General features: G+C 38.1%; 99 protein-coding genes and 2 pseudogenes (1 of these 101 cut by a window edge). 67 read left to right on the forward strand and 34 right to left on the reverse strand.

What is annotated here, in order from left to right; genetic code table 11:
• The first annotated feature begins 759 nt into the window (after positions 1 to 759).
• The 12 genes and pseudogenes from DSM106972_RS07355 to DSM106972_RS54790 all read left to right on the forward strand — a co-directional run bounded on the left by DSM106972_RS07355 (position 760) and on the right by DSM106972_RS54790 (position 12700).
• Complete coding sequence (locus DSM106972_RS07355; protein ID WP_127080086.1) at positions 760 to 1593, forward strand: WecB/TagA/CpsF family glycosyltransferase; 834 nt, start codon at positions 760 to 762, stop codon at positions 1591 to 1593.
• A 68-nt stretch (positions 1594 to 1661) separates the two neighbouring features.
• On the forward strand, positions 1662 to 3845 hold the full coding sequence (locus DSM106972_RS07360; RefSeq protein ID WP_127080087.1) for a GumC family protein: 2184 nt from the start codon (positions 1662 to 1664) through the stop codon (positions 3843 to 3845).
• Positions 3846 to 3866: 21 nt separating this feature from the next.
• Entirely contained in the window at positions 3867 to 4409 is a 543-nt protein-coding gene (locus DSM106972_RS07365; RefSeq protein ID WP_127080088.1) for a serine O-acetyltransferase, read from the forward strand.
• Between the two features lie 185 nt (positions 4410 to 4594).
• Complete coding sequence (locus tag DSM106972_RS07370; protein WP_127080089.1) at positions 4595 to 5794, forward strand: glycosyltransferase family 2 protein; 1200 nt, start codon at positions 4595 to 4597, stop codon at positions 5792 to 5794.
• A 62-nt stretch (positions 5795 to 5856) separates the two neighbouring features.
• A complete protein-coding gene (locus DSM106972_RS07375) occupies positions 5857 to 7047 on the forward strand; it encodes a glycosyltransferase family 4 protein (protein WP_127080090.1) in 1191 nt (396 codons plus the stop codon).
• A 46-nt stretch (positions 7048 to 7093) separates the two neighbouring features.
• Positions 7094 to 7495, forward strand: a pseudogene (locus DSM106972_RS07380) (glycosyltransferase); the annotation flags it as partial.
• Positions 7482 to 8345: a DUF6492 family protein gene (locus DSM106972_RS07385; RefSeq protein ID WP_127080091.1), complete on the forward strand. Its 864-nt coding sequence runs from the start codon at positions 7482 to 7484 to the stop codon at positions 8343 to 8345. The pseudogene DSM106972_RS07380 and the gene DSM106972_RS07385, both read left to right, overlap by 14 nt.
• On the forward strand, positions 8346 to 9560 hold the full coding sequence (locus tag DSM106972_RS07390) for a glycosyltransferase family 4 protein (protein ID WP_127080092.1): 1215 nt from the start codon (positions 8346 to 8348) through the stop codon (positions 9558 to 9560). It begins immediately after the preceding gene.
• Between the two features lie 133 nt (positions 9561 to 9693).
• Positions 9694 to 10896, forward strand: a complete 1203-nt coding sequence (locus DSM106972_RS07395; protein ID WP_127080093.1) for a glycosyltransferase family 4 protein — start codon at positions 9694 to 9696, stop codon at positions 10894 to 10896.
• 47 nt (positions 10897 to 10943) lie between these two features.
• Positions 10944 to 12140, forward strand: a complete 1197-nt coding sequence (locus DSM106972_RS07400) for an O-antigen ligase family protein (RefSeq protein ID WP_127080094.1) — start codon at positions 10944 to 10946, stop codon at positions 12138 to 12140.
• A gap of 42 nt (positions 12141 to 12182) precedes the next feature.
• Positions 12183 to 12449: a hypothetical protein gene (locus DSM106972_RS07405; RefSeq protein WP_127080095.1), complete on the forward strand. Its 267-nt coding sequence runs from the start codon at positions 12183 to 12185 to the stop codon at positions 12447 to 12449.
• 125 nt (positions 12450 to 12574) lie between these two features.
• Positions 12575 to 12700: a hypothetical protein gene (locus DSM106972_RS54790; protein ID WP_267901070.1), complete on the forward strand. Its 126-nt coding sequence runs from the start codon at positions 12575 to 12577 to the stop codon at positions 12698 to 12700.
• A gap of 94 nt (positions 12701 to 12794) precedes the next feature.
• Here DSM106972_RS54790 and DSM106972_RS07410 read toward each other — a convergent pair whose 3' ends face one another.
• Positions 12795 to 13859, reverse strand: coding sequence for a glycosyltransferase (locus DSM106972_RS07410; RefSeq protein ID WP_127080096.1), 1065 nt, complete (start codon positions 13857 to 13859; stop codon positions 12795 to 12797).
• Between the two features lie 6 nt (positions 13860 to 13865).
• Positions 13866 to 14852 carry a GT-B fold glycosyltransferase domain-containing protein gene (locus DSM106972_RS07415; RefSeq protein ID WP_127080097.1) on the reverse strand — a complete coding sequence of 329 codons (987 nt, stop codon included), beginning with the start codon at positions 14850 to 14852 and terminating at the stop codon, positions 13866 to 13868.
• A gap of 253 nt (positions 14853 to 15105) precedes the next feature.
• Here DSM106972_RS07415 and DSM106972_RS07420 point away from each other — a divergent pair, with 253 nt between their 5' ends.
• From DSM106972_RS07420 to DSM106972_RS07455, 8 genes are all read left to right on the forward strand, one after another.
• Positions 15106 to 16104, forward strand: coding sequence for a glycosyltransferase family 2 protein (locus DSM106972_RS07420; RefSeq protein WP_127080098.1), 999 nt, complete (start codon positions 15106 to 15108; stop codon positions 16102 to 16104).
• 346 nt (positions 16105 to 16450) lie between these two features.
• Entirely contained in the window at positions 16451 to 17704 is a 1254-nt protein-coding gene (locus tag DSM106972_RS07425; RefSeq protein ID WP_127080099.1) for a glycosyltransferase family 4 protein, read from the forward strand.
• Between the two features lie 30 nt (positions 17705 to 17734).
• Positions 17735 to 19090, forward strand: coding sequence for an oligosaccharide flippase family protein (locus DSM106972_RS07430; RefSeq protein WP_127080100.1), 1356 nt, complete (start codon positions 17735 to 17737; stop codon positions 19088 to 19090).
• 167 nt (positions 19091 to 19257) lie between these two features.
• Positions 19258 to 20289, forward strand: a complete 1032-nt coding sequence (locus DSM106972_RS07435) for a hypothetical protein (protein ID WP_127080101.1) — start codon at positions 19258 to 19260, stop codon at positions 20287 to 20289.
• A gap of 84 nt (positions 20290 to 20373) precedes the next feature.
• Complete coding sequence (locus tag DSM106972_RS07440; protein WP_127080102.1) at positions 20374 to 21444, forward strand: glycosyltransferase; 1071 nt, start codon at positions 20374 to 20376, stop codon at positions 21442 to 21444.
• A gap of 303 nt (positions 21445 to 21747) precedes the next feature.
• The gene (locus DSM106972_RS07445; RefSeq protein ID WP_127080103.1) at positions 21748 to 22452 is read left to right on the forward strand and encodes a hypothetical protein; all 705 of its coding nucleotides are present in this window, start codon (positions 21748 to 21750) and stop codon (positions 22450 to 22452) included.
• 57 nt (positions 22453 to 22509) lie between these two features.
• A complete protein-coding gene (locus tag DSM106972_RS07450) occupies positions 22510 to 23181 on the forward strand; it encodes a response regulator transcription factor (RefSeq protein ID WP_127080104.1) in 672 nt (223 codons plus the stop codon).
• A gap of 63 nt (positions 23182 to 23244) precedes the next feature.
• A complete protein-coding gene (locus DSM106972_RS07455; RefSeq protein ID WP_233787735.1) occupies positions 23245 to 25131 on the forward strand; it encodes a sensor histidine kinase in 1887 nt (628 codons plus the stop codon).
• Positions 25132 to 25171: 40 nt separating this feature from the next.
• Here the strand turns inward: DSM106972_RS07455 and DSM106972_RS07460 are convergent, their stop codons facing one another.
• The 4 genes from DSM106972_RS07460 to DSM106972_RS07475 form a co-directional block, all read right to left on the reverse strand.
• The gene (locus tag DSM106972_RS07460; protein ID WP_127080106.1) at positions 25172 to 26674 is read right to left on the reverse strand and encodes a beta-barrel domain-containing protein; all 1503 of its coding nucleotides are present in this window, start codon (positions 26672 to 26674) and stop codon (positions 25172 to 25174) included.
• 40 nt (positions 26675 to 26714) lie between these two features.
• A complete protein-coding gene (locus DSM106972_RS07465; protein WP_127080107.1) occupies positions 26715 to 29663 on the reverse strand; it encodes a peptidase domain-containing ABC transporter in 2949 nt (982 codons plus the stop codon).
• The gene (locus DSM106972_RS07470; RefSeq protein WP_127080108.1) at positions 29644 to 30390 is read right to left on the reverse strand and encodes a peptidylprolyl isomerase; all 747 of its coding nucleotides are present in this window, start codon (positions 30388 to 30390) and stop codon (positions 29644 to 29646) included. Before DSM106972_RS07470 ends, DSM106972_RS07465 begins: the two co-directional genes overlap by 20 nt.
• 112 nt (positions 30391 to 30502) lie before the next feature.
• Positions 30503 to 31168: a calcium-binding protein gene (locus DSM106972_RS07475; RefSeq protein ID WP_127080109.1), complete on the reverse strand. Its 666-nt coding sequence runs from the start codon at positions 31166 to 31168 to the stop codon at positions 30503 to 30505.
• A gap of 284 nt (positions 31169 to 31452) precedes the next feature.
• Between DSM106972_RS07475 and DSM106972_RS07480 the strand changes: the two genes are divergently transcribed.
• On the forward strand, positions 31453 to 32217 hold the full coding sequence (locus DSM106972_RS07480) for a DUF928 domain-containing protein (protein ID WP_158632776.1): 765 nt from the start codon (positions 31453 to 31455) through the stop codon (positions 32215 to 32217).
• A gap of 48 nt (positions 32218 to 32265) precedes the next feature.
• On the opposite strand, the gene DSM106972_RS07485 is transcribed toward DSM106972_RS07480, so the two are convergent.
• Positions 32266 to 34854, reverse strand: a complete 2589-nt coding sequence (locus tag DSM106972_RS07485) for a CHAT domain-containing protein (RefSeq protein ID WP_127080111.1) — start codon at positions 34852 to 34854, stop codon at positions 32266 to 32268.
• A 182-nt stretch (positions 34855 to 35036) separates the two neighbouring features.
• On the opposite strand from DSM106972_RS07485, the gene DSM106972_RS07490 reads away from it, so the two are divergent.
• Positions 35037 to 37793: a two-partner secretion domain-containing protein gene (locus DSM106972_RS07490; RefSeq protein ID WP_127080112.1), complete on the forward strand. Its 2757-nt coding sequence runs from the start codon at positions 35037 to 35039 to the stop codon at positions 37791 to 37793.
• A gap of 30 nt (positions 37794 to 37823) precedes the next feature.
• The gene (locus DSM106972_RS07495) at positions 37824 to 39548 is read left to right on the forward strand and encodes a ShlB/FhaC/HecB family hemolysin secretion/activation protein (RefSeq protein WP_127080113.1); all 1725 of its coding nucleotides are present in this window, start codon (positions 37824 to 37826) and stop codon (positions 39546 to 39548) included.
• Positions 39549 to 39558: 10 nt separating this feature from the next.
• On the opposite strand, the pseudogene DSM106972_RS53225 reads toward DSM106972_RS07495, so the two are convergent.
• The 3 genes and pseudogenes from DSM106972_RS53225 to DSM106972_RS07510 form a co-directional block, all read right to left on the reverse strand.
• A pseudogene (locus DSM106972_RS53225) lies at positions 39559 to 39721 on the reverse strand (DUF2085 domain-containing protein); the annotation flags it as partial.
• Positions 39722 to 39992: 271 nt separating this feature from the next.
• A complete protein-coding gene (locus DSM106972_RS07505; protein WP_127080114.1) occupies positions 39993 to 40271 on the reverse strand; it encodes a hypothetical protein in 279 nt (92 codons plus the stop codon).
• 70 nt (positions 40272 to 40341) lie between these two features.
• Positions 40342 to 40761 (reverse strand): hypothetical protein, encoded by a 420-nt coding sequence (locus DSM106972_RS07510; RefSeq protein WP_127080115.1) that lies wholly within the window; start codon positions 40759 to 40761, stop codon positions 40342 to 40344.
• A 426-nt stretch (positions 40762 to 41187) separates the two neighbouring features.
• Here DSM106972_RS07510 and DSM106972_RS07515 point away from each other — a divergent pair, with 426 nt between their 5' ends.
• Complete coding sequence (locus DSM106972_RS07515; RefSeq protein WP_127080410.1) at positions 41188 to 41586, forward strand: MAPEG family protein; 399 nt, start codon at positions 41188 to 41190, stop codon at positions 41584 to 41586.
• On the opposite strand, the gene DSM106972_RS07520 is transcribed toward DSM106972_RS07515, so the two are convergent.
• Complete coding sequence (locus DSM106972_RS07520) at positions 41558 to 42061, reverse strand: DUF2085 domain-containing protein (protein WP_127080116.1); 504 nt, start codon at positions 42059 to 42061, stop codon at positions 41558 to 41560. The two genes, DSM106972_RS07515 and DSM106972_RS07520, sit on opposite strands and share 29 nt — an antisense overlap.
• 212 nt (positions 42062 to 42273) lie before the next feature.
• Between DSM106972_RS07520 and DSM106972_RS07525 the strand changes: the two genes are divergently transcribed.
• Together DSM106972_RS07525 and DSM106972_RS07530 are read left to right on the forward strand one after the other, a co-directional pair.
• Complete coding sequence (locus DSM106972_RS07525; protein WP_127080117.1) at positions 42274 to 42882, forward strand: hypothetical protein; 609 nt, start codon at positions 42274 to 42276, stop codon at positions 42880 to 42882.
• Between the two features lie 16 nt (positions 42883 to 42898).
• Positions 42899 to 43711, forward strand: coding sequence for a hypothetical protein (locus DSM106972_RS07530; protein ID WP_127080118.1), 813 nt, complete (start codon positions 42899 to 42901; stop codon positions 43709 to 43711).
• A 162-nt stretch (positions 43712 to 43873) separates the two neighbouring features.
• On the opposite strand, the gene DSM106972_RS07535 is transcribed toward DSM106972_RS07530, so the two are convergent.
• A complete protein-coding gene (locus tag DSM106972_RS07535; RefSeq protein ID WP_127080119.1) occupies positions 43874 to 44083 on the reverse strand; it encodes a hypothetical protein in 210 nt (69 codons plus the stop codon).
• A 184-nt stretch (positions 44084 to 44267) separates the two neighbouring features.
• Positions 44268 to 44648, reverse strand: a complete 381-nt coding sequence (locus tag DSM106972_RS07540; protein ID WP_127080120.1) for a cupin domain-containing protein — start codon at positions 44646 to 44648, stop codon at positions 44268 to 44270.
• Positions 44649 to 45284: 636 nt separating this feature from the next.
• Here DSM106972_RS07540 and DSM106972_RS07545 point away from each other — a divergent pair.
• On the forward strand, positions 45285 to 45788 hold the full coding sequence (locus tag DSM106972_RS07545) for a Nif11-like leader peptide family natural product precursor (RefSeq protein WP_127080121.1): 504 nt from the start codon (positions 45285 to 45287) through the stop codon (positions 45786 to 45788).
• 87 nt (positions 45789 to 45875) lie between these two features.
• On the opposite strand, the gene DSM106972_RS07550 is transcribed toward DSM106972_RS07545, so the two are convergent.
• On the reverse strand, positions 45876 to 49220 hold the full coding sequence (locus tag DSM106972_RS07550; protein ID WP_127080122.1) for a type 2 lanthipeptide synthetase LanM family protein: 3345 nt from the start codon (positions 49218 to 49220) through the stop codon (positions 45876 to 45878).
• A 99-nt stretch (positions 49221 to 49319) separates the two neighbouring features.
• Here DSM106972_RS07550 and DSM106972_RS07555 point away from each other — a divergent pair, with 99 nt between their 5' ends.
• Complete coding sequence (locus tag DSM106972_RS07555) at positions 49320 to 49520, forward strand: hypothetical protein (RefSeq protein WP_127080123.1); 201 nt, start codon at positions 49320 to 49322, stop codon at positions 49518 to 49520.
• A 184-nt stretch (positions 49521 to 49704) separates the two neighbouring features.
• On the opposite strand, the gene argZ is transcribed toward DSM106972_RS07555, so the two are convergent.
• Positions 49705 to 51813 carry a bifunctional arginine dihydrolase/ornithine cyclodeaminase gene (gene argZ / locus DSM106972_RS07560; protein ID WP_127080124.1) on the reverse strand — a complete coding sequence of 703 codons (2109 nt, stop codon included), beginning with the start codon at positions 51811 to 51813 and terminating at the stop codon, positions 49705 to 49707.
• A gap of 326 nt (positions 51814 to 52139) precedes the next feature.
• Between argZ and DSM106972_RS07565 the strand changes: the two genes are divergently transcribed.
• Together DSM106972_RS07565 and DSM106972_RS53230 are read left to right on the forward strand one after the other, a co-directional pair.
• Positions 52140 to 53204 (forward strand): spore photoproduct lyase family protein, encoded by a 1065-nt coding sequence (locus tag DSM106972_RS07565; protein ID WP_127080125.1) that lies wholly within the window; start codon positions 52140 to 52142, stop codon positions 53202 to 53204.
• A 308-nt stretch (positions 53205 to 53512) separates the two neighbouring features.
• On the forward strand, positions 53513 to 53653 hold the full coding sequence (locus DSM106972_RS53230) for a hypothetical protein (protein ID WP_233787872.1): 141 nt from the start codon (positions 53513 to 53515) through the stop codon (positions 53651 to 53653).
• Positions 53654 to 53662: 9 nt separating this feature from the next.
• Here DSM106972_RS53230 and DSM106972_RS07570 read toward each other — a convergent pair whose 3' ends face one another.
• A complete protein-coding gene (locus DSM106972_RS07570; protein WP_127080126.1) occupies positions 53663 to 54469 on the reverse strand; it encodes a 3'-5' exonuclease in 807 nt (268 codons plus the stop codon).
• A 260-nt stretch (positions 54470 to 54729) separates the two neighbouring features.
• Between DSM106972_RS07570 and dpdE the strand changes: the two genes are divergently transcribed.
• From dpdE to dpdJ, 6 genes are all read left to right on the forward strand, one after another.
• Positions 54730 to 58116, forward strand: a complete 3387-nt coding sequence (dpdE, locus tag DSM106972_RS07575) for a protein DpdE (protein WP_127080127.1) — start codon at positions 54730 to 54732, stop codon at positions 58114 to 58116.
• 789 nt (positions 58117 to 58905) lie between these two features.
• Positions 58906 to 61443 (forward strand): protein DpdF, encoded by a 2538-nt coding sequence (gene dpdF, locus DSM106972_RS07580; RefSeq protein WP_127080128.1) that lies wholly within the window; start codon positions 58906 to 58908, stop codon positions 61441 to 61443.
• On the forward strand, positions 61440 to 62348 hold the full coding sequence (gene dpdG / locus DSM106972_RS07585; protein WP_127080129.1) for a protein DpdG: 909 nt from the start codon (positions 61440 to 61442) through the stop codon (positions 62346 to 62348). Before dpdF ends, dpdG begins: the two co-directional genes overlap by 4 nt.
• Positions 62345 to 65491, forward strand: coding sequence for a protein DpdH (dpdH, locus tag DSM106972_RS07590; protein WP_127080130.1), 3147 nt, complete (start codon positions 62345 to 62347; stop codon positions 65489 to 65491). The genes dpdG and dpdH overlap by 4 nt, the downstream gene beginning before the upstream one ends.
• A gap of 11 nt (positions 65492 to 65502) precedes the next feature.
• Positions 65503 to 66198 carry a hypothetical protein gene (locus DSM106972_RS07595; protein ID WP_127080131.1) on the forward strand — a complete coding sequence of 232 codons (696 nt, stop codon included), beginning with the start codon at positions 65503 to 65505 and terminating at the stop codon, positions 66196 to 66198.
• Positions 66199 to 66300: 102 nt separating this feature from the next.
• Positions 66301 to 70800 carry a protein DpdJ gene (dpdJ, locus tag DSM106972_RS07600; RefSeq protein WP_127080132.1) on the forward strand — a complete coding sequence of 1500 codons (4500 nt, stop codon included), beginning with the start codon at positions 66301 to 66303 and terminating at the stop codon, positions 70798 to 70800.
• A gap of 153 nt (positions 70801 to 70953) precedes the next feature.
• On the opposite strand, the gene DSM106972_RS07605 is transcribed toward dpdJ, so the two are convergent.
• Positions 70954 to 71286 carry a hypothetical protein gene (locus tag DSM106972_RS07605; protein WP_186538891.1) on the reverse strand — a complete coding sequence of 111 codons (333 nt, stop codon included), beginning with the start codon at positions 71284 to 71286 and terminating at the stop codon, positions 70954 to 70956.
• Between the two features lie 344 nt (positions 71287 to 71630).
• On the opposite strand from DSM106972_RS07605, the gene DSM106972_RS07610 reads away from it, so the two are divergent.
• From DSM106972_RS07610 to dpdD, 4 genes are read left to right on the forward strand one after another with little or no spacing between them, the layout of a single operon-like run.
• On the forward strand, positions 71631 to 71975 hold the full coding sequence (locus tag DSM106972_RS07610) for a hypothetical protein (protein ID WP_127080133.1): 345 nt from the start codon (positions 71631 to 71633) through the stop codon (positions 71973 to 71975).
• Positions 71965 to 72363 carry a hypothetical protein gene (locus DSM106972_RS07615; RefSeq protein WP_325052163.1) on the forward strand — a complete coding sequence of 133 codons (399 nt, stop codon included), beginning with the start codon at positions 71965 to 71967 and terminating at the stop codon, positions 72361 to 72363. The genes DSM106972_RS07610 and DSM106972_RS07615 overlap by 11 nt, the downstream gene beginning before the upstream one ends.
• A gap of 40 nt (positions 72364 to 72403) precedes the next feature.
• Positions 72404 to 72913: a phospholipase D-like domain-containing protein DpdK gene (gene dpdK / locus DSM106972_RS07620; RefSeq protein WP_127080134.1), complete on the forward strand. Its 510-nt coding sequence runs from the start codon at positions 72404 to 72406 to the stop codon at positions 72911 to 72913.
• Positions 72914 to 72925: 12 nt separating this feature from the next.
• Positions 72926 to 75178: a protein DpdD gene (gene dpdD, locus DSM106972_RS07625; protein WP_127080135.1), complete on the forward strand. Its 2253-nt coding sequence runs from the start codon at positions 72926 to 72928 to the stop codon at positions 75176 to 75178.
• 81 nt (positions 75179 to 75259) lie between these two features.
• Here the strand turns inward: dpdD and DSM106972_RS07630 are convergent, their stop codons facing one another.
• The 4 genes from DSM106972_RS07630 to psbQ all read right to left on the reverse strand — a co-directional run bounded on the left by DSM106972_RS07630 (position 75260) and on the right by psbQ (position 78945).
• Positions 75260 to 76129 (reverse strand): RpnC/YadD family protein, encoded by an 870-nt coding sequence (locus DSM106972_RS07630; protein WP_127080136.1) that lies wholly within the window; start codon positions 76127 to 76129, stop codon positions 75260 to 75262.
• Positions 76130 to 76452: 323 nt separating this feature from the next.
• Positions 76453 to 77304 carry an alpha/beta fold hydrolase gene (locus DSM106972_RS07635; protein WP_127080137.1) on the reverse strand — a complete coding sequence of 284 codons (852 nt, stop codon included), beginning with the start codon at positions 77302 to 77304 and terminating at the stop codon, positions 76453 to 76455.
• Positions 77305 to 77337: 33 nt separating this feature from the next.
• Positions 77338 to 78426, reverse strand: coding sequence for an NAD(P)/FAD-dependent oxidoreductase (locus tag DSM106972_RS07640; RefSeq protein ID WP_127080138.1), 1089 nt, complete (start codon positions 78424 to 78426; stop codon positions 77338 to 77340).
• A gap of 51 nt (positions 78427 to 78477) precedes the next feature.
• A complete protein-coding gene (gene psbQ, locus DSM106972_RS07645) occupies positions 78478 to 78945 on the reverse strand; it encodes a photosystem II protein PsbQ (RefSeq protein WP_127080139.1) in 468 nt (155 codons plus the stop codon).
• Positions 78946 to 79320: 375 nt separating this feature from the next.
• On the opposite strand from psbQ, the gene DSM106972_RS07650 reads away from it, so the two are divergent.
• Positions 79321 to 79740 (forward strand): Tery_1686 family protein, encoded by a 420-nt coding sequence (locus DSM106972_RS07650; protein WP_073617287.1) that lies wholly within the window; start codon positions 79321 to 79323, stop codon positions 79738 to 79740.
• A gap of 31 nt (positions 79741 to 79771) precedes the next feature.
• Here the strand turns inward: DSM106972_RS07650 and DSM106972_RS07655 are convergent, their stop codons facing one another.
• On the reverse strand, positions 79772 to 81022 hold the full coding sequence (locus DSM106972_RS07655) for a caspase family protein (RefSeq protein ID WP_127080140.1): 1251 nt from the start codon (positions 81020 to 81022) through the stop codon (positions 79772 to 79774).
• Positions 81023 to 81388: 366 nt separating this feature from the next.
• Between DSM106972_RS07655 and DSM106972_RS07660 the strand changes: the two genes are divergently transcribed.
• Positions 81389 to 82789 carry a hypothetical protein gene (locus DSM106972_RS07660; RefSeq protein ID WP_127080141.1) on the forward strand — a complete coding sequence of 467 codons (1401 nt, stop codon included), beginning with the start codon at positions 81389 to 81391 and terminating at the stop codon, positions 82787 to 82789.
• Positions 82790 to 83013: 224 nt separating this feature from the next.
• Here DSM106972_RS07660 and DSM106972_RS53235 read toward each other — a convergent pair whose 3' ends face one another.
• A complete protein-coding gene (locus tag DSM106972_RS53235; protein WP_233787873.1) occupies positions 83014 to 83181 on the reverse strand; it encodes a hypothetical protein in 168 nt (55 codons plus the stop codon).
• A 31-nt stretch (positions 83182 to 83212) separates the two neighbouring features.
• Between DSM106972_RS53235 and DSM106972_RS07665 the strand changes: the two genes are divergently transcribed.
• The gene (locus tag DSM106972_RS07665) at positions 83213 to 84148 is read left to right on the forward strand and encodes a HEAT repeat domain-containing protein (protein WP_158632777.1); all 936 of its coding nucleotides are present in this window, start codon (positions 83213 to 83215) and stop codon (positions 84146 to 84148) included.
• Positions 84149 to 84290: 142 nt separating this feature from the next.
• On the opposite strand, the gene DSM106972_RS07670 is transcribed toward DSM106972_RS07665, so the two are convergent.
• On the reverse strand, positions 84291 to 85094 hold the full coding sequence (locus DSM106972_RS07670) for an RNA polymerase sigma factor SigF (protein WP_035174135.1): 804 nt from the start codon (positions 85092 to 85094) through the stop codon (positions 84291 to 84293).
• A gap of 660 nt (positions 85095 to 85754) precedes the next feature.
• Between DSM106972_RS07670 and DSM106972_RS51250 the strand changes: the two genes are divergently transcribed.
• Together DSM106972_RS51250 and DSM106972_RS07675 are read left to right on the forward strand one after the other, a co-directional pair.
• Complete coding sequence (locus DSM106972_RS51250) at positions 85755 to 85919, forward strand: hypothetical protein (protein WP_158632778.1); 165 nt, start codon at positions 85755 to 85757, stop codon at positions 85917 to 85919.
• Positions 85920 to 85932: 13 nt separating this feature from the next.
• The gene (locus tag DSM106972_RS07675; protein ID WP_233787874.1) at positions 85933 to 86142 is read left to right on the forward strand and encodes a hypothetical protein; all 210 of its coding nucleotides are present in this window, start codon (positions 85933 to 85935) and stop codon (positions 86140 to 86142) included.
• Between the two features lie 110 nt (positions 86143 to 86252).
• On the opposite strand, the gene DSM106972_RS07680 is transcribed toward DSM106972_RS07675, so the two are convergent.
• The 4 genes from DSM106972_RS07680 to DSM106972_RS07690 form a co-directional block, all read right to left on the reverse strand.
• Entirely contained in the window at positions 86253 to 86660 is a 408-nt protein-coding gene (locus tag DSM106972_RS07680; protein WP_127080144.1) for a hypothetical protein, read from the reverse strand.
• Between the two features lie 7 nt (positions 86661 to 86667).
• Positions 86668 to 86823: a hypothetical protein gene (locus DSM106972_RS51255; RefSeq protein ID WP_158632779.1), complete on the reverse strand. Its 156-nt coding sequence runs from the start codon at positions 86821 to 86823 to the stop codon at positions 86668 to 86670.
• A 69-nt stretch (positions 86824 to 86892) separates the two neighbouring features.
• On the reverse strand, positions 86893 to 88005 hold the full coding sequence (locus DSM106972_RS07685) for an aldo/keto reductase (RefSeq protein WP_127080145.1): 1113 nt from the start codon (positions 88003 to 88005) through the stop codon (positions 86893 to 86895).
• 131 nt (positions 88006 to 88136) lie between these two features.
• The gene (locus DSM106972_RS07690) at positions 88137 to 88772 is read right to left on the reverse strand and encodes a glutathione S-transferase family protein (RefSeq protein ID WP_127080146.1); all 636 of its coding nucleotides are present in this window, start codon (positions 88770 to 88772) and stop codon (positions 88137 to 88139) included.
• A gap of 97 nt (positions 88773 to 88869) precedes the next feature.
• Here DSM106972_RS07690 and DSM106972_RS07695 point away from each other — a divergent pair, with 97 nt between their 5' ends.
• Positions 88870 to 89217: a DUF433 domain-containing protein gene (locus tag DSM106972_RS07695; protein ID WP_127080147.1), complete on the forward strand. Its 348-nt coding sequence runs from the start codon at positions 88870 to 88872 to the stop codon at positions 89215 to 89217.
• The gene (locus tag DSM106972_RS07700; RefSeq protein ID WP_127080148.1) at positions 89202 to 89561 is read left to right on the forward strand and encodes a DUF5615 family PIN-like protein; all 360 of its coding nucleotides are present in this window, start codon (positions 89202 to 89204) and stop codon (positions 89559 to 89561) included. Before DSM106972_RS07695 ends, DSM106972_RS07700 begins: the two co-directional genes overlap by 16 nt.
• A gap of 75 nt (positions 89562 to 89636) precedes the next feature.
• Here DSM106972_RS07700 and DSM106972_RS07705 read toward each other — a convergent pair whose 3' ends face one another.
• Positions 89637 to 90185, reverse strand: coding sequence for a nuclear transport factor 2 family protein (locus DSM106972_RS07705; RefSeq protein WP_127080149.1), 549 nt, complete (start codon positions 90183 to 90185; stop codon positions 89637 to 89639).
• Positions 90186 to 90237: 52 nt separating this feature from the next.
• Positions 90238 to 91278 carry an alpha/beta hydrolase gene (locus tag DSM106972_RS07710; protein WP_127080150.1) on the reverse strand — a complete coding sequence of 347 codons (1041 nt, stop codon included), beginning with the start codon at positions 91276 to 91278 and terminating at the stop codon, positions 90238 to 90240.
• A 696-nt stretch (positions 91279 to 91974) separates the two neighbouring features.
• Here DSM106972_RS07710 and DSM106972_RS07715 point away from each other — a divergent pair.
• Complete coding sequence (locus tag DSM106972_RS07715) at positions 91975 to 92910, forward strand: Dam family site-specific DNA-(adenine-N6)-methyltransferase (protein ID WP_127080151.1); 936 nt, start codon at positions 91975 to 91977, stop codon at positions 92908 to 92910.
• A gap of 77 nt (positions 92911 to 92987) precedes the next feature.
• Here the strand turns inward: DSM106972_RS07715 and DSM106972_RS07720 are convergent, their stop codons facing one another.
• The gene (locus DSM106972_RS07720; protein WP_127080152.1) at positions 92988 to 95852 is read right to left on the reverse strand and encodes a right-handed parallel beta-helix repeat-containing protein; all 2865 of its coding nucleotides are present in this window, start codon (positions 95850 to 95852) and stop codon (positions 92988 to 92990) included.
• A gap of 285 nt (positions 95853 to 96137) precedes the next feature.
• Between DSM106972_RS07720 and DSM106972_RS07725 the strand changes: the two genes are divergently transcribed.
• From DSM106972_RS07725 to DSM106972_RS07765, 9 genes are all read left to right on the forward strand, one after another.
• Positions 96138 to 96551, forward strand: a complete 414-nt coding sequence (locus DSM106972_RS07725) for a hypothetical protein (RefSeq protein ID WP_127080153.1) — start codon at positions 96138 to 96140, stop codon at positions 96549 to 96551.
• Between the two features lie 95 nt (positions 96552 to 96646).
• The gene (locus tag DSM106972_RS07730) at positions 96647 to 98824 is read left to right on the forward strand and encodes a peptidase domain-containing ABC transporter (RefSeq protein WP_127080154.1); all 2178 of its coding nucleotides are present in this window, start codon (positions 96647 to 96649) and stop codon (positions 98822 to 98824) included.
• A gap of 11 nt (positions 98825 to 98835) precedes the next feature.
• The gene (locus DSM106972_RS07735; protein WP_127080155.1) at positions 98836 to 99750 is read left to right on the forward strand and encodes an HlyD family secretion protein; all 915 of its coding nucleotides are present in this window, start codon (positions 98836 to 98838) and stop codon (positions 99748 to 99750) included.
• A 48-nt stretch (positions 99751 to 99798) separates the two neighbouring features.
• Positions 99799 to 100912, forward strand: a protein-coding gene (gene prfB / locus DSM106972_RS07740; RefSeq protein WP_127080412.1) for a peptide chain release factor 2 whose coding sequence is annotated in 2 segments (ribosomal slippage) — positions 99799 to 99870 and positions 99872 to 100912 — 1113 coding nt in all. Because the reading frame shifts where the segments join, the coding sequence is not laid out codon by codon here.
• Between the two features lie 105 nt (positions 100913 to 101017).
• Positions 101018 to 101170, forward strand: a complete 153-nt coding sequence (locus DSM106972_RS07745) for a DUF3285 domain-containing protein (RefSeq protein WP_073617305.1) — start codon at positions 101018 to 101020, stop codon at positions 101168 to 101170.
• 54 nt (positions 101171 to 101224) lie between these two features.
• Positions 101225 to 101749 carry an rRNA maturation RNase YbeY gene (gene ybeY / locus DSM106972_RS07750; protein ID WP_127080156.1) on the forward strand — a complete coding sequence of 175 codons (525 nt, stop codon included), beginning with the start codon at positions 101225 to 101227 and terminating at the stop codon, positions 101747 to 101749.
• Between the two features lie 274 nt (positions 101750 to 102023).
• Entirely contained in the window at positions 102024 to 102479 is a 456-nt protein-coding gene (locus DSM106972_RS07755; protein WP_127080157.1) for a diacylglycerol kinase family protein, read from the forward strand.
• A gap of 144 nt (positions 102480 to 102623) precedes the next feature.
• Positions 102624 to 103226, forward strand: a complete 603-nt coding sequence (locus tag DSM106972_RS07760) for an anthranilate synthase component II (RefSeq protein WP_127080158.1) — start codon at positions 102624 to 102626, stop codon at positions 103224 to 103226.
• On the forward strand, positions 103226 to 103993 hold the full coding sequence (locus DSM106972_RS07765) for an MBL fold metallo-hydrolase (protein ID WP_127080159.1): 768 nt from the start codon (positions 103226 to 103228) through the stop codon (positions 103991 to 103993). Before DSM106972_RS07760 ends, DSM106972_RS07765 begins: the two co-directional genes overlap by 1 nt.
• A gap of 101 nt (positions 103994 to 104094) precedes the next feature.
• Here DSM106972_RS07765 and DSM106972_RS07770 read toward each other — a convergent pair whose 3' ends face one another.
• The gene (locus DSM106972_RS07770) at positions 104095 to 104541 is read right to left on the reverse strand and encodes a PPC domain-containing protein (protein WP_127080160.1); all 447 of its coding nucleotides are present in this window, start codon (positions 104539 to 104541) and stop codon (positions 104095 to 104097) included.
• 165 nt (positions 104542 to 104706) lie between these two features.
• Between DSM106972_RS07770 and DSM106972_RS07775 the strand changes: the two genes are divergently transcribed.
• The 6 genes from DSM106972_RS07775 (at position 104707) to ftsH3 (ending at position 111065) form a co-directional block, all read left to right on the forward strand.
• Positions 104707 to 105492, forward strand: a complete 786-nt coding sequence (locus DSM106972_RS07775; protein WP_127080161.1) for a hypothetical protein — start codon at positions 104707 to 104709, stop codon at positions 105490 to 105492.
• Positions 105493 to 105671: 179 nt separating this feature from the next.
• Positions 105672 to 106295, forward strand: coding sequence for a TetR/AcrR family transcriptional regulator (locus tag DSM106972_RS07780; protein ID WP_127080162.1), 624 nt, complete (start codon positions 105672 to 105674; stop codon positions 106293 to 106295).
• Positions 106296 to 106310: 15 nt separating this feature from the next.
• Positions 106311 to 106679: a cupin domain-containing protein gene (locus tag DSM106972_RS07785; RefSeq protein ID WP_127080163.1), complete on the forward strand. Its 369-nt coding sequence runs from the start codon at positions 106311 to 106313 to the stop codon at positions 106677 to 106679.
• Positions 106648 to 107496 (forward strand): aminotransferase class IV, encoded by an 849-nt coding sequence (locus DSM106972_RS07790; RefSeq protein WP_233787797.1) that lies wholly within the window; start codon positions 106648 to 106650, stop codon positions 107494 to 107496. The genes DSM106972_RS07785 and DSM106972_RS07790 overlap by 32 nt, the downstream gene beginning before the upstream one ends.
• Positions 107497 to 107500: 4 nt before the next feature.
• On the forward strand, positions 107501 to 108766 hold the full coding sequence (locus tag DSM106972_RS07795) for an ATP-dependent metallopeptidase FtsH/Yme1/Tma family protein (protein WP_127080164.1): 1266 nt from the start codon (positions 107501 to 107503) through the stop codon (positions 108764 to 108766).
• A gap of 436 nt (positions 108767 to 109202) precedes the next feature.
• Complete coding sequence (ftsH3, locus tag DSM106972_RS07800; protein WP_127080165.1) at positions 109203 to 111065, forward strand: ATP-dependent zinc metalloprotease FtsH3; 1863 nt, start codon at positions 109203 to 109205, stop codon at positions 111063 to 111065.
• 268 nt (positions 111066 to 111333) lie between these two features.
• Here the strand turns inward: ftsH3 and DSM106972_RS07805 are convergent, their stop codons facing one another.
• On the reverse strand, positions 111334 to 111549 hold the full coding sequence (locus tag DSM106972_RS07805; protein ID WP_127080166.1) for a hypothetical protein: 216 nt from the start codon (positions 111547 to 111549) through the stop codon (positions 111334 to 111336).
• A gap of 32 nt (positions 111550 to 111581) precedes the next feature.
• A complete protein-coding gene (locus DSM106972_RS07810) occupies positions 111582 to 112160 on the reverse strand; it encodes a Uma2 family endonuclease (protein ID WP_127080167.1) in 579 nt (192 codons plus the stop codon).
• A gap of 208 nt (positions 112161 to 112368) precedes the next feature.
• Here DSM106972_RS07810 and DSM106972_RS07815 point away from each other — a divergent pair, with 208 nt between their 5' ends.
• The 4 genes from DSM106972_RS07815 to DSM106972_RS07835 form a co-directional block, all read left to right on the forward strand.
• The gene (locus DSM106972_RS07815; RefSeq protein WP_127080168.1) at positions 112369 to 113349 is read left to right on the forward strand and encodes a phosphate/phosphite/phosphonate ABC transporter substrate-binding protein; all 981 of its coding nucleotides are present in this window, start codon (positions 112369 to 112371) and stop codon (positions 113347 to 113349) included.
• A 649-nt stretch (positions 113350 to 113998) separates the two neighbouring features.
• A complete protein-coding gene (locus DSM106972_RS07825) occupies positions 113999 to 114238 on the forward strand; it encodes an AbrB/MazE/SpoVT family DNA-binding domain-containing protein (protein ID WP_127080169.1) in 240 nt (79 codons plus the stop codon).
• Between the two features lie 2 nt (positions 114239 to 114240).
• A complete protein-coding gene (locus DSM106972_RS07830) occupies positions 114241 to 114624 on the forward strand; it encodes a type II toxin-antitoxin system death-on-curing family toxin (RefSeq protein WP_127080170.1) in 384 nt (127 codons plus the stop codon).
• 390 nt (positions 114625 to 115014) lie between these two features.
• On the forward strand, positions 115015 to 115343 hold the 5' portion of the coding sequence (locus DSM106972_RS07835) for a hypothetical protein (RefSeq protein WP_127080171.1). 31 nt of this gene lie beyond the right edge of the window; only the first 329 of its 360 coding nucleotides appear in the window; the start codon lies at positions 115015 to 115017; its stop codon lies off the right edge, out of view.

A 115343-nucleotide genomic window follows, 5' to 3' on the forward strand; every position in this document is an offset into this window, starting at 1 on the left:
TTTTTAATTTTGCTTCATCATTATTGATTTTTATTTGTGTATTGAGACAATTTTTTCCTAGAACTTCAGGGAAAAAACGCTTGCTTCACAATTTCTTTATAAAAACTTATTTCTTTCTACACATTAGCTTTACACTAACTATTTAAATTCGAGCAAAATAAAAGATATATTAAAGCTTGACAATTCTCAGACTCAGGCAGTTACTGTGTCTGACAAATGCGATGGCAGGTAAAGTTGGATACTTTCGCTTTTCACTCTAATATTCTCTGTCATGCAGTGTGTTTACTTTGGAGTGACAAGAAAGTAACTGTGCATTCCTGTCACCATAGCAGATATCAATGCTGCCTTCCTTGAGATACGTGTAAGCTTTATATGCTTATCTTAGGATGAAATCTATTTTGTTTAATTTAACATTGCTGAGTAGGGATGAATTTTACTTACAAATTCTGCTAATTAAGGCGCCGCTAGAATAAGTATGTAAGATTTAAGTCAAGATAATTAAAAAATTCTACCTAATGATTGAAGCGCTAATAAAGTTAAGCAAAGTTAAATAGGACGTGAGAGTAAAGACTTAATAATTAAATCGCCATGAAGCTATACATTCTGTTTAATTTGATTAACATTAGGAGGACATCGAGTTAAATAAGTTTTGGCTGAATTTTAATTAATATTAAGTTTCGTGTTCCGATTCGACAAGTGGCTAGGCAGGATGATGAGCAAATACGTAAACATTAAGTATCACTTGTTTTGAGAGCGGTGATGAGGCAAATAAACTTACTAAATGTCAAAATTCATAACATCACAATGGTGGAGCTTTTAGAAACGCTTTATCACGGTGGGGTTGTATTTACTCCCAACGTTGACCATGTTATGAAATTGCAGGAAAATTACGAGTTTTATGATGTGTATCAGGAGGCTGACTACCGAGTTTGCGATAGTAAAGTTTTGATGTATGTGTCAAATTTTCTCGGAACCCCAATCCAAGAAAAAATCTCTGGCTCAGATTTGTTTCCAGCATTTTACAATTACTATCGTGACGACGAGGATATTAAGATTTTTTTGCTGGGGTCTGAACCAGCGGTTGTTAAAAAAGCTCAAATGAGCATAAATTCCAAAGTTGGAAGAAACATTATTGTTGCCGCTCATTCGCCGTCATATGGATTTGAAACTAACGAGCAAGAGTGTCAAGAAATTGTTGATTTGATTAATCTTTCTGGTGCGACTGTGTTAGCAATTGGTGTTGGCGCCCCAAAGCAAGAAATGTGGATTGCAAAATATAGACATGCTTTAAAAAATGTCAAGATATTTTTGGCAATAGGAGCAACAATCAACTTTGAGGCTGGAGATATTCAACGTTCACCAAAATGGATGAGCGAAGTCGGTTTGGAATGGTTATATCGTTTAAATTCAGAACCGAAAAGACTCTGGAAACGTTATATGTTAAGCGCATTCCCATTTTTATGGCTAATTTTAAAACAGCGGATTCATCTGTACAAAAATCCTTGGTCTGAATTTGAAATGCCATTAGAAAAGCCAGCAGAAAAGCCAACAGAAAAAGCATTAGCATCGGCAGTTAGGAGTAATACCATCTAATAAATTACGAACAAAACAAATAAAAGGTGCATCGAATTCAACCAATCTTTACTACATAAATAACCTGTATGGAGCAGCAACACAACCGTTCCGAAGACATTGATATTCGCAGCTACTGGCTAGTTTTAAAACGACGCTGGCTTATTGCATCAGGGATTTTGTTCACATCGATAGCATTATCAGGGTTTGCGATTTCGTTGCAACGTCCTACCTATCAAGCTTCTGGAAAACTACTGTTTCAGGCAAACCGTGCTTCGCTGCTAACAGGAGTAGGAGAGAAAGTCGGAGATTTAGAAAGTGTAAGACGCGAAGCAAATCCTCTTTCGACTCAAGCTGAAATTTTGCAATCACGTCCAATCATAGAAGAGGTGATTAAAAAGCTTGACTTGCGAGATAAAAATGGTGAACTTTTAAAACCTGAGTCTATCAATATTAAAATCGATCCCATTCCTGGTACAGACGTTCTGAAAGTGGCGCATATATCTGGCGAATCGAAGAAAGCTGCGGACGTTGTAAATCAAATCATGCGGTCATATGTAAATAGCAATATTCAAAATAATCGCCAGGAGACAATTGCCGCGCGCAAGTTTATTGAGGGTCAACTGCCACGCGCGGAAGGTGAATTAAATAGAGCAACTGAACAATTACGCTCGTTTAAGGCAGCAAATCAAGTTATTAATTTAGAGCAAGAAACAGAGGAAACCGTCAAAAGTATTGGTGAGCTTGATAAGCAACTCAACGAAGTCAAAGGACAACTAGCAGAAGTTACATCACAGCAGGCGGAGCTTCGTTCTCAAATTAAAATACCCAGTTCAGAAGCAGTAGATAGAACATCGCTGTCGCTAATACCTGGTGTGCAAGAAGCATTGGGTGAACTACAAAAAGTGCAAAGTCAAATAGCTACACAACAAGCGCTTTATACCAGTGACAACCCAATAATGATTACCTTAAGGGAAAAAGAAGCATCCTTAAGTCAATTATTGCAACAGAGAGCTAGTCAGTCTTTAGGTACCAACGTTAAAGTTTCACCAGACAAGTTACAGTTAGGTCAACTCAAAGAACAGTTAGTTGGAGAGTCAGTAAGGCTGCAAGCGCAGCGCTTAGGTTTGGAGAGTAAAGTCCAAACTCTCTCTGGTCTCCACCAGCAGTTCAGACAACGCGCGCAGGTTTTGCCGAATTTAGAGAAGAAACAAGGTGACTTAGAACGGCGCGTAATGGTGGCTCAAAAAACCTACGAAACCTTACTTGGTCGTCTTCAAGAAATTCGCGTTGCTGAGAACCAAACTATTGGTAGTGCGCGCATCGTCCAAAATGCGGTTGTCTCGCCAAACCCAGCGCGAATGAGAATGATGCTGCTTTTAGGAGCAGGTGGAATTTTTATTGGCACCTTATTGGGAGTTGCTGCTGCGTTCCTAGTTGATGTCATCGATAAATCAATCAAAACTGTTAAAGAAGCTCAGGATGTATTTGGTTATACATTGCTTGGTTTAATTCCCAAATTTGATACCAATAGTGCTTCTATTGAGCAAACAATGGAAGGCGCCTCACCAAGGGTAGTTGTAGGAACTTTGCCACGCTCGGTAATTCACGAAGCATATCAAATGCTACAAGCGAACTTAAAATTTATTAGTCATAAAACAGTTCGCACTATTGTAGTTACTAGTTCAGTTCCAGGTGAAGGAAAATCTGAGGTCAGCGCGAATTTAGCCGCTGTAATTGCACAAGCAGGGAAACGTGTCTTACTTGTAGATTCCGACATGCGTAATCCTTCGCAACATCATTTGTGGGGAGTAATGAATTTGACGGGGTTGAGCAATGTGATAGTCGGACAAGACCGAATTCGCAATTGTATTCAAACGGTAACACGAAATCTATCAGTATTAACGGCTGGGGTAATACCACCAAATCCTCAAGCTCTATTAGACTCTGAAGGCATGAGCGCTTTGATTCAAGCTTTATCACAACACTATGATTATATAATCTTTGATACTCCACCTTTAGCGGGAACTGCGGATGCAGCAGTTTTGGGTAAAATGGCGGATGGTGTTTTGGTTGTAGTTCGTCCTGGTGTCGCTGACTTGAAGAGCGCACTTGCAGCTAAAACTTTGCTCATGCGTTCAGAAGCTAACGTTTTAGGTATGGTCGCTAATGGCGTCAATATCAAACATGAGCCTGATAGATATTTCTATTACAACAGTACCCGTGATACTAATAATAGTTCGCTTGTAGTTCAGGCATCTTTACGTAAGTAATACCAAAATATAGGCGCCTATATGGATAATACGGTTGATACAGAATTAAGTTTTTGGGAGCAAATAGAAGAAGATTTCCGGTCACACGGGTGCGACTGGACACTTCCTGGTTTTCGTGCCGTGGCAGTACATCGATTTGGTGTATGGCGTATGACAGTACAACCAAAGCTTTTACGCGCTCCTTTAAGTCTTCTCTACCGAATGTTATTCCGTAAAATTCGCAACGGTTATGGTATTGAACTACCTTACACTGTTAACCTTGGGCGCCGTGTAGTTATTGAACACCAAGGAGGTATTGTAATTCACGGTTACAGCACAATTGGTGACGACTGCATTATTCGTCAAGGTGTAACTTTAGGAAATCGTTATCTCAACCGTCCGTTAGATGCACCGAAGTTAGGCAAGCGCGTTAATGTTGGTGCTGGCGCCAAAATTTTCGGTGATGTCACTATTGGTGATGATGTGAATATTGGCGCCAATGCAGTCGTACTAAACGATATTCCTTCAGAGTCAACTGCTGTAGGTATTCCCGCAAAAGTTATTCAGAAATCACTCGTCAATTAGAAACCGGGTTCCTTACGAGAACTTAAAATTCTTACCCAAGTTTTTCACAGGAACCCGGTTTCTTGGATAAAACTCGTCAATTAGAAACCGGGTTCCTTACGAGAACTTAAAATTCTTACCCCAGTTTTTCATAGGAACCCGGTTTCTTGAGTAATAAATTTTAGGAAATTTGGAGATTCTCCAATATGTATATAAATCAGCTAGTGCATCTATCAATAGAAATAATTCTGCTGATAAGTGCCTTCTTTTTGCTTGTTCTGGGTTCTATTTTACTAATTGAATGCATCGCTGCTCTGTTTCCACTGACTTCCACAACTTCAAAAATTCAGACTAATAAGGTAGCAGTCTTAATTCCTGCTCATAATGAAGAAGCTGTAATTTCAAACACATTAAAAAGCTTAAAATCTACGTTATTACCACATCATAAAATTGTGGTAGTTGCTGATAACTGTACAGACGCAACTGCTGAAATTGCGTCACGTGCAGGAGTTACAGTCATAGAAAGACAAGACGAGAATAAGAAAGGTAAAGGATACGCTCTAGACTACGGGTTAAAATTTCTAGAGAATGACCCACCTGAAGTTGTTGTATTTATTGACGCTGATTGTGTAGTTCAAAGAAATACAATAACGCTGTTGACCGAGAAAGCTAATAGTACTGGTAGACCAGCACAAGCAGTCTACTTGATGTCAAAACCTAATCAACCGACTCCTAAAGATTCAATATCAGTCTTTGCATTCAAAGTCAAAAACCTTGTGCGTTCACGTGGTTTAGTACGCATGGGTTTACCCTGTTTGCTGGCAGGTACTGGAATGGCATTTCCCTGGCCAGTTATTCGTTCGGTTGACCTGGCAAATTCTGAAATTGTCGAAGATATGAAACTCGGACTAGATTTAACTATTGCTGGATATCCACCAATTTTTTGTCCACAAGCAAGTGTGAATAGTAGTCTACCCCAAAACGCGAAAGCAGCTAAAAGTCAACGTACTCGTTGGGAACATGGTCATATTCAAACTTTGCTTACTTATGTACCTAAGTTAATTACTAATGGAGTACGTCAAAGAAGATTAGACTTGTTTTTCAGCGCACTTGATTTGTGTATTCCACCCCTATCGCTGTTTGTAGCAATTTGGTTCGGGTTGATGTGCATATCACTTATATTCGCATTTGTAACATCTATATCTACTCCAGCATCAGTAATTGCTATCGCTGGTGTATTTATCTTGACTGCTATTTTGATTGCTTGGAGTAACTTCGCACGTTCTGATTTACCATTGTTAGAACTACTAGCTGTACCATTCTATATATTGTGGAAAATCCCTTTATATTTCAAATTTCTGATTCAACCCCAAAAAACCTGGATTCGTACCGAACGCGATGTGTAACGCACCATAAATATTTGTTACAATCATGATTCAGCGCATAAAGCTAAAATCGAAGTTATCACATGTCCAAACAACTGCGGATTGTATACACTATTGGACCAGAAGACGTTATTGAGTCATACAAGTGTTGGAAAAATGGCGAAGATACCTCTTCTCAAGTTTCGATGACTTTCTCAGGTCATTTCTACGATGTGTGTACAGCTTTGGATGCTTTTGGATATGTTATTGCCGAAGCAAGCTCTAAAGAAGTTATTCGTGACGAACGCTTTATCGTTGAACGGCGCCTTCTTCCATTTAACTATTCTACGGGTGTATTCTATCATTTACGGCAAATTATACGAGGATTACAATTATTTGTTTCGGCTACTAAATTTGGCGCCAATGTGGTAATTGCTGATAGTGGTACAACTCATTGGTTTACTTTATTACCTTTAACTTGGATTGGCATCAAAGTAATTCCATCGCTGCAATGTACCTTGTGGCCCAAGTACTCTAAGCAAACTCTTGGAGAAAAAATTAACCTGAAATTGAGTCGAAGTTTATTTAAAACAGCGTGTCATAGTATACATGCTGTTTCTCATGATATTTCAGAACAAATTTCACAGCTAACAGGAGGTATACACCCACCTATTCACGAATTTTTACCGATGTACAGAAGACACGACTTCGCGAATATCACTGCTCCCTCAGATGTTCGCACCCCTTTACGAATTTTGTTTGCTGGTCGAGTCGAATATGATAAAGGCGCCTTTGACTTACTAGAAATTGCTAAAATATTGCTTGCAAATGGTTTGAAAGATATTGTTTTTGATATTTGTGGAGATGGTACAGCTAATCAACCGCTACAAAAGTCTGTACAACTCGAAGGTGTCGAAGAATTTTTTGTATTTCATGGATATTGCATTAAACAGCAAATGCGAGAAATGTTCGCAAAGTCCCACGCTGTAATTGTACCAACTCGTACCGATTTTATCGAGGGGTTCAATCGAGTTGTCGCTGAAAGCATTTTATCTGGTCGTCCCGTCATTACTTCCGCTGTCTGTCCCGCTTTGTCTTACGTGCGTTCCGCTGTTGTTGAAGTTCCTCCTAATGATATCCCAGCATATGCGGCAGCTATACATCAAATATATACTGACCACAATCTTTACGAGCAAAAGCAACTAGCTTGTTTAAAATTACAAGAACAATTTTACGATATCAACAATAGTTGGGCAGCCGCACTAAATAAAAGTCTTTCTACCATCAAATCCTAGAAACCCAGAAACCGGGTTTCTTTATTGACAAGAAGTTACGAATTATCGCTTAGAGGCAAATTATCAATGTCATGGTCACTGCTCAAAACCCAAAATGCAGTCTATATTAAGTGACTCACACGTGATAATAGTTCCAACACAAACTAAATTTGTTGAAGGTTTTAATCGAGTTGTTGCCGAAAGTGTTTTAGCGGGTCGTCCAGTAGTTACTTCCGCAGTATGTCCCGCGATTTCTTACGTGCGTTCTGCTGCAATTGAAGTACCTCCAAACGATGTCACAGCATACGGTGATGCTTTGATTAATTTATACAAGAATCAGTCACTATATAAACAAAAGCATCTTGCTTGCCTGAAATTACAAGAACAGTTCTATGATGTAAATAGAAGTTGGGGCGCCTTATTAAAGTCTATACTCGTAGAAATTCAAGCTATAAATGCAGTTACGTGATTTTTGTATAGTTACTCCAAGTTATGCACCTGACTATTATCGCTGTCAGCTGCTGGCTTGGAGTATAGAAGCATTTGCGCCCGAAAAAACGAAGCATTATATAATAGTTCCAAACTGTGATTTACGTCTTTTCCGTCAAATCAAATATAGAAACACAGAAATAATCACCGTTGAATCAATTTTACCAAGTTGGGTTCAACTACCTTTTATTGACAGTTGCTGGTTTAACTTCAAGCATTTAGTCGTGCGAGGATGGATAATTCAACAAATTATCAAACTCGCAGCAGCAGAATATATAACCGAACAGGTATTTGTATTTGTAGACTCTGACGTTGCTTTTATTCGTCCTTTTGACTGGGACTTTTTTATTCGTGATGGTCGAGTACGTTTGTATCGCATTCCTGGAGAACTTTCGCCACAGGCGCCGATTGGTGAAAAATGGAATTATAATGCTCGTCGTTTACTCAATTTACCGGGTGGTGATATTCCTGTCACAGGTTATATAAGTCAAGTTATGACGTGGAGAAGTGATAATTTAAAGCTACTGTATAAGCATATCGAAAAGGTGTCAGGACGTAGATGGATTGAGGCTGTATGCAGTAATTGGGATTTATCAGAGTATGTAATATATGGTCTTTTTGTCGAAGAAGTACTCAAAGCATCTGGACATTACTTCGATTCTGAGTGCATTTGTCATGAATATTGGTTTAATCGACAAATGTCTGATATTGAGTTGCAAGACTTCTTTGCTCGTACCCCAAGAGAATATATTGCTGTTATGATATCAGCCAAATCAGGTATGAGAGTGCAGCAATACGAGAATTTGGTCAAAAACTTTCTAACTATTTGAATGCGAATTGGCTATTTAATTCCTGAATTTCCGGGACAAACACACATTTGGATTTGGCGAGAAATTACCCATCTATATGAGTGGGGAATTCAAATTGAGATTTTTTCCACTAAATATCCTTCCCCCCATATTAAAGCTAAACACGATTTTGCTGATACTGCACAAACTTACTATCTGTGGAAGCAAAATATTTTCCATAATATAATTGACATTTTTGTTAGTTTATGCTGGTCATTAACTCACCCTATTGGTTTATTTAAAGCAATAAAACTAGCTTTAACTATAAATGTAGAGGCGCCACGTTGGCATATTATCGCTTTAGTGCCAATGGCTTGTATATTAGCTCGTTGTTGTGTAGCACGTAGTATAGAGCATATGCACTGTCATAGCTGTGGAAATTCAGCAATATTAGCAATAATGCTCAAACAGATAACTGGCATTTCATACTCACTAACGTTAAACGCGAATTTGGAATGGTGGGGAGGTGGTATGACGGCAAAGTTTACTAATGCAGCTTTTATTATTGCTATCACCAAAAAGCTAGAAGCAGAAGTACGACGTAATTATCCAGTACAAGAAAACCAAGTGCTGCTAGGACGTATTGGTGTAGACACAGCTAAATGGAATCGACAGCTTTATAAATTAAATAATAACAACAATCTGACCTTTCAAATTCTCACCGTTGGGCGCCTACACACAAGCAAAGGTCACGATACTCTAATTCAATCTGTAAAATGCCTTGTTGACGCTGGTAAATTAGTTCATCTTACAATTGTTGGCGCTGGTTTGGAGTTAGACAACTTAAAAGCATTGGCAGCAAAATTAGAAATATCCAATTCAATCGAATTCACAGGCACTTTATCAGAAAACCAAATTATCGAAAAAATGTGTCGTGTAGATGCATTTGTACTTGCTAGTCATTGTGAACCTCTAGGTGTAGTTTACATGGAAGCAATGGCAATGTCCGTAGCAACAATTGGCACTAATTCGGGTGGTGTTCCTGAAATAATTACTGATGGTCAAGACGGATTATTGGTTGCACCGAGGGATGTTACAGCTTTGGCATCTGCCTTGATGCGACTAATAGAAAATCCTGCGCTTAAAACACAACTAGGACGCAGTGGACGCTCTACGATTATTGAACATTTTGATAGCCGAATTGGCGCCGCAACATTAAAGACGCAAATCATAAGTCAAATCAATTCGGGTGTATAAGTGATATTTTATATCAAGCAACTTGCTTGATTCTAGCTTTACCATGTAATAAATATATTAAAGTTTCAGTAAATATACGAGAAATGAATATAATCGTATCATTAACTCTTATGTACAAAACCGAAGTTATAAAATGTCCAAGCAACTGCGGATAGTATACGCAATTGGTACGGAAGATGTAATTGAGGCATATAAATGTTGGAAAGAAGGTTCGGATGTGGGGTCACAGGTTTCGATGACCTTTTCAAGTTATTTTTATTCGGTCTGTACAGCGTTAGATGCTGTTGGGTATGTAATTGGGCTAGCGAGAAAAACAGAGGTTGTTTATGACGGTCGTTTTATAATTGAACGGCGCCGAGTATTGTTGTATGGTGCCAAAGGTGTGTTTTATCATGTCAAGCAGATTTTACAAGGAATACAGCTATTTATTTCGGCAATTAGTTTTGGCGCCAATGTGGTAATTGCAGATAGTGGTACAACTTACTGGTTTATGTTGTTGCCATTGTCTTGGATGGGTATAAAAGTAATTCCGTCACTGCACTGTACGTTGTGGCGTAAATATTCTAAGCAAACTCTAGGAGAAAAAATAATTCTTAACTTGAGTCGTGATTTGTTTTACTCAAGATGTCATAGTATACACGCGGTTTCCCATGATATCACGGAACAAATTACTGTATTAACAAATGGGGTACACCCACCAATTTATGAATTTTTACCTATATATAAAAGAAGTGACTTCGCGGATATTGCACCTCCACCTCAACAACGTCTACCGTTACGAGTATTATTTGCGGGTCGAGTCGAGTATGATAAAGGCGCCTTCGATTTACTGCTCATAGCCAAACGAATTGCTGCTACTGGCATAAAAAATATAATTTTTGATGTTTGTGGAGATGGTGCAGCACTAAAACCACTACAAGCATCTGTAAAAAAAGAGGGTGTAGAAGACTTCTTCGTATTTCATGGGTATTGTGGCAAGCAAAAAATGCGTTCCATGTTCGGTAAAGCACACGTTGTTATAGTACCAACACGAACTGATTTTATTGAAGGGTTTAATCGCGTGGTGGCAGAAGGTGTATTATCAGGTCGTCCTGTAATAACAAGTGCTGTTTGTCCAGCATTATCTTACGTGCGTGAAGCTGTAATTGAAGTGTTACCGAATGATATAGAAGCATATGTAACAGCTATACTTCAAATATATAATGACCCAATCATTTGTGAACAAAAGCGACTTGCGTGTTTTGAGTTACAAGAACAGTTCTACGATATCAACAAAAGTTGGGCTACTGCATTAACGTCCAGTCTTAGCGCTATCGGTGGAACTATTATCTGTTGAGCAGCCTAAAATTCTAGCTTAGATTAGTATTATTACCATTTATTACTGTGTTTAATATTACTTTTTTTGAAAAAATATTTGTGATTATTGGGGTGCTATTTTTTTCTGGAGCTTTTTCAGAATTATTTGCAGGGGCGCCGATAACGTTGCTACGCTATTTTGTATGGGGTGGTGCAACAGTTTTAGCTTGTTTACGTTGGAAAGATTCGCTATTGGTAATAAAATCAGATATATTTCTAACTTTTTTAACTATCATCGCATTCGCATCATTCTTATGGTCAGATGTATTTATTAGCACATTAAAAGACAGTCGTGAAGTTTTGCAGATGACATCATTTGGGTTGTATATTGCTGCACGCTTTACAGTTAGAGAGCAAGTAGAAATTTTTGGCATCGCTTTTTTTATTGGGGAATTAATGAGTTTGGGTGTAGCTGCTGTAATGCCCGCGCTTGGTATTCATGGCATTGACCACCCAGGCGCCTGGAAAGGGGTATTTGGGTATAAAAATTTACTTGGTGCCATAATGGTAATAAGTTCATTTACATTTTTTTTGTTACCGACGAGTGGTAATAAACTACAGCAAATTTATAAATGGACTGGTTTTGTGTTTGGGATAATACTGATGTTGCTATCAACATCAAAAACTTCGCTAGTAGTATCAGCAATATTATTTTTAGCTCTGTTTTTCTACCGTTATTTTCGTTTTGTAGGTAAAACTACGGTTATTTTTATCGATTTGGTGATATTAGTAGTTGGTGCGGTCATGACGGTTGTATTGAGTAATTGGACAGAACTTTTAACATCTCTTGGTAGAGACCCAACATTGACAGGAAGAACACCAATGTGGGGTATTGCGCTGTCACGACTTATGGATAGACCATTACTTGGTTTTGGACGTGGTGCTTTTTGGGCGCCAGGTAGTCCATATGCACTAGAAGCAGGTAAAGCAGTGGCGTCAGGTTTTGTGCCTCCGCACGGGCATAATGGATTTGTAGATTTAGCGCTTGATGTTGGGTTAATTGGAATTTTGCTATTCGCGATTAGTTTTATTATTGCTTACTTAAGAGCCTTAAAGTTAGCATATGCCACAAAGGCGCCGGAGAAGATGTGGTATTTAGCCTTTCTGATGTTTTTTTTCATGAACAACATGACAGAAAGCTTCATGTTATTCAAAACCAACATCTATTGGACACTATACATTACATCAACCTTATCCCTAGGAAAAAAGAACTGCTCCTCGTAATAAGCACTTCAGTGCTTAAAATCTGACTTTTACCCAAAAATTTTGGCGCCATCTGCTATTTTAACTAGAGGATATATCTATAATCTACTTTTACCCACAAATTTGGCGCCATCTGCTATTTTACTAGAGGATATATCTATATCTGAGTTTTACCTAGAAATTTTGGCACCATCCGAGGATTTTTCTAGAGAAAATGACTTTTACCTAGAAATTTTGGCGCCATCTGAGGATTTTTCTAGAGAAAATGACTTTTACCTAGAAATTTTGGCGCCGTCTGCTATTTTACTAGAGGATATATCTATAATCTGAGTTTTACCTAGAAATTTGGCGCCATCTGAGGATTTTTCTAGGGAATATGACTTTTACCTAGAAATTTGGCGCCATCTGCTATTTTACTAGAGGATATATCTATAATCTGAGTTTTACTTAGAAATTTGGCGCCATCTGAGGATTTTTCTAGAGAATATAACTTTTACCTAGAAATTTTGGCGCCGTCAGAGGATTTTTCTAGAGAATATAACTTTTACCTAGAAATTTGGCGCCGTCTGCTATTTTACTAGAGGATATATTTATAATCTGAGTTTTATCTAGAAATTTGGCGCTATTAAGCACTGAAGTGCTTATTACGGGGGGTTTTGTGCGTGGTTGGTATAGCTATGTCCATTTGTTGGAAATTGGACGGTATCCGTGAATACGATGATAGTCAGCGTCACGTACTGCTAGTTTTTGGTTGACTGCTCGCACAGCAAAATTAGCAATTTTATTTATAGAACTGCGTTTACACCAGTTTGAATATGATGAAGCAACTTGTGTAGATAAAACTTTGTGCCAACGTAATGCTATTTGTTCTGTTGAAAATTCCAACGCGCGTTTTTGCCCGTTGATAAGCATTTGTTCATATAGACTGGGGTCAGTCATTAGGCGCCGAATTGCTGAAAGTGCTGACTCTGGTGTTTTAATTTCGATATAATCTAGATGCGATTGTCGCAGTTGTTGAAATGCTGGTTCTGGACCTAATAGTGCTGGTACCCCCGCTATCCAAGCGTTGATTAATTTACTTGCTGGTTTTACTAAAGCGTCTTTCTCAGTTAAGTCTCGTACAGCTAATACTAAATCAGCTTCACTGTAATCATGCCATTGTAATAGTTTATCTGTATTTATACCATTAATTTGTAAGCAGGCGCCAAGATTTTCTAGTTCCCGAACAAACTCTGGTGAACGAAATGCTTCATATAAATTCAACTCAGAACCTTTGAAAACTACGTTAGTTATATGATTACCACGCGCACTGTCTCGTTTTATTAAACCAGGTTGTGGCCAATGAGGTATAAATATATCTGTACTCGACTTGATATTTGCTTGATTTTGAACAATTGCAATATCACACAAAGCAGGCCTTGGACCATCCGAACGACAACCAACGACAAATGATGAGAAAGTTTTTTGCTTAATTCCAAAATCTAAAGCGCTAGCAACACATATACTACCTTGAACAAATTTATTAGATAAATACACATTCAGGTTTCTTCGCTTTAAATGTAAATAAGTCATAATAATCCAGCATTCTTCGTTTGTGACTATTCGTTCAGGAATTGTATTTGGGTCAGGAAGCTGGGTATCATTAGATAATAAATCTGACCATTTTTCCCAATAGCGACACACAAACGTAACTGGATAAGGCAACGCAGTGAATTTTGTTTCTAACTGTTCAGATTGCATTAGTTTCTAGTAGCTTTGACAATGTTTACAAAAAGCCAACTCTTGCTGTTTTCTAAAATAATCTAACGTTTTTTTCATGACTCGTGATGGCATTGGTGCTTGACTTTTCATTGGTCCAATCATAGCTAACCATTCACCCACTTGAGGATGACTATCATTAACAGATTTATAGAAAGTATCCCAAAACCAGTGCCACATTGAATCATGGTAGTGAATAATTTTAGCAGTTTGAATATGTGTGTTATCATACCAAGGTTCTGGAACGCATGTCCCGATAGCAAAATTATGCGAATACGAAAGTGTGTCCCAACGAATTCCCATTTTTGCAACAGTTAACCCTAATGCAACTTGGTCGTTGAAAAAGATTCCTGTTTTTTTAGACATAACTTGGCAATCACACAATTGTGTAAAAGTGTCTAAGTAATGTTGAGCAAAATTTGTGCTGCGACGATAAACAAAAACACCACTATTAAAGCAGAAACGCATTGGTGAATGCTGTGGTTCGCTTTTTACCCAAGGTAGTGCTTCTATATCTATATCAAGACATTTACATATTTGGCGCCAGTAAGGGTCATTTGGGTCGTCTGCTCCAGAAGTTTCGTTACTCAATTTATCAGCAGGACAAGCAACAAAGCTAAAATCCTCCTTCATCATAAATTCACTTGGCTCATTCACCACAAGTAAATCGCTGTCTAACCAACTAATAAATTCAGTTTCAGCAATTTCTTCCACTGCTTTCAATGCCATTAGTTTGTTCAAAAACTTATTCCATGAATATTTATGTTGATTACTAAAACTAATGTACTGAACTTGAAGTTGTTCTAATTGAATACGTGTGTTTTTAGAGATAGGTGGTCCAAAGCGAGGTGTAACGGCGTATACTGGACAAGAAGCATAGGCTCCTCCCCATCGACGTAAGCTTTCAATCATGCGTAGTGTTTGAACTTCGAGCCATCCAGATTCTATACAGCAAACAAAAGTAATGGGCGCCATATTAGCTATTTTTGAAGATGATAAACCAGAAACCCGGTTAATTAAAGAGGGTTTCTATTGATTATTTTGCATAAAAATATTATTTTTTTAAAATAGCATACAAAATCTATCTTAAGTATGATGTTTTACTCAGAAGGTGGAAAGTGAAAAAATATGGAAAAATGTTAAGGGAAAGGGCTGTTATCCTTTATTCCATGATGTTTGGGTGTTTTGAATAATTGTTCTGTGGTTTTGTGTTGCAGGGGGTTTGGATATGCAGTCGATAGGGGTGGTAGTCATAGGCAGAAACGAAGGGAAACGTCTCGAACGGTGTTTACTTTCGATATTATCAGAAGGGGTGATTATTACGTATGTTGATTCTGGTTCTACCGATGGAAGTGTCGCAATGGCTAGTGCGTTGGGTGTATATGTTGTAGAACTTGATTTAACAATTCCATTTACAGCAGCACGCGCTCGCAATGCAGGTTTTGATAAACTTTTAAAATTGGCGCCAAATTTAGAATACGTCCAATTTGTTGATGGAGACTGTCAAATAGCACAAAATTGGTTGAATGTAGCGGCAAAATATCTTGATGAGCATCAAGAAGTAGTTGTCGTGTGCGGTCGGCGCCGAGAAAGGTTTCCGTCAGAATCGATATATAATCGGTTGTGCGATATCGAATGGGATACACCAATAGGAGAAACCAAAGCTTGTGGTGGAGACTCGATGATGCGTGTTAGTGCATTGAAAGCAGTAGGTGGTTTTAACCAAGCTTTAATTGCCGGAGAAGAACCAGAATTATGTCTACGACTTCGTACTAATAAAGGTGTAATCATGCGTATTAATGAAGAAATGACGCACCATGATGCACAAATGACAAATATTGGTCAATGGTGGAAGCGTTCTTTACGTGCAGGTCATGCTTATGCACAAGTAGCTCAAATGCATAGTCATAATTCTGAACGATATTGGGTAAAAGAATCTCGTAGCATTTGGCTATGGGGATTTATATTACCATCAATTGCGATTGCTACCAGTTGGCTTACATACGGGTTTAGCTTCCTAATACTTACATCATTATATACGTATTTATTTTATCGAATCTATCAATATGGAAGAGCAACTGGTCTAACAGCAGAGGATGCTAGACTATATGCTTTATATTGTGTTTTAAGTAAATTTCCTCAAGCACAAGGTCAAATTAAATTCCACTTATCACGTTTACTCAAACGTCAACCGACGTTGGTTGAATACAAAAATGCCACGTCTTAAACTATGGATGGGATTTAATACGAGTTATATATGTACCTCAGATATCTGCATTCAGATAGAGGTTGTACGCATAAATTTATTAAATCCCCCCAACTTGACTTATCTTTACAATAACTTCACAAAAAAACAAGAAATTTAAAGATTAACTTCACATAAGTAATTGATTTTAGATAAAAAAAATATTAATTTTACAAGTAATAAAGTGGCAACTCCGTGCAGTAAAACGCTCCTTAGCGTCATTCTAAGCTTCCCCAAGTATACAAACGCGCACAATATTAAAGATGGTTGGTTTAATTTTATTAGCTAGCCAATTGTTTTGAAAAAATGTGGTGCATTATAAGTAACAATGAAAGTAGCATACTTAGTCAATAAATACCCGAAGGTAAGCCATAGCTTTATTAGGCGTGAAATAGCGGCCCTTGAAGCTTTGGGTATATCGGTGACTCGATTTTCGATTCGTTCTTGTGTCTCGGAATTGGTTGACCCAGAAGATAAACTAGAATTCGAGAAAACGCGGGTAATACTAGATATCGGAGTATTGAATCTACTATTATCATTGATTAGTTTTGCGATTTTCAAACCAGCAGCATTGCTCAGGGGTTTATTATTAGCTCTTAAGGTTGGCATAAAATCCGATACGGGAATTTTGCACCATATTATATATCTAGCGGAAGCTTGCACTTTACGACGCTGGCTTGTAGAGTGTGAAGCGACTCATCTCCATGTCCATTTCGGAACTAATTCGACGACTGTAGCAATGTTATGTCATGCTTGTGGTGGTCCCGAATACAGCTTTACAGTTCATGGACCAGAAGAGTTCGACCGTGCGGTTAATATAGCTTTAACAGAGAAAATCAATCGTGCAAAGTTTATTGTGGCAATTTGCTCTTTTGGTTTAAGTCAGTTGTATCGTTGGTGTAGTTACGAGCAGTGGCAAAAAATCCATGTTATTCACTGTGGAGTTGATGATGAGTATTTCAACAAACCACAAACAGATATTCGCACTGGTAGTAATTTAGTTTGCGTAGGAAGGTTATGCGAACAGAAGGGTCAAATCCTGCTATTAAATGCAATTAAACAACTTTGTGATGAAGGTTGGGATTTGCAGTTAACGTTAGTAGGTGATGGTGAAATGCGAAGTCATCTTGAAGCACTTATCCACGAATATAATTTGCACAACTTCGTAAAAATTACGGGATGGGCAACTGGTTTACAGGTACAACAATATATAAGTAATGCTCGTGCTTTAGTCTTGCCGAGTTTTGCTGAAGGTTTGCCAGTGGTGCTTATGGAAGCGTTTGCGCTTTCTAGACCTGTAATTAGTACTTATGTTGCGGGTATTCCCGAATTAGTTCAATCGAATATTAATGGTTGGTTAGTACCAGCAGGTTCAGTTGAAGCTTTGACTACTGCGATGCGTGAATGTTTACGAATGCCTCCTGAAATTTTAACTCAAATGGCAACGTCAGGCGCCCAATCGGTGATAGAACAACATTCGGTTGCGGTAGAAGCGAAAAAGCTAGCAGTTTTATTTAGTCAGTCCAACGACCAGAATAATAACCAGGTGTCTGAACCAAAGTTATTGTTGACAACACAGTAGATATGAGTGAGAGTACTTTTACCCCAACCCATGACAACCCTAAAAAAACCGACTCTAAAAAAGCTTGCTATTCGTGGTGCAATGTGGACGATTATTGGTTACGGCGCCAGTCAATTTGCGCGATTAGTAGCTAATATCATATTGACTCGGTTATTAGTGCCAGAGTTTTTTGGGTTGATGGCAGTAGTGAATACGCTGCTGATGGGTATAGAATTATTTTCAGACCTAGGTATCGGTCAAAGCATTATTCAAAACAAACGTGGTGAAGAACGAGAATTTTTCAACACTGCATGGACACTACAAGCAACACGGGGGTTTTGGGTATGGTTCATTTGTTTAGCGATTACATATCCCGCAGCACAATTTTATAATGAACCGCGACTGTTATGGTTAGTCCCAATTATGGGATTAACATCTATTATCCTTGGATTCGCCTCACCGGCGCCTGCACTACTCAACCGTCGCATGGAAGTTGGTAAAGTCATAATGTTTGACTTTATCGTGCAAATACTATCACTAATAGTATTGATAACTTTAGCTTGGTGGTTACGCAGTTTGTGGGCATTCGCAATTAGTGGACTGATTGGAGGTACAATTCGTGCGATTGGTAGTTTCTTCTTAATTCCAGAACAAAGACCAAAATTTTCTTGGGACAAAGCAGCACTCAAAGAACTTCTATCTTTTGGTAGATGGATGTTCATAGCAACAGCAATTATGTTCTTAGCAGAGCAATCTGACCGATTAATATTAGGTAAGTTACTATCATTTCAAACGGTAGGTGTGTATACTATCGCAGCGACACTAGCAAATATGCCGCGTGAAGTAATAAAAACCCTAAGCTATCGAGTCATATTCCCAACAATATCCAATCAAACCGACTTACCAAGAGAAACCTTACGAGCAAAAATAGTTCGTCAACGTCGGTTGATAGTATTTGCATGTGGAGTATTGTTAGCAATACTAGTAAACATTGGAGACTTTGTTATTGCTAGACTCTATGACCAAAGGTATGCAGAAGCAATATGGATGATGCCAATACTTAGCTGCGGTGTATGGTTCTCAATCTTGTATTACACAACAAGTCCAGCTTTATTAGCGCTTGGGAAACCATTATACTCTGCCCAAAGTAATTTACTAAGATTTTTATTGATAAGTATTGGTATGCCATTAGCGTTTACTACACAAGGAATATTGGGAGTAATTGTTGTGATAGCACTTTCAGACTTTCCATTGTATCTTGGAAACCTTTACGGTTTATGGTGCGAAAAACTTTTTTGTTTCATTCAAGATGTGCAAGCAACCATATTGTTTGTGGCAATGTTAGCTTTGTTCGTTTTAATTCGTAGTTCTCTCGGTTTCGGAACTCCATTTCAAATTTTTATGTAAGAAACCGAAGAAACCGGGTTTTTAGTTAAATATTTATCTTAATTACAATATCGATATAAAAAACCCGGTTTCTAGTTTTAGCTTTCAGTTTTAATAGCGTTGTATTGAGTTGTGACTTATAGCAACTTAGAAAAAAGCGCTGTTTGTTCTTTATCGCTTTAAATATCATGTTAAAGACAGCATCTCTTTGGAAGTGGCAATATTCACATTGGAATAAACCAATCGACGAGCGAATTCTTGGCTATACAGTTTTACTACCGGTTCCAGGTGATTTACCAGTTTTTCTCAAAATTGCTTTAGAAACTTGTTCAAATCAAAAACCAGACGGATTATTTGAAACTCTTGTCATACCAGACCAACTTGTGCCAGGTTTTTCTGAACTGCTCGAAGAAACGCGCCATAAGTACTATACATCAATTCGTTTAATTAATCCCAACCCTTTAGAGCAAATAATTTCCCGTTACCAAAATAATCCTCACAACAACCATTGGTTGCAACTTGTTCGTGGAGTCAGTGCAACTCAAACGACACACGCACTTTTACATGATGCTGATTTATTTATTACCGAAGATGAATTCATGAAGATTCATTACGAAACTTGTGAATCAGAAAATTTAGCGTGTCTTGGTGTGAGTCCAGTATGGGATGCTTGGTATAAAGAGAATGGATTGAATCATCTCACCGCAACCTGGGAAATGATGTTTGACGTAGACTGGATAAGAAGTTTTCGACCTTGGGAACATCGTGGACATGACGGAGAAATATTAGGTCAAATTCACACATTTGATACAACTCTATATCCGCAATGCAAGACTAAACCAGAGTTGATAAGGTATCACCAGCAAGAATGGGGATTTATTCACTTTAATTACGTGATTTGTACTTATAGGTGGTTTCAAAGAAGCAAAACACCATTTGAAGACGAATGCTTCCGAATTCTTTTAATTCGACTACTCATCGAAGCATTTGACAAATCTGGGTGGAAATATCAAGTCCCTTCTCTTGATGAATTAATCAAAGGTATAACAGACGAAACTAACCCTATCACCTACATTCAAGATAAAACAAGGCAAAATTACTCCGATTTTCGCACCAAACTACAAACCCTTATCGACAGTAATCTTTTAGACGAAGAAAAAACCTGTATACTCAGTGAAGGCGCCACTAAATTTGATAAAGTATTTGGGTATAGCATGTAACATTGATTGTAGGTTGGGTGAAGGAACGTAACCCAACATACATCGATATGCTAATATCACTTTATAGCTATAAAAGGAGGTACTGTGAAGTACCACATCGTCTTAAGTCGTGCATTTGACTTAGAGTCCATAGCTCAAAATGCACAAGCAGGTAAATCTCCTTGTCATGTAATGTGGGAAGCAAGTCAAATTTTACAAGCTGAGATACATCAACCAGGCAAATATTCACCTATACAATCAGATACACTGCGTACATTGTTGATGGGTAACAAAGAACACTGGGCATTAGCGCGTACACTATCACAGCAACTTACAGAAGACTCAGTAGTATTTTGTACAGGTGAAGACATAGGTATACCAATAGCTAGTTTATGTGGCGCCAACAAAAAGCGTCCAAAAACAGCAGTATTTATTCATAATATTAATAGATTACGTGGGCGCTTGGCATTGAAAATATTCCAGGTGCAGGACAAAATAGACTTGTTCATGACTTATACATCAGCAAGTGCAGAATTTTTGCGCGACTATTTGAACTTACCAGAAAGTAAAATCAAATTATTTTTAGAACAACCAACAGATATTACATTCTTCACACCAGGTCAAACATCTCTTACTAAGACACGTCCAATAATAGCGAGTGCGGGGTTAGAAAAGCGAGACTATCGTACCCTTGCTGCTGCGACTCAAGATTTATTAGATATCGACGTTAAAATTTGTGTAGCATCACCAAATGCCAAAGCAACAAAACGTGCATTCCCTTTATTGGCGCCAAAAAATATGTCGTGTTGCTATTACAATTGGCAAGAGTTAGTACAATTATATAGAGATGCCGACATTACAGTAATACCCTTGTTTGAAAATAACTATCAAGCTGGACTGAGTACGATGTATGAAGCGCTAGCGTGTCGGCGCCCGGTTATAATTACAAAATCTCCAGGAATAATAACAGAGCTAGAAAAAGCAGGTGCAATTAAAACTGTACCTCAAGGAGATGTTCCTTCCCTACGTCAAGCCATAACAAAACTACTAAACAACCCCCAAAAAGCAGACAACCTAGCTCAAAAAGGTTATGAGCTAATTTTACAACGCTATAATCACAAATTATATATAGATAACTTTGTTAAAATAATGAATCGATTATCATCAGCCAACTAAGCATTTATTCCCAAACGTAAGTCATAATTTTTTACTCCTTTTTGTTGTGAACTGTTTAGTCTTATAATTTGGAGTGACAAACTTATGCCGTTTTCTACATGGATAGAACATATGATTAATATAGTATTTATGTATAGAATACATACTATATTTGTATGAGTAATATTTGCACTTTTGTGCCAAAGCTTTTATCAGTTGTTGCAACCTGTGCCTTTCGGATAGTGATTAAATTGTTGTAATGACAGGCGTGTATTATTCCATAAATGTTAAACGGATACTAAAGTTAACGAATTTTAACGTAAAATGCTTATTATTGGGGAAAAAATAGTAGTAATATTATGTGTTACATCTTTATTTTGGAGCTTTGCTTATCGTTATCAAACGCAGCAAGCCTTAATTTGGTGGAATGATAGGCTATGGAGACGAATGTGTAGGGAAGGAGAAGGTATTCGTAATGGGCTTTTACAAGAATCTTTTGTAATGCGGCGCCACTTAGAGTTATCTTCAGAAAATAGCATTGAGAGTCAGCAGCAAGATAAATATTATTTGGCAACAATAGAAAAGTTTCATTATTTACTTAAGGAATTAAGTGACTATTTATCTCCTGCACATATTGATGATAGTTTACCACTCACGACTAAGCATATATTAGAGTCATGGAAATCACGAATTCCAGACTTAAATTTCAATATTAATTCACCAAGTAATTGGCATCAGGAATCTTATAACTTTAGTCGTATTGTTTTGATGGTGTTAGATGAATTGCTACAAATTACTTTATCAAACTCCAATATACCATCTATATCTATAAATTTTAAGTCACAGCAGTATTTTAACGAGTGTACGGTTGAAATTATATATTTAGAGTTATTAAGTAAAACAGTATCAAAAAATAAAAAAGAATTCAGTTGCCTACAAAATACATTTAAATATTTGACCTGTGGGAAGTGTATGCATAAACGAGACAATAATACAGAAATATGGTATTTTAAATGGAAATGCTCATAATAATTTTGTAAAAAAATTAATTGTTTTTTAAAAAACTATTTCATTGAAAAAGTACTTATGTATCAGCAAGATTTAAGGCAAAAGAAACTGAAAATTTTAGTGGTTGACGACCATGAGTTAGCTTTGTATGCAACTGTTGACGTAATAAGAAAAGAGTATAACTTAGCAGAAATACTTCAAGCACAAACTACAGAAGACGCGCTCAAAAGAGCTGGAAGTAACGAACTTAATTTAGCTGTTATTGATTTAAATATGCCAGAAGTGGCAGGTGGAACAGCCAAAGTTGAAAGTGGGATAGAATTACTTAAAACATTAATGCAATCATATAAGAATTTAAATATTGTAGTGCAAACTGCGACTCCTCGTTCTTTAGTGCGTTTAAAACCAGCTATTAGTAGTCATGAGGGGGGTTTTACAGTTGCAGACAAAAGCTTACCAATGAATGAAATGTTGACTAAAGTTGATTGGTCACTTAAAGGTTTAATTTACACTCCCGCAGAAATACGTTCTGGGTTAGAAGTAAAGCCAGAATGGTTAGAAGTACTGCAACTAGCATTTAAAGAAGGTTTACAAGATATAGCTATTGCCAAACGAATGAATGTTGCAGAGCGAACTGTAAGACATTATTGGTCAAAAATTTACGATGCATTAAGAGTTTATCCAGATGAAGGTAAAAATTTAAGAATTCAAACCGAAATTCGGGCAAGAGAAGAAGGGTTAATTGATTAGTTAGAAGTGTAGAGACGGCGATTAATCGCGTCTCTTAGAAATTAGGAATTAATGGGGGACAAGGTGCATATAATTTTTAGTAAAATTAGATTAGGTGTTTTTATCCGGCGCCTTGTTACACTACCAGGAATGACAGCTATTACATTTATAGTATTGCTACGTATGGTCGGTTCGCTGCAATTTTTAGAGTGGGCTGCATTTGATACCTTTATGCGATTACGTTCAGAAGAAAAACTGGATGATAGGATTCTTATTGTGGGTATTAATGAGAATGATATTCGTGCGAAAGGACATCCAATTCCCGACGGTGATATTGCTTTATTATTAAATAAATTAAACACTTATCAGCCTGTTGTAGTTGGGCTAGATGTAATTAGAGATTTACCGCGCGCATCAGGACACCAAGAGTTGATTAAAACTTTTAGAAATACTAAAAATTTGATTGGCGTAGAAAAAGTTTTACCCGACCGTAGCGGTTATACATTTAATCCTCCTCCTAGCTTACCACCAGAGCAGGTAGGTTTTTCTGATGCTATTATTGATATAGATGGCAGTCAACGGCGAAGTTTATTAGGAACATCAAATCAAAAACAAGAATGGCGCCTGTCTTTTCCTTTAAAGTTAGCAGAAGAATACTTGAAAACTAAAGCTGTTAGTTTAGAAAATGTAGAAAATGACCCTTATGGTATGAGGTTTAACTCTACCAAACTTATTCGTGTTCAAACTAATTATGGTAGTTATATTAATACAGATGCAGGTGGCAGCCAAATATTAATTAATTTTCGTAATCACCGCAAACCTTTTCGTATTGTATCACTAGAAGAGATTGAAAATAACAAAGTTAACCCCGATTGGATTCGCGGTAAAATAATTTTGATTGGCATGACTAGTCCAAGCGCTAAAGATTATGTAAATTCAGCGGCAATAAATAGCGAAAACCCAGCATTAATCTATGGTGTTGAAGTACAAGCACATGTAGTCAGTCAAATTGTAAGTTCGGTGCTAGATAAGCGACCAATGATTAATGTTTGGATGGATGAATGGGAATATTTATGGATTATTGCTTGGGGTTTTTTGGGTATTAGTTTAGGACGCATTATCCGGTCTCCATCTAAAATTATTCTTTACACGGTTATTGCAGGTTATTTTCTAATTACTATATGTTATGGATTATTGGTTATTGGGTGGTGGGTTCCACTCGTACCAGCGTTATTGGCTCTGATATTTAATAGTATTGCTTTGGCTGCATTTTATCAATATGATGAAGCATTACGCGCACGTGTTGAAGAGCGTCAGCTAGTTATTGACCAAACATTCGATGCTATCCATAGTAATCCATTACAAACACTCTCACTATTATTAAGAGAAATTCAAAGCGATAAAGATTTAGAAAATCAAGAAGTTGTAAATAAACTTAACCAACTTAATCAAGAACTTCGGGAAGTATATGATTTAGTAAAAAGAGAAGCAATCACTGAGTTAAATAGCTTTTATCTACGACAGTCACAAAAACTTGATATGCAACAACCCCTGCATGAACTACTTCATGAAGTTTACGAAGACGTATTAAAACGCGATGACTCTTTTTTTAAAAATATTAAGCTAAAGATATTAAGTTTTGAGTCGATGGATGAGCAAAACTTAAGCATTGAACACAAACGGAGTTTATGTCGGTTCTTGGAAGAAGCTTTATGTAACGTTAGAAAGTATGCACAGGGAACCACTAAAATTGAAGTAATTTGCGCGCAAGAACAAGGTAAGAATATTATTCGGGTAGCAGATAACGGTTCTGGATTTACAACAATTGGTAATTTCTCTTTACACACAGGGTTTGGAACCCGACGAGCACAGAATTTAGCAAAACAATTAGGAGGCAAGTTCGAGCGACTTTCTAATTCTCCTGGCGCCATCTGTCAGCTTACTTGGTCTGCTCGAAAGTTTTGGTTTTAAAGATTTTAATTCTTAGTCGATTACAAAATCTTTTATACCTTTAACGAACAAACTTTAAACTTTCTGCTTTTTGCACGGTAAAATCTGTGAAAATGCTCATAATAGTTCGTTTGCGTAATTTGATGTTTGTATTAACTGACATCCCCGACTGCAAAGTAACTTGACGACTATTAATTAATAGCGCTTGTTTGTCTAATCGTACTTTTGCCGGAAAACGCCAGTATTGATATACTTGATCGGGTGGTAAAGCATCTGAACCAATTTCTATTAATTCGCCTTTGATATCACCGTATTCTTGAAAGGGAAAGGAATCTATTCTAATATCAACTTTTTGACCTTCTTTAACAAAGCCAATATCTCTATTGGTAATATAAACTTTAGCAACCAGATTATCTACAGGAACTATCTTCATCATTGGTTCACTAGAGTTAACAACAAATCCTGAAGACTTAGCTTTAATTTCAAAAACTGTTCCATCTACAGGCGAGTTAATTGTCTGATATTTAATAGTTTCTTTGGCTTGAGCTAATTTACTATCAATATCGCTGACTTGGTTGTTAATTTCTAAAATTCGCTTTTGATTGTCTAAAATTACTTTACTTAGCTGGCTGTCAATTTCGGCAATATTTTTATCGTTAATTGTAATTTTTTCTAGTAAATCTTCTTGCGATAATGCAGCACTATTACGAAGCTTTTCCTTAGATTCAGCCAAAGCTAATTGTAATCGTTGTTCCTCTTTAGTCAATCGGATTACTTCTGCTTTTTTTATACTTATATCTTGCTGCTGTTTAAAATATTGTAGCTGTGAAATAGCACCTTCTTTGACAAGTGGCTCAAATTTGTTGAGAATTTTTTGATTGATCGTTAATAATTCTGTCGCACTACTTATTTGTGCTTGGTTTTGTAAAATTTGCTGTTGAATTTGCCCTGTTTCTAACTTTGCAGCTTCTAAACGCGATGCTAATTCTGTTCGACGGTTCTGTAAGCGCAGCTTTTGTTCCACAGTTAAGTTAATGCTAAAATGAGTCCCATTTAATTGCGTGCGGTAAAGTTTATTTTCATTAGCTATTGCTGTTCTACTTCTAGTTAAGTAAACTAATTCTGGCTTAATTATTAGTAAATTAGTCGGTATTGTAACTTCTTGATGAGATATTTGACTTTGAATTTGACTTTGATAAAAATCATTTTCCTGTTTTAACGCTAGTTTTTGTTGTAATAGAGATACACGATTTTTCTGTAACGATGTTAACTGTGCTGTTGTTGTAGTTTGTTCTAAACTAATTAATATTTCACCATTCTTTACTTGTTGACCGTCTTTAACATGAATTTGTTTGACAACACCGCCAACAGAAGCTTGAATTTCTTTAACTGCACCTTTTGGTTCTAACTTACCAGCAGCAGAAATTGATTCTTCGATTTCAAATACAGATGCCCAAATTAATGTAAAAGCTGTGACTCCAATGATACCCCAAGCAATTAAGCGCGACCAAGTTAGAGATTGTTGAAAAAGTACGGGTTGCTCAAATTGATGTTGAATAGTCATAAAAAAGTTAGAGGTTAGGGGTTAGGGGTTAAGAATATAATTAAATTTGTGAATCTTGCTGTTTGTATAAACAGTAGTAGTAACCTTGGTGAGACATTAACTTTTCGTGAGTTCCTTGTTCGACAACGGCACCAGAGTTCATGACTAATATTGTGTCGGCATTGCGGATAGTACTCAAACGATGAGTGATAAAAAATACTGTTTTTCCTTGGAATGCTTTGGCTAAATTGCGACAAACTTGGGCTTCAGCGTTATAGTCTAAAGCACTAGTAGCTTCATCAAGAATCAGAATTTGAGGATTTTGTAAAACGGTGCGTGCGATTGCGATTCGTTGTCTTTGCCCACCAGATAATGCTGAACCCCTTTCGCCAACTTGTGTATTGTAACCATTAGGCAAGTTCATAATAAAATCGTGAGCAAATGCCACCTTTGCAGCTGCAATAATTTCCTCATCGCCAGCATCAGGGCAAGCTAAAGCAATATTTTCTCGCACAGTACCCTCAAAAAGTAATGTATCTTGTAACACTACACCTATTTGACGACGGAGGGAATAAAGCTCTACTTTGCTAATGTCGTAACCATCAATTAAAATTTTGCCAGATTGAGGTTTGTAGAGACGAGGTAATAATTTTAGCAGAGTGCTTTTACCAGAACCACTTTGACCAACAATACCAACAAAGGTTCCAGCAGCTATATCTAGATTAATATTACATAATTGCAATTGATCTTGTTGGCGAAAACTAAAGCAAAGGTTATTGTAGCGGACACTACCTAAAATGCTTGGTATGAGAATATTTTGAGCATCGTTTTCAATTTCTTGAGGAGTATCAAGAATGTCGCTAAGACGTTGTAGGGATAATGCTGTTTCTTGAAAATTCTGCCATAATTGTACTAGACGTAACAAAGGACTGGTAACATAACCTGAAAGGATGCGAAAAGCAATTAGTTCTCCAAGAGAAAGTTGTTGATGCAATACTAAATATGCACCTACCCACAACACTAATAAAGTAGAAAACTTATTGAGAAAGCTGCTGATGGAACTGGCTGTCGTCTGGGTAGAAATAGTTTTGAAACCTGCATTAATATAACGAGTGTAGCGTTCTTGCCATGAATAACGTGACCTCGTTTCTAAGTTTTGTGCTTTGACTGTTTGCATTCCTGCCATTATTTCTACTAAATAAGAATGGGTTTCGGCATTACGTTCTGCTTTCGCTTGTAACTGGCGCCGCATTAAAGGAGAAACAAACAAGTTCAATAAAGCAAACAAAGGTACTGTTGCAAGTGCAACTATTGTTAATACTGGGCTATATATTGTCATCACTAAAATATAAACAACAGAAAACACAGCATCAATAACAACAGTAAGCGCAGTTCCCGTCAAAAACTGTCGGATGTTTTCTAATTCTCCAACCCGCGTTGCTAACTCTCCAACCGGACGGCGTTCAAAATAAGATAAAGGCAGTCGTAAAAGATGATTAATAACTTCCGAGCCTAAAGATATATCAATGCGGTTGCTTGTATCAACAAATAATTGCGTGCGAATAGCTGTAAGCGCTGCTTCTGCTACTGACACAACAAGTATAAATATACCAAAAACTTCCAAACTGTCGGGGCTGTTACCAACAATTACCTTATCGATAATTACCTGTGTAGCTAATGGATTCACTAAACCAAATATTTGTACTACCATTGAAGCAATTAGTACTTCAATTAAGACTTTGCGATAACGTTTTAATGCAGGTACAAACCAATGTAAACCAAACGGTGATTTTGCTGTATGTTTATTTGGTTGTAACAACAAAACTTCACCATTAATACCCCAAACTTCAGCAAAATCTTTAATTTTACGACGTATTACTCCGGTTTCTGGACAGGCTATGATTAAATGTTCGTGATGATTTTGGTAAATAATTGCAAAACTATCTTGCCAAGAAATCATTACTGGCATTTGCAAGCGAGGAATAGCGCTGGCGGGAACATTTACCATTTGTGTTGTTATACCTAATAGTTCCGCAACGGCGCCGCAAAATCGCAGTGATATTCCACCAGTATGGGCTAATTTGCCCATAACTTGTCGCAGCATATCTCGCCGCAGAGGAATATGGAAATATTCACTTAGCATTTGGAAGCAAGCAAATACAGCATCTTGACGATTTTTAGCTGGTGTATAAGGATACTTACTATGGTGCTGCTGGTTAAATTCTAGTTGTGTGGAAACTGAAGCATAAGGAATATTGGTGATGTTAATAGTTGTATGTTTAGTAGGAATTGATGTTTGTAATAAAGATTTTGGTAAACCTAGTAAACGTAGTTTTTCATGTTTGAACATGTTAAATTTGGGGACGCTAAATTTTGCGTCAATTGGGGTACCTATGGGTAAATCTGGATGATAAAGATTGCTAACTAACCACAAAAATTCGGGTTTTAAGTCTTTAGATAAAATTTGTTTTTTATGTACAGATAAAATTACAGATTTATCAATACACTTGTGAGTAAGAACTATTAAGTCAGTTTCACCATCTGCTCGATGATGAAATTCTTTAACTAATAATTCATATATTTCAATTAGACCAGCACGACTATGTAAGCGAAGTGCAAAATCTTTATCGTGCTTTAATAGAAATATAAAATCAGCAATTGGTAAATTCAGACAAACAACTTCCGTTGAAGCAATTATAGTTTCACAAGCGACACCACGTATATGAGATACCCAACCTAAAGCTTCACCAGCAGAAAGCAATTTTAAAGTTATAGGTTCATGAGTATAAGAATCAAAACCTAAAAGACGAGCTTGTCCTTGGTAAATAATACTTATTTGTGTGGGCATAGCTTCTTTTTGCAGAATAGCTTGTCCCATACAGTATCGATACACTTGTATTTTCTTAACTAGATTATCTAATACTGTTTGTGATAAATCTTTAAAAGGGAAAATATCGGCAATAAATTCTTTAATATCAATAGGTGAATTTTTAACTGTATGAGAAATCATGGTTTTTATCCTTGATAATACTTAATATACTTTCAGCTATCCATTGTTCAAATAATTCATTAATTAATTTGCGACGCATTACTTCATCAAGCTGAACTGGCAATAACTTTTCTAACCGTAAAATTACATACCATTCACCAATCAAACGCGGCGACCAAAGTTGACGAGGTTTACTAACAGCAAGTAGTTTACTAATAACTGGATGAGGATTACTTAAAGGAACTGGACCCATAATCCCATTAGTATACGCTTCAAAACCTTGAGAGTATTCATGGGCTAATTCAGCAAAACATTCTTCCCCCGCTTGAACCCGAAAATATATTTCATGAGCTATTCCTTCGTCTTTATGACGGATAATAGAATAAATTACTTGTTCTAAATTAGCTTTACGATTCAAAAAATATGACTCGACTTTATCCCCCCAAGTCGCAGTTTTAAATTTTTCAATTTTCCAAGCCATAATTGCTAATTCTTGCATTTGTTCAAAAGTCATACACTGATTTTTTAACCAAATTTGACGTTCAATATCTAATGTAATATTATTTTGTTTTTCCAAATCTATAACAGCAGCTATACACTCGGAATGGTCGCAGTCAATACCAGCTATTGCTTCATCAATAATAAGACCACGCAAAATATACGGCATTACTTGATAACGGTCTAAAAGTAAAGGAACTTCGTGCGCGTAAATAACTTTTTTACCTACCTGTAAAATTGGTGCATTCATTAAATTTGCTCCTTGGATGCAATTAAATTACAAAATATCAAAAAAGTGATGCGGCTTGAAGTTCCTTCTGCCTTTTATCTTTTTACTATGCCTTATCGCTCAAATTAAATGTTTAGACAAAGCGGAAGTCTCTAGATAAGTTAACATTGGTAGTATCTTGCACCACACCAATTAAATCATTACCAAAATAAATTGCCGTATCATAATTAGAACCACCAACACCGCTTACAGTTCTCAAGCTATATTGATTAGCAATACCGCGAACAGCGATTTTATCGAAACCAGCAGAGAAATCTGTAATTGTGGCATAACCTGAACCTCTGTAAAAAACTCCAGAGGAGTTACCTAAAGCAAAAGTATCGGAACCAGAACCACCAGTTAACGTGTCGTATTCTGTTCCTCCACCATAACCAGACAAGTAGTCATTGCCAGCACCACCATTCAAACGATTATTTGCAGCGTTACCATAGAGTTGATCATTGCCACTGCTACCAATAATGTTTTCGATACTTACTAAAGTATCAGTTCGTGTAGAATTGCCTGGAAACCTTACTACACCTGTAGTCAAACTTGCAATAATGCCACCATTATAAAAACCGTAAGAAACAGTATCGTTTCCTGAACCACCATTTAGGTAGTCAAAACCATAGCCACCATCAATGTAGTCATCTCCCGCACCAGCATAAACTACATCATCACCATCATATGCATAAATGTAGTCGTTACGACTACTTCCATAGATGGTATTATTGCCATTGTTACCTCTGTATGTAGGCATGTGAAAAGTCTCCAATTAATAGACTATTTTTGAATTGCAAACGCCGAATTAACTGCGCTTAATTAGTACAATAAAAATTTGGTCAAAGAATTTGCTATCCTTTCCTGTCAAACGCTTGACATTTTCCTGGCTCTTTGGTTGCACTTTTCTGCAAAGAACACAGAATAAATATTACAGATTTCTTTAATTTATTCGTTAGTAATGGTCAAAATACTTGAATTCCTGTAATTGTATTCTAAGTACAAGCAGATTACGGTGACATGATGTCACTAAATATAGTACTTATGAACGCATCAAAAAACTTGATTAATAAACTATTATTTTGTTCTTTTCTTGCTGCATCCTTTGCGCTAACAAGCATAGCTTCAGCGACTTACAGACCACCTGCACAACCATCTAGTCCAAAAGGTCCAACTGGCTCAAATAGTAGCAGAACTAATGGATGTACTGGTAATGCACAAACAACTTTAACAGCACTGGCGCCGCTTAGTCATGTTGGATATACTGCTTCTTTTCGACCAACTTTTGCATGGTATGTACCAGATAGTACAACTCGTGAAGTCGAATTTAGTCTTTACGAATATGGCGCCAATGGTAAAAGCAAGCGCATTCAACGTGCGAAACTACAAAGCACTAACGGTCTCATGAAATTTACCCTTCCCGCAGAAGCACCTGCATTATCTATTGGACAAAGATATTTTTGGCAAGTTGCACTCCTGTGTAACCCAAACCGTCCTTCGGAAGATTTAATAGTTAAAGCTGAGTTTGAACCTGTAGCAATGCCATCTAATTTAAAAAACGTACTTACACAAACACAAGAACATCAAAAGCGTGCGGAGTTATTTGCATTAGCAGGATTTTGGTATGATGCGTTAGGTGAAATAGTCGAAGACCCTATAAATAAAGCCTATAGATTAACTTTATTAGATAAATTGAGAGAATTAGAAACAGAAGGCGCCAAATCTCAACAAGGTAAAATAAAGAAGAATTTAGAGCAACAAGCTTCACAGTTGCAGCGAATTATTGCGATTGAACAACAAAAAATTTAACAATCCGTGTGTAGAGACGTTACATGTAACGTCTCTACAATTACGATCTTACAACCAATTACCAATCAAAATGAACGGCGCCCAATTAGCGGGGTGAGTATATTTACCTTCAATTAAAGCTATTTGAGCAGCTTGCAATGCTTCTGCTTTGCTAATATTACGATTACTGGACAGTTTCTCATAGAATACCTTTGCTATTTCGGCAGTTGGAGCGTCAGGAATTGACCATAGTGAAGCTAAAGCACTTCTGGCGCCTGCTTGTATTGCAACACCAGCCAATCCTAGTGTAGCACGCTCGTCTCCTCTTGCGGTTTTACACGCTGTTAATGTTAATAATTCTAATTGTTTATTATTCCTGGTAACACGACGAATCTTTTGTTCTAATTGGTTAAAGTTCAACGTTTTATTTTGACGCGACATCAACTCTTTCTCTCCTGTAATAATATAAGTTTCTTCAGGTTCGGCGCCAAATTCTCCGTGTGTGGCAATATGAATAATTGGATAGCTTTGCTTTTTCAGTTCTGCTTCTAAACGACTTGCTGTAAATTCAGCATTAAGTAGCTTTTTACCAGGTATTTTTTCCAAAATAGCATTAAGTTCATTAGGTACATCATCTAAACCTGGAATTACAGCGTTTCTATCTTTGAGAAAAGCGTCTTCACTCAACCCTAATGCTAATATCTTTAAATTTTGACGATTTAAAGGTCTGATATCAGTTAGGTTTAAACCAGGAATTGTGGCAATGGCATATTTCTGAATCAGATATTTTTTACTTACACTATCATATAGTGCAGCCATTGGCACGCTTCGCAAAACACCGTCTTGGCTAAATACTAGCGTTTTAATCTCTTCCGGTTTCAAAAACTCCTCAAAAGGTTTAATTAACCAGTTATATATATCCCCTGCTAACGTGCTATCAAATTCATCATTATCACGAATAGCTTCTAAACCTTTGCGAAACTCATTAATTTTATTGTTAAATTCTTGACGAGCGACAGGAATAGAGCTATACCTATTTTCTCCTCCCGGAAGTGTAAGAATAACTGCAGTCTTATTATTCAAAACAACTGTATTAATAAAAGCAGTTTTGGAGCTTTTATCAGCTATTTCATTAATGCTTTCTGTTTGAATCGGTACAATAATACAGTCATCACCGAAGTAATTTTGTAATTCCGCTAGTTTTAACGAGTCAATAGTTCTAAGAATGTAGGTGAAATTATTGCTTTTATTTTTATTCTCTTTTGACGCAACTGATTTACTCACCGTTTGAATTGGTTGCTCAGTACTTAGTCTTAATGCTACTAATTCCCGATATATTGGTTCAACTGTATCACGAAAGTCTAATTGAATATCTCGGTTTGCGGTTAAAAAGTCACTGCGAATGCTTTCTAGGGTTTTGACTGCTTGGTCGTAAACTGATATTGCTTCGCTAGTTTTTCCCTGTGCTTTTAAAATGCGTGCTGCTTGCCACTCCCATAAATATAGACTATCTTGTGCTTTCAAGCTTTTTTCGGCGGCAAGTCTTGCAGTTCTCGTTATTTCCATTGCTTTTGGGTAGTCTTGCTGACACTCATATATATGACCTAGTTCTCCTAATGCAAAAGACTCCGCACGAAAATCTTGAAGACGTTGACCAATATTAACTGCTTGCAAAAGTAATTCGGTTTTTTGTAAAGACGGTGCCGGACAAGTTATTCTAGATACTGCATCAATAGGAGGTTGCAGCAAGTTTGCGAGGTTAATAGTAGCGTAAACGCGCGCTCGTGTTTCTGGTAATTTATCTAGCAGGTTAATTGCTTCAAGCAAACTAGTTTTAGCTTTGGCTGTCTCATTATTGCGGTAATATAAGGGAATTATCCTTTGTAAAGAGCGCACAATTCCCAAAACATTATTTTGAGTACGAACAATTTCGAGATTTTGTTGCAGGTAATTAATCGCTTTGCTGTCTTCCTCCTGAGCATCGTTAATAAACGTTGTCCCATCATCTCCTGAAGATGTTACTGAATTTGCCTGTCGATACTTAACTTGAGCAAGACTGATATGGACATTTCCTAAACCATTTAAAACACCACTCAAGATTGATTTTGGCAAACCTATATTTTTTAGCTTTTGCGCTTTTTGTAAACTTTGCTCTAAGTAACTAACCGATACTTTATAATCTCCTGCAAGTCTATATGCATCACCCAACGCTCCCATTGCAGCAATTTCGCCAATTTCATCTTTGAAAGAGCGTGCTATTTCTATACTACTATCACTGTCACATTTCTTTTCTGTGTCAGGATTACATAACAGTTCAATCGCGTTTCTTGGTTGTCCTAATCTACTGTACACCTGTGCTTGTTCGATTTTAAGGCGCCCGACTTGCTTATTATTTCCAGCTTGACGGTAATAAGTTATGACTTTTGCCCATTCTTGAATAGCTTCTTCAAGCTTACCAACTTGCGAATACCCACGTGCTAGGTTTTCTCGTTGGATGATGTTACTTGCATCACGAGACTGCGCTGCTACAAATTGCCCGATTGATATCTGCTTAGTACTTAATGATACATTATTAATTAAAAGTAAAAATGTTATAGTAAGCAAAAATAAGGCTTTTTGCCAGCTATTAGAAGTTTTTTTGCGTTTTTTACTTGTCATGATGCGTTTTACTGTAATTTGATTGACTTATTTATTGAAGTCGATTTAAACAGATTTTGATACTTAACGAAAATTTTACTTTACTTGAAGAATTTAATCGGGTATATTTACTAATAATCATTAACACAATACTTTGTCAACACAGAAAGTCTTTAAAATCCTTCCTTAATAAACTGATAACCGTGAAAATAAATATCTGGATGCAATGGGGGATAACTTGTTGCTTGTTTTGCCTAGAGACACCAAAATCTGTCTTTGCTCAAAGCAGTAATATTATTCCTGATACAACTTTGGGTGTAGAAAGTTCTATAGTCATACCTTTTGATACTCTCGGTTTACCAATAGACACAATTAACGGTGGAGCAGTTCGAGGTGTGAATCTGCTTCATAGCTTTGAAGAATTTAATGTTAGTGAGGGACGTAGTGCTTACTTTTTTAGTTCAAGTGCTGATATTCAGAATATTTTGGCAAGGGTGACAGGTAGAAATGCATCATCAATTTTGGGAACTTTAGGGACACTAGAAAACATCAACGGTGCGATTTATCGTTCGAGTGCAAACTTATTTTTAATGAATCCGAATGGAATTATTTTCGGTGAAAACGCGCGTTTAGATTTAGCAGGTTCGTTTGTTGCGACTACTGCAAACGCAGTTGAGTTTGGCAACGAAGGAGTATTTAGTACTTCTACTCCACAAGTTCCTCAACTTTTAACGGTAAATCCTTCAGCTTTACTATTGAACCAAATTCCGGCGCCTATCATCAATAAATCCAGAGCAGCAAATAGTGTAATTTCATCATTTGTAGAAGGACTACGAGTAGAGAGTAAGAACTTAGTACTGTTAGGGGGAGATATTAACTTTGATGGAGGAGTGGTAAATGCTTTTGGGGGAAAAGTTGAAGTAGCAGGATTAGCAGGGGTTTCCAAGGTAGGTTTAGATGTAAACGGGAATAATATCGATTTGAAATTTCCTGAAAACATTCGCTATTCAAATATTTCACTCGATAATAATGCTAGTATAATTAATGGGGGGAATGCTGGAAGCGAAATCAAAATATTGGGCAATCAAGTCACACTTAACAATGGTTCTCAGATTGTTGGAGTGACTACAGGAAATCAAACAGGTAAACCAGTTTCCATCCAAGCATCTAAGTTAAATATCTCTAATGAGTCTAGTGTAGTTGCAAGTACGCAAGGTTCAGGAAGTAGCGGTGATATTTTAATTAACGCAGAGACTTTGAATATTCAAAATACAGCTATTCTGAGTAATTTAAGTTCAAATGGCGGAAACACTGGCAAAATTAAGATAGAAGCAAACGATGTCAACTTAGACAATATTGCTGTAATTGGTATTCTTTCATTAGTTACAGCCAGTAACATAGATAAAACGTCTGGTGGTAACATTGAGATTGACGCTAAATCTATAAATATACAAAATTCCAGTGGAATAAATAACAGTAGTTTTTTAGGACAGGGAGTTCCAGGGAATGTAACGCTAACGACAGATTCGATAAATTTATCGAACAGCATAATTTCTGCAACTTCACTGAGTACAGCTTCTGGGGGTAATATTGTGATTGATACTCAAAATTTGAATATCAACAGTGGAGGTCAAATAAATAATAGTAGTGTTGACCCTGTAAATCCTGATTTTATTAATTATGTTCAACGAGCCATAGTTAGTTTTGACCCAACATTACAGGAAAGAGTACTAGGAGTTTTCCAAAGTTGGGTCAATAGTGACGCGAATGTAAGCAATTTTGGAGAGGGTAATTCCGGAAATATTGATATTCGTGCAGAAAAATCAATCGTGTTGAGTGGAACTTCACCGACTGGCGCCCTTAATACTATATCAACAGAAACGTTTGGTAGAGGAAAAGCGGGAAATTTAACTTTAACCACCAGTTCGTTAACTATAACCGATGGGGGAATTTCTACACAAACATCAGGCGCCGGGGATGGGGGAACTCTAAATGTCAGTGCTGCTAAAATCAACTTGGCAGGGGTTCGTAACCGTAACGGAGAAATTTTCCGCAGTGGTTTACTAACTTCCACAACTAGTAACGGCGCCGCAGGAAATGCGATTATAAATGCAGGAGACTTGAGCATTAGTGACGGAGCAGAAATAGCAGCTTCGACTTCTGGAACAGGAAAAGCAGGGGATATCATTATAAATGCATCGGGTGTAGAGTTAAATCGCAATGTTCGGATATTAGCTTCCAGTACAGGTTCGGGTACAGCAGGAAATATAAATTTAACTACTACAGGAAGAATAAGAGCAACAGACAGTAATATTCAAACATCTTCTCTTAATTCATCTGGAGGCAAAATAGATATAGCAGCAGAAAGAATATTGCTTTTTGGAGACAGCAATATACAAACCAATGTATTTACAGGTGCTGGGGGTGGGGGAGATATAACTCTCACCGCTAACTATATTATTGCGCTTAACGATAGTGATATTTTATCTTTCGCGCGCGATGGTAAAGGTGGAGACATCAGATTTAACACCCTTGGATTTTTCTCTTCTCCCTTATATCGTCCCAATCAAGCAACAAATGCCATACAGGCTTTAAATACTAACAACCGTGTTGATGTAAATGCAAGCGGCGCCGTTTCTGGAACAGTTAGCGGTATTCGCGATATCAGCTTTCTGCAAAATAGTCTGGGTGAATTACCACAAAATCTTGTCGATACAAATGCACTGTTAGCAAATAGCTGTATTGCGCGACGTAATAATGAAGAAAACGGTACTTTCTTTGTTACAGGTTCAGGAGGATTACCCGAACGTCCAGGTGATGCTCCAATATCAGATTTTAGTATTAGTAATACTGCCGCGACAACAGGCGCCGTTTCCACATGGAAAATAGGTGATTCAATAGTGGAACCATCGGGAGTTTATAGACTCCCTAACGGAAAAAGAATTTTAACTAAATGTTAATGAAGTGTAATTAGTGGAAAGCATCATCAAATGTTGAATATTCATATTGTACAAAAAGTAGCTGTATTGAGTTTACTAGGAATAACTTTATCAAACAGTAAAATATTAGCTCAATCAACTCCACCGAGTGGAATAACCATCCCAGAAAACACACAAGAACGCATAGAACAAACAATACCCACACCTCCTGAGTCACCCTTACCACCTAGCACAACAGAAGAGTCTCCCACACCACCATTACAAACACCACCAAAAAATCAGCCATCACCACCAACTCCAACAACCGAGCAATTCAAAATAAAAGATATAATACCCATAGGGAATACTGTATTAAAAGCAGAAATTAATCAACTAATTCAAGAGTATAAAAAAAAGCAGCAAATCTCTTTTGAAGAGTTAATTACTCTTAGAACTAGCATTACTCAACTATATATAGATAATGGTTATACAACATCAGGCGCCTTTATATTAAACGACCAAATAATCGATAATGGTATAATTAAAATACAAATAGTAGAAGGTAGGCTAGAGAGCGTACAAATAAATGGACTTAAACGGTTAGAAGACCCATATATACGCAATCGTCTTAAACGTGCAACAGGCATACCATTAAATCAAAAACGTTTAGAAGAAGCTTTACAATTGCTACAAATTGACCCAATTATACAACGAGTCAACGCCGAATTACTTGCTGGTAGTAGTCCTGGTTTAAATGTACTGCGAGTTCAGGTAGAAGAGGCGCCTGCGTTACGTGCCGGAATAGTATACGCTAATAATCAATCGCCAAGCATTGGTTCTAATCAAGCTAGTCTATTTGTAGCACATGATAATTTTACAGGTTATGGCGACCAAATCAGCCTAGAATATGGTTTTACAGAAGGTTTGGATATATATAATATTAGCTACAAAGTGCCAGTTAATTCACTAGATGGAACTTTGAGAGTAAGTTATAGTAACAATAATAGTAAGATTATAGAAAGTCCATTTAACGAGTTAGGAATTCGTAGCGACTCCGAGACATTATCTTTTAGTTATCGTCAACCAATAGTCAAAAAAACGCAAACAGAGCTTGCTCTTGGTATAGATTTTGACGTGCGTCGTAGTCAAACTTATTTATTAGATAATATACCATTTTCTTTCTCAGAGGGGCCAGAAAATGGAGAATCTAGAGTATCAGCAATTCGTTTTTTCCAAGACTGGACAAAACGTAGCGCAACACAAGTATTATCAGCACGTTCACAATTTAGTTTTGGAATCGATGCTTTTGATGCGACAGTGAACAATACAGGAGCTGATGGACGTTTCTTTTCGTGGTTAGGGCAATTTCAATGGGTACAGCAAGTATCACCAAGAATTTTGTTAATCACGCGCATTGATGGTCAATTAACTCCAGACTCACTGTTATCTTTAGAAAAATTTAGCATAGGAGGCGCCGAAACAGTGAGAGGGTATCGGCAAAATCAACTTGTAGCAGATAATGGAATATTAGGCACCATCGAATTACGTATACCAATAACAAGAAATCCAAGCACATTACAAATAAGACCATTTTTTGAAATAGGAACTGGATGGAATAACCGTGGAGATAACCCAGACCCAAATTTAATAGCTAGTCTTGGTTTAGGTTTAGACTGGCAAGCGATACCAGGTTTAAATCTAAGTCTCGATTATGGTATTCCCTTAGTTGGTATAACAGATAAAGGCGATTCTTTACAAGATAACGGACTAAACTTTTCCCTACGCTATCAAATTTAATCACTACCTTCTATTTTAGCCGCAAAACTTCTGAACCGTGCAATATAGGCATAGTAAAAAAATCGCATGCGAACCCAGTAATCAGACCAAACGGTGCCGTTCCAACCGTACTGACTCAACCAGTAAAAACCTTTCCCATTACCCAGTTGATACGTAACTCTATTATCTAAAATAGCGTCTTGCATAGCTCAAGAGTAAAAATTTTAATCAATTGTAACAATATTGTAATATATTTTAACACAGAAATGTGAACCATTGGTTCACATTTTGCACGTACCTCACATCTTGCACCAGGCTTAGAAACCGGGCTTCTTGACAAAAATATCGCTATAAACCACTAATTTATCGTAAAGAAGCCCGGTTTATTTTGGCTTGTTGAGAATGCTGCAAGATGTAAGGTACCCTCAAATATAACAATATTGTAAGTCCTGTTTTTACTCAGTCTCACTGATGGGTTTTAGAACTAGTTGAAGTATTTTGCGGTTCCCCAGTCTGAGGTTCTGGTGTGGGTACAGGTGTTGGTGTTAGTGCTGGTGTTGGTGATGTGTCTGTATTGTTAGATTGGCAATCTCTATTGTTTGATTGAACAGTAGCACATAAGCCACGTTTGAACATTTCATCGAGTATTTTTTGGACTTCTATTGCTTGGCTTTTTTGTGGAATGGCAAATATTCCCAATCCAAGACACAATAACGTAGTAATTAATGCTGCTTTATTCATCATTAAAGTTAACCAAATTTAGTAATATGGGAAGGGGAAAGACGTGAAAGCCTTGTCTTTGCCCCTGAACTGACTATCTACCAATGGGGATAATGTATGAGCTAGAGCAACCGGAAGCAACAGGATTAACGAATGACAAATTAACTTTGTCTTTGAATACTTCTACTGGTACTTGGTAGTTAAGAGTAAAAGCTCCATGATGATTGGTTACAGTTTGGGTGAGAATTCGTTGCTCTGTCCTTTTGCTGAACTCGTGATAGAAACTTTCTTGAACTAACACAGGTGTGTTGGCAACTGGGTGTCCATTTTGCCGAACTTCAAAACGAATAGAGAGGTTTGCACCGCGAGGATATCGAGAGCTGTTTGGCTGAATAGTTAAATTGCACCTGTTACTTCGAGCAACAGCAGGGTTGATTGTTAATTGGCTAAGAATAGCAGCTACAGGTAAAGCTAGAAGAGTAGTTAGGGCAATAGAAGCTGAACGACGATTCATGGTTAAGTCCTTATTTTTCATGTACTCAAGAAACCAGTTTTTATCGAAATGCTTATCCGGTAAAGGTTTCTGCTTAATTAATAGACTAAAAGTTTAGCCAGAATAAATGTCATCTCTTTCTGCCAAAAAAATTACAGTTTTATGCAACGACATCAAAGCTGAGTACTGTTACGTATACAAAACAAAACTTAAAGCTAGTTGTATTAAATCTAATAAGATGTGAACCATTGGTTCACATTTTAGTTACGGTGCCAGAGCCAATCTAAGTAAATATTAGTTAAATAAATTACTTTCCATCAAAATACAATCTCCTTAACGGGGGAAACCCCCGCACGGAGGTGGCTCCCCAACCTACAACTGTTGCTAGATTATTTTTAAAGTTAATATTGAATATAGTTGAAATAGAGTTACATAATAATGTTAAATATGTTTGCTTGGACAAGTCTTGTTACAACTCTTACGCTTCTGGTTTATTTGGTATTAACGATAAATGTTGGTAGAGCGAGAGCTAAATATAAAGTACCAGTACCGCAAATGAGTGGAGACGCAAATTTCGAGCGAGTATTGCGTGTACAGCAAAATACTTTAGAGCAATTAATTTTCTTTTTACCAAGTTTATGGTTGTTTTCTTTTTATGTTAGCCCTTTATGGGGAGCTATTATCGGCGCCGTTTGGCTGGTTGGTCGTATAGTTTACGCTTGGGGATATTACCAAGCAGCAGAAAAACGGACGCTTGGTTTTGGGATAAGCTCTCTTTCGGGTATGGTTTTACTTGTTGGCGCCATTATTGGTATAGTTACAAAACTTGTTTCTGGTGGAGTATAGGCATAGTAAATAAACCCCATGCTAATCCAGTAATGAAACCAAACGGTGTGACAATAAAATTATTAAAGTCCCACCATCCCAACACTTGCACACCTAACTCAAAAGGATAAGCCATCATTAGAATAGCGGCAATCGTGGCGCCGTTCCAACCGTACTGACTCAACCAGTAAAAACCTTTACCACCTGTAACCGCAAATAAAACGCGCGAAATGAATAAACCAGTAACAGTACCATAACACCGCATACACACAGCCATGATAAATGGTGGCGCCATCATGACCCCCATATCTGGCTGTGGACACACATAATGTCCCATAAAATAAATAATATTGGCAATTATCGGCAACATTGGTAAACCAGACGCAGCAAGGAAAGGAGCAACCACTGGACCAACTACCATCCCCGAAAGCAAAAAGTCTCCAATAAAACTTACCCAGTTGATACGTGACTGTTTTTCTAAAATGGCGCCTTGCATAGCTCAAGAGGAAAAATTAGAATAGATTGTAAATATATTGTAATATTTAATGAATTAATAAATTAACAATACATAAGTATTACTTAAAAATCTAATTACAAAATGTGAACCATTGGTTCACATTTCCAATATATTACAAATTGTTTCACAGTTTATTTCACTACCTGTAATAATCAGCGAAGGGGCGATTTTCTGGGGTTTGGACAGCAAAAGTGACAAAATTAAGCAATAATAATATACCTGATGATTTGTGCGTTGGAAGACAAATCCAACTTAAAAGCGGAAAGAGCTGGTCAAGAAATATACTACAAGTAACTGAAATACAGCCAGGTGAATTTATAAAAGCGGAAAACCTGCCAGGAGGGTTAACAATAAAAGTCCAAATGCCCTTTACACAGTATGGTATAAGTTGGCGCCTTTACAATCCTCTTGCTGGGTATAAAGTCGGAGATGCTTGGGAAGCCATTAAGAATCTTAATGATTGGAGTGAATTTAGCGATGCTCGACAGACTCTCAATTATCGCTACCACAACTCATTTAAGAATCCGCTAAACAAAGAATGGCATCATATACATGAGCGGTGTGCAGGTGGAGCAAACTCTGTAGAGAATTTAGCAGTTACTGATACTATAAACAACCAGAACTTCAATCAATGGTTTGCTAAACCGCAAATTGGTACTTCAGGAGTGTCAGTGAGACTGTTTCTCAAAAAAGCATCAGCAAAGGAGCATCGTGAATGGGGATGCAAAGCAATTCAAGCTTATGAGCTAAAATTGATTAAAAGAGACCTAGGTCGGGGTTTATTCCAAGAAATAGTTTAAAAGTAGCAAATTTACCATGAAAACCATTCATCATCTTGAACTTAAGCTTTACAATTATCATGGAGAGATTACTCCTGGATATGAAGAATTCATCAGTAAGTACGCTCCTTATCGCCACGGTTCTAGCACAAGTTATATTTTTTCAGACTCTCAACAGTTAACAGAAGCAATATCTATGTTGACGAAACAAGGATTGCCTGTAGAGCATTTCTACAAATTTGAACTCGCGACAAACGAGTTAGAAACTTACCCAGCACTGTATTTAGGTGTATATTGCATTTTTGAAGTATTTGGCATTGAGTCAGGCAAAGAAAAAGTAAAGGCTAATATTTTGAATGATTATCAGATGGTGCAGGATTATGAAAGTGAAAGGATTGTAGTATCTACAAAAATAAAAAAAATATTAGATGACACGACTAAAGGGTTAAGTTGGGAATCAATAGAAACAACGAATGGCGAAGAGTGTTTTATTATAAAAGTAGAGGAAATTCTTCCAGAACCGATTGTAGTACCGTTCCCGGTTAATATTGAACCAGAAGACCCAGCACTCACTTTTGCGGTGCGAAGTGATGGACGTTCAGCAATTACTGAGACTAACATTGCCAAATTAGCAGAAGTTGGTATAGCTTTAAGTTTAGATGTAAAAACTCCATTGACGGTACTACCGTGGCAGCGTCGTCTTCTCGCATCTGGTAAAGTTATCAAAGCTTTGCAAATAGCAGGTCTAAAAGATATTCTAGAACTTACCCAACCTCTGCTTTTAGAGTCACACGTATTAATTGGAGGAACTAATCAATTAACAGAATATCAAACTATAGCAATTGTATAATTTCCGTAAATATCAAATAGTGTCACGTGAAAACGTAGGTTACGTGACACCATGAAAAAATTTCAACATCATTAAAAGGCTTGTGCATCACGCACCAGTTAAAAGTCGATAACTTTCCTTTAAAATCAAGGCAAACGCGGCGCTTATAGTCGTACATTTTAGTTAGAATGCTTTCCTTGTAGTCAAAAATGTCTGTAATAAAAGCCTAGTGGGGATTTCACGTTTATATCTATATTCATGTACTTTTGTACCTTCAAAAGAGAGTTTTTTTAATGAATCAATAAGTTCATTTGTATCTTCTCCACAACATAAAATTATATTTTTATCTATATATTCAGGAGTTATTTTCGTATTTGGTGCAATAATAGTCATAATTAAATTCCTAAAAAGGTTATGCAGTCACTGTGGTCGATAAAAATTGGCTATTAAATCTGATTGATTTTTTGCAAGTAATTATAAAATATCATGCGATGTGCAGTTTCAAAAAAAGATAAAGCTGTTACCATATCCATAATTTATTATGGATTATGGGTCTGGTCATACAGACTAAATAGCCCTATTCTGCTTCGTGCGTCACCCAAGCCTCAATGTGAGCTTCCCCTTGATTGGAGGCAAAGCTACAGAACATGAGGATTGTTACATCCTCTTGGTTGACAACTCCAGAATAAGTAGTGCCCGTCGTGATCAGATACCAGTCTCCTTTGTTATAAGTTTTGGAATTTATAGTAACTGAGCCATCCATCACAAAATTAAGGATATCACCAGCATGTGCGTGGCTTTTTATGCTTTTACCTGCTTGAAGTTTCGATTGGTGGAAAAATCCCAATTTATGGACATTCATGTACACCTTGTAGTCGTATACTTCATCGTTTCCGAGTTCTTGAATTTTCTGACTGGTTACCTTAACTTTGAGTTCTGTATCTTTATCGAGAATCATGTTGGTCATCTCCTTTTTTTATGCGCCTATTTTTTGTTCAATCCTACTAATATGAAGGAAAGTTTAGCTTTTTGGCTAGCCGTTTAGTTTTTTCCTAAGAAAATAGTATCTCTTGCATTTAGACTTGATAATTAATTATTTTTAGTTATTAAGAGAAGAAGTAATTAATTATTTTTCGCTAGCCGGGGTTTTTGTAAATAATCGGTCTATTACTGTAAGTTCGCTTATTTTTATAGAGGAAGAGAAATTAATGCCTTGACACGAAAGGAATAGGACAGTATCCGTCCCTGGAGTTGGTAGAGCAGTTGGATATTCCTTATTTTGCTTCTTATGCTGATAGTGATGCTTTAACCATCGGTGTTGAAAATTCGATACAAAAATCCTAGGAACCTGGTTTCTGTGCATAAGTAGCTTTATGCTATTGATGGAAATAAAATACTCAGGAGCAAGCGAAAATTGATGTCTAACTATATAACTTTAAAATAAAATATAAAGCCAAATTAATATAAGAATTCATCTATTCAACTCATATATAAATATTATTATAATTGTCAATGAAAAATGTTACAATACATCTTGTTTTCATAATTATGTTTTTGCACGATAAACTTTAATCTCATCAGGAGGTCATAAGATATGACAAAACAAAGCTTAACGGAATTTTCTCGTTTGCTCCAGAACGACCTAAATTTGCAAAAAGAGCTTTCAGCAATTATTGACGAGGAAACTTTTTTTCACCGTGTAGTTAGTCTGGGCGCAGAACACGGCTACAATTTTACGGCTGAGGACATAGGCAAGGATAGCGTAGTTGAGTTTGCACTGATGGTGAAGAGAGACTCCAACTTACAAGAGCAGTTGAAAGCTGCTGGTGACGAGAAAGCATTTTATGAGCTTGCAGTTACTTTGGGCGCAGAACACGGCTTTACATTTACAGATGAAGTTCTAAAACAAAGAATGGCACGTTCAAAAAGGCAAAAAGCTGCTGCTGGTCGGGGGGAAAACACTTTGATGTGGAATGATTTGGGAGAACAAGCCTTGATGTCTGTGGCTGGCGGAGGCGATATACTGCCTCATTGTAATAGCCAATTTATGTGTTGTACTAGCAGTGGTGAGTTGCTAGGTGAGTTGCTAGTTCAGTGATGGAGCTGAAGAGGGAAAATTAGTCTAAAAATTTCCCTCTTCAACTATTCAACAAAATAATAATAATAAGTACAGAAGGTTCTGTATTCATTCCCACAACAGCACAGAGGGTAATCTCTCTGGATAAGCCAACCTTAGTAACTCGTAACCAATGCCAGAGGTTCCTTGGAAGAAACTGAGGTTAAACACCTGCTTGGGTAAGTCTGTAAAAAGTTCATACGCCCCGATTTGTTCAGCCCTTGCTATTACACAAGCAGCTCTTTGTTGGGCAATTTCTCGTAATAGCGGACGTGATAGTTTTTGGGCAGCCACCAGCAGCACCTCAAACCTACCAAAATTGCCGCAGCAAAGGAAGTCCACATCTTGCAAGCTGTGATTTATTGTTGCCTGTAATGCCACTTCCACATCCTGATGGATTTCCTCTGTATTTAAAATAGACAATCCACCCAACCGTGCCAAGCCAATTCCAGGGGCGCCATTACACCAACTAGCCATAAACTTGAATTGACCATTTCGTTGAGCAATGGCACGATAGTCTGGCCAGTTTTGAGCAGCTTTTGAGAAGATACTGTGTTCGTAGGCAATTCCCTCACAAGCCGCCTCTAAATAGTCTTTGTCATGGGTTGTGCCATAGAGATGTAACAGGGCTAATGCAATACCAGCCGTTCCATGAGATAAACCAGCAGAAGGCTTTTCTGCAATAGTTTTCCAGGCTCTGGGACAATCATCGATGCTAATTCGATTCTTCAGTAGATGCTGACCACAGCATATTGCCTTGTCTAAGACTCCTGGCTCGCCAGTCTGATTATAAAGTGCTAACAACCCTAAAATTCCTCCTGCTGTACCTGTAGTTACATCAAAACTTTGGTCAGCGGCAATGACTTGAGGTGTAATCAGGTTAGCGAACCGCCGCGCATCTTCGAGAAGTTTTGTATCCGCTAGGAATTGACTAATTCTCACTAGAGAATAAATCATGGAAGCAACCCCTGTACCTGCACCAATCCCTATTTGCTGAGTTAATCTTTGCAGTGAGTTAGTGTCAGGTGTGTCTAAAAAATTACGCAATGATTGTAAAGCCCCTAGGACTAAGTCATGGAATTGGGTAGTACCCCTGACGTAATCCAAAGCTGCTAGAAACAAGGCAATGCCAAAATTACCTTCGTAGATACTATTTCCTAGAGGCTGAAATTGGAACCGTTGAGCATTGATAACGTAGCTCAAGCCAATCCAGTGAATGCTACCGTCAGCTCCAACAATCGCATGTTTCTGAATTTCTTGAGCAATGCGGCTAGCCTCTTGGAGCAACTGTTCCTTAGTGAGGGGATTGATTTGTGAGTAATCTTTATTCCCTTCTTGGCGCCTAGTCTCCTGCGCGCTTTCTGGAGTCTGCGCCACTCTAGCATAAAAAGCCCCTTGAATAATTGCCACCTGTTGAGCTAAATCTGTCTCATTGAGCTTTTGTAGCTGGGTAATTACTTCGTTGTAACTGCGTTCTTTTAAATAGTTTTTGATGGGTTGCTCTAGACCAACACTGAGGTCAGCACTGTCGGTGTTAACCTCAAAGTAGGGAATATCTAACTGTTCCATTGCCCTGGTTTCTGCCTGCAAAATTGCCCAAGCATTGGGTTTATTATCCTGAGTTACAACAAACGCTCGACTGAGGATGTCTAATTCAATGCTGCGGTCAATGCCATGACGGAGAAATTCGGGAACAAGGGTATTTTGTAAAACAAAACCGTAAATATGAGTAGCGCGGAAGATAAACCGCGCTTGAAGACCTTGAAATATTGTTAGAGGACTATCAGTAGCTAGTAGAGCGTCCCGCTTTTCCGTTAAGAAGCGATACATCTGCTTGAAACCAGAAACCAATTCTTCAAGGTAATCGTTAGGACATAGGGCTACCCCTTTCATAGTGGGCACATTTCCAGCGACTGGCTTTGTAACTGTCTCGTATACCAGATGCATATCATCTGTATTGACAAACTTTAATCGCTGTGAACGCCAAGGAATTTCCTGTGGGCTAACACTGCCCAAACCGCTGATGTCGTAACTAATGCGTTTATCTTTGTCAAAAACCCAGTAGGGTAATAGTCCAGTACGCAAGACTGAGTTTGAGAATATTTCCTTTACAGTAGTGTCAGCTTCTGTTAGTAGCTGATGATCTGCTATTGGTTTTGCTTGATGCTGCATTAAGGTTTCCATATCCACTAACACCAGATGTTCACCGTTGGCAATTAAATTCTCATGGTGACAATCATTTGTTCTCAAGGTATATAGTAGACACAGCAACATACCTGCGCGCTGGTAGAAACGTTGCGCCTCTGCTTCTTCTTTACAAGGCTGCTGCTCCACATATTCAACCCAGCCGTAGTTTCTGCGGTTGAGTACCTTCAGGACTTTAAAAGATAAAGGTATAGCCTGTTGATTGCACCATTCTAATAGCTTACTATAAGCTACTTCTAATTCTAGGTTTCTGGGTTTGTAGACGAGTTTCATCCCTGACTCAAAGGTGAGGATGATTACAGAGCGACCACAGTTATGGGGATCGGATAGGGAAAGTTTGATGTCAGTTGCTTTTCCTACCTCTGTAGAGTGATTGTATATTTGCTGAATTTCGCATATGTCAGTTTTTAGTCGTTGTAGAAACTCCACTGTTGCTTCTACCCAAAAATCAATGACAGTTGCTACTAACCTCCCCAGCACAGGGTATTTCTGGAAAAACGCTAATAATCCATCCTGTAACAATTTATCTACAAAGGTATTGTAGTAAACTTTGGTATTGTTACTTTGAACCTCTCCCATCAAAAGCTCAAGCAAACTGTATCCTATAGGACGAGAATGAGAAAATTCAAATTCTAAAGTTTTTCCACAGAGGTTTATGAGCTTTTGGAGTAAGCTGCGCTCCAGACTGAAGTAAGCTGTTTCTGAAAGCTGTTCCAATGGTAAATTACTGGGAGATAATGAACAAGCCCCTAAACGTGTTAGTAATTTTTGCCGCGCCACAGAAATAGCAGGCAACAGAACATCTTCAAAGGGCAACGGATTTTCAGGAGTAATGGGAAGTTTAGATTTTAGAATTTCGGTTTGGGAAGGATATTGGGTCACATTTTGAAATTTAAAGCTACTGGTTGTTTGAATAATTTCCCTCAAAGTCTCTGCCCAGCTAGGCAGGGCTTGAATATTTGCTTGAGGCTGCCCTCCCAAAACATAACGCACTACCTCAATATCCAACTCATCCCACTGCAGTCGAAGCAGAAATTTTTTCCAGTTCCCCTGTGCAACCACCTCACACCAGTGAGCTAAACGTTTAGCGCTGATCTGCTGTTCACTAACTTGAATAGCATCTAACTTGGATAACTGATTTTGAAGAAGTTCTGAGAAAGAACTGGCCTGAGCAACAATCTGTGCTAATTCGATTTGAGTAACCGTCATTTGCAAATGCACCCTTATTTACCTATAACCAATTGCAATTAACCTATAATTTTTAACACATTCAAGTAAAGATAACATAATAGTTCTTTACGTTTAGTCTTGTGGTTTAAATGCAATCCGGTAAGGCGCCTGCGCGATGCTGGAAATTGGCATATTGTGGACTTTCGACCTGGTTTACGACCTTTGTTTAATCTGGCAACTGCCCTTGTTGACCAGAAAGAAGCCTCTAGTACTGAATACCATCAAAAAGAGTCCGAAGTTACCACATCTGTACTTAGTCGTACAGAACGCTTGCGATAGATAAGAAACCTTGCCAGTGACCAAGGGCTGGTGGAAGACATTCTTTCTATTATTAGTGTAGAACCGGGGAATTTACCTTTACTAGAGTTTGCATTGTTTGCAGCTATCCACCCGTCTAAAGTTGGAACGGGCAAGGATGCCCATTCCACAACAAACATGGAGAATTAAATTTTTGGAACGTAAATTAGCGTGTGCTTACATAGGGACTGGTTAGTTTGTCGAGTTGCTGTATTAGCAAACTTAGGAATAAACCTACGTCTGTGACTACACCAACAGACTCTACGGAACCTCTATCACTTAATTTGGTTACGACTGCGGGGTTAATATCGACGCAAACCATTTTGACTCCCGCAGGTGTCATGTTACCCACACCTATGGAGTGCAACATTGAGGACAGCATCAATATCATTTCGGCGCCGCGAATATGTTCTGTATACTCAACTTGTGCTTTAACCAAATCCATTTGAGTATCAGGAAGAGGGCCATCATCACGAATTGAACCAGCAAGTACGAAAGGTACGTTATTTTTAACGCACTCGTACATGATTCCACCTTTAATAATTCCTGCTTCTACGGCTTTCGCGATGCTACCATGACGGCGAATTGTATTTATTGCTTTAAGGTGGTGGCGATGTCCTCCTCTTACAGAAACACCGCGTTTCATATCGACACCTAATGATGTTCCCATCATTGACTGTTCAATATCATGAACCGCGATAGCATTACCACCTAGCAATGCTTGTACATAACCTTCACGAATTAAACGCGATAAATGTTCACCACCACCAGTATGAATTACCACGGGTCCTGCGGTGACAACTACTTTACCACCTGCATCACGAATTTTACGTAATTCCCAAGCTACCTGTTCTACAACTAATTCTACACGGCGTTCGCTAGAAACACCTGCTGACATAAAGCTGAATTCTTCGGCATTACGTTTCTCGCGTGATTCGGTTTTACGAATAGTGCGAATACCTAAAACATCAACAACGACTTCTTCACCAACTTCTAAATCGCGTAACAATTTACACTTAGCAACAGTACCTTGAGGTGTTCGTGTAATTGCAATGGCGCCATCCATACGTTGGTTTTGCACCTGTATCCACTCACCACTAATACGCACTTCAGTTGGGTATATAGTAGTGACATAGAAATCATCAGGCGCCACACCATTTTTCTCAACAGGCTCAAGTTTAGCATCGCGTTCATCTTGGGGTAAATCTACCGCACCCAAATCAATTAAGTGCGAAAGAATACTTTCCATGACTTCGTGCGATGGTGCAGAAACTTTTACTTCTGCTGCCGAAGTACTTTGACGCTGTGTACCCAAGTTAAAGTTTAATACTTGGAAGCTACCGCCGTTATCGATAATTAAATCGAGCGCGCGGTTAATTAAACCTGAATCAAGTAAATGTCCTTCAAGTTTGAGTATACGACTTTCAACGTACACACTTGCATGAACTTCATCGCGTACAGGTTCAGTGGTGCGTAATGTCAAACATTTTGCGGCGCCACCTGCCTTAAGAAATTCGGTTAATGGAGTTTCGAGTATTTGAAAGCCAACTTCAGATAGTCGTGCTTTTAAAGCATCAGAAGCTTTATTCATTACGACAATATGGTCGATGTTAACTGCATTACAAGCAAAGTTAACTGCATCAGCTTCTTCAAGAATAATGCGTTTTTCTGGCGCTACACGCATTTCAATCATGCGGTTTGAATATGAATCAAAGGCGCCTGGATAGTAAAGTAAATACCCGTTAGCTAAAGGACAAAAACAGGTATCAAGATGATAAAATCTATCATCAATAAGACGTAAAGACAACACCTCAATATCAAGCCACTTTGCTAAATAAGGGTGTGAGTCTAATTCTGAACGAAAACCGTATGCAGCCCAAAGCCAGCGTCCTTCTCGGTCTAGAAGTGCATCACCGGCGCCTTCAAAAGGTAAATCTTTGGGAAGTTCGTAGACAGTATAACCATTTTGCTCAAACCAAGCTTTGAAAAATGGTTCTTCACCCTGCCGTTCTTTGTGTAAAAAGCGACTTAAAACAACATTTTTACCTAGTACTAAGCCAGCATTGGCGGTAAAAACCATATCAGGCACACCTTTTTCGGGCGCCACCAAATCTACAATTGCGTGTTCTTTGAGTATATGGTGTAAACCCTGCCACTGTTCAACAGCTTTATCGCGCGAAGACTTATGGATATTTCCCTCCATCCAAGGGTTAATCACATAGTCCACATCATAGTGGTCAGGAGCGCACATCAAAAACTTAATTCGAGGAGTCATAATAGTTACCAGCGTTTAGATGCCTAGAGCCTGTATTATATAGACCTGCAAACGTTATCGTACCTGAAATAGCAAAAAACGTCTGCTTTTTAATTTTGATTAAATAGCTTGGCAACGGATGCAACGGATGTAACGGATAGTTCTCTAGTTGCATCCGTTACATCCGTTACGTAATCCGTTGCCAAGGGCGCCTAAGAGCGAAACTACTACATCTAATTGGGTAAAATCCGGTATGCTCGGTAATTAGGGCAAGTATTATTATAAGAAGTATAGATATAGCAACGCTTCTGCTACAAGCTTGAATACAACTCAATATAAGACTAATTATGATGCTTGCCGATAAAGTTAGTACGGATAGCACCGAACTGCGTCCAGTTAAGTTATGGATGCCAGAACGAGTAGTGTTTACACCCGCAGCGCTTGATGAACCTTGGGGACAGAAGATTAAGCAGCGTATAGAAGCGCTCAATTTACCTATTGAGGAGTTGCCACGTAACCGTCTTACTGGTTTACGCGGAGAAACTGAGCGCGAGACTTATGATATTTCTAAGCGTACTCTTGCTGTAGTAACGGCGCCACCAAGTCAGTTTAAGCTTAGTCCTATTCCACCTTCTGCTGACTGGCAGTTCCATTTAGCTGAGGGTTGTCCAGCACATTGTCAATATTGTTACCTAGCTGGCAGTTTAAGTGGGCCACCAGTAATTAGAGCATATGCTAACTTACCGCAAATCTTAGATAATTTAGCTAAATATGAGCAACCTGGAAAGGCTACTAGTTATGAGGTTAGCTGTTATACCGACCCGCTTGGTATTGAGCATTTAACGGGTAGTTTAGCTGAGTGCATTCGTTATTTTGGTACTCGCGAAGATGGTTATTTACGTTGGGTATCGAAGTTTGATGCTGTGGAACCACTTTTAGATTTACCACATAACGGACATACTCGTTGTCGAGTTAGTGTAAATGCGGCGCCTATTTCTGGTAAGTTTGAAGGTGGTACTGCGTCAGTGGCATCTCGATTAATGGGACTTAGAAAGTTAGCATTGGCAAAGTACCCAGTTGGGCTAGTAGTGGCACCAATTATGCCAATGGAAGATTGGGAAATACACTACAGTAATTTGTTTGACCAAATTAGCAACGCATTAGACTTTGAATGTGATTTAACTTTCGAGTTAATATCGCACCGCTTTACACCTGGTTCCAAAGAAGTATTACAAAGCTGGTATCCACACTCAAAATTAGATATGGATGAAGAAAAGCGCAGCGTTAAGCGTAACAAATTTGGTGGTACCAAGTATGTGTACGATAACGATATTATGAAGACACTACGCCGCTTCTTTGAAGGTGAAATTGGGCGCCGTTTTCCCAATGCCAAAATCCTATACTGGACTTAAGAACTCCAAAAACTAAATTAACTATAAGAGTGGAATGGGCATCCTTGCCCGTTCAACAAACAATTTTACGTTTACTGGCTGAATAAACACATGTTCTAGTCACTTCTGTACAAACAAATTTTTCCAACTTTTTAGATTTATCATCTTTTTGATCCAACAAAAGTTTAAATAGCTCTGGGACAACATGTCCATATGTATTGGTACTGCCTACAGATAGAACAGCCAGTTCCGCATCAATTTTTTCGAGCAAATCCTTAAGGTCATCTCCATTCTTTGGGTATGCTCCATGATGCGGAATTTTTACAATATTGGCGTTTAATTCATCTGGTTGGCAAATTTCAATACATTCTTTTAGTCCGGCGCCTTCAAATAACGAATCAACTATCCGTTACATCCGTTTCACATCCGTTGCCAATCTACCCACCAAAACTTTTGACACAGACCACTAGATTATATATTTACCGTTTAACTCTCTGACTCTCCCAAACCTGTTTAATTACTCTTTTGGTAAATATCGAAAAATTTGCTTCCATCATCCAGTGGTAGTATCCTGGGTTTTTCAAAAGCACATCTATGACAGGTTGCCCTTTATACTGACCAAAATTGAATATCAAATTACCCTGCTCGTCGGTAATTATTTTATTAGTAGGGTCAACTAAGTTAAAGGGCGTAAAATCAGCTAAACTATCTATATTATTAGTTACAGGGTAAGAGAAGTTTCCATCTTTGTCTTCATATGCTACATTTTCATACCGCAAAAGTTGAGCTTTGAGAACTTCGTATGTGGCAACAATATCATTTTCTGCATCATGGGCGCCCACTAATTCTTTTCCGCAGTATAATTTATATGCGGCTTTTAGTGTACGAGGTTCCATTTTATGAAATATTGTCATGACATCGATAAATTTTTTGTCTTCAATATTTAATTCTATACCCACACGTGAAAATTCTATTATTAGCAAAGGGATATCAAACTTATTAGAATTAAACCCTGCAAAATCACCATCTTTAATATATTCTGCTAATTTTACAGCTATTTGGGCAAAAGTCGGTGCCTCTTTTACATCTTCATCATGTATATTATGTATCTTTGAGGCTCCTTCAGGAATAGGAATAGTTGGATTGAGTAGAAATTTTTTTATTTCCTGAGTTCCGTTAGAATATACTTTTAAAATCGCGATTTGTACAATTCTATCTTGATTTATATCTACACCTGTTGTCTCTAAATCAATAAACACTAACGGACGTGTTAAACTTAACTTCACTCGGTATCTACTCCTAATAATTAAGGCTATAGTCGGCGCCTATTTTATTCTAATTTTTATAGGTATGGAGTAAATTAGATGATGTCAAAAATGTCACTTTGTATAATAACAGGCAGGGATGCCTGTTCTACAATAATAAAAATGCGATACGTTGCGTTATTAAGATTTGTTGAATAGCACGGGTGTGCAAGTTGATTAAGAGTTATTAAAGAGATATCTTATTTAAGGTTTAATGCAAAAGTACATGTGGGACTACCGCTATGATTCAAATTGGTTCACTAGTACGTTCGCTTGATAATGAACTAGGTACGGGAAAGGTAGTTCAACATAGTAATCAAGACGTAGTAGTTGAGTATTTCTGCTCAGTAGGGCAATGTATTGAGGAAACAGTACCTTTAGGTGAGTTGCGTCGGGTAACACTTCAGCGTCAAACTCGTTGCTACGTAAAGTCAGAGAGTGATAGATGGTTGATAGGAAGAGTTTTTGGTTGGGATGAAAATCACGGCGCCTATCAAATTGATTTGCCTGACAGTAAAACTTTGTTTGCTAGGGAGCGGGATGTATATGTTCGCTGCAATTTGCCTATCGAAGACCCTATCGATATATTGACGTATAAGGGTCAAGAAACGCCTTATTTCCACCAAAGACGTTTTGCGCTGGTGAAAAACCTAACTTCGCAACGCGCGGTTAGTCGAGGAATGACGGGGTTAATTTCTGCGAATATTGAGTTGCTGCGTCATCAGGTTGAAGTTGTGCGTCGGGTACTTGAAGACCCTATTCAACGGTATTTGTTAGCTGATGAGGTCGGACTAGGAAAAACGGTTGAAGCAGGCGCCATTTTGCGTCAATATTTACTCGATGACCCAGAGAGACGTGCGATAGTATTGGCGCCGCAGTATTTACTCGAACAGTGGCGTACTGAGTTGAAGAATAAGTTTTATCTGTCGCATTTTCCCGATAGGGTAGTATTAGCAGCGGTTGAGGATGTTCACAAAGTTAATGCAAAAGCTGATATTGGGCTAATAATTATAGATGAAGCTCACCACGTAGCAGCGATGGCAAGGTCAACGGATGCAGTAAAGCGCAGCAGCTTTGGAGCTTTTAAAAAGCTTGCTCACCAGTCAGAGCGGTTGCTACTACTTTCTGCGACTCCTGTCGTCAACAACGAGGAAGATTTTTTGTCAATGTTGCATTTGCTCGACCCGACAAATTATAAATTAGATGATTTGGAAGGTTTCCGTGACCGGGTGGCAAAGCGTCAAGATATTGGTCGAGTATTATTGTCGTTTCAAGAGGGTGCAAATCCTTTCGTCCTCAAAAATCAGGTTACACAACTTTGCAGTTTATTTCCCGAAGATAAATACTTATCAGATTTGGCAGAAAAGCTACAAAATTCTTTACAAGAAAAAACTGGTAACGAAAATAAAATAGTTAGAGCGATTCGGACTCATATTAGCGATACATATAGACTTTACCGTCGAATGCTGCGTAATCGTCGCGCTTCTGTGGAGGATGTAATTTTTGACAGGAATGTGGCGCCGAAAGCTGAGTATGATTTAGATGAGCGTGTTTACGACATTCATGAGTTAATGGAAGAATGGCGTGGGTTGGCGCCTGATAACTCAAACTATCACCGCATCTTTTTACTATTGTTCCGTGCTAGTGGTACTTGGTTAGGAATTTTACAGCAAGTTCTCGAAGCGCGTTTGAAGGGTAGTTTTCCTCAAGTGTTGACGAAAGAGTTTGACACAGACAGTTTGAATATTCTGACTGAAACTCCCAAATTCGACAAAGAAGAGGAAATTTTACAAGGTTTGCTAAAAATTCTTGAGAAACCCTCAGAAGATGGCGACCGTTTGGTGTTACTGAGAATAGTAATACTTTACAAGCTCTCAGAAAACTTTAAACTCCAATCGTTCCGTAGTAATTTACCTAAGTTACTCGAACAAGTGCAATTACGGTTAAGAAGACCAATACCTGGAGATAAGCTACCAAAAATAGTGATATTTACCAGTTATGTACAAGTTTGCGCTCAAATCATCAAGTTTTTGCGAGATAGTTTTGGAGAATCATGTATTGCGAGTCATTTACTTGGAGAACCACGAGCGCAAGTAGAAAAGAGTCTTGATAGATTTAAAAATGACCCTAACTGCTTTATTCTCGTTTGCGACTATTCGGGTGAAGAAGGTCGTAATTTGCAATATGCTGACTCGATGATACATTTTGACTTGCCTTGGTCGCCAAATCGTTTAGAGCAACGAATTGGTAGAATTGACCGTATTGGGCGCCAGTTGAATGTAGAATTTACGGTATTTGCAGGCGCCGAGATAGATGACAGTCCCCACGATGCATGGTATCAATTGTTGAAAGATGGATTTAATATCTTTGAGCAGTCGATAGCAAGCTTCCAGTTTTATGTTGATGGGAAACTGCCACAGCTAGAAGCAACTTTGTTTAAATCTGGGGCAAATGGGCTTTTAGAAAGTGTAGAGCAAGTTAAACAAGAAATAGGCGCCGAGCTTGTTAAAATAGACGAGCAAAACACCTTAGATGAAATTAACGCTCTCGATGAAATCGCTAGCGAGTACTTTGAAAGCTTAGATAACTTTGATGCTCAACATCAAGAAATCGAGCGAGTTACCGAAGACTGGTTATGTAACGCTTTACGATTAAAGCAGCTAAACGACCCAAATGTCTCAGCAGCACAGCGTTATGAACCAACACAGAAAACCCTAATACCCATTGACGATTTGAGAACTTACTTCGTGGGGTTAACAAACGATACAGGTACATATAACCGAAGAGTTGCCAATCAAAAACCCAACGTCAACCTGTATCGAATTGGTGAAGGTTTAATCGACTCATTATCATCTTATATACATTGGGATGACCGAGGTCAAGCATTTGCCATGTGGCGAGTTGACGATAGTTGGGAAAAGAGCGAAGGTGCTGAATGGTTTGGTTTTAGATTTGACTACATTATCGAAACCGACCTAAGTAGTTATAAAATAGACCCAATCAAGTACAAAACACTACAACGTCGTGCAGATAGCTTATTTCCACCAATCATCCAAAGTATCTTTATCGACGCACGCAACGAGCCAATGAGCATTGTTGAAGACGAAGCATTGTTAGAAATATTACAACGCCAGTACAAAGGCAAAGGTAAACCGCCAATTAAACCGCCAATTAAAGCTGCCGATAAAGCTGCCGCCAAAACAGCTAGTAAAACACCTCCAAAAGGCGCCAACAACCAAGATTACAACCTAGCAAAAAGTCGTTTGCCAATACTAGATAACTTTATACACCCAGACGATTGGCAAGATTTTTGTCGCGACGCGCGTAACACATCTGTAGAGTTACTAATTAGCCAAGATAACTTTATAGAAATGTGTGACAAAACAGCAGCAAGCGCAGAACAAAAACTAGGAAGACGACTCGAACAACTGCGTTTACGTCTCAACCGCATCAAGCAACAAGAAAAAATGATCGACAAATCACTTACCCAAGAAGTAATAGAAGAAGCCAAACTCAATCAAGCAATAATAGAAGGTATCCGTCACCCCAATATTCGCCTTGACTCCGTAGGCTTCATTATCGTTTCCGGGCGCCCTCCCATTACTGGAGGAGAAACCGAAGACTGGTAATAGTCCTGTATTTGTGGAACGGGCATCCCTGCCCGTTTGTAACATTCAAATGTATGGTGCGGGACGTCACGCACCAACTATTATTTTTTACCACAAAGACACACTCAACACAGAGAAGAAAAGCAAAGTACGGCGCCTTGAATATGGGCAAAAAGCCATGTACAGCAATACGTTTATAAAAATTATAAGCAATTATCTACTGACATCACCCTTGTGGCAAAATTACAACAGTACATGTTAGACTCATGGGAATACGATAATTTTTCTTAGCTGCTAGTGCAATTTAAATTTTACTTATTGTTGATAAGCCTGAATTAGTACATTTGCCTTATCAAAATAACTGGCGCACCTAATTTTAGTTCCTATAAAATTGTGTATTCCCTATTTTATCTTGTTATCTTATTCATCTTGTTCTCTTGTGGAACGGGCATCCTTGCCCGTTTGTAATGTTGAAATTTATAGGACGGGCAGGGATGCCCATCCCACAAGATGCATCACAAGATGTATCATAAGATGTATAATTACTTCCCAAGATTACTGATTTTATTTTTAAAAATATTAAACTGCTGGCGCCGTTATCATTCTCAAACTATCCAGTATAAGTAGTATTACGAGTACGAAAAATTACAGTTGGCAATTTTAAAAATAAAATGTTACAAAAAATTTAACTGGAGTTAATCCGGATTTAATATTTTTTTGATGAATATACTTGGCTAATATTAATCGTATTAGTTAAATTACTGAGATTATATAGATAAATATTATACATAAATGAACCAGTGATGATTTATGACAGATTCGTTTGCGGAACTGCAAGAAATTCTCGAAACAGGTAACGTTCCTGAAGATACAAGACATATTACAGAACCTTGTCATCGGCGCCTTCTCGATGCGTTACTTGATAATGCGGTTTCTTCGGGAGATATTGCGAGTTTAGTACGTCATGTACTGCGACGAGAAGATGAAAAACAGGGTGGAAGTTCTGCAACTGTTATCAACGTATCTCGTAAACCTCGTTTTCCAAAGCGTGAAGTTTGGGAAAAAAGTAGTATCAGTATTTACAATGGCGACGATAAAGAATATTACACGATTAGCGCGCGTCCTTGGGAACCAGAATGGCTAGATATTGTAAATAAACCTCCAGATAAAGCTGTTTTTAAAGAGGAACTTCGGCGAAATTATGATTATGTCGCAGGAGACCCGTTTTTAAAGCTTATGGGTTTAGATAATTATCGCAGTGTTGGTCAACGAAGTGCGATTCATAGTATTTTGACGGCGCCTGTTGATGCTACTTTGATAATTAATCTACCTACAGGTTCAGGAAAAAGTCTTTGCGCGCAGTTACCAGCTTTGCTAAATTCGCAACATAGAGGTGTAAGTATAGTAGTAGTGCCAACAACAGCACTAGCGATAGACCAGGAAAAAGGATTGAAGTCTATTATTAAGCATGATACGGCGTATTACAGTGATGATAGCCAAGAGGGGAAAGAACGACGTGAGGCAATACGCACACGAATTCGTGAAGGTACTCAAAGGATAATTTTTACCTCTCCTGAAAGTTTAATGGATTCACTGGCGCCTGCGTTATACGAAGCAGCAAAGCAAGGAACGTTAAAGTACTTTATCATCGACGAAGCGCACATGGTCGAGCAGTGGGGAGATGATTTTCGTCCTGCTTTCCAAGAAATTCCAGGTTTGCGAAAAGATTTATTACGTCTTGGTTCTTTTACAACACTACTACTAACTGCGACTCTTACTGAATCTTGCCTAGAAACCTTAGAATCATTATTTGGAAAAGACCTGAAAGTAATTTCTGCCGTACAGTTACGTCCAGAACCTTCGTACTGGTTTAACGAGTGTAGAAACGAAGAAGTTAGGGAAGAAAGATTAATTGAAGCAGTATATAATCTCCCACGTCCTTTAATTATCTATGGAACCAAAGTTGAAGATGTTAAAAAATGGAAAAAGCAATTAGAGAAAGCAGGGTTTAAAAGATGTGACTTGATGACAGGTAAATCGACTTCTAAACAAAGATTAGAGCTAATTGAGAAATGGCGAGATAGAAAAATAGATATAGTAGTGGCAACTTCTGCATTTGGATTAGGTATTGACCAAGCAGACGTGCGTGCGGTAATTCATGTTTGTGTGCCTGAAACTATTGACAGATTTTATCAAGAAGTTGGTAGAGGTGGAAGAGACGGTAAAGCATCAATCTCATTAACGCTGTATACAGAAAACGATATAAAAACTGCTCGTGGAATTAATGAGAAATCAGCAATCACTATTGAAAGAGGTAAAGAGCGTTGGCAAACAATGTTTGATAGGAAAAAAAGTATAGGTGATGGTAGATATCGTGTTCCCGTCAATACACCTCCTTCTTTGCGACCAGAAGATATAGATATGGATAGCAAGCAAAATACAGCTTGGAATATCCGCACTTTAACTTTGATGAGTCGGGCAAAGTTGATTGAAATCGATTTTGAAGAACCACCACTGAAAAAAGACTTTGAGTTTGAGTCAGAAGCAGCATATGAAAAAGCATGGGAACATTACCGTAATCAGAGAGTAATTCGTATTCGTAATGAATTACATCTAGATAAATCTACCTGGGAGTCTGAAGTAGAACCAATCCGCAAGCAGCGTCAAAGCAATAGCTACAAAAATATTGAGCTAATGATAGAAGCTTTAAATGCCAAACGATGCATTTCAGAAATCTTTCAAGAAGCCTATACAATTTTCCTACGTAATGTGGGAGAAGCAAAAAATAGAGTGAAAGTATTTCGGTCTTGTGGTGGTTGTCATGTTTGTAGGAACAATGCGATTGAACCTTTTTCAGGAATCATGCCTGAACCTGGTGTTATATGGCAAAAACCCAATCAGCAATGGGGTGAAGAACTTGAGGGATTGTTGTGGGGTGAGAAATTGCTACTAATTTTCTATGATTCATTGGAAGAAAAAAATATAAAGCGCCAATTCAATCGAGTTTTTAAATGGTTTTTAGAACAAGGTATTAAGAACGTAATTATTCTCAAAGAATATCAGGAAAATTTGATGAAGGAGGTTAGTCGAATCCCCAATGCTTTAATTTTTCTTTGGGAAAGTTATCAACCTATAAAAATGCCGAGCGAACCCACATTAATTTTTCATCCTCCAGGAAAAAGACTACCATTTAATTATTTATCACAAAAGAGTATGCCACAGGCGCCTAGAATAATATTGTTACCTACAGACACTCCTGACCCTAATAGAACCGATAGAAAATTAATTGACATTTTTCCAGGACGGTATTTTAAATTTGAACTCTTCTGTATGGAGATTGGTATATGAGTATTTTGAAAGAACCTTTGGCAACTCCTAGTAGAGTTAGAGGAATTTTTAGATATCTGTTACAAGCGAAAGGGCAAAAAGAAAAAAGAGAAGTATTAGAAAAGCTTTTGTCACCAGATGAACTGGTAAAAGATGCACCCCCGGGCCGTCCAATGTTTCGCAAAACGATTAATCAAATTAAAACTAGAACAGTAAATGAAAATATTAACATTGGTCTTTTGATTGAAGAAGAAGACGAGATAGCTATAAATCCAAGTCTTCCAGAAGATGCTAGAAATCCTCAAATTGGCGACAAATTATTACCTGATACTCTAACTACTCTATTTTTTGCCTCTGATAACGCAGATGAAGAAGACTTTGGTCTTGTTTGCGCTTGGTTTCTAGCACAAGATATATACGATGCTCCTGGAAACTGGGAAGCAATACAAAATCAAGTCAACGCGCAAAAAGTAGGTGAGTTGCTAAAAATGACAAACAATTCACTTTTTGGTCAGATGGATGACTGGATGTGCTATTTAGGGTTGTCTTGGGGTCATGCGTTAGAAGGACAGAAGGTTATTGTACCCGACCCTACACTTTATATAAAACGCAATTTAAAGCGTATATTTAATGAGCAGGTCGGTACAAAAATTTTAATTAGAGAATTTATTGATAAATTAGCAGAACAATGTCCTTTATTTGAAACGGGTAAATTTCGAGATGAGATAGAAATAAATATTGGACGGCGTCAATTAAATTATCTTTCTACAAGTACAGCTTTTGCATTATTTAGATTACGCGATGAAGGTTATATTGAACTAAAAAGAGAGTCCGATGCTGACTTGATGATTTTACCAAAAGCAAATAATCGAGTTGATAGCGAAGGGCAAATTTCTCATATTATTTGGCAAGGAGAAAAACTATGAGTTTTGAAAACTTTGTTTGCTGGGATTTAGAAAAAGTACGTAGGGTGATGAATGTTGAAGCAATTCAAGCAGATAATCATTTGTTTTTGGCAACTCATCATCCAATCGCAATGTACCTTCAAGACCTGATAGAGGCGCCATCACGAATTGAATATGATGAGGAGAAGTTTTTAAAAGATTTTCTTGCAGAAAATAATTTTGCTTTTGTTCCTGTTTTAGGTGGTTCTGGCACAGGTAAGTCTCATTTAATTCGCTGGTTAGCTGCAAAAATCCAATCAACTTCTAAACGTAAAGTATTATTAATTCCTAAAATTGGTACTAATTTAAAAGATATTATTATTCGCATTCTCGATGGCATGGAGGGACAAAAATTTGATGAATATCGTCAGCGTATCGATAGAACTAGCAATAGTTTAACAGAAATTCAAATTAGAGAAAATCTTTTAAATCAACTTGCCATAGCTATCGGACCGAATGGTCAGCATGACTATAATAATCTTAATGACAATCAACAATATATTGTTGGTGAAGATGGTTTAGAAACACTTTTATATGACAATTTTTTTCGTAGAAGTTATTGGCTTAAAGATGGAGGGATTATCCAACAATTAGTTGCTCATATTTTCGGACAAAGTGATACGGTGGAAAATATTGAAGCCAGGAAAGAGTTTTCAGTTAATGATTTGCCAAAAAACGTAACAAATTTCAAACAAGCAGGGAGTTCTGCACAAGCATTTTATAGCTACTTGATTAGTAATGATGATATTCAAGTAGAAACTGTAAAATGGTTGAATAGGCATTTAGACAACGCAATTACAAGAGTATTAGATTTAGGTCGTGAAGACTTACAAAGACTAATGCGAGAAGTGCGCGAAACTCTTGCAGAACAAGAAATAGAACTAGTTTTATTAATCGAGGATTTCGCTAAGTTACAAGGTATTGACCGAGAAGTATTAGAAGCAGTTTTAGCACGACCCGAACAACCAGGAAAAAAACCTTTGTGTGCGATTCGTACAGCTTTAGCTTGTACTACAGGTTATTTCGCAAGTTTTGTTGACACCATCAAACAGCGTATAACTTTCAGCGTTAATCTTGATGTTGGCACAGTTAATAATAAATCTTTAGTTACACAAGCTGATATCCAAAAATTTGTTGCCAGATATTTAAATGCGGTTCGCTTAGATGACCAAGCTATTCTTGATTGGGCAAATAATAATCAAGAACAAGATTACAAAAATGAAGCACCAGTTAGTTTTTGTAATGAGTGCAAACATCGTCAAGCTTGTGACGCAGGATTTGGAAGTATTAATGAAATTGGATTGTATCCTTTTAACAGTGAAGCATTAGAGCAAATGTTAGGTCGAGTTAATAAAGGTACTTTTAACCCTCGAATATTAATAAAGGATGTATTAAAGTATACTCTTGACAATGGATTAGAAGATATCAGAAAAGGAAGTTTTCCATCTACTAGTTTACGCGCGCATTTTGGTAATATGCGGTTAAGTGCAATAGCGCAATCAAACATTAAATCAAAAGACCCACAAAACTTTGAGCGACGTGCGGTACTTATTGATTTGTGGACTAATAGTCAGGAGCTTTGTAATTTACCTATTGAAGTACACACTGCTTTTAATCTACCTTATATACAGGGCAACATTAATTTTGCAGAAACTAAAACAGAGCTTAATCAGGTCAGGTATACTACATCGCAATCTCAACCAAGTCAAGTTACGCAAACTCCACGTGCTGTTGAAACTCAAGGAGGGAGAGGTTACAAAGTTGACTCAAAAACTTCAATAGAAACAACTGAGCAAAGCGAGGCAGAAATTCCAGAAAAGTTACAAGAACAGATAAGAATTTTAGATAACTGGAACAATCAAGGTATTTTACCTCAAGATTTAGCAGCATATTTACGTGAATTTATTTACCCTGCAATAATTGCCAGAATTCAATGGGATGATGAACTTTTATTAGGAAAGGTTTTTGCAAGTAGCACTAGCAAATATTTTAAGCAAAGAAATATAGTTTACTATAGTCCTAGAGTAACAAGAGAAACAATATCTGGGGTTAAATTATCGCTTCCTCTAAACCCTAATGACTCCGATGAGTTTAGAGAAACAGCCATAGCATTTCAAGCTATCTTACAATATAAGTATTATAAGAACTGGAAGTTTCCAGACGGTGACTACTACTTCCGTATTTACAGCAAGCTACTTGATAAATGGAGTCAGTATGTACTAAATACTATCCGTCTTTACGACCGTGAGTCAGGAGAAGTTTGGAACCCAGTACCAGCAGCAGTAGAATTATTAGCAATAGCTGCAACAATGGCAGGACACGCAACTAATTCTCTAGAAAACTTGATTAATGCGTTATTTCTTGATTTAGATAGAGACGATGCAACTCGCAGTCAAAGTTGGAAGAAGCTTTATGATTCTCTTAAAAAACAACGTGATGACTTATTAGAAGTTGTTAGAAGTCGAATTGCTTGCACAAAAGGTAGTTCACCTCAATTTCAAATTATCGATGTTGTTCAAATTATCGAACCCTTAGAAAAAGTCAGAAAGTCATGGAAACCCCAATGCGAAATTCCTTTAGATTTTGGCGATAAATTTCCAGAAATCTCTAAAGCACGTCAGCAGGTAGATCAGTTACTGGAACAAGCAATTCAAGAAGAATATGACCGTCAGTTTAAAAGCTATAACTTGTTGATATCCGACTTAGGTGAAGATATTAAGAAAACAGAAGTTCTTGATGCTGTAAAATCAGCATTAGAACATGCACAAGACGCAGCTGTATTACGTGGTGGTAAAAGCGCTGAGGAATTAACAAAAGTTATCGATCAATTCCGTCGCACTGCAATCACTAAATATCAGGACGTAATGAAGCGCGTTCAAACAGAGAAAGAAGCAGGGAACGATTCGGGCAAAATATTGCAGCTTCTAAGCGAAGATTTTCAAAAAGTCATTTTCGATTCTTCACAATTTTTGCGGTATACAAATAATTTTCTAGATGCTTCGATTTTAAAAGCGCGAGAGTCTATTAATGATTTAGAGGAATTTGAAGGAGGTTCTATAGAATCTTGCTATCAAGGGATTAAAGAAGATTTAGCTGATTTGCAAAGTTTGATTAATGAAATTTAAGGAATAATAGAATGCTTTTAGACAAAGCTCAGGAATTTATTGAATTATGCGAAATCAAGAAAACTAAACAAAAATTTGCTAGTAATCTTGACACTTTCAAATCGAAACAAAGACAAATAAATGAAGCGGTTAATACTATTCGTCCAGTTATTGAAGCTTTAAAAGCTTTCCGTAAACGAGAGATATTAAATGATGTGGCGCCAACAACGAGTGATTTATTAGCTACTATAACCGAAGCTGAAAAAAAATTTAATGAAAATTCTGATTCAATTATTGATTTTAAAGTCAACACTTTAAAGTCAAGAATCGAAACTCTAAAAAAAATCCTAGAGCAGCAGTTAATTCAATCTTGGAAAACCTATTTAAATGATAATATGCCTAGTACAAATAATGAAGTACTAAATGTAATGGCAAAATTTGATGAATTCAAACAAACTGTTAACGAAATTCGGAATTTAGATAAAGAGATAAAGGAAGTTAACTATCCTAAAAACGATGCTGAATTTACCAAACATGAAGGCAAAATCAAACAATTAAAGCTGTGCTGGGATGTCGAATCAGATAAATTTCCCGAAACAATATTGCAGTTCCTGAAAGATGCAGCTAACCCCAATAAAGGTGCCTCTCTAAATCTTCTCACCACCGAGGTTAAAGATTGGATTGAGAAGTATAATATTTCTGATTCGTTAAAAATCCGCTTAACTTAGATATCTTATGTCATTAGTAGTGTAACGAAGCATCTTCTAATTCTCATTATCTCAAAGATTCTTCGCTACGCTACTAATGACAATACTTACTTTTTGGGTTATATGGTTATTGATTGGGATAAGTTAGTTAGGGAATTTCTCGATACCTTAGAGCGCAAAGAGGTGCAACTTCTCTCGTGGGGTATTGTTGATGGTGGATTTTCTGAAGAAGAAATAGAAGAACTAGCACAAGAGTTCTTTGATAATAACGATATTGATGAGGATGCTTGGGATTTAGTGGAGTTAATGCTGGAACGGCGCCTTATATTCGATTTTAACATCAGAGGTCGGCGCCTATACCGCAGTCGCATGGCTGAAGCGGTAAGATTATTCGCGCGTCTTCGTCAACTTTTCCCTAGCAATAATTGGCAAACTGCCCCTACAATGGTTGCCGATTATCGTTTACAAATTACCCCTAGAGTTTATCCCAGAAGACATATAACGTTACAAACTGTAATTGAGTATTTACAAAATGACAAACAAAATGACAAAGTATTAACTCCCATACGGCAACAAGCAATTACAGCTATTCTTGATTCCCCTACAAGTGATAATGAAATTTTACTTGCTGATTTTCAATTACGCGCGACGAGTAGAATGTTGCGCGATTTGAATAGTACAAAAAGTCGGGGGATGATTGTTTGTGCGGGTACGGGGACAGGGAAGACTTTGGCTTTTTACTTGCCTGCATTGGCACATATTGCGGGTTTGGTTAAAAAAGATGAGTATTGGAGTAAGGGTTTAGCTATTTATCCTCGTAATGAGCTTCTCAAAGACCAATTTTCTGAAACTTACCAACAAGCACGGCGCCTTGATGCTGTTTTAGGTAACGATAAGCGTAAAATTATTATCGGCGCCTTTTTTGGCTTAACTCCCAAAAGTGCAACTCTACAAGATGTACAAGAGAAATGGGAGTCCCAAAGCGGTGGATTTACTTGTCCTTATTTAAGATGTCCAAAGTGTGATTCTGCTTTATCTTGGCAACGTGCTGATTTGGAGGCAAAAAGAGAGAAACTTACTTGTTTAAACCCAGATTGCCGCAATATTATTCATGAGTCAGAAGTAATTCTCACGCGCGAGAGGATGGCAAAAACTCCTCCTGACCTGGTTTTTACTACGACAGAAATGTTAAATCGCTCGATGAGTGATTCAAAATATGGTCATGTATTTGGAATTAGGGCGCCGAAAACCCCTCAGATTATATTACTCGATGAGGTACATACTTATACGGGAATACATGGCGCCCAAGTTGCTTATTTACTACGACGTTGGCAATACATAATTCAAAACAAAGTTCACTTTACTGGACTTTCGGCAACATTAGAAAGTGCAGCAGAATTTTTTAGTCAACTTACAGGTTTAAATTTAGGTTGGATTGAAGAAATATGTCCTGGTAATGACTTAATTGCTGAGGGGATGGAATATCAACTTGCGCTTAGAGGCGACCCTGTATCTGGCACTACTTTATTATCTAGTAGTATTTTAACGGCAGTTTTATTAAGGCGTGTGCTAGACCCTAGGGTTGAACCTGCTAGCAAAGACTTTTACGGTTCGCGGGTTTTTGCTTTTACTGATGACCTAGATGTTACTAATCGTTTGTTCCATAACTTATTAGATACTGAAGGACTGAATAGTTGGGGGCGCCCAATTAGGAAACGTTTACCTTTAGCAGCTTTACGCGCGCGTAGTAATGCTGAGAATAAAGAACGTTTGGTTTATGGTCAATCTTGGTTGATGTGCGAAGAAATTGGTCATGGTTTAGAAATTCCCTTAAATATTGGACGTACAAGTTCCCAAGATACAGGAGTCAGCTTAGATGCAGATATTATCGTTGCCACTGCATCTTTAGAAGTGGGATTTAATGACCCTGATGTTGGAGGTGTAATTCAACACAAAGCACCACGCGACATGGCTTCTTTCCTTCAGCGCAAAGGACGAGCAGGACGAAAAAGAGCTATGCGACCTTGGACTGTGATAGTACTTTCTGACTATGGACGTGACCGTATAGCTTATCAAAATTATGATATGCTATTTAGCCCAGTTCTAGAAAAGCGTTTTCTACCTATTGCCAACCGCTATGTAATACGAATTCAAGCTGTTTTTGCATTTATGGATTGGGTTGCTACTCAATTAGTTGATGCAAATAAAGGTAGTGTTTGGAATGACTTTGCAGCACCAGCGTTTCACGATAAAACACGTCAGCAGCGAGAAATTGACCTGATCAAAAATCTTCTTGAAACTGGCGCCAAGCAACGTGAGTTAGAATTATACCTTCAAACAGCGCTAAATTTGACTAAAGAAGAAGTAGAGACAATTCTTTGGGAACCACCAAGGTCATTAATGATGGCAGCACTTCCCACTTTACTACGTCGTTTAGAATCTGGTTGGAAATGTTATCCTCTTAATCCTGGTGATGATGCAGAAAAAGATTATCAAGTTGATTTTTCACCCTTACCAGATTTTGTTACTTCTAATTTATTCAGCGATTTATTATTACCAGAGGTATTAATTACAACACCTGCCCAAACCAAAAATAGCACCCCAGATATGCATATAATGCCTATGGTGCAAGCGCTAAAAACCTTTTCACCAGGTAGAGCATCACGACGTTTTGGTGTACAACATATTCGTGTTAGTCACTGGATTGCTCCATTAAATTTTGAAGAAAGAATACAATCTTTACCAATCAAAAAATATTGTGCGGAACTTGAAGAAGTTGGAATTTTCCAGCTTCGCGAAAATGGAAAAATCCTTAATATACCTACTTACCGTCCTTGGGCAATAAATCCCACTCAAATTCCAGCAGATATTTCTATAACCTCAAATGCTTATTTACAATGGCATTGTCAAATATTACCACCTACTGGAACCAAGCTGGAAATTCCCAAAGGTTCACCGTGGCGCCAAATTATTACAGAAATTTCCTGTTTTACTCATACTCAGCAGTCACCAATTGAAGTAAGAAGATTTGCAATTGCCTCCCATGCTACTATACGCTATCAAAATGGACGCGAGTTTGATACTACTATTGGTTTTGTAGATAATAATAACAATTCTGCGGCAGTAGGGTTTGCTGTAGCAGTAGACGGTTTAGTATTTCGCTTTCGCATTCCTCCCTTTACCTACACAGGGGGTTCATCTCGCACAGCATATTTTCGAGACCGCATTATCAAGGATGCGGAATTGTTTTATTTCACAAACTATTTCCAGCGTGAGTGGCTTTATCAAATATATATATCAATGCTGACTGCACGCGCGCTTCAAGAGCAAATTTCTTTACAAGAAGCTTGGGAAATTTTAAAGCAATGCGATATAGGTAGGGAAATGGCAGCAGTTTTAGAAAATATCTTCCAAACATTAGATATCGAAGAAATTTTGCTCGAAGATGGACAACCAGACGAAGATAGAGTAGTTGGGCGCCAGAAAGTACATGATAAACTATTAACGCTTTGTAACAATGTTGAAATACAAAGTATATTAAATGATCTGGCGCCAGTTCTATGGTTAGAACCAGATGAACAATGGCACCAATGGGCAGCATTACGTTTTAAATCAACTTTAGGAGGAGCAATACTCGAAGCATGTAGACAGCTATGTCCTCAATTTGACATCGATGATTTAATTTTAGATATAGACTCAGGCGCCTCCGAAGATATAGAACAAGAAATACAAGAAATCTGGATAACCGAGTCTACCATAGGTGGCGGTGGAGTTATCGAAGAAATAATAGCAAGGTATGCAGCAGACCCAGCTAACTTTTTCCGCTTGGCAACAAGTGCATTAGAACCTTCAGATTTTGAAATAGTAGACTCAGAACTAACGCGGTTACTTGAATTAATAGATACCAATGATGAAGTGAATTATGCAGTTGCAGACGCGCGTGCTGCTGAGGGGTATAGTGAATTAAAACAAGCAACAGATAATCTACGCAGAGTTTTATCTGAGCAAAGAATATTAGTTACCCATCCCGTTATCACTGCAATTAATGCCAGAATTTTACGTCCCGGAAGTACACCACAAACCGATAAGCTATTATTAGATTTAATTCATTTATGGCATCAAGAAGAAGCGCGTTTAGGTATTGATATAGATGCACGAGTATTTGCTTACATAGCCAGTACAAATAACAACTTAGACCAAGCCTTACAGCATCTTGGTTTATTACAGCCTAATCCTTATTGGCGCTTTCAAGTAATTTACGGGTTATTATGGGCAAGAGGAAATACCATCCGTTCGCGCGCTTTATCTCCATATAATCCCTTTGTAGCACTCCCCGAACCTGATAGAGAAATTTTACTCAACGTACTCCAAGCAAAAGAACGTATAATTATGCTGGATGATATTGACTGGCGCCAACAAATAGAAACAGCATTTAGTCAGGGTATGTCAGTATTATTAATGGGGCGCCCAGAAGCACTACAAGAATTAAAACTAGCTATCTTACAATTAGTAGCAGAACCAATAGAACTTGGTTTCTTACAAGTGTACCCACTAATAGAAGGAGTACAAAGATATTGGCAAGGATTTGGAGTCAGATTAACAGTACAAGAAATAGTACAATAAACGTAGGTGCGGCAAAAGCCACCAATAGAAGTAGGTTATGCTTAGTTTTTAATTAAGATAAATCAATTGTTTTGTCTTTATCTTTTTTTGTAGTGTCGATATTACCTTGTAAGTCAGCTTCTCCAATGTGAAGTCCTCTACCATCAAAAACTTCTATATGGGCGCCTTTGCCCCATCAAAAATTTGATTAAGCCATTCCTCTGTCTGAGTAGCTAACGTCTTTGCATCTTGACCAAGACAAAGCTTTTCATGTACTAAATCATCTTTCTTTTTATAAAGTAAATTAACTGTTTGTTCTCCCTTTGCCCCTACATTAGGAAAAGAGGTCAAAGTATATTTAAAATAAGAGTCTTGCGGTCCTAATCTATCAGCAGAAATATAATGAATACGGCTAAAATTTAAAAATGAATTTAAGAAACTAAAATCTATTTCTCGGTGGCTATTATTATGTACTTTATTGAAATGGTTTACAGGAATTAAATCCATTATTATAGATGAACCCTTAGACTCTTCCTCATCAAGCGTATTACTGCGACTTATTGAAAAAACTCGATTATAATCAAACTCGATATTGTAAATTTTAACTACGTTACATTATTCAGACTTGCTATGGAAACTAAAAAGGACAATAATCCAATTATGGCATTTTGTAAGGGTTCTATATTCAAATGGCGCCCAGATACTGTGTTCACTCACGCTATAATATTTTATGGCGGAAAAAGTGTCCTCAGAGATTCAGGATGAGGTGAGCAACATAAAACAATAGTACTATAACAAGAGCCTTAGTATAAAGCATAACTAACTAACTTAATAAATTTGTCCGAACTATAATGCCTGATGAACAACGTATAGACCAATTTTTTGAGCAACTTGTGTGCGGATATACAGAGGCAGAAGTTGCCGAAATAAGGCAATATATAGCTGATTGGGATACTTCTACTTACGTCACTGTATCTCAGAGTATTCTAGATCATGCTTCTAGGAAAGAGTTCGACCGACTTAAATATTTGCGAAAAGCTCATAATTTTAACAAAAGTAGAGCAGCAAGGGTTCCAAAATCTGGGTATCGTCGAGATGGTTCAGCAGTCTACCGCAAAGGAAATGAATATTTAATTGTAAGACCAGATAAATTTGGAACTGAAAAAATAGTTACTTATGGAGTGAATGATGACTAAAACAGCCTTTAATACTCAAAGCCTTGAAATAAAAATAAATTATATTACTCAATTATTAGATAAATTAACAAATGATTATAAAAACACGAAACAGGAGCGAAAAGAAATTGCGTCTCAGTTTTATATAATAGATGAAGAATTTAGTTTATTAGAAGAAATTGAGCTATTGACGGTGAACATTCGAGGTTATGCTAGCCAAATTCAGGCAACAGCTAAAATTGAGAATCAACAAGAGGCTATTGGACAGTTACAAGCAATGAATGCTTTTGATATTCCTGTAATTGCCCAGTTTTATTTTAATAATAATGACAACTATGAACAAATCAAAGGTTATATTAGAAATTTGGACTACCTGCGCTTAGTAATCCTTGAATTTCTGTGTCCATAGATTATAAATAGTAGTGCATATAAACTAAATATAAAATTAAATGCCTTCTCGCTATATTCACTCTCGCTTAAGTTCTCGTCAAGTTCCTAACTTGCTGCAAGCAATTTTCGTTGCGGAACTACTAACTCCTAGTAAATGTATATGGCTTGTTTCACCGTGGATATCTGATATCCAAGTTATAGATAATACTAGTAATTCTTTTATGTGCTTGGAACCGTCTTGGAGTCGTTCACGCATTTTACTTTCTCAAATTCTTACTACCCTGACTCAACGAGGAACCATAGTACATGTTGCAACTCGTCCAGATAAACACAACCGTAGTTTCGTAGAAGCACTTCTTCTCAAAACTGATGGTGTTAATTGTCAAGTGCATAGTACCGATGAACTTCATTCTAAGGGTATTTTAGGAGACGGGTATTATCTAGCTGGTTCTATGAATTTTACTTATAACGGTATCACTGTAAACGAGGAAGCGTTAACTTATGATACATCACCACAAGTGATTGCCGAGCAACAGTTGATTTTTGGCAGTCGTTGGGGAGTTGTGTAGGATAAATCAGTCATGAATAAAAGCAATGCTAATACTGTACATTTTCTGGAACAGTTTTTCGGCGCCAGTAATAAATTTGATTTAGACAAGATTAAGTGTACCGAAGGAAAAAGCGCGAAAATTCGTCCTTGGGTAGAGTTGTTGACCCAAAGTGAAGCTCAACCTACCATCCTTCCATGCTGGCGCCCAACAAACAATCAGGTAGATTGGTATGGCATTGCTTTTTCAGCAAAACAGTTGCGTCGTTTAAGCGAAGAGTTAATGGCATTTGTCGGCCCAACGTATTCAACGTATCGGGGACAAACTGCACAACTTAATTTAGAAGACCCAATAGAAGCGGCAGTTAATGAATTCACACAAGGTAATGCAATAAAATTTAACGGAGATTCCTCTCAAGTTTGGCAAGCACTTGAACGGATGCGCCAAGTAAGCGCGCGCTGTGTCAAACATAATAGAGAAATTCCCCGTCCAACAGGTAGAGTACTGCGGGATTTTTATATGGCACTACAAGCAGACGCCCGCAGTTGTGCAGAACAAGAACTACAGTATCTTGCTAACCAACACCGCTTAGATGCTCTCAATCTTTTATTTTTGCGTGTGCAACTTTTAGCAGAGTTAGAACAATGGAATGAATTATTACAACTTCCAGAACTTAGCAATCTTTTACAGGTAAAAAGACCGTTTGCCGTTACAATAGCATTATTAAAAGCAGTATACCAAGTTGAACTTCTGCATTTTGAAGAAAAAAACACACCTAGTAGCGCAATAGCTTATTTTAAAGAATTTGTTTTTCCCCGGTATCAAAATCTTTTTGCTGCCCGTGCAGGTAGTAGAGTTCCAGAAGTATTAAAGTTATTTATGCTGCTAGCTGTAAGCGTAGAACCAAAAAAACCAGCTTTACGTGATGAGCTATTAGCAATTGAGACAGCAGAACACCGTAACTACTTAGAAAGACTAGCTGAGTCTTTACCTGATATTACACCTTGTAATGAAGAAGACCCTTTACAACAAGCCGAAAAATTAGCGTCTGAAGCAGATTTTGATTCCTGTTTTTTAGTTTTACGCGATATTCCATCATCACACCGTAAAGTTAGCTTACTGTTTCAAGGCGCCTACGAGTTACAAACATTAGAAGCAGAAAAAACCGCATTACAAGCTTTTGATGAGCTTACGATTGAAGAACAAACAGCCTTTTTGAAGTTACGTTGGAATCAAGATTGCTTAAACCGATGGCGAGGAAGTACCGAAGAGGTAACAAATACACAATTAGCTGAAACAGTTCCAGCAAGCTGGTTAGAATGGTTATTACAACTAAATAAACAGCCAACTTGGGAACGCGCGCTATTTACTGCACGTCAGGGTTCTAGCGAATGGGATGTTACAAGTTTACTGGCACAACCAAATGCTGTATACGAATTTGAGGAATTACTAAGCACAGTTGGCTCGAAAGCTGAATCTGTTCTACACAATGCAATTCCTTATTTATTGGGATTTTTCCAAAAGGATGAGTTATTCCCTCGGAGTGAATTTTTTAACCTTTACCAATTATTATTAGAAATATTAGTTATAAGTACCGAAGGTGGAGATGTCGATTTAGTATTGTTTAACGATTTAGTAATTGCACTGTTAAATCTTGGTTTGGATGCTAAAAAGTATACAGATATAATCAACTGTGCTTTAGACCTTTGGAAGCGCTATGAATCTCCGAAAAAAGTTGATTGGGCATTAGATTTACTCGATATACTAGTATTAAATTATAGTCCAAATATGAGCGTGCGCGAGCAAACTTTATTTACTGTAGCCGAAAGCTTACGAAATTTTGCAGGACGCATCGACGAAGAACAATGGGGAATTTTGCGGTCTTTAGTTAAAGACTTAAAGTTAGAAGAAGCTTTTTCATGGTTATTTGATAAACAACTTGTAGAACAAGAAAGTGAAGTAGATGTTTTTCAAAAGCTCAATGGCAAATCAGTACTTATTTATACTCTTACTGAAACCGCAGCGTTAAGGGTCAAAAGCATTTTAGAAGCAGCTTCTAAAGTAAAAGTTAATATTAGTCATGATAAAGGTGGTACTGATAGACTAGGGCAGTGGGTAAAAAACTCTGACATTGTTTTAATGGTGACAGCTAGTGCAAAACATGCAGCAACTAATTTTATTGAAGCACATCGTCCATCACATCTGGCACCGATTCTTTTAGTCAATAGCAAAGGTAGTGCAAGTATGCTGCGGATGATTAAAGAGTACTTAACAAAAATTGGCTAATTAATAAATTTCGATGGTGCGTGAAAGCTTGTAGATTTTGTGGTTCTATTTTTACTTATTTGTGCTTTCACGCACCCTACTTTAATTCTGAACTAATTGACGCAATTCGTCTAAGTTGTTAACAATTTTAATTGCGTCTTTAATTACTTTAAGTTGCTCTAAATCTAAAAGAGAAATAGATTCCATTAATTGTAATGCTTCGGCGCCGAATTTTAACTCTAGTCCTAATTCAATTGCTGATAAAATACCTCGTTGCTCACCTATTTCTTCTCCTATTTGCTGGCCTATTTGCTGACCTTCTCTAAGAATTTGCTCATACCAAGGAGATTCTCGTAGTACTGCCATATCTAACCTCATTATACGTTGTACTAATGGACTATCTAACACAAATGTAGCAAAAAAACCTAGGAGCATTTCAAATTGCTCTAATTGCTCATCAGCACGCAGAACTCGCAATGCTTCTTCAATTATGGCTTCGTTACCACCATTTTTGAGGATTGGCACAAATGGTAGCAGAGAAGACAATCCATTAAAGGCTACCTGTGCGTCAATTTCCCAGAGATTAATAACTTTATAGTCCTGACGCGCTAATAAACCCATAAATTTTGATTTGAAGCGAGTGGGTATTTTGGTATCGCTTCCTTTTATGATGTTTATTAGGACAGGGTATACAGGTAGGTCGTACTTTTCTTCAGCTAACCCTGTATACGCGCGCATTCGTTTGGGCATCCTCATTTTATAACGCAGTTGTAATTCGTTGAGAATAAGGAAGTTTCCAAGTGTTGGACTTTCCGCACGAATTAAAACATCGCTTTCACGACTAACCCATTGAAATTCTGAACTGGGAATTTCTTTAACTATAATATCCGAGGCGCCTGTTACCCAGTTTGCCCATTGTTGTGGCGCCAGACTGATCAAACGCTTGGAACCGATATCAGATGCTTTTGCCATTTTTGATTATCTTCAAGGGTTAAAAATCAATATTGATTTCTAAACGAATAGAATAAATGGCTATATTGATTCATGTCACGCTTTATTCAAAAAATATAACTTGAACCTTTAATAATCATTCTCAGTAGATGCTTGCTAGTTTTTATCCTTGAAATATAAGGATTTTACTGTCTATCGTATTTTGATATTGAGAATATATAGTAATTTTGTATACATGTACGGTTGTTGCGAATTTTACCTATCGCTTGGCAGACTGTAATAGTGGGCGGGCAAGGATGCCCACTCCACAAGACAATTTTAGAGGTTTTTTATTGAGAAATCCTTTAAGATTTTTCTGAGCGTCGCATGAATGGTAGTAAGTCTTGTAAGATTGTTTCGTGGTAGTGTTCTTGCGGGTAGTGACCGACGTTATTAAGTTTTACTAACTCTCCATCGGGTGTAGCTTTAGCAAATGTTTCTGCCATATCTACAGATAACCAAGGGTCTATTGCTCCCCATTGTATTAACACAGGTTGCTTCCATTCTTTAAATCCAGTTTCGATTTCTTGCATGGCTTTGTCTAGTTGCAAGTTACGAATAGTTGCTAGCAGTGCGCGTCCTGATGATGAACTTTTTAAATATGGTTTACGATAAATATCTAAATGTTGGTCATCGATACGATAACGGGCGCCTCCTTCTAATGTTCTATCTACTAATAATGGGTCTTGGGTCATCATTTCACCTGCCAAGGGTAAACCCATTTGCTGAATTTTCCAAGGTACTTTGGCACTTTGAGAGATTGGTGCATTCAAAATTGCTATATTAGCGACTTGTTCAGGATGACGTAAAGCGTATTGTAAGCCAACTGAACCTAGAAAACCCTGAACGACTAAAGAAAATCTTTCTAGCTTTAATTCTGTGATAAATTTTTCCAATGCAGTAATAAATGCATCGGGTGTATACGCAAAGTCGCGTTTTTCTGGTTTAGATGAAAAGCCGTATCCAATCCAATCTGGTGCTATTGCGTGGGTTCCCTGTTGTGCTAATGCTGGAAGAATATTTCGCCAACTGTAACTTTGTGATACTAACCCATGTAGCAATATTACGGGTAATAAATCACTGCGACCAATGGGTTCAGATTCGCGGTAAAACCATTCTAATGAGTCGATTTTTATCTTTTTTTCTGCTATTGACACGGTTTTTTATGTGCTGCTTGTATTTTAGTTTTATTAAATAATCATCTCACGAATTGTTACCGCAGTTGCAGGCGCCAGTAAAACACCGTTACGATAATGTCCTGTGGCAACAAGAATATTACTATACCCAGGTAGTTTTTCAATAATTGGGGCAGGGCGCCCTTCGGGACGGGGACGTAAACCTGACCATGTGCGCGTAATAGTCGCGTTCTTTAGTTCGGGACAAAAAGAAATAGCCTGCTGTTTGACTGACTCTAGTAATTCAGTATCAGGAGGTAAGCTATATCCTTCAGTGTTGGGAAACTCTACAGTGGCGCCTACCCAATAATCGGTTGCGGGCACAATGCCGGCGCCGCATGGGACAATATGAACATCATCACCTGTAATCGCTGGCTGAAAATCTGGGTTGCCTAGTGGGTGTCCAACATGAAAGTGTATAGCTTGCCCTAATACAGGACGAATATCTATTTTTTGATTTAACTGCGCTGTTAAAGCAGAAGTACCAAGCCCAGCAGATATAATCACTTTGTCTACGGATATTTTACCTGCGCTTGTCTCAATGTTATGAGAACTAAACCCGTTAACTTCTACGCCAAATTTGAAACTGACACCATTTGACATTGCTGCATCTACCAAAGCTAATGTCAATGTCGTTGGGTCGAGTTGACGGTCACATGGTGAATATACGGCACCAGTAATTTGTTCAGTATTTAGCTGTGGACATGCTTGCTTAAGTTTTGCTGTGTCCCATACTTCTAAGTGCCAACCTTGTTTAGCACGAATTGCTGCTAAATTTTCCCATTGTGATTCCCCTTTAGATATTTCTTCAGGAGTTAGTAACATCAAGATTCCCTGACGATTAAAAGGTATTTTACGTCCAGAAACAGCTTCTAGCTTGGGAACCCACTCTTCGTAAGTCGCAATACTCTGTTCTCGCATTCGCCACGCTTTACCCTTGGTCTTGTGGCTAATAATGCCCATTAATACACCTAATGCCGCCCCTGTTGAAGCTTGTGCTGGCGGTAATAGATCGAAAACTGTAATTTTTAATCCTGGAACTTGACTCAGTTCGTATGCTATTGCGGCGCCGACAACGCCACATCCAATAATTGCTATGTGCATGATTTGAGAGTTAGAGACCAGGGACTAATCCCTAGCCCCCTTTATTCAAGATTAACCTTCTTCAGCAGAATTAAGCTTAGACGGCATTAAATTCAGGAATTTGTCAATATCTGAATATACCGCTTCAAAGTTGCTGGCAGCAACAAGCTGATTACCAGAAGAAGCCGCTTGGTCAACTTTGACTAAGTGGTCGAACACATCGCGTGCAACTTTACGCGCAGGCGCCTGTTCAGATGGCAGCAAGTTAGGAACAATATATGTCATGTCCAAACGCGCTTCCGCCATTGGTCCATGTATAAAATTACCCACCTTAATCCATTGTTTAGAGTCAATTAACTCTCCAAGTTCTGATTTACGCTCACGTACTGCTTTGATATCAGTTAAATATCCCTGAATCTTTTCCAGTTGCGTTTGCGTGTAGGTTGGAGGTGGAGTGGCAACGGTGGGTCCACCACAACTCATTAAAAAAGTTGCCAAAAATACCAGTATTAGGGAAATGATGCTCCGTTGACGCGCCATAAGCTGCATACGATTTGATAGCCATATAACAGTTGTCATTTTAGATCGGAGCGGCCTTGTTTACGAGTGCTTATTGGTAATTCTTGTTTTACGAAGATACCTGATTTTACTGGTTCACAACTTACATACTACAAAACTGGCAACTTTTATCACTTGCAAGTAAAATTGAGTATAATTGCTCAATAAGTCTCTATAACTCAAAAATTTTTGTATCAAAAGTTTCAAAAAATACAACTAAGGACACAAATATTATAAAATGCTAATTTTTAAGTTGATTTCTTCGTGTAGTATTGTTAAGCTGTAACACCAATAAAGCAAGTTTAGTGTCGTCACAAATTTGGGAATCATCGATGCAGTAAGAATGGAGGACAATTCGTGAACGCAGCTGAAATGGCAACCAGTCTTGAATTCACTAGTAAAATAGCCACGGTAGTTAATTTATTCAAGCGCGAATTTCCAGATGCAAAGTCTGACCTTAAGCCTTGGCACAATGACCCCGACACTCGCGAGTTAATTGACCCTGACTCAATTGATATTGGTTTTCATTTTCCTGGTATAAGTCGGTCGTGGCGTGTTCGCAGTTTACTGTTTCAAATTCGTTTGCACTTAGACCCAGAAACTAATTCCCGTTTTTGTGTGGGTGTTGAAGTCGCTGGTTTTGACCATCGCGGTGAAGCTTGGCGCCTTTCTACGGTGGAAAACTGGAAATTTGTAGGCGCCACTATGCCATCTGAGCAAGTAGGGGAACGGCTCAAACAAATTTGTCGCCAAATACTAGAAATTTTTAATAGTTAGGAGTTGGGAGTTAGGAGTTAGGAGTTGGGAGTCATTGTGGCGCCGAACTTTCACATTTAAGCAGCTTATTCAAAATGGCTATTTGCTGTTGATTACTAGATTTACGAATATTATTTTCCATGCTGATATCTACAAGTTCCATACCTAAGCGTTTTAAATAAGCTTGCTCTTCTTCGGTATCATACTCCGAAGCGCTTAACTGGTCGTAATTATCACTATAAGACTTGGTAGAATTCCAATTAAACATTTTTACTATCGAATTGACTACATACTTTTGCTCTGGACGTGCAGTTCTAATAATTTCGCTTATCGGTTGCTGCATTATTCTTTTGATATCAAGAGAGCTAGCTTTTTCTTGTAACCAAGATTCTGAAGTCGAAATAGGTAAATCCATTGTTTGCTCATCAACTTTAGCAAAAGCATGAGCCTCAGCATAAGAAACTTTATTATCTTTGTTATAATCGGCTGAAGCTACAGGTTGTCCAATTCTATTTTTACCGCTCAACCCAGCAAAAAAGCTTGAACTATAATCTTTATAATCAGCTTCGTTAACTAGTGGTGTACATCCTACCGAAGGTCGTGTTTTAACAGTAGCAAAGAAACCACACCGTGTTTGTAGTGCAACTGGACGCTGCGGATTACCTCCAGTATAAATAAAATTGGCAAAAGAACCAGAAAAACACTGTGCCATTACTACCGCTACTGGTGTTTCTTGTGGCATTTTATCGAGCATCGTCGAAAATTCTTTAACGCTCATTGATTTACGGTTCCAAAGCGTCAACGCATTATTATTCAAATCTTGTTTGTTAGGAATTCCATGTCCTGTAAAATACATTAATATTGGCTTTTTGGGAGTTTGGCTAGCTTGTTGTACCCAGCTACTTAAATTGTCTAAAGTTGAGGCGCCTTTAAGTTCAGGAATAGCTGGTACTTTAAATTTTTCGTTACCCGCATCATCTATGTAGCGAATAGTCGCTTCACCATCATTACCATTGGCAAAGTATACCGATGCGTCTTTTTGGTCGTATCCCAATAGACTAAGCGTTCGTTGAAAATAAAGAACGTTCTTTTCTAAAGCTATTTCATTATGGTCTGGGGCGCCACCACCTGCCAAAACCAAAAAATTTAACTTATTCTTCTTATCCCAGTTTGCTTTTAACTGCTTTACATCATGCTGCATCGAACAACTGCTCTTAGTCACTGCAAAATTGGGAGCCATTTCGAGTAGTGATGTAGTAACTATTACAGCAAAAGCAGTACCCGAAAAAAGCTGACGGTGCATAAAATACCTCATGATAGACTCTTAAGCCTGATTTGTCGTCTAACTTACTTAATTTTAGTAATTTTTATTTCATATTTCATAAGTAGTTTTTTAAACTTATATAAAGAAATATACTGATTATTACGGCGCCTCATACCTACAACCTTGACATTCTTTTAGTACTATAGTATTATGTAGACATTCACGGCGCCGCTACGACTGCTATAAATATAGGGCGCATAAGTGTAGAGTAAACATTTTGTAATATCTGCATTGATCCCCCCTAACCCCCCTTAGTAAGGGGGGAATAAGAACTATTCTTACCCCCCCTTATCAAGGGGGTTGGGGGGATTATCTTAAACGTTTATATCCAGGGAAGCTAGAAATATGGAAATTAAAACAGGTGCCAAAATATCCCTGCTCGAATTGATTAAAATCTTAGAAGAGCATCGTAACAGTATTATTATCAACTTTAAGCATTTACAAGAAAACTACCAACATCAAGGAATTAAGCGTATAAAAGGTGTACGTGATACTAAGGGAGACTTGATAGAACCTTGGTTGAAAACCCAATATATTGATGCGGGTGAGTATGTTGATATGGGGACGTTTGAACTTAATCGCAATACTGCTACTATTAATATGCTGATAAAACGTCGAGTTAAATTGGTGACAGCAGAAGATAAAACACCAATTATTGAAGTAGCAGGTTTACTAGCAAATGACCTTTACACGTTTAATAATTATACGGTTGTAAGTGATGGTGAAGTTAATATCAGGTCGTTACGAGTCAAAATAAGTGCTAAAAAAACTTTTGATTTACTTAAAGCTAAGGGTGTAATTCTAGCAGGAAAATTTGATTTTCGTTCGGAGTATGAAATTTTATTCGATAATTTACCTCTGGTAACATTTGATGCACATTTCAATAATGTAGATGGATTATTTTATGAACTTGCTCAGATGAAAGTGCTATTAAGTATTATTAGGGCACATCTCAAGCAAAAGTCAGATGTATATATCCCTGACCAATTAGATGAATTGCAAAAACATTATTTGTCAAAAAATGTGTATCTTAATTTTCCAACAACAAATGAGTATACTGATATCAACACAGCGCTAGCCACGGGTGTAATTGATACACGTGTTAGCTATAAAATTGATATCGGTAGTCGGGATATTCTCAACTTTGGTAAATTAATGAGCGCGAATAGATTCCTTGACAGAATGTATCGTGCTTACGATAGTCAAACACGTGTTGCGTTCCAAAAGGCAATATTTGAAATGACGTGGGAAGAAAACATTAGCTTCCGACGTAAGTCCCCATCCGCGCGTATGAAAATTACAGCAGTAGATGATTTAATGGCGCCTATTTTTGATGACTTTCTTGGCTTTGAGAATAACGGTATCGTTAGTGCAATACTTAATAAAGTTGGTGCAGGCGCCGACTATAAGATATTAGAAGCCAAGCGAAACGGTATTTCGGTAAATAAAGAAGAAACGGTAGCAGCTTTTACAGCGGCAAATACCAAGTTGAGTCATTATATAGATAGGGTTTACCGCGAAAATATTTCACCGCTTATTTTTTACATCGGTTCCACAGGAATTTTACCCGACCAAATTGATGGCAAAGCGGTTTCAGCTATTGAGCTTGCAGCAAAATATCCAAATTTACAGTTTAGTGAGGATGAAAAAAATGGCACATTTTTTGAAGTAGGCAACAGCATTATTGGAGTATATGCTAAGACCGAATATTACAGCACGCGAATTCCCACAAATGTAGAGACGTGATTTATCACGTCTCCTGTTTATCACGTCTCCTGTTTATCACGTTTGTGCGATAAACCAAGACGCGATCAATCGCGTCTCTACAATTTGGCGCCAAAATTTTTATGCGATGAAAGAAAATAAATAAAAGTTTGAGAATTTTCCGTAATTCAAATTTTAAGAGTGTATTAGTACAAAACACCTGAATTGAGTTCTATAAACCTTGCGATTCGATTTTTAATTAAACTCTAGCCAAGGATAATTATACTTACTTGTTTCAAACCAAAACGCTGTTCCGAAATTGATACGAAAGATACAAATATTACTAGTGGCAAATAAAATGTAAGCTCTTTGTTACCTAGAAAAAATCCAGGATGCAGAACCATGACAATTGCAGCTTCTTTGTAGCATTTCATAGTAATGAAAAATCTTGTGAAGCAATCGCTTATGGCTATTAAAAAATGGCAACTTAAATCATGGGGTTGTTCGGATGCTGTTAAGACAACTTTACCGCCAATGGGACAAGATAAACAGACTGTTTCTGAGTTGATTACTTTATTAAAACATAACAATGTGACGGTTCGCATCAACGCTATTGAGTCACTTTGCAAAATTGGTGACTGCAAAGCGATTCCAGCACTAGTTACTGCTTTACAAGATACAGACTCACAAGTGCGCGCAAATGCTGCGTTTGCACTTGGTTGTTTTCGTTCTCAAGCTATAACTGCTGTTGAACCACTAATTATGAGTTTGGAAGATTCTGATGAATGGGTACGTGCGAAAGCTGTAGAAGCTTTAAGTCATATTCGCCATCCTAAAGCTACTGTACATCTAGCTGCTGCTCTACACGATAACTATCCAGGAGTACGTGCAAAAGCGGCTTTAGCTTTACCTAATATTGCTGAAGCTAGTTTTGCTGTACCACTATTAATTGCAGCATTAACAGATACAGATACGCGAGTGCGTGCTGCTGTTGCTGACGGTTTGGGTATGTTTGGTACATTAGCAAATTCAGCGGCGCCATATTTAGTAAATGCTTTGCAAGACGAAGATTTACACGTTCAAATCAATGCAGCTAAAGCATTAATCAAAATCGGCTCGCATACCACTCATAGTATGAATATTTTGATGCAGATGCTTGAAAAAGAAGACACCAATACTCGCATCACTACGGCTTTGAATTTAGGTATTATTGCTCTACACTTTCAAGACAAAGCAAATTTTCTATCTGTGTTGGAACTAGAACAGGTTATATACGACTTAGAAACAGTAAGCCAGTTGTTAAAAACAAACTCTGACTTTGATGCAGCACAATTTGCACTTGTTTCTGTCAACAATGCATTATGTTCTTTGAAAAAAGAACGAAAAAGTCGTAATACTTAAAATGAAAGACTAAATCTGGGCGACGATTTATTTTGTTAGACGCTTGAGCTACAAATAACGTTACAATTTGGGCAGTCTGTTAAAGAGTACAATATATATATCGACATATAAGAAGCCTACTCACACTTTGGTACTAAATTCTTTAAGAATTAGCAGCTATTGGTTGAGATTGCATCATATACATCAAATCTTGAATGCCTTTTTGCAGATATCGCGTTACAGTCATTGGACTTGTGCCAATTTTCTTAGCTGCATCCTTACGCGAAAGCTCTTTTAAGAACACTAATTCTACTGCCATCCGAGGTTTATCTTCAAGCTGTGTAATGGCGCCTTGTAGTTGCTGACGTTCTTCTTCTTCTTGCTGTACAGAAGTGGAACGTGGACAGGGTAGTGCTTCACCCAAGGTAATTTGGCAGTCTACATAGTGAACAACTGTAGCATCTAAACTCAATGGCATCCGATTTTGGGCAGCGAGTTTTGTTTCTTGCCATTCGTGTAATGGTACATCAAGTAGGTCAGCAATTTCTGAATCTTTAGGTGGGCGCCCTAAAGACTCCGCCAAATCTTTGCGAACTTTCTGTCCTTCGTTATATAATTCCTGCCAACGACGAGGAATTTTTAGTAAAGTGCTGCGGTCACGTAAGAAGTGCAGCATTTCACCGCGAATGTAAGGAACAGCGAACGAGCTAAAAGCATAACCTTGACTAGGGTCAAAGCGTTCAATTGCGCGAATTAAACCAAAATAACCAATTTGTTCCAAATCCTCATAAGGTTCGTTACATTGATGGCTAAACTTATGCGCCATTTTACGAACCAAACCAGTGTGTAGCTGGACTAATTCATTACGAAGTTTTATAGAGGGATTTTGATGATAAGTGAGCAATAGCTCCATGCTATCAGAAGGCATTGTAGAGCGATTTCCGCTTTCACAATTGCCGTACCGCATATACGACTGATTGGCGACCATATAATATATCCTTTTAATTAACCCCGATACTGATTTACCGAAGTCGCGTAATTTTTCATCTAAGCTGTAATTATTTTCCTTACTGAGGCTTTTAGACACCATTCGTTGTTCTACTGAACTTGCTGGAGGGGTCAAACCCACGGTCAGTATTTATACGGTTATCTTTTCCGGGATATTCTGTTCTAAGCAAATTTTAGTTTGAGCGTTGTGGATGAATAATTTGAAGTGCAATTCGCCATAGAGCTTACCATTCCAATCTTCTAGCGTTTTATTATAAGTCCCACAAACATCATTCAACTCTGCTTATTCTTGTTGTACCCAAAATCGAGCAACGATTTTACAATGTGGGAAAAATTTATGTCTTTTTCAAAAAACTCTGCCCATAACTCGAAGTTTCAGTAATTTATCACAAAAATTAAGGGGCGGTAGAATTTTACACTATAATGGCATATTATTCAATAACGTAATCTTATGTAACATTTAGTAAAAAATTTTTACTCGAACACCAAATTTTATCCAAACATTACCTATGGTATTATACACTACATAAATCCTCAGTTTTCATAATAATTTCTGCAATTGAAACAACACAACCACAGCAATGACTAAAAGATTTATGGCGAATGTATAATTACTGTTATGTCAAATGATTTATTAATTCAAAAACAGGATTTAGATATAAGTGGTTGGTCATGGCGCCATGTGAAGAGCAAGTATGATAGGTTTGATACATGTGTACAGGTTATTCACAAGCCAACTAAGCTAGAAACATTCTGCAACGGCGCCTTTGAAGCTAATAATTAATCAAGAAAATGCTTTGAGAATTCTTAAAAGTAAGTTAAATATAATTATGCACCTCAAAGGTGTGACGTTAGATAAGATTATACCAACAGATGTGGCGCCGAAGCTTAAAACTATTCGAGAATATGTTTTTTACCCCAAAGAGGTAGTTAAAGATTGGCGTACAAAAATAAAGACTAATGCAATTAAAGATATTTTAAATGGTAATATCGATTTATTTACATAATTTAAAACTTGTCATATTGATGCAAAATATAATTTGTCATTCCTCGCTGTGGGAATAATCTCAAAGACTTCAAAATTTTGAGATACTTCACTACGTTCAGTATGACACTTTTAAGATTTTAAGTAAAGAAAACAATTTGTAATTAAAACCGTAACGATTGAATAAATAAATTGTTGACTTAAGGGATTTGGATATTGAATCTCGGTTATAAGTAAGTTTGCCATATGTAGCATTGAAGGGTCGGTAATTTTGAGTTGATGCATATAAGCTTGATTTAAGCAAATTATGGTTTGGTCAAGCATTTGCTCAAATCGTAATGGACTGAGAGTAAAAAGCAGATATTCTTTCATGTGTTTAATACAGGCGCCGTGAATCGCATCAAATTGTTCTAAGGTATTATCAAGTATCACAACACCCACAATTAAACTATCACCCTCCATTAGAGGAATTCCTGTATTTACATACTTTATATCTAGTCCATCCCAAGAAGCGTTAAGGATAGAAGTTTTAGAGTGCATAATAAAATTAATTAACTGGGACGAGTACCTTCCAAGTCCATGTCATTTTAATTTCTGTAACTTTCCAACGTCCGTTAATACGTGCAAGGGTATGGTTATAATATCCACCAAGTGTCCAACTACCTTTGGCGCCAAATATAACTGTTCTTCGTGATTTATTCATGTTTTTAAATTATGGGATTTATTTGTTGTAGAGACGTTACATGTAACGTCTCTACATTTGATTGTTTAATTACGAGACACCTGCACCAGCAGATTGAATTAGTACATTAGGCTGATATCCCGCACGTTTATCGCCAACTTTTACACCACCATGAATCATTCCTTGAATTTCGGCGCCAAAGAAACTGTAAGGAAACTGTGGTTCTGGACGACTAACAGCTTCTAAGCGGTTTGCCAATTCTGTGGGAATTTCAAAATCTAATGCTTGGATATTATCTTCTAATTGTGATAATTTTGAGGCGCCGACTATAACCGTAGCAATACCAGGACGGTTAGCAGTCCAGTTTACAGCTACTTGTGCCATACTACGTCCAAGTTCTTTAGATACGGTTTCGAGTTCTGTGACAATTTTCCAGTTGCGTTCGCTAATTTTTTGAAATGCTGGGTTACTAATACCGCGTGTAGTATCAAGGCGCCCTTCTCCAGTAAATCCAGATTCACTTGGTTTATATTTACCACTAAGTAAACCACTTGCCAAAGGACTCCATACCATTGTCCCCATTCCTAACTGTTGACCTAAAGGAATAAGTTCGCGCTCAATATTACGTTCAACTAAGGAATATTCGAGTTGTAGTGCAGAAATTGGTTCATAGTTACGGTATTCAGCTATAGTTTGCGCGCGTGCTGCATACCAAGCAGGAGTATCGCTCAACCCAATATGTCGTACTTTACCAGCAGAAACTAAATCATCAAGTGTCCGCATTACTTCTTCAGCAGGTGTAATTGTGTCCCATGTGTGAAGAATATATAAATCTATATAGTCAGTATTGAGTCTTTTCAATGAACCTTCTACCGCACGCAAAATATTTTTACGTCCGTTACCACCTGCGTTAGGGTTTCCTGGTTGGGCATTGTAAGTAAATTTAGTGGCAATTACGACTTTATCACGGAGATTACGCTCAGTAAGAAACTTGCCAACCCAAGTTTCGCTGGTACCATTGGTGTACAAATCAGCCGTATCAACAAAGTTACCACCAGCATCTATATATGTATTAAATAACTGACGTGCGCTATCTTCATCGGCGCCCCATCCCCACTCGGTACCAAAAGTCATGGCGCCTAATGCTAGGGGACTTACGCGCAGTCCAGAACGTCCAAGGGTGTAGTAGGTGTTGAGAGACATTTCTTTAATTCCCTGTTTTTGTGTGTTACATACACTTTAAGGAATTTCAATTTGCAAAGCATACTCAATTTTTGCGCGGTTATATCAAAATCTTGCTCTACTGCTTGCGTGGGTTTTATTTAACCTACTAATCAAGCTCTACTCGATTTAAATTTTTCCATCGCTTCTTGTGTAGGTAGACTTTTAACCCAAGCAGGACGTTGATTCAGATTTTCAAGCCAAGTACTTAATTTCGGATGATTATCAAGGGATAGACCTACAAGATATAAACTACTTGCTACCGTTCCTGCTGTCACATCTGCTAGGGTGAGTTGTTCCCCAGCAAAGTAAGTTTGCTCACCGAGAAGCTCTTCAAAAAATGTCAATATTGTAGAAACCTTATTTTTTGTTTGCTCAATTTTTTCTGATTCTACAGGCAATCCAAACAGTATAGGAAACATAGGCATAATTCCAGGTAACAACTCGTTAACTGTTACCATTTGCACCATCCGTACTTTAGCTAAATTTTGAGCATCATGAGGAAGTAAGGAAGGTTCTGGATATTTTGCTTCTAAATAATCGAGAATTGCAAAGGATTCGACGATTCTAAAGCCGTCATCTTCCAAAACAGGAATATGATGAAAGGGATTAATTGCTAATAATTCTGGTCGATTTGGTTGACCGTTTAACTCAAGTTCTACCAACTCTGCTTTTATATCTTTTTCCAGTAAGGCTACCAAAACGCGCCGAGAGTGGGGAGAAATAGGGTTAAAATATAGCTTTAGCATAATTTTTGAATGTATATGAATTTTAATATAGTAATACAATATTGATATATTAGAGTGAAATACTTAAGCATTAGAAAAAAACAAAGAGAGTTAAAAGATGCAACTTGAAGATTACTTCAACTTTCTGGCGCCTGATGATATACGTATTAAAGGTTCACGCATTGGTATTGAAACAGTCCTTTATGATTATATCTACCGTTCTCGCACTCCAGAAGAAATTGCCCAAACATACACATCTATTACCTTAGAACAGGTATATGCAACAATTCTTTACTATTTACACAATAAAGAAGCTGTAAGTAATTATATTGCAGACTGGTTAGAGTGGGGATACCAACAACGTAAAGCCCAAGAAATGAATCCATCTCCAGCTATTATTCGTATACGTAAAATTAAACAAGAAAGAGAGGCAATGAAACAAGGGACGGGATGCTCAAATATCTAATGGATGAAAATATTGACCCAGTATATTTTAATCAACTGCGGCGCCAGAAACCCGATTTGACTGTTTGGGCAGTGGGAGAACCAAATACTCCAGCAAAAGGTACTTTAGACCCAGAAATTCTTTATTGGTGTGAGGAACATGATTTTGTACTAGTGACAAATAACCGTAAATCTATGCCTGTACAATTAAATGACCATATCGCAGAAGGGCATCATATGCCTGATATTTTTATCCTTAATCCAAATTTAAGCGTGGGCGATAATCTTGAAGAGCTAATTTTACTTGCAGAATATTCTTTTGAGAACGAATATCAAGACCAAGTTGTTCATCTACCCATAACATGATATTAATTGCAAACGGTTTGTAGAGACGTGACATGTCACGTCTCTACATTAACGTTTATTATTTGTTAAAAAACTTTAATTAAATCCGCTTGGGCTTCCCCATGCTTCGGTAAAAACGATGGGGTCAAAATATTCACGAAATAGTGCTACTTTACCATCGCGAAATTTGAATAGTCCGGCGTAGGTATTATTATAAGGCTTCTTCGTTGCTAAAACTTCGATTTCGCCACGGAATTCTACAAAGAATGTATTCGGGTCAGTAGTAGGATATATTTTTAGGTCGGGAAATACCATTCTTCCTACACTCGTAGGTAATGCTGAGTAATGTTTAGTCACAGCAGCTTTACCTTCAACTCGTTTCGGGAAACCTTTAGGGGAATATGGCATATCTTGCACACCATCTTCAGCCCATAACTTCAACCATTCGTCCATACGTTTTTGTGATAGTAGCTCAAAATATCTACGAATAGTTTGCTCATTTCTACTACGAATAGTTTCAGCTTGAGTATTTACAGGCGCCGCAGCAACATTATTCACGCTCTGTGCTGCTAACTCAGTTTTCGGAACAAAACTTAACAAACCCAAAATTAAACTGGCGCCAATTAAACTTCTTTGTAAAAACATCTTCCTTCCTCGTCTTCCTTTGCATTATGCAGCGTTATGCAGCGGTTCGTCGTTACAGAGACTTATTCAAAAACTTAGCCACCTCACCAACACTCTGATTAACAGTATTTTCTTGGTCATAAAAATCAAACTGAGTGCGGTTCTCTAACCAAACAAAGCTCTTATTCTTAGCCGGAATACCATTAAAAAACTGTCTAGCACCATCAGGAATAGCAGCTTTCTCACTATGAACAAACAAAGTAGGCACATTAATATTCTTAGCTTGCGACATAGGCTTAAAAGTCAACCACTCAGCCCAAGAAGCAACAGCAAACTTATTATCCCACTGAGGAATGGCGCCACGTTGAGGATTTAAATAGTAATCAATCTCACCGAACATCGGTGCATTTTTATCAGTTCTACTAGCAGCAGGGACAGATTTAACCTTACCAGTTTGCTCAAACTTCTCCCGTGCAGCTTGCCCAATTTCAATTTTGTCCTGCACAGCTTTCTCACCACCATATACAGTATTCAAAATCGCTGTATCATGAATCCAAGGCGCCACTGTTACAAGTGACTTAATGCGAGAATCTTCTGCTGCTGCAACTGTCATATAAGCAGCACTAGCGCAAATACCTAACCCAGCAATTTTATTTGAGTCAACCGCATCAACCGTTTGTAAAAAGCTAACCGCATTTTTGATATCTGTAATTTTCTCAGTCGGAGATTCAAAGTTGCGAAGCTTACCACCGCTTTCTCCAAAAGTGCGAAAATCAAAAGCAAACGCAGCAAATCCTTGTTCAGCAAGCTTTTGAGCATAAGTCGCAGGCATTTGCTCCTTGATAGTTATCCAGGCACCTGTCACTATTACAGTAGGTAACTTATCACCTGGTTTATAGTTAGCAGGTAAATACAAATTACCAACAAGTCTTTCCCCTTCGCTAGTAAACGTTACACGATTAATACCAGGTTTGTAGGTATTAGCTGCAATCACAGTATTAGATTGCTGAACTTGCGGTATGTTGGCAAGGGATAAAGTTTGGGAGATGGCGGCGCCACCGAATAAAATTAATGAGAGTGTGCAAGCTTTGATAGCGCAGTTAGCAAGTTTCATAGTGGTTTCTCCGTGTTGGTTTGTTTCGTTAAATCCAATTTAGAGAATCTGCACTCCAAAACCATACCCTATTCTTGCGCGGTTATATCAAAATCTTGCTCTCTTCTTAACTCTCTGTGTACTCTGTGACTCTGTGGTAAAAGTTTACTATGCCGCACCTACTGGTTCATGTCATTAATTTTGGTGTGTTGGTTTGCAACAGATATAACGGATGTAACGGATAATTTATTTGTTACAAACAAGATTTGATTTTGCAGTACCTCCTTTAAACGAATCAACTATCCGTTACATCCGTTTCACATCCGTCGCCAACATACCCACCAAAACTTATAAGATTAACCACTACTAGTCCGTGTGATTAGTTTTGGGGTGTTACTGTAGATTTTAATCCCCCCTGCCCCCCTTATTAAGGGGGGTACAAGATGGTCATTCTTAGCCCCCCCTTATTAAGGGGGGGTTGGGGGGGATTTGTTTCAACTCCCCAAAACTTATGACATGGAACACTACTTATAGGCGCCAACTACCCAAAACTTATAATACTAACTGGAAGTGGTAGTATATTTTTTACCGCAGAGGCACACTCGTACACGAAGGAAGAATTGAGAAGGAAGTACTAGTTGTTGTTATTTTGTTGTAAATTAGAGGCGCCTGAGTATGCTGTGATAAGCTAAATTAAGTTCATTTGTTCTGTGCTATATGGCGATTCCGCATCCAGTACAATATCAGGGTAGTAAGAGAAACCTGGCGCCAGACATTTTAAAATTTCTACCCAAAACTGTGGAAAGATTAGTAGAACCGTTTGCGGGAACTGCTGCTATTAGTGTTGCCGCTTCTTGGAACCGGATATCCCAGAAATTTTGGTTAAATGATTTAAACCAGCCACTAGTTGAGCTATTGGAATTAATTGTAGAGCAACCATCAACGATAGCAGGCACCTATGAAGAAATATGGAATCAACAGCATAGTGATTCTATAGAGCATTATTATCAAGCAAGGTATAAATTTAATCAGACTAACGACCCGAAAATTCTTTTATATTTACTAGCTAGGTGTGTTAAGGGCGCCGTTAGATACAACTCTGAAAAACTTTTTAATCAAAGTCCTGATAAGAGACGCAAGGGAACCCACCCAGAAAAAATGAGAAAAAATATAGAAGGTGTTTCCAAGCTACTCAAAGGTAAGTGTATATTCACATGCTTAGATTATAAAGAGGTTTTAGCTGAAGTTAAACCAAGTGACTTTGTTTACATCGACCCTCCCTACCAAGGAGTTTGTGGTGAAAGAGACTCAAGATACCTGGCTGGAATTAATTTTGATGAATTTGTTGATTCTCTTGAAAATTTGAATCGTAAACAGGTACCATTTGCAGTTAGCTACGATGGCAGACGAGGAAACAAAACCTTTGGTAATGAGTTGCCCTCACACTTAAAACTCAAAAAAATTGAAATTGTTGTTGGACGCTCATCTCAAGCAACATTATTAGGCAGGGATGAAGTCACAATAGAGTCTTTGTACTTATCACATACCTTGCTTGATAGTTCTAGCTGCTCATCAGAAAGTGATATCAATCAGGCGCCTAAAAAGCATCGTAAATATCATCTTTACTCTGTGCCCTCTGTGCCTCTGTGGTAAAAATTATAGTTTGTAGGTTAGGCGTCCCTCCCGCCTGACCGAGCGGAACACCTAAATGCACAGGCGAGATGCCTATGCTACGGGCAGTTTGTTACGTTTGTGAAGTTGTCTTTGGTTGGTTGGAAGGTGATGGCGCCTGTATTATTCACTGCTATATTATCTAGGTCAGCTACTAGGAAGGCGTCGCTATTACGCTGAAGTGAGAAACCTGTTGTAGTTTTATTATTCCTTAATGCTAAACACATTGGATTGTTACTGTTATTTGCAGCACTCAGTGCGGTTATTAGCTGGTTCTCTAAGTTGTTTAATTCAGCTAATGCGGTCATTTGAGAGCTTCCGTTAGCTTGTAAGAAAATATCATTACTCCCGCTATTAGTAATTGTATTACTGTTTATACTTACTTTTGAGATAGCGGCGCCGTTTGTTTGCACGAATATTCCTTGACCTGCGCTGTTGGTAATTTGTGTATTATTTATATTAATGTTTTGCTGTGTGCCGTTGGCTTGGATGAATATTCCTTGACCTCCTTCACCGTTATTATCTAGTTTGGTGTCATTAATTTTACCGTTGGTAAGTGTAAAGTCTTGCCGCGCGTTATCGTTTGATTGGACGAATATTCCTTGACCACGGCTATTATTTATATTGGGATTAGTAAGTGTAGCTGTTTGCTGAGTTTGAGGTGTATCTAATTTACCACTGCTTCCAATAAATATACCTTGTCCGGCACTGTTTGATACTGTTGGGTTATCTAGTTTTAAGCGTTGTTGGGCGCCTGCGTTTGCTGCAATAAATATACCTTGTCCACCATCTCCATTACTATCTCTTGTAGTATTACTTACTGTAGCTTGCTTAATTTCCAATTCTTGAATAGAGCTATTATTAGCTTGGGCAAAAATACCTTGACCACTGTTGCTGTTTACACTTGCTTGATTAACTGTGACAGTTTGTTTGGCGCCATCGTTTGCAGAAATAAATAAACCTTGGGATAAGTTATCTGTAACTACAGGGTTATTTAATGTAAACTTTTGCTGTCCCCCACTATTAGCTGCAATAAAAATACCTTGACCACCATCACCGTTACTATCCTTAGCTGTATTACTAGCTGTTATTTGATTGATGGTAAATTCCTGTTGTGAGTTTCCGTTTGCTTGGACAAACACACCTTGCCCAGCGTTACGGGTTGCTGTTGAGTTATCGATAGTAAAGGTTTGCTTGGCACCAGTATTTGCTGATACAAATATACCTTGTGCAGCGTTATTACTAGCTGTGCTGTTTTCTATCTTTAAATTTTGTTGTGCAGTGCCATTTGCCGTTACAAATATACCTTGTCCCCCTTCTCCTGCACTATCTTTAACCGTTCCACGCGCTTCTACTCCTGTAATATTAATAGTTTGATTAGCACTATTATTCGCTTGAACAAAAATACCTGTACCAGTGCTATTCGTAATTAAATTATTTTTGAGATTAACTTGCTGCTGTACACTGTCAGAAGCTTGAGCAAAAATACCTTGCGAGCCACTATTATTAATGATATTATTTTCGACGTTAAATGATTGCTGAGTATTTCCAAACCCTTGCAGAAAGATGCTTTGACTGCCTGTGTTTTGAATTGTGTTGTTACTAATAATATTACGTCCACCTACACCGTTAAGACTAATACCCTGTCCTTCGGGGTTAGTGATTTCGTTATTAATGATAGTAAGATTGCTAACACCCGAAGCTTGAATAGCGTTACCTGTTACGTTACTAATTACAAACCCTTCAAGTGTAGTATTATTGCCCATCGTTACAGTACCGTTAACAACGGGTAATTGCCCAGTTCCCGAATTTGGTATTTGGATAGTTCCAGCTTCTTTAGTTTCTACAAAGCGTGGTAGTGCATTCGAGAGTACCTTAACACCATCAGGGATATTGAATCCAAGAGAGGAAGAGTTGCTAAATTCCACATAGATAATATCTTCTGGTTTGGCGCCACTTAAAGCAGTTTGAATATTACCCGTTGGATTTTCAATAGTACCATCACCCGTTCCCGTTCCTGGGGTGACATAGCGAAACTCTAAAGGTTTGCCCGTTTGAGCATTTCTTGCAGGTTCTTGAGTATTCTCTGTTTTTCCAATAACTCCTATGGTTGGAATTCGCTGTACTGAAGAAGCTAATCGCGTAATATTATCTTCAGGAGCATTACGTGAACTACCAGCAAAATCAACATTCGCATTAAATACTAATCTTGTATCAAAAATGGAGTCATGCTGTAACATCAAGCCCAAACTTACATTGTTAGTGGGTTTCGCAACTAACCTTCCTCGCACTCCTAACGCACTACCAACACTTTCCCCTGTGTAATAGTACATCCCTCCATACGCACGCAAGTCACCGCTACCAAAACGCGCGATAGGTACTCCCGCTTCAATATCAAACCCTGCGAGAGAAACTTCAAACTGTCTATTAACATCTAACAGAAAACTATTACCTGTAAATCCTAAGCTACGAAACGACTCGGAAATTACTTGCTTGCTATTACCTACAGGTATATAACCATTCGCGCGTAAATCCCAGTTTTTTCCTAATCGTTCCAATCCTAAACCAATTTGGTTAAACGTCTTGTTACCTGTATCACGAATATCATAAGCAACATAACCACCCCATATAGCATCATTAGAAGCACTAAACCTGTGTCCGAGTAATAAGTTACCCCCCATCGTTGAGTCGGTAGATATTAACAGGCGCCCTTCTAAAAAAGTTAAATTACCATTTGTAGCGTTTTGAAATGGAATAAACCCCTCAATACCAAAATAAGGTTCTTGATATCCGGCGCCAGTACTAGTGAAACTGCCGCTAAATCGAGGATATACTGAGTTAGTTGTTGTCTGTGCAACAACGGGGGCAGTAGAAAGTAGACAGGAGACTAGCCCGATAGCATAGTATTTAAAAGCTTTTTTCATAACACGCGCGTTTAATAAACATGTATCTTATTTACACATAACAGCGACATTAACGCGATAAAATACACAAGCAATCCGTGAAATTACCATAAATTTTTGATGAAGACCCACAATGTAGAGACGTGACATGTCACGTCTTTACATATGTATTTAAAATTTTGAACGCTGCAAATTGCATAAGAATTAAAAGTAAGACATGGAAAAGAAGTAACGGCTTATTCAGAGAATGAATATTTTTCACTCTGTGTGTAAACCTCTACAAAACTTCAATAAAAAGAAAAACTCATGTCTAGTAACAATCTAATTTCTAAGCTCAACACTGAACTGTTCACAGAACTTTCTACTGAACAAGCTGCCGTAGTCGAAGGTGGTCTTAATCAAGTACAGATTTTAACTGTACGTTGTATTAAGGCAGGCGCCGACTCAGATGGCACAGATGAAGTGTTTGCCTCTTTTAATGGAACAGATTCTAACTTTGGTAGACCAATCAGCATGAGAACTGGTTCTGTTGCCAATTTTGGACAATCAGGTGGTTCTGGTAACTCGATTCAAGTTGCGCTGTTTGATAAGGATGGCAGTAACCGGGGAGCAGCTGATTTACTTGGTAGTTTTAGGGTTTCAAGCCCTGTTCGCAATCCTCAAACTCGAAGAATCTCTGGCAATGGTTCGACGTATGAAGTGACTTTCAGAGCCTTCTAAGAGGCGCCGAACGCTTGCATGGTTAGACCAATACCAATATAAAAACGGTTGGTATTGTCTAACCTTCTTCAATTGTACTTTTACTGGAAGTAACCATGCGTTATCCAATTGTTCTGCAACATAATCTCGAAGACTGCGGTGCCGCATGTATCGCCACTGTTGCTAAATACTACGGGCGCAGCCTTTCCCTTGCTCGAATAAGAGAAGTTGTTGGTACAGGTTCACGCGGTACCAGTTTATTGGGTCTAAGTCGAGGCGCCGATACTCTCGGATTCCATGCTCGTCATATCAAAGCTACAAATCAAATGCTCGAACGTTTGTCGGAAGTACCGTTGCCTGCAATTTTACATTGGAAGGGCTATCACTGGGTTGTGCTGTATGGGAAAAAAGGCAAGCGCTATATTGTTGCTGACCCAGGTAATGGTATTCGCTACCTAACGCAGCAGGAATTGCTAGCAGGTTGGGAAAATGGCATAATGCTATTGCTACAACCCGATGAAAGTAGATTTAATCAACAGCAATCTGATGATTTAACGGGTATCGGACGATTTTTGCAACGGGTTTTACCAGACCGTTGGCTTTTAGCTCAAGCAATTGGACTAAATATTGTGGTTGGGTTGATGGCACTCGCATCACCAATGATGATGCAATTGCTTACAGATGATGTGTTGGTGCGAGGAGATACACAGCTTTTAGTCGTCGTAGTTATTGCCGTAATGGTAATGACTTCAATCCGCAACGTAATTGGGTTAATTCAATCTTATCTAATAGGACACTTTGGACATCGGCTTCAGTTAGGATTAATTCTAGACTATGGACGCAAACTGCTGCATTTACCCCTAAGCTACTTTGAAGCGCATCGTAGCGGGGAAGTTGTTAGCCGTATTGCTGATATTAATGTTATTCATAATTTAATTTCACAAATTGTTTTAGGATTACCTAGTCAATTTTTTATTGCTATTGTTTCTCTGTGGTTCATGCTGCTTTATAGCTTTCCACTAACCATTGCTTCATTTGTAATATTTGTTTTTATCACACTAGTAAATTTACTGTTTCTGCCTGCATTGCGTCAAAAAACCCGGAAGCTAATAACATTGGGGACAGAAAATCAAGGATTTTTGGTAGAAACGTTTCGGGGTGTTCAGGTTCTTAAAACTAGTAACGCTACGCCACAAGCTTGGCAAGAATACCAATCAAATTATGGGCGGTTAGCTAATCTAAGTTGGATTACGATGAAACTGCAACTTCACAGCAGTACTATTACGTCGGTACTCTCGACGTTTACCAGTGTAATACTGCTGTGGTTAGGTAGCTATTTGGTGATTAACCATCAACTCAGTATCGGTCAGCTATTAGCATACAGCGGTATGAGCGGCAACTTCTTTGGCTTTCTGGGGTCTGCAATTGCTCTGGTTGACGAATTTATCATTGCTCAGGTCGTAATTCAACGATTAGGCGAAGTGATGGATGCTACACCGGAAGATGCCAACGACTCGAAAAAGCCTTGGGCAAATATTCCAACTTCAACAGATGTTACTTGTGCTAACCTACAGTTTCATCATGCTGGGCGCCTCGATTTACTGCAAAACTTCTCATTAACTATCCCTGGTGGGCAAATGACCGCCCTAGTAGGTAAATCAGGTTGTGGTAAAAGTACTGTCGTGAAACTGCTAGCAGGACTCTACTCACCCCAATCTGGCAATATTCAATATGGTCGTTACAATCAACAGGATGTGTCACTAGCCTGTTTGCGGCATTCTGTGGTTTTAGTTCCCCAAGAAGCCCACTTTTGGAGCCGCTCTATTATAGATAATTTCCGTTTTTGTCACCCAGATATAGAATTTGAGCAAATTGTTGAAGCTTGCGATTTGGTTGGAGCTTCGGAGTTTATTTCTCAACTACCAGATAAATATCAAACCGTACTGGGTGAATTTGGCGCCAATATTTCTGGTGGACAACGGCAGAGACTAGCGCTTGCACGAGCAATTGTTACTCAACCACCGATTTTAATACTTGATGAATCAACTTCTGCCCTAGATGCCTTAAGTGAAATAGACGTTATCGAGCGTTTAAAAAAGCATCGTCAGGGTAAAACCACGATTTTAATTAGTCATCGTCCACCTGTTATTCAACGTGCTGATTGGGTTGTAATGCTCGACAGTGGGCAAGTAAAAGCGAGTGGAACCGTGAGAGATTTACAATCCCAACCTGGAGAACACCATATTTTCTTAAGTTCTACGTTGCAATCGAAAACACACGCACTTTCATTTTAAGGATAATCTTAATGTTTACCAATACTGATGAACCGCCCTGTCCAACTCAAGAATTTTTACCACCTATGGAGCGTTGGGTGCAGTGGGGAGGAGTGTGGATTGTTGGTATTATGCTTGCTGCAAGCACACTTTCTTCCATCGCTCAATATCGGATGACCGTTAAAGCACCCGCAACAGTTCGTCCACTGGGTGAATTGCGATTAGTACAGGCAGAAACCACTGGAACGGTCGTACAAATCAATGTAACAGAGCATCAAAAGGTGCGCCGAGGTGATGTGATGGCTCGTATTGATGATGCTAAACTGCAAACTCAAAAAAATCAACTTGAGCAACGTATTCGTATTCGCCAATTACAACTTGCCCAAGTAGACACTTTTCTGGCAAAAGAACGACATGCTGGTATCCAACTCCAACAGTTGCAACTGCAAAATCAACTAATGTTAGATACCCAAACCCTCAACCAAGTCAAACTTGATTTGAGCAAAACAAAGATTGTGGCAATGCTTGATGGCGCCATTGCAAAACTGACCCTACGTAATGGGCAAACGGTGCAACCAGGTAACGAAATTGCCCAAATTGTCCCTAATAACTCATTACTTGTAATTAAAGCTTGGGTATCAACGCAGGATATTAGCCAAATTCGCGTTGGTCAAATTACTCAGTTACGTTTATCAGCTTGTCCTTATCCTGATTATGGCGCCCTTCCAGGAACAGTTAAAACAATCGCACCAGATGCTACACCAACCTCACCATCGTCCATACCTTTGTATGAAGTAACCGTGGCGCCGGAACGACTAGTTCTAAACCAGCAAGGCAAAATTTGTCAAGTACAAGTGGGGATGACAGGGCAAATTGATATTGTGACGCAGCAAGATACAATGCTACGAGCCTTCCTGCGGAAAGCCAGGTTAACCAGCAATACATAATACTAATTAAGTGTAATAATCGTAAATGCAATTATTGAAATGAGTCCTATGGACGTATTGGAACTGAAACGCGAAATTGAAACGTTGTCTCGCCGCCTGGGTAAAACCCAGGACTATCTTTGACCTACCTGCACTTACAGCTAAAATTCAAGATTTAGAACAAGTCTCAGCGCAGCCTGAGTTTTGGAACGACCAAACCAAAGCGCAGCAAACAATGCAAGAACTTGATGAAGTCAAGGCACACCTATCACAGTATCAACAGTGGCGCCGTAATTTAGAAGATACGAAAGCTGTTGTCGAACTGTTGGAGTTAGAATCTGACGAAGGACTGCTTAAAGAAGCAGAAACTACTGTCAACAAGCTCAACCGTGAACTCGATAATTGGGAATTAGAACAGTTACTTTCTGGTACTTACGATAAAGAAGGCGCCGTAATATCAATTAACGCAGGTGCAGGTGGTACAGATGCTCAGGATTGGGCGGAGATGTTGCTAAGAATGTACACTCGCTGGGGTGAAGACCACGGTTACAAAGTTAACTTGGTTGAAGAATCCGAAGGCGATGAAGCAGGAATAAAATCTGCGACAATCGAAATTACTGGGCGTTATGCCTACGGTTACTTACGTTCAGAAATGGGAACGCACCGCTTAGTGCGAATATCACCCTTTAATGCCAACGGCAAACGACAAACCAGCTTTGCTGGTGTTGAGGTAATGCCACAAATTGATAGTAGTGTCCAGCTAGATATACCAGAAAAAGACTTAGAAATCACCACATCTAGGTCAGGTGGTAAAGGTGGACAAAACGTCAACAAAGTAGAAACTGCCGTGCGTATCGTTCACCTTCCTACTGGTATAGCTGTACGTTGTACCGAAGAACGCAGTCAGCTACAAAACAAAGATAAAGCTCTCGCACGCTTGAAAGGCAAACTATTAGTTATAGCCCAACAACAGCGTGCCAAAGAAATTGCCGAAATTCGCGGTGATATCGCTGAGGCATCTTGGGGCAACCAAATTCGTAACTACGTATTTCACCCTTACCAACTTGTCAAAGATTTACGTACCAACTTGGAAACCACAGCCATCAACGATGTCATGAACGGTGAACTCGACCCATTTATTCAATCCTACCTCAGACAAGAAAATCAATTGGTCGAAACCTAGGCGCCCATAGAGACGTTACATGTAACGTCTCTACATTGGCAAACTGGCACGCCATATTATCAACAAACTGTTACATTAATAGTGAGGATTTGTGAGCAAATCATTATGAGTAATTCTTCTACCGAACCAAAACCCAGTTACGTCAAGCTCGCCATGCGAAACATGGTGCAAAAGCGTCTTACATCTCTCAAGCATTTTGCTTTAACAACCGTGGGGTTATTAGCTGTATTAATTGGGCTAGCTTACCTAACCCGTTAGTTAAAGCTTTTGTGTCTTTAAAAATGTTTGTGATGTGGGGTTGATAAATAAACCGTGCTGGTTGAACTGTGTGTACAAAATTGTTTTGATGAACTTCGCGACAGCGAAGAAACGCGCGTTATCTATAACGATGCTCAAGTTCCCTTAGAAACTTGGGAAAATTGGTTTAGTGCTTGGTTAGAATTTAACCAATTTGAGGCGCCAAAAGAACATTCAGGTTATGAGATAGCATTGCGTTTGACAAACGACGCGGAAATTCACTCTTTAAACTCTCAATATCGTCACCAAGATAAACCAACAGATGTACTAGCTTTTGCAGCACTGGAGGTTGACTCTCCTGATTTCGAGCAGGATGATTCACCTTTATACTTGGGCGATATCATTATTTCCGTCGAAACAGCATTCTTACAAGCGCAACAACAAGGTCATACGCTATTAACTGAACTTGCGTGGTTAAGCGCACATGGATTGCTACATTTATTGGGATGGGACCATCCGGATGACGAATCTCTAGAAAGAATGTTAAAACAGCAAGTGACAATGCTGAATCAGATAGGTATTTCTATTGATATAAATTAGTGTTAAGATTTGCTTGCATCGGTTTAGGTGGTGCTAGGTACAGCTTGGCAAACGGCGGCAGAGCGCTTCTTTAAGTAAGTGTTATAAAATTTATGTTAATTGGAGATAAATTTTTGATTAACTTGTCACCTATGTCTAAAGTTTTTGTATAATTCGCCCAAAATATCGATGAAAGCGACCAGTACTAGTGCCATAATTTACTTGTCGATTGTCATCTTAAGCGTATATTAGATTAAAACCAATTTTGCTATCTTAATTACCTATTTATATGTCTATGTCGCAGAAATTAACACCACTAACTAAACTTAACCCTATAGAGCCTGTTGTGTCCGAAGAACGGCAACTATCCTGGAAGGTTGCCTCAAATTTATTTGTCAGCTTTAAGTATGCTTGGGCTGGTGTCAGTTACGCATTTAGAACACAGCGTAATTTTCGCATCCATGTTTGTGTTGGTACATTAGCCATTGGACTCTCACTTCTATTACATTTACAAGGTGTGGAAATCGCTGTAATTGCCATAACTAGCGGTTTAGTTTTAGCTCTAGAGCTAGTAAACACAGCCATTGAATCACTAGTTGATTTAACAGTAAAACAAACGTATCATGAACTAGCTAAAATCGCAAAAGATTGTGCTGCTGCTGCCGTACTAATTTCAGCTTTAGTCGCAGTACTTGTTGCAGCGACACTTTTATTACCTCCATTAGTCAAGCTTGTACTGGCACAACTGTAATTAGAAATCAATTAGTACATAAACACCATAAAGATTCAGGCTAATAGAATAATTAAATTTGATTATCGTATTGAGATGGCTTTAAAATCCTGCAAGAATCATAGACAATGCTTTGATTGATAAAATACAGGAGTTATTGTCACGGTGCTAATAGTCATCGATAACTACGATAGTTTTACATATAACTTAGTTCAATATTTAGGAGAGCTTGCAGTAGATTTTCCTGTTGCAGCAGATATCCAAGTTTTTCGCAATGATAAAATATCAATCGAAGAACTGCGTGCTATCTCTCCTGATGGAATTGTCATATCTCCAGGTCCTGGGCGCCCAGAAGATGCAGGTATCTCACAATTAATAATTGAGCAACTTGGGGAAACGATGCCCATTTTAGGCGTGTGCTTAGGGCATCAAAGTATTGGTCAAGTATTTGGCGGTAATATAACGAGAGCCAAAGAACTTATGCACGGCAAAACTTCCCAAGTGTCGCATACTGGGGTTGGTGTTTTCAAAGGTATCGAAAACCCGATGACTGCGACTCGTTATCACAGCTTAATTATTGACCGCGATACCTGCCCCGAAGTGTTAGAAATTACAGCTTGGATTGATGATGGCACAATAATGGGCGTGCGTCATCGGAACTATCCACATATTGAAGGCGTCCAATTTCATCCAGAGAGTGTTCTTACTACCTCTGGTAAGCAGTTGCTACGTAATTTTCTGGAACAATTACAGGCGAGAAAAAATTAATGAAACGAAGAGAGTTGATAGGCTATGCTGGCGCTGGGCTAGCTACAGGATTAATTGCGACTTTGGCTAACTCGACTAAGTCTTTGGCACAAGCTGGTGGGTTATCGGTACAGTGGTTGGGTCACACCTGTTTTTTGTTTACTGGTGGTGGTCTCAGAATTTTAGTCAATCCGTTTCGGACGCTTGGCTGTACTGCTGGGTATCGCGCTCCTAAAGTAGCAGCTGATTTGGTTATGATTAGCAGTCAACTTTTTGATGAAGGTGCAGTTGAGGGTTTACCCGGTAATCCTAAGTTGATTTACGAACCTGGTGTTTACGACTTTAAGGGTATCAAATTTCAAGGAGTCGGAATTGACCATGACCGTAAGGGTGGAAAACAATTTGGAATTAATGCTGCTTGGAGTTGGAGCCAAGCAGGTATTAAAATTACCCATTTAGGCGCCCCAGCAGCACCTTTGTCATTCGAGCAAAAAGTTTTGTTTGGGCGCCCAGATATATTATTCGTACCCGTAGGTGGTGGTCCAAAAGCATACAATGCAACTGAAGCCAAACAAGCAATTCAGGCATTAAACCCTAAACTAGTAGTTCCCACCCACTTTCGTACCCAAGCTGCTGACCCTAAATTATGCGACATTTCACCACTCGATGAGTTTCTTACTGTCATGCAGGGTACACCCATCAGACGTAGTAACAGCGACACAATTTCACTTTCGCCCCGCAATTTACCAGAAAACACTACAATTCAAGTTTTGAGTTATAGATTTTAGGCAACGGATACAACGGATGTAACGGATAAGTGATTTTAAATAATTAGGTTTTGTTTTTAACCCATAGCCCATCCGTTACATCCGTTCATCATCCGTTGCCACTATTCTGGGCGCAATCGCGTTAATTTTAACGTGAAGGCGCCCTCGCTAGCTTCACTTCCAAAACTACGTACACGAATAATATAGTTTCCAGCCTTGGTGATGCGCTCGAACAACATCGAGTTAGTTGTTCCTTCTGCGGCATCGTCGTTTTCGCCAATAATTACACCTTTGGCGCCGATTAAGGTGACAATAGTATCAAAGCTATCAGACTTCAAGTCGATAACAATTTGGTCTCCCTCACGTAAATTAATGATAAAATCGCGTGCAAAACCACCAGACCCAGTGGGAAAATCAGACTTTGTTAATTTATCCTTAATTTCCCTACCAATTGGCAGAGTTATTGGATTATATGCTCGCCTTAGTGTTGTAGCTAGACTTATTGGTACATTTATTTGATTAATTAATATTACAGTTGAAGCTATTACGATTCGTATTACAAAATTCATAGTTAGTTACTATATGTCACACATCTGAAATTTGCCTACGTAATCTTACCAGCGAATGAGCAAATATTACGAACAGAATTATATGCTAGATGATTTGTTAATTTTTGAGAAATTCTGGGAACACTAAATATGTAATCACTGTATTTAGTACCTATTGCCAACAAAATGTTTGCACTGTCTCGTCAATTCGTAGGAACATCACTTGCAACTTTATTATGTGTCATTGGAGTAACATCACTTCAATACCCACGCATGAATAAAATGCTTGCGACAAAGCAGGGGTTATCTTCTGAAGCATTAGAACGTGACGTACTAGCTGAAAAAGCACGTTTAAACCTGCTGGAAAAAATACCCTCGTTTGGCTACGATAACTTACTTGCCAACTGGATGTATCTCAGCTTTCTACAATACTTTGGTGACGATGAAGTTCGTGCAAAAACAGGTTATGCTTTAAGTCCTGAATACTTTGAAATTATCCTCAAACACGACCCACGCTTTCGGTTGGCATATTTAGCACTTTCCACAAGTACATCCATGTACGCTGCAATGCCCGAACGTTCAGTCAAAATTACAGAACAAGGTTTAAAAAAACTTACTCCTTGGGCGCCTCTCGATTCATACTATGTATGGCGATATAAAGGAGTAGATGAGCTATTATTTCTAGGAAATTCTCAAGCTGCCAGAAAATCATTTCAATCAGCAGCAGACTGGGCAAGCAAGCATTCAGACGAAGATAGTAAACTTTCTGCCAGTATTTCTCAAGGTACAGCAAACTTCCTCGCACGCAACCCCAACAGTAAACGCGCACAAATCTCAGCTTGGGGAATGGTACTACAAAATCAAATTGACAAAGAAACAGAAAAACGTGCGATTCGTGCTATTGAAGCTCTAGGTGGTCAAGTTGTCAACACTCCTCAAGGTAATCAAATCAAATTTCCTCAAAACGACTAGGTTCCGTTATGTCATGCAGCTTATATCATGCATATGTCATGCTGAGGAACGAAGCATCTCTAACCAAGTTCCAGGTAATAGTAAGGCCGCCACTGGCGACCCTACAATGACTATTGATTAAAGAACACTGTTCGTGTATTATCATCAATACAGAACAACGTTCGTTAATAAAGAATTAAGTGCCGCAAGTAAAAAAAGAAGATATAGAAAGGCGCCTTTTAGCATCAGCAAAACAGGAATTTTTGAAGCATGGCTTTAAAGGCGCCAACCTGAGAGCTATTGCGCTGGGAGCAAATATATCTTTATCGAATGTATATAGTTATGCCAAAGATAAAGATGAACTTTTTAATAGAATTTTAAAAGATGTAACTCGTGACTTGGACAGAGTAGAAGAGTATTTCAAAAACTATCAGCCTCTTACAATCAACTTTGATTCATTAGATATTCAGAAAAGTCGGATGAAGCTAGCTGTTGAATATAGTGATAGAAACCGTAATGAGCTAAATCTTTTATTCAATCTTTCAAAAGGTTCTTCTTTAGAGGATTATCCAGAAAAAATAGTTGAAGGATATTCTGAAAACTGTATAACTTTTTTAAAATACATCAGGCAGAATAATCAGGAATTAAAGTTTCAAGAGCCTTCACAGTTTTTTTTCCAAAGCGTTGCTCGTTTTGCATTAAAAGCATTTGCAGAAATGGTTAAACAAGATTTGCCTATCCAAGAAATGGAGAAAATAGCTAACGAAATTGTTGAATACAATTTTTATGGCTTTAGAGGACTAGCAAAAATTAACGATAATTAATACTAGGAGCTTTATATGAAAACACACCTAAAGCATAACATTCCAAAACTTGTGATTTCTCCGTCAGTAACTCAGGAGCAAGCAGAAGCTTCAATGATGCTGCTTCAAAACTTTAACCAATGTATTATGGGATTAGCGCACTTTTCAGGCATGACCCCTTGGGAACGTCATCAAGACGACGAGTTCCTGCAAATCTTGGAAGGGAAAGTTGATGTTATAATTTTAACCCCTGAAAAAACTATTACTGAAAGCTTACAAGAGGGTGAATGTTTTGTAGTGCCAAAGGATGTATGGCATAAACAATCTTCATCGGAAGGAGTAAAGCTAATGTTTATTACTTCCCTTGAAGGAAATCAAACATCAATGGAAGAATACCCACAGTAAATTTCTACACACAGAGGTTAAACCTATTTTTTGGTATAATAATAAACTCATCAATTCCCAAACCATTGAGTTAGACATTAATAATCCAGGGTTATTATACGGCGCCACCATTTTTACAACGCTGCGAGTATATGACTCTCTGGATAATCCTTTGACACAATGGCAAGCACATCTCGCACGCATTAAAACTTCCTTAAATCATTTTAGCTGGCAGCAACCTAACTGGGACTCTATACGTAATGGCGCCGTATTAATGAAACAGCATTTTCCCGTATTGCGAGTAACAGTGTTTCCTGATGGCAAAGAGTGGATAACTGGGAGAATGCTTGCTTCTGACTTAAAAGAATTGCAAAAACATGGAATCACAGCAAGTGTAGTTCAAGATTATTATCGTTCATTACCTGGTCATAAAACAGGAAATTATCTGGCGCCAATTTTAGCGAAAACAGATGCTGCTCAAAATCATAATTCTCAAGAAGCTATATTTATAGACGAAAAAGGAAACTGGTTAGAAACAACTACAGGTAATCTTTGGGGGTGGAAAGATAACTGTTGGTGGACTCCTCCCCTGTCTACGGGTATTTTACCAGGAATCGCGCGCGAGTATATAAGAACTAATTTGATTCAGCAAAATCAGGTAGTGCGCGAAGACGTTTGGAATATAAAGTTAGTTAAAAGCTTTGAAACGCTTGCTTACAGTAATTGTATAGTAGAAATTATACCTATCCATACTGTTGTTACAGATACGGGTACATTAACATATGGCGCCCAACATCCAAGTTTAATAAAGTTACAAGCATTGTTTCAAAAGGATTAATATCATGATAAGATTTAAAAAAATATTTACTATAATAATTGCTGTTGGTTATTTGGCATTTGAAGTTAAGACAAGTTTTGCACAAACTATACCTCAAGAAATGAATAAAATTCGGCAATTAGAACAATGGCGTTACAGTCAGTTTATTCAAGAAGTCGAAAACGGTAACGTCGAGAAAGTTAATCTTTACCAAGACCGTACTACAGCAATAGTAACTCGTAAAAATGAGACTAAACACAAAAGGGTAACTTTAGTTGATGACCCTGAATTAATTAATATTCTTATAGACAAAAATATTGATATTGATGTTATACCCGAACGACCTCAACCGATGTATGACAAACTTTCAACATGGTCATATAGTCAACTGCTGCGAGAGGTCAAAAACGGTAACGTCAAGCAAGCTATGATGTCTTCAGATGGTTACACTGCATTAGTTTTTTATAAAAACGAACCAACACTAAAATTAGTTCATTTAATTAATGACCCTAAACTAATTAACTATCTTGTCAATAAAGTTGACATTACAGTTTTACCAGCGGGTAAAGGGACTGACATTCTAGTTATAGAATATACAGACAAGAAAACAGAAGCAAATATAAGAGAAAAACCTCCTGAAAATCAACAATGGAGTTACAGTAAGCTAATTCAAGAAATCGATAAGAATAATATAGCCAGCGTTACCATCAATCAAGACGTTTCTGAATTGAACGCAATTTCAAAAAATGGTTCAAACAGTCAATTAGTCTATTTAGTTAAAAATCCGAAGCTTATTGAAACATTAATTAAAAACAATGTTCATATTACTGTTATACCAGAAAGCACTCATGTGCAAGACAAAAAATTTGAACAGCTAAAATATAGTAATTTGATTCAAGAAGCTTCAAATGCCAATATTAAACAAATAAATGTGTATCAAGACCGTCCTGTAGCGCTTGTGACACTTAAAAATGACGCGAAGACAAAACTTGTTTATCTACCACAATATCCAAGCCTAATCAGTACATTAGTTCGGTATGAAGTAGATATTAGTGCTATCCCTAAAAAAACAGATGAGAAAGATAAGCGACTCGAACAATGGTCATATACGAAGTTTATTCAAGAAGTGAAACGTGGCGCCGTAGAACGTGTGTTGTTAAGTGCAGACCGAACTAAAGTTATAGTAACGAGTAAGGGTGATGCTAAGAGGAAGCTTGTTTACTTAGCTGATGACCCAGAGTTAATTAATACTTTGACTACTAACAACGTTGATATCTCGGTTTTGCCTTAAGTTTAGTCTTGTGGAGTGGGCATCCTTGCCCGCCCTCTATATTAGATGGGGCACATTGGATGGACATATTTGGATGGGACGGGCAGGGATGCCCGTTCCACAAGATTATATTTCTACAAGATTATATTTTTACGAGATTGTGGTTTTGTAGTGTAATCCCTCTATACATACTCAGGCGCCTACAAGGGTTGGCTCGCTAGAATATATCTTCAAGGGTTTGGTGTCCACTTAGGCGCCAAGCTTAATGTAACGAAGTTGACTGAGGGTTATAGAATTTTTTTTGCTTTTACATGAATATGAGAGCATTTTGCGATACCTTAAGATAAGTTAACATAATTCTTAACTACACCCAGTTGATTTCGGAACGCTCTGCGGTTCTCTCATAAACAAGAGGCGCCAAGGCGACAGCACAAAATGTACAGGAGGACTCACTTCGGTGAATAGTAACAACAACAATAATAATAATAAAAAGTGGAGAAGCGCAGGGCTGTACGCACTGCTGTTTATTGTAGTCATAGCGTTGGGAACAGCGTTTTTTGACAAGCAGCCTCAAAACAGGGAAACATGGCGCTATAGCCAGTTTATTCAGGAAGTAGAAAAAGGTAACGTCGCACAAGTAAGACTGAGTGCTGACCGTACACAAGCTATTGTTAAGTCACAAAGTGGTAATCAAGTATTGGTTACTTTGGTTGAGGACCCACAATTAATTAATACGCTTACCGAGAAAAACGTAGATATTAGCGTTTTGCCTCAAACCGATGAAGGTTTCTGGTTTAAGGCACTTAGCAGTTTATTCTTCCCAGTATTACTACTAGTAGGTTTATTCTTTTTACTTCGCAGAGCGCAAAATGGTCCAGGTAGCCAAGCGATGAACTTTGGTAAGTCGCGCGCTAGGGTACAAATGGAACCACAAACCCAAGTTACCTTTGGTGATGTTGCGGGTATTGACCAAGCGAAGTTGGAATTAAACGAAGTTGTAGACTTCCTTAAAAATGCTGACCGCTTTACTGCTATTGGCGCCAAAATTCCTAAAGGTGTATTGTTAGTTGGACCTCCAGGAACAGGTAAAACCTTATTAGCACGTGCGGTTGCGGGTGAAGCTGGTGTACCTTTCTTCTCTATCTCTGGTTCAGAGTTTGTAGAGATGTTTGTTGGTGTAGGTGCTTCTCGTGTACGTGACTTGTTCGAGCAAGCAAAAGCGAATGCACCTTGTATTGTATTTATAGATGAAATTGACGCAGTAGGTCGTCAACGTGGCGCCGGTTTAGGTGGTGGTAACGACGAACGTGAACAAACCCTTAACCAGTTGCTCACCGAAATGGATGGTTTTGAAGGTAACACAGGTATTATTATCATCGCTGCTACCAACCGTCCCGACGTATTAGACGCAGCCTTATTACGTCCTGGTCGTTTCGACCGTCAGGTAGTAGTAGACCGTCCTGACTACGCTGGTCGTGTAGAAATTCTCAAAGTACACGCACGTGGTAAAACTTTAGGTAAAGACGTAGACATCGAACGTATTGCACGTCGTTCACCTGGGTTTACTGGTGCTGACTTGTCGAACTTGCTCAACGAAGCAGCAATTTTGGCCGCACGTCGCAACCTCACCGAAATTTCGATGGACGAAATTAACGATGCTATCGACCGCGTATTAGCAGGTCCAGAGAAGAAAGACCGTGTTATGAGCGAGCGTCGTAAGCAGTTAGTAGCGTACCACGAAGCAGGTCACGCTTTAGTTGGTGCATTAATGCCCGACTATGACCCAGTACAAAAAATTAGCATTATCCCACGTGGTCGTGCAGGTGGTTTAACTTGGTTTACTCCTTCTGAAGACCGGATGGACAGCGGACTTTACAGTCGCTCCTACTTAGAAAACCAAATGGCTGTTGCATTAGGTGGACGTATTGCTGAAGAATTAATCTTTGGTGACGAAGAAGTTACCACAGGTGCTTCCGGTGACTTACAACAAGTTGCACGAGTTGCCCGTCAAATGGTGACACGCTTCGGGATGAGCGACAAACTTGGACCTGTAGCTTTAGGGCGCCAGCAAGGTAACATGTTCTTAGGTCGTGACATCATGTCCGAGCGCGACTTCTCCGAAGAAACAGCAGCTTCTATCGACGAAGAAGTACGTAAGTTAGTAGACGTAGCTTACATACGCGCGAAAGAAGTATTAGTAAAAAACAAACTCATCCTCGACAAACTAGCAGATATGTTAGTTGAAAAAGAAACCGTAGACGCAGAAGAACTGCAAGACCTACTCGCTAACAACGACGTACAAACCGCAGCATTCGCGTAATTCAAAAATGTAATGTAGAGACGTGATATATCACGTCTCAAATTGTAAGGTTGCCATTGGCGACCTTATTTTTTGTTAATATTTTTATACTGCAATTAAATGCAAATCCCCCCAACCCCCCTTAATAAGGGGGGCTAAAAAATACTTTTTTTTTCACTCTTTAATTAATGGAAGCTAAAAAACTCTTTCCCCCCTTATTAAGGGGGGCTAGGGGGGATTTTTAATGTATGTTTTAATTATATAAAATAAAGGACAACCAGCTATCAATTTACTCATCTTCATCTTCATCATATTCATCACCTTGTGCTGTTTTAATTACCGCTTTAATACAATAAACAGACTCCTGAATATAATAACCAGCAGCACCAACATTTTCAAAAACATCTTTGAATAGTGGATGAGTTACAGGAAACAGTTTCATTAAGTGCTGATTAATCTGCTCTAATTCTTGCTGAATCTGTGATAATTGGTTTACATCATCCATAATGTAATTATTAAATACTCACAATATTTTAGCTAGTAGGTAGGTGGTAAGATATCGCAAACATTAACTACTAAATCAGGGAAATGTAACGGTGAAATTGTTTTATCTTCACTCAAAACAATTTTGCTTTTGTAACCTTCCTGTGTTGGTTGCCGATAAACATATAATTCACGGTCAATTACATCTAGTACCCAATAATCAGCAATATTCGCTTTTGCATAAGCTTTACCCTTGGTCTCACAGTCAAACTTTAAGCTACTATCTGCAACTTCGATAATCAAATAAACTTCTTCGGGTGTAGGATGGTGGTCAGCGTAATCTAAAGGGTCTATTTTGACTACAGCTATATCAGGTTCTGGTTCGGAATTTTTGCTTAAAGCTACTGGGTCTTGGACAGATATCCACGCACGATCCCCTAAACGCCTTTGCAGTAATTTGTCAATTCTTCCAACCGCACACGTGTGTGCTGTTCCCTTTGCGCTCTTCCAAATAACTTTGCCTTCAAGAAGCTCTACTCGTTCTGAATTGTCTATAATACCAGTCTCAGCCATGCGATGGTATTCCTTGACTGTCCACAAACGAAGGTTAAAGGTTGTTTCTATACTTTGCATGGCTCAAAAATATCCTCAACAGACAAAGCGTTATTTATATGATACACAACTTGGAGCTATTGGCTGTTCCCGGCGCCTTATGCTGCTCTTACCTAGCGTGTAGCATTATTAAAATGTTTTTTAAACAACATATATTGCTTTTATCGTTATATTGATATAGATTATCAATTAATTGTCACTAAGTAGCACCAAAAGGTATTGTACAGTTATGCAAGTGAAAGTGGTAAAAGCTATTGCTCCGCATTTAGCGTTATTAGGGTTAACGATAGGCGCCTTTGGATGTAGCCAAGAAACAGCAACAAATACTCCTAGTAGTCCAGACGCAGTAGCAACACCTGCTGCAAATACTACTCAGAGTGCTGGAAATGCGATAAAAGTAGCCTTCCCCAGTCGTTCAGATTCAACAGACTTACAGAATAAAGCGAATGCTGTCGCTGCATATTTATCAAAAGAAATTGGCAGCCCAGTAGAAGCAGTTGTAGGAGATGACTCTGCTGCTGTAGAAGCATTGCGTGCAAATCAAGCAGATGTTGCATTTTTGAGTAGCCGTCCAGCAATAAAAGCAGAACAACTTGCAGGCGCCAATTTATATTTAGCAGAAGTTCGCCCAAGCTATTCAGGCAAGCAAACCTATAACTCCGTATTTATCGTTCCAAAAGATAGTCCTCTACAAAGCAAAGGTTCAGCAAAAGAAACTCTGCAACAACTCAAAGGTAAAAAAATGGCGTTTACTTCGCCAACCTCCGGTTCAGGGTTTATCTTCCCTGTTAGCGAATTAGTAAAACAAGGATTTGTGCCCAACCGAGACAAACTCGATGGTTTCTTTGGACAAGTCAGTTACGGTGGTAACTATAGTAAAGCACTACAAGCAGTCTTACGGGGACAAGCAGAAGTTGCAGCAGTCTCAGAATATGCGCTCCAACCACCTTACATTACAGCCGAAGAAGGTAAAAAGCTGCGAGTTCTCCATGCAATACCCAACGTACCTGCACATGGAATAGCAATAGATGATGACGTTCCAGCAGAAAAGCGCGATAAAATCGTAAATGCGTTATTGAAATTAAATCAAAAAGAAAACAACAAACTTTTAAGCGGCTTATACAACTCCACCGAACTTGTTAAAGTTGACCACAAAACACATTTACAAGGAATGCGCGAAGCACTCAAGACAGTAGCCATTGACCCATAGAGTCACAATTATAATCCCCCCAACCCCCGCGCGGAAGGGGGGCTAAGAATAGCCTTTTATTCTCCTCTTATTAAGGAGTTTAAAAATAGACTCTTATTCCCCCCTTCCGCGCGGGGGGCTAGGGGGGATTTCCTAATGATATGCTTTAATTCAATACCTTTAAAATATCCTTTAAAATGAATTCAAAGCATCTCACAAAATAAAATAGCAAACAAGCATTTCGCACAAAATTACTAATATGTCTTGCTAGCATACCCTTTTGGGTATTAATTAAGATCGTGGAATATTACCCGATGTCCAGGCGGCACACTTAATTGTCGTAATTGAAGTGTTACCATTTTAATAGTATTTTATATTTGACTTAGTAGCTCTATTATTACATATAATCCAACGTAAGCTTTAATTTTGGGTAATATCCATTACCAGTAACTTCAACCGCACGGTTTCTTTATCAACGTTCCTCTTGCTAAAAATGATTACTATTCTTTGCTATCAGCGCTTGGGCAGTGTTTGTCCTTGCATGTTTAAATAATATTTGGCGCCCATACCATAAATTTGGTATTGTTAGCACAATTTTACCTGATGCATGAGACTGCACGGAAACAGTTTATAATAGGGTACAGTAAAATTGGAAGCCAAGTTATCATATATGTTAAAAAAAACAGTTACTATAGATGATTCTGTATCAATTCGCTTACCAGAAGAAATAATTAAAGCCTTGGGCTTAAATCCTGGTAGTGAAGTAGAGTTAGAAGTAGTCGGCAATACTTTAGTTATCCGCCCAGAAACAGAAAGAAAGCGCTCTACACAATTTCTAGAAACGTTTCAGTCTGTCCTTGAGAAAAGAAAGTCAGCATATGAGGAATTGGCAAAAGGAGAATCATCATAAAAATGAATTTTCCAGATAAATTTGATGTGATAGCCGTTCATGCTCAATTAATCGCTGTTACAGGAGGTAGTCAAGGACTACGAGACGAAGGCACCCTAGAATCAGCACTTGCGGCACCCTTAAATAGACTATATTATGAGCAAGCAAGTTTAATTATTTGTGCTGCGACTTATGCTTTCCACCTTACCCAAGCTCATGCATTCATTGACGGGAATAAAAGAATCGCAGCAGCTATTACAGAAACGTTTTTAGAAACGAATGGGGCACAATTAGACATGAGTAATGAGGAAATCGTCACTCTATTTTTGGATATTGCTGCCGGACGTATGAGCCGCGATGATATAGAAATTTTATTTTTACAAAAAGTTTTTTTGAAGGACGAGTAGTAAAGTTGGTTGACAATTGTATTTTTAATGTGCCAAGCTTAAGCTTAATCTTAATATTTATTTTAGGTTCTCTGCATTATTAGTAACTTCAAGCGCACGGTTTGCTTATCAGCATCAGCATTTTAGGAATGATTATTATTGCTCACTATCAGCACTTAGAATATGTTTGTCCTTTTATATTTAAGCATGTGTAATGGCTAGAGTGTAAATTAGGAATTTAACCATTTCTGAATTCATCTAATGCTCAGTTTGAAAGAAAAATTTCGAGTGAAAATACCGATATGCAAATAATCAGTATATACACTCAGCCCTCTATAGGTTTTAATTACTAATATAGAAAATTAAATATGCTTTGTTTCAACCTTAGTAAGTTTCAATATCAAAAATTAAATGAACAATAATACTGACCCTAATTATCAGAGCGAATATTCACCTTGGAATCCTTTTCTACCAACTAAGAGAGACATAGAAAGAAGTGAAGAATTATCCAAAAAAGAACCTTGGGTAGCTGGAGTTTTGAGCTTTCTTCTCCTACCCGCCGCAATGATTTATTTGAACCGAGGAGTAAACAATCTCAAAATTGTAGGATACGTATTTGTCATTGCCTTTGCCGTTGGACTTACAACATATAATAGCAAAAATGAGAAAGAGCTTGATGCAATAGGTAACTTGATAGGAGTATGTGGTCAAATAGCAGCAACTGCAGAAAACATAAGGGC

It is taken from the genome of Dulcicalothrix desertica PCC 7102 (genome assembly GCF_003991905.1).
GTDB classification, from domain to species: Bacteria; Cyanobacteriota; Cyanobacteriia; order Cyanobacteriales; family Nostocaceae; genus Dulcicalothrix; species Dulcicalothrix desertica.

Bases quoted from the DNA above. Each gene is read 5' to 3' on its own strand.
- DSM106972_RS07730 (WP_127080154.1), top strand. From the start codon at position 96,647: ATGCGTTATCCAATTGTTCTGCAACATAATCTCGAAGACTGCGGTGCC.
- argZ (WP_127080124.1), bottom strand. From the start codon at position 51,813: ATGACTCCTCGAATTAAGTTTTTGATGTGCGCTCCTGACCACTATGAT.
- DSM106972_RS07630 (WP_127080136.1), bottom strand. From the start codon at position 76,129: ATGGCAAAAGCATCTGATATCGGTTCCAAGCGTTTGATCAGTCTGGCG.
- DSM106972_RS07660 (WP_127080141.1), top strand. From the start codon at position 81,389: ATGGAAATTAAAACAGGTGCCAAAATATCCCTGCTCGAATTGATTAAA.
- DSM106972_RS07370 (WP_127080089.1), top strand. From the start codon at position 4,595: ATGTATATAAATCAGCTAGTGCATCTATCAATAGAAATAATTCTGCTG.
- DSM106972_RS07770 (WP_127080160.1), bottom strand. From the start codon at position 104,541: ATGAATTTTGTAATACGAATCGTAATAGCTTCAACTGTAATATTAATT.
- DSM106972_RS07615 (WP_325052163.1), top strand. From the start codon at position 71,965: ATGATGACTAAAACAGCCTTTAATACTCAAAGCCTTGAAATAAAAATA.
- DSM106972_RS07505 (WP_127080114.1), bottom strand. From the start codon at position 40,271: ATGATGAATAAAGCAGCATTAATTACTACGTTATTGTGTCTTGGATTG.
- dpdG (WP_127080129.1), top strand. From the start codon at position 61,440: ATGAGTATTTTGAAAGAACCTTTGGCAACTCCTAGTAGAGTTAGAGGA.
- DSM106972_RS07355 (WP_127080086.1), top strand. From the start codon at position 760: ATGAGGCAAATAAACTTACTAAATGTCAAAATTCATAACATCACAATG.
- DSM106972_RS07805 (WP_127080166.1), bottom strand. From the start codon at position 111,549: ATGGATGATGTAAACCAATTATCACAGATTCAGCAAGAATTAGAGCAG.
- DSM106972_RS07550 (WP_127080122.1), bottom strand. From the start codon at position 49,220: ATGACGGTTACTCAAATCGAATTAGCACAGATTGTTGCTCAGGCCAGT.
- DSM106972_RS07515 (WP_127080410.1), top strand. From the start codon at position 41,188: ATGTTTGCTTGGACAAGTCTTGTTACAACTCTTACGCTTCTGGTTTAT.
- DSM106972_RS07595 (WP_127080131.1), top strand. From the start codon at position 65,503: ATGCTTTTAGACAAAGCTCAGGAATTTATTGAATTATGCGAAATCAAG.
- DSM106972_RS07470 (WP_127080108.1), bottom strand. From the start codon at position 30,390: ATGAATGCACCAATTTTACAGGTAGGTAAAAAAGTTATTTACGCGCAC.
- DSM106972_RS07830 (WP_127080170.1), top strand. From the start codon at position 114,241: ATGAATTTTCCAGATAAATTTGATGTGATAGCCGTTCATGCTCAATTA.
- DSM106972_RS07475 (WP_127080109.1), bottom strand. From the start codon at position 31,168: ATGCCTACATACAGAGGTAACAATGGCAATAATACCATCTATGGAAGT.
- DSM106972_RS07485 (WP_127080111.1), bottom strand. From the start codon at position 34,854: ATGACAAGTAAAAAACGCAAAAAAACTTCTAATAGCTGGCAAAAAGCC.
- DSM106972_RS07655 (WP_127080140.1), bottom strand. From the start codon at position 81,022: ATGCACCGTCAGCTTTTTTCGGGTACTGCTTTTGCTGTAATAGTTACT.
- DSM106972_RS07460 (WP_127080106.1), bottom strand. From the start codon at position 26,674: ATGACTATTCAACATCAATTTGAGCAACCCGTACTTTTTCAACAATCT.
- DSM106972_RS51250 (WP_158632778.1), top strand. From the start codon at position 85,755: ATGTCAAATGATTTATTAATTCAAAAACAGGATTTAGATATAAGTGGT.
- DSM106972_RS07365 (WP_127080088.1), top strand. From the start codon at position 3,867: ATGGATAATACGGTTGATACAGAATTAAGTTTTTGGGAGCAAATAGAA.
- DSM106972_RS07665 (WP_158632777.1), top strand. From the start codon at position 83,213: ATGGCTATTAAAAAATGGCAACTTAAATCATGGGGTTGTTCGGATGCT.
- DSM106972_RS07700 (WP_127080148.1), top strand. From the start codon at position 89,202: ATGCTCAAATATCTAATGGATGAAAATATTGACCCAGTATATTTTAAT.
- DSM106972_RS07810 (WP_127080167.1), bottom strand. From the start codon at position 112,160: ATGCAAAGTATAGAAACAACCTTTAACCTTCGTTTGTGGACAGTCAAG.
- DSM106972_RS07415 (WP_127080097.1), bottom strand. From the start codon at position 14,852: ATGGCGCCCATTACTTTTGTTTGCTGTATAGAATCTGGATGGCTCGAA.
- DSM106972_RS07420 (WP_127080098.1), top strand. From the start codon at position 15,106: ATGCAGTCGATAGGGGTGGTAGTCATAGGCAGAAACGAAGGGAAACGT.
- DSM106972_RS07680 (WP_127080144.1), bottom strand. From the start codon at position 86,660: ATGCACTCTAAAACTTCTATCCTTAACGCTTCTTGGGATGGACTAGAT.
- DSM106972_RS07465 (WP_127080107.1), bottom strand. From the start codon at position 29,663: ATGATTTCTCATACAGTTAAAAATTCACCTATTGATATTAAAGAATTT.
- DSM106972_RS07360 (WP_127080087.1), top strand. From the start codon at position 1,662: ATGGAGCAGCAACACAACCGTTCCGAAGACATTGATATTCGCAGCTAC.
- DSM106972_RS07715 (WP_127080151.1), top strand. From the start codon at position 91,975: ATGGCGATTCCGCATCCAGTACAATATCAGGGTAGTAAGAGAAACCTG.
- DSM106972_RS07565 (WP_127080125.1), top strand. From the start codon at position 52,140: ATGATGCTTGCCGATAAAGTTAGTACGGATAGCACCGAACTGCGTCCA.
- DSM106972_RS07520 (WP_127080116.1), bottom strand. From the start codon at position 42,061: ATGCAAGGCGCCATTTTAGAAAAACAGTCACGTATCAACTGGGTAAGT.
- DSM106972_RS07430 (WP_127080100.1), top strand. From the start codon at position 17,735: ATGACAACCCTAAAAAAACCGACTCTAAAAAAGCTTGCTATTCGTGGT.
- DSM106972_RS07605 (WP_186538891.1), bottom strand. From the start codon at position 71,286: ATGGATTTAATTCCTGTAAACCATTTCAATAAAGTACATAATAATAGC.
- DSM106972_RS07640 (WP_127080138.1), bottom strand. From the start codon at position 78,426: ATGCACATAGCAATTATTGGATGTGGCGTTGTCGGCGCCGCAATAGCA.
- DSM106972_RS07445 (WP_127080103.1), top strand. From the start codon at position 21,748: ATGCTTATTATTGGGGAAAAAATAGTAGTAATATTATGTGTTACATCT.
- DSM106972_RS07710 (WP_127080150.1), bottom strand. From the start codon at position 91,278: ATGAAACTTGCTAACTGCGCTATCAAAGCTTGCACACTCTCATTAATT.
- DSM106972_RS51255 (WP_158632779.1), bottom strand. From the start codon at position 86,823: ATGAATAAATCACGAAGAACAGTTATATTTGGCGCCAAAGGTAGTTGG.
- DSM106972_RS07685 (WP_127080145.1), bottom strand. From the start codon at position 88,005: ATGTCTCTCAACACCTACTACACCCTTGGACGTTCTGGACTGCGCGTA.
- psbQ (WP_127080139.1), bottom strand. From the start codon at position 78,945: ATGGCGCGTCAACGGAGCATCATTTCCCTAATACTGGTATTTTTGGCA.
- dpdJ (WP_127080132.1), top strand. From the start codon at position 66,301: ATGGTTATTGATTGGGATAAGTTAGTTAGGGAATTTCTCGATACCTTA.
- DSM106972_RS07395 (WP_127080093.1), top strand. From the start codon at position 9,694: ATGTCCAAGCAACTGCGGATAGTATACGCAATTGGTACGGAAGATGTA.
- DSM106972_RS07385 (WP_127080091.1), top strand. From the start codon at position 7,482: ATGCAGTTACGTGATTTTTGTATAGTTACTCCAAGTTATGCACCTGAC.
- DSM106972_RS07785 (WP_127080163.1), top strand. From the start codon at position 106,311: ATGAAAACACACCTAAAGCATAACATTCCAAAACTTGTGATTTCTCCG.
- DSM106972_RS07815 (WP_127080168.1), top strand. From the start codon at position 112,369: ATGCAAGTGAAAGTGGTAAAAGCTATTGCTCCGCATTTAGCGTTATTA.
- DSM106972_RS07725 (WP_127080153.1), top strand. From the start codon at position 96,138: ATGTCTAGTAACAATCTAATTTCTAAGCTCAACACTGAACTGTTCACA.
- DSM106972_RS07535 (WP_127080119.1), bottom strand. From the start codon at position 44,083: ATGACTATTATTGCACCAAATACGAAAATAACTCCTGAATATATAGAT.
- DSM106972_RS07695 (WP_127080147.1), top strand. From the start codon at position 88,870: ATGCAACTTGAAGATTACTTCAACTTTCTGGCGCCTGATGATATACGT.
- DSM106972_RS07480 (WP_158632776.1), top strand. From the start codon at position 31,453: ATGAACGCATCAAAAAACTTGATTAATAAACTATTATTTTGTTCTTTT.
- DSM106972_RS07435 (WP_127080101.1), top strand. From the start codon at position 19,258: ATGTTAAAGACAGCATCTCTTTGGAAGTGGCAATATTCACATTGGAAT.
- DSM106972_RS07425 (WP_127080099.1), top strand. From the start codon at position 16,451: ATGAAAGTAGCATACTTAGTCAATAAATACCCGAAGGTAAGCCATAGC.
- DSM106972_RS07670 (WP_035174135.1), bottom strand. From the start codon at position 85,094: ATGCGGTACGGCAATTGTGAAAGCGGAAATCGCTCTACAATGCCTTCT.
- dpdF (WP_127080128.1), top strand. From the start codon at position 58,906: ATGACAGATTCGTTTGCGGAACTGCAAGAAATTCTCGAAACAGGTAAC.
- DSM106972_RS07545 (WP_127080121.1), top strand. From the start codon at position 45,285: ATGACAAAACAAAGCTTAACGGAATTTTCTCGTTTGCTCCAGAACGAC.
- DSM106972_RS07495 (WP_127080113.1), top strand. From the start codon at position 37,824: ATGTTGAATATTCATATTGTACAAAAAGTAGCTGTATTGAGTTTACTA.
- DSM106972_RS07375 (WP_127080090.1), top strand. From the start codon at position 5,857: ATGTCCAAACAACTGCGGATTGTATACACTATTGGACCAGAAGACGTT.
- DSM106972_RS07795 (WP_127080164.1), top strand. From the start codon at position 107,501: ATGATAAGATTTAAAAAAATATTTACTATAATAATTGCTGTTGGTTAT.
- DSM106972_RS07410 (WP_127080096.1), bottom strand. From the start codon at position 13,859: ATGCAATCTGAACAGTTAGAAACAAAATTCACTGCGTTGCCTTATCCA.
- DSM106972_RS07530 (WP_127080118.1), top strand. From the start codon at position 42,899: ATGAAAACCATTCATCATCTTGAACTTAAGCTTTACAATTATCATGGA.
- DSM106972_RS07450 (WP_127080104.1), top strand. From the start codon at position 22,510: ATGTATCAGCAAGATTTAAGGCAAAAGAAACTGAAAATTTTAGTGGTT.
- DSM106972_RS07610 (WP_127080133.1), top strand. From the start codon at position 71,631: ATGCCTGATGAACAACGTATAGACCAATTTTTTGAGCAACTTGTGTGC.
- DSM106972_RS07825 (WP_127080169.1), top strand. From the start codon at position 113,999: ATGTTAAAAAAAACAGTTACTATAGATGATTCTGTATCAATTCGCTTA.
- DSM106972_RS07690 (WP_127080146.1), bottom strand. From the start codon at position 88,772: ATGCTAAAGCTATATTTTAACCCTATTTCTCCCCACTCTCGGCGCGTT.
- dpdK (WP_127080134.1), top strand. From the start codon at position 72,404: ATGCCTTCTCGCTATATTCACTCTCGCTTAAGTTCTCGTCAAGTTCCT.
- DSM106972_RS07745 (WP_073617305.1), top strand. From the start codon at position 101,018: ATGAGTAATTCTTCTACCGAACCAAAACCCAGTTACGTCAAGCTCGCC.
- DSM106972_RS07540 (WP_127080120.1), bottom strand. From the start codon at position 44,648: ATGATTCTCGATAAAGATACAGAACTCAAAGTTAAGGTAACCAGTCAG.
- DSM106972_RS07775 (WP_127080161.1), top strand. From the start codon at position 104,707: ATGTTTGCACTGTCTCGTCAATTCGTAGGAACATCACTTGCAACTTTA.
- dpdH (WP_127080130.1), top strand. From the start codon at position 62,345: ATGAGTTTTGAAAACTTTGTTTGCTGGGATTTAGAAAAAGTACGTAGG.
- DSM106972_RS53235 (WP_233787873.1), bottom strand. From the start codon at position 83,181: ATGAAATGCTACAAAGAAGCTGCAATTGTCATGGTTCTGCATCCTGGA.
- DSM106972_RS07765 (WP_127080159.1), top strand. From the start codon at position 103,226: ATGAAACGAAGAGAGTTGATAGGCTATGCTGGCGCTGGGCTAGCTACA.
- DSM106972_RS07755 (WP_127080157.1), top strand. From the start codon at position 102,024: ATGTCGCAGAAATTAACACCACTAACTAAACTTAACCCTATAGAGCCT.
- DSM106972_RS07720 (WP_127080152.1), bottom strand. From the start codon at position 95,852: ATGAAAAAAGCTTTTAAATACTATGCTATCGGGCTAGTCTCCTGTCTA.
- DSM106972_RS07705 (WP_127080149.1), bottom strand. From the start codon at position 90,185: ATGTTTTTACAAAGAAGTTTAATTGGCGCCAGTTTAATTTTGGGTTTG.
- DSM106972_RS07510 (WP_127080115.1), bottom strand. From the start codon at position 40,761: ATGAATCGTCGTTCAGCTTCTATTGCCCTAACTACTCTTCTAGCTTTA.
- DSM106972_RS07390 (WP_127080092.1), top strand. From the start codon at position 8,346: ATGCGAATTGGCTATTTAATTCCTGAATTTCCGGGACAAACACACATT.
- dpdE (WP_127080127.1), top strand. From the start codon at position 54,730: ATGATTCAAATTGGTTCACTAGTACGTTCGCTTGATAATGAACTAGGT.
- DSM106972_RS07735 (WP_127080155.1), top strand. From the start codon at position 98,836: ATGTTTACCAATACTGATGAACCGCCCTGTCCAACTCAAGAATTTTTA.
- dpdD (WP_127080135.1), top strand. From the start codon at position 72,926: ATGAATAAAAGCAATGCTAATACTGTACATTTTCTGGAACAGTTTTTC.